General features: G+C 45.4%; 86 protein-coding genes and 1 pseudogene. 39 read left to right on the top strand and 48 right to left on the bottom strand.

What is annotated here, in order from left to right:
* The first annotated feature begins 93 nt into the window (after positions 1 to 93).
* On the top strand, positions 94 to 810 hold the full coding sequence (locus LU351_RS13145; protein WP_232594545.1) for a hypothetical protein: 717 nt from the start codon (positions 94 to 96) through the stop codon (positions 808 to 810).
* A gap of 204 nt (positions 811 to 1014) precedes the next feature.
* Here LU351_RS13145 and LU351_RS13150 read toward each other — a convergent pair whose 3' ends face one another.
* From LU351_RS13150 to LU351_RS13160, 3 genes are all read right to left on the bottom strand, one after another.
* Positions 1015 to 1371: a hypothetical protein gene (locus tag LU351_RS13150; RefSeq protein ID WP_232594546.1), complete on the bottom strand. Its 357-nt coding sequence runs from the start codon at positions 1369 to 1371 to the stop codon at positions 1015 to 1017.
* A 157-nt stretch (positions 1372 to 1528) separates the two neighbouring features.
* A complete protein-coding gene (locus LU351_RS13155) occupies positions 1529 to 2857 on the bottom strand; it encodes a dicarboxylate/amino acid:cation symporter (RefSeq protein ID WP_232594547.1) in 1329 nt (442 codons plus the stop codon).
* Positions 2858 to 3189: 332 nt separating this feature from the next.
* The gene (locus LU351_RS13160) at positions 3190 to 3465 is read right to left on the bottom strand and encodes an HU family DNA-binding protein (protein WP_232594548.1); all 276 of its coding nucleotides are present in this window, start codon (positions 3463 to 3465) and stop codon (positions 3190 to 3192) included.
* 389 nt (positions 3466 to 3854) lie between these two features.
* Between LU351_RS13160 and ubiA the strand changes: the two genes are divergently transcribed.
* The 5 genes from ubiA (at position 3855) to LU351_RS13185 (ending at position 10531) form a co-directional block, all read left to right on the top strand.
* Positions 3855 to 4742, top strand: a complete 888-nt coding sequence (gene ubiA / locus LU351_RS13165; protein WP_232594549.1) for a 4-hydroxybenzoate octaprenyltransferase — start codon at positions 3855 to 3857, stop codon at positions 4740 to 4742.
* Positions 4743 to 5128: 386 nt separating this feature from the next.
* The gene (phoB, locus tag LU351_RS13170) at positions 5129 to 5833 is read left to right on the top strand and encodes a phosphate regulon transcriptional regulator PhoB (protein ID WP_232594550.1); all 705 of its coding nucleotides are present in this window, start codon (positions 5129 to 5131) and stop codon (positions 5831 to 5833) included.
* A 123-nt stretch (positions 5834 to 5956) separates the two neighbouring features.
* On the top strand, positions 5957 to 7378 hold the full coding sequence (phoR, locus tag LU351_RS13175; RefSeq protein WP_232594551.1) for a phosphate regulon sensor histidine kinase PhoR: 1422 nt from the start codon (positions 5957 to 5959) through the stop codon (positions 7376 to 7378).
* Between the two features lie 32 nt (positions 7379 to 7410).
* Entirely contained in the window at positions 7411 to 8607 is a 1197-nt protein-coding gene (locus tag LU351_RS13180) for a GNAT family N-acetyltransferase (protein ID WP_232594552.1), read from the top strand.
* Between the two features lie 268 nt (positions 8608 to 8875).
* Positions 8876 to 10531 carry a tetratricopeptide repeat protein gene (locus tag LU351_RS13185; protein ID WP_232594553.1) on the top strand — a complete coding sequence of 552 codons (1656 nt, stop codon included), beginning with the start codon at positions 8876 to 8878 and terminating at the stop codon, positions 10529 to 10531.
* A gap of 29 nt (positions 10532 to 10560) precedes the next feature.
* Here LU351_RS13185 and LU351_RS13190 read toward each other — a convergent pair whose 3' ends face one another.
* From LU351_RS13190 to LU351_RS13205, 4 genes are all read right to left on the bottom strand, one after another.
* Entirely contained in the window at positions 10561 to 11232 is a 672-nt protein-coding gene (locus tag LU351_RS13190) for a DUF938 domain-containing protein (protein ID WP_232594554.1), read from the bottom strand.
* Positions 11233 to 11305: 73 nt separating this feature from the next.
* A complete protein-coding gene (locus LU351_RS13195) occupies positions 11306 to 12229 on the bottom strand; it encodes a response regulator (RefSeq protein ID WP_232594555.1) in 924 nt (307 codons plus the stop codon).
* 156 nt (positions 12230 to 12385) lie between these two features.
* The gene (yaaA, locus tag LU351_RS13200; RefSeq protein WP_232594556.1) at positions 12386 to 13165 is read right to left on the bottom strand and encodes a peroxide stress protein YaaA; all 780 of its coding nucleotides are present in this window, start codon (positions 13163 to 13165) and stop codon (positions 12386 to 12388) included.
* A 92-nt stretch (positions 13166 to 13257) separates the two neighbouring features.
* Positions 13258 to 13740 (bottom strand): DUF4265 domain-containing protein, encoded by a 483-nt coding sequence (locus LU351_RS13205; protein WP_232594557.1) that lies wholly within the window; start codon positions 13738 to 13740, stop codon positions 13258 to 13260.
* Between the two features lie 147 nt (positions 13741 to 13887).
* On the opposite strand from LU351_RS13205, the gene LU351_RS13210 reads away from it, so the two are divergent.
* Entirely contained in the window at positions 13888 to 15183 is a 1296-nt protein-coding gene (locus LU351_RS13210) for a M48 family metalloprotease (RefSeq protein ID WP_232594558.1), read from the top strand.
* 146 nt (positions 15184 to 15329) lie between these two features.
* Here the strand turns inward: LU351_RS13210 and pepQ are convergent, their stop codons facing one another.
* Positions 15330 to 16664: a Xaa-Pro dipeptidase gene (gene pepQ / locus LU351_RS13215; RefSeq protein ID WP_232594559.1), complete on the bottom strand. Its 1335-nt coding sequence runs from the start codon at positions 16662 to 16664 to the stop codon at positions 15330 to 15332.
* A gap of 173 nt (positions 16665 to 16837) precedes the next feature.
* Here pepQ and LU351_RS13220 point away from each other — a divergent pair, with 173 nt between their 5' ends.
* The 8 genes from LU351_RS13220 to LU351_RS13255 all read left to right on the top strand — a co-directional run bounded on the left by LU351_RS13220 (position 16838) and on the right by LU351_RS13255 (position 26695).
* Positions 16838 to 18970: an alkaline phosphatase D family protein gene (locus LU351_RS13220; protein ID WP_232594560.1), complete on the top strand. Its 2133-nt coding sequence runs from the start codon at positions 16838 to 16840 to the stop codon at positions 18968 to 18970.
* Positions 18971 to 19136: 166 nt separating this feature from the next.
* Positions 19137 to 20705: a Vps62-related protein gene (locus LU351_RS13225; protein WP_232594561.1), complete on the top strand. Its 1569-nt coding sequence runs from the start codon at positions 19137 to 19139 to the stop codon at positions 20703 to 20705.
* A 352-nt stretch (positions 20706 to 21057) separates the two neighbouring features.
* Complete coding sequence (locus LU351_RS13230) at positions 21058 to 21495, top strand: excinuclease ABC subunit A (RefSeq protein WP_232594562.1); 438 nt, start codon at positions 21058 to 21060, stop codon at positions 21493 to 21495.
* A gap of 87 nt (positions 21496 to 21582) precedes the next feature.
* A complete protein-coding gene (locus LU351_RS13235; protein ID WP_232594563.1) occupies positions 21583 to 21906 on the top strand; it encodes a heavy metal-binding domain-containing protein in 324 nt (107 codons plus the stop codon).
* Between the two features lie 284 nt (positions 21907 to 22190).
* Positions 22191 to 23069 carry a hypothetical protein gene (locus tag LU351_RS13240; protein WP_232594564.1) on the top strand — a complete coding sequence of 293 codons (879 nt, stop codon included), beginning with the start codon at positions 22191 to 22193 and terminating at the stop codon, positions 23067 to 23069.
* Between the two features lie 356 nt (positions 23070 to 23425).
* The gene (locus LU351_RS13245; RefSeq protein ID WP_232594565.1) at positions 23426 to 24373 is read left to right on the top strand and encodes a sulfite exporter TauE/SafE family protein; all 948 of its coding nucleotides are present in this window, start codon (positions 23426 to 23428) and stop codon (positions 24371 to 24373) included.
* A gap of 406 nt (positions 24374 to 24779) precedes the next feature.
* Complete coding sequence (locus LU351_RS13250; protein ID WP_232594566.1) at positions 24780 to 25958, top strand: Na/Pi symporter; 1179 nt, start codon at positions 24780 to 24782, stop codon at positions 25956 to 25958.
* Positions 25959 to 26512: 554 nt separating this feature from the next.
* A complete protein-coding gene (locus tag LU351_RS13255; RefSeq protein ID WP_232594567.1) occupies positions 26513 to 26695 on the top strand; it encodes a hypothetical protein in 183 nt (60 codons plus the stop codon).
* Between the two features lie 61 nt (positions 26696 to 26756).
* Here LU351_RS13255 and phoU read toward each other — a convergent pair whose 3' ends face one another.
* From phoU to LU351_RS13280, 5 genes are all read right to left on the bottom strand, one after another.
* A complete protein-coding gene (gene phoU, locus LU351_RS13260) occupies positions 26757 to 27476 on the bottom strand; it encodes a phosphate signaling complex protein PhoU (protein ID WP_232594568.1) in 720 nt (239 codons plus the stop codon).
* Positions 27477 to 27608: 132 nt separating this feature from the next.
* Positions 27609 to 28598 (bottom strand): phosphate ABC transporter ATP-binding protein PstB, encoded by a 990-nt coding sequence (pstB, locus tag LU351_RS13265; protein WP_332840160.1) that lies wholly within the window; start codon positions 28596 to 28598, stop codon positions 27609 to 27611.
* 9 nt (positions 28599 to 28607) lie between these two features.
* The gene (gene pstA, locus LU351_RS13270) at positions 28608 to 29894 is read right to left on the bottom strand and encodes a phosphate ABC transporter permease PstA (protein WP_232594626.1); all 1287 of its coding nucleotides are present in this window, start codon (positions 29892 to 29894) and stop codon (positions 28608 to 28610) included.
* A 67-nt stretch (positions 29895 to 29961) separates the two neighbouring features.
* Complete coding sequence (gene pstC, locus LU351_RS13275; RefSeq protein WP_232594569.1) at positions 29962 to 31353, bottom strand: phosphate ABC transporter permease subunit PstC; 1392 nt, start codon at positions 31351 to 31353, stop codon at positions 29962 to 29964.
* A complete protein-coding gene (locus LU351_RS13280; protein WP_269783454.1) occupies positions 31350 to 32441 on the bottom strand; it encodes a PstS family phosphate ABC transporter substrate-binding protein in 1092 nt (363 codons plus the stop codon). The genes pstC and LU351_RS13280 overlap by 4 nt, the downstream gene beginning before the upstream one ends.
* 220 nt (positions 32442 to 32661) lie before the next feature.
* Here LU351_RS13280 and LU351_RS13285 point away from each other — a divergent pair, with 220 nt between their 5' ends.
* From LU351_RS13285 to LU351_RS13300, 4 genes are all read left to right on the top strand, one after another.
* A complete protein-coding gene (locus tag LU351_RS13285; RefSeq protein WP_232594571.1) occupies positions 32662 to 33225 on the top strand; it encodes a TRAP transporter small permease subunit in 564 nt (187 codons plus the stop codon).
* A 100-nt stretch (positions 33226 to 33325) separates the two neighbouring features.
* Positions 33326 to 34702: a TRAP transporter large permease gene (locus LU351_RS13290; protein WP_232594572.1), complete on the top strand. Its 1377-nt coding sequence runs from the start codon at positions 33326 to 33328 to the stop codon at positions 34700 to 34702.
* Between the two features lie 186 nt (positions 34703 to 34888).
* Positions 34889 to 35296: an acyl-CoA thioesterase gene (locus LU351_RS13295; protein ID WP_232594573.1), complete on the top strand. Its 408-nt coding sequence runs from the start codon at positions 34889 to 34891 to the stop codon at positions 35294 to 35296.
* A 51-nt stretch (positions 35297 to 35347) separates the two neighbouring features.
* Positions 35348 to 35797, top strand: coding sequence for a DUF2721 domain-containing protein (locus tag LU351_RS13300; RefSeq protein WP_232594574.1), 450 nt, complete (start codon positions 35348 to 35350; stop codon positions 35795 to 35797).
* 19 nt (positions 35798 to 35816) lie between these two features.
* On the opposite strand, the gene ybaK is transcribed toward LU351_RS13300, so the two are convergent.
* From ybaK to LU351_RS13315, 3 genes are all read right to left on the bottom strand, one after another.
* Positions 35817 to 36290, bottom strand: coding sequence for a Cys-tRNA(Pro) deacylase (gene ybaK, locus LU351_RS13305; protein WP_232594575.1), 474 nt, complete (start codon positions 36288 to 36290; stop codon positions 35817 to 35819).
* Between the two features lie 85 nt (positions 36291 to 36375).
* Positions 36376 to 36684, bottom strand: coding sequence for an acylphosphatase (locus LU351_RS13310; protein ID WP_232594576.1), 309 nt, complete (start codon positions 36682 to 36684; stop codon positions 36376 to 36378).
* A gap of 12 nt (positions 36685 to 36696) precedes the next feature.
* Positions 36697 to 37875: a TRAP transporter substrate-binding protein gene (locus LU351_RS13315; RefSeq protein ID WP_232594577.1), complete on the bottom strand. Its 1179-nt coding sequence runs from the start codon at positions 37873 to 37875 to the stop codon at positions 36697 to 36699.
* A gap of 321 nt (positions 37876 to 38196) precedes the next feature.
* Between LU351_RS13315 and LU351_RS13320 the strand changes: the two genes are divergently transcribed.
* The 3 genes from LU351_RS13320 to LU351_RS13330 are packed head-to-tail and all read left to right on the top strand — an operon-like array spanning position 38197 to position 40403.
* Positions 38197 to 38799, top strand: a complete 603-nt coding sequence (locus LU351_RS13320) for an RNA polymerase sigma factor (protein ID WP_232594578.1) — start codon at positions 38197 to 38199, stop codon at positions 38797 to 38799.
* Positions 38789 to 39406, top strand: a complete 618-nt coding sequence (locus LU351_RS13325; protein ID WP_232594579.1) for a hypothetical protein — start codon at positions 38789 to 38791, stop codon at positions 39404 to 39406. The genes LU351_RS13320 and LU351_RS13325 overlap by 11 nt, the downstream gene beginning before the upstream one ends.
* Before the next feature lie 31 nt (positions 39407 to 39437).
* Positions 39438 to 40403, top strand: a complete 966-nt coding sequence (locus LU351_RS13330) for a DUF4097 family beta strand repeat-containing protein (protein ID WP_232594580.1) — start codon at positions 39438 to 39440, stop codon at positions 40401 to 40403.
* Between the two features lie 126 nt (positions 40404 to 40529).
* Here the strand turns inward: LU351_RS13330 and LU351_RS13335 are convergent, their stop codons facing one another.
* The 3 genes from LU351_RS13335 to uvrD form a co-directional block, all read right to left on the bottom strand.
* Positions 40530 to 41459 (bottom strand): type VI immunity family protein, encoded by a 930-nt coding sequence (locus LU351_RS13335; protein ID WP_232594581.1) that lies wholly within the window; start codon positions 41457 to 41459, stop codon positions 40530 to 40532.
* A gap of 22 nt (positions 41460 to 41481) precedes the next feature.
* Positions 41482 to 42282 carry a hypothetical protein gene (locus LU351_RS13340; protein ID WP_232594582.1) on the bottom strand — a complete coding sequence of 267 codons (801 nt, stop codon included), beginning with the start codon at positions 42280 to 42282 and terminating at the stop codon, positions 41482 to 41484.
* Between the two features lie 544 nt (positions 42283 to 42826).
* Positions 42827 to 45043 (bottom strand): DNA helicase II, encoded by a 2217-nt coding sequence (gene uvrD / locus LU351_RS13345; RefSeq protein ID WP_232594583.1) that lies wholly within the window; start codon positions 45041 to 45043, stop codon positions 42827 to 42829.
* A 796-nt stretch (positions 45044 to 45839) separates the two neighbouring features.
* On the opposite strand from uvrD, the gene LU351_RS13350 reads away from it, so the two are divergent.
* Complete coding sequence (locus LU351_RS13350; RefSeq protein ID WP_232594584.1) at positions 45840 to 46541, top strand: response regulator transcription factor; 702 nt, start codon at positions 45840 to 45842, stop codon at positions 46539 to 46541.
* Between the two features lie 320 nt (positions 46542 to 46861).
* Positions 46862 to 47713, top strand: a complete 852-nt coding sequence (locus tag LU351_RS13355; RefSeq protein ID WP_232594585.1) for an SIS domain-containing protein — start codon at positions 46862 to 46864, stop codon at positions 47711 to 47713.
* Between the two features lie 19 nt (positions 47714 to 47732).
* On the opposite strand, the gene LU351_RS13360 is transcribed toward LU351_RS13355, so the two are convergent.
* A complete protein-coding gene (locus LU351_RS13360; protein WP_232594586.1) occupies positions 47733 to 48509 on the bottom strand; it encodes a TlyA family RNA methyltransferase in 777 nt (258 codons plus the stop codon).
* Positions 48510 to 48746: 237 nt separating this feature from the next.
* Here LU351_RS13360 and LU351_RS13365 point away from each other — a divergent pair, with 237 nt between their 5' ends.
* Complete coding sequence (locus tag LU351_RS13365) at positions 48747 to 49706, top strand: nucleoside hydrolase (RefSeq protein WP_232594587.1); 960 nt, start codon at positions 48747 to 48749, stop codon at positions 49704 to 49706.
* A gap of 121 nt (positions 49707 to 49827) precedes the next feature.
* Positions 49828 to 50853: a hypothetical protein gene (locus tag LU351_RS13370; protein ID WP_232594588.1), complete on the top strand. Its 1026-nt coding sequence runs from the start codon at positions 49828 to 49830 to the stop codon at positions 50851 to 50853.
* 66 nt (positions 50854 to 50919) lie between these two features.
* On the opposite strand, the gene glmS is transcribed toward LU351_RS13370, so the two are convergent.
* The 20 genes from glmS to rpmH all read right to left on the bottom strand — a co-directional run bounded on the left by glmS (position 50920) and on the right by rpmH (position 71457).
* Positions 50920 to 52767, bottom strand: coding sequence for a glutamine--fructose-6-phosphate transaminase (isomerizing) (gene glmS / locus LU351_RS13375; protein WP_232594589.1), 1848 nt, complete (start codon positions 52765 to 52767; stop codon positions 50920 to 50922).
* A gap of 58 nt (positions 52768 to 52825) precedes the next feature.
* The gene (gene glmU, locus LU351_RS13380) at positions 52826 to 54214 is read right to left on the bottom strand and encodes a bifunctional UDP-N-acetylglucosamine diphosphorylase/glucosamine-1-phosphate N-acetyltransferase GlmU (protein ID WP_232594590.1); all 1389 of its coding nucleotides are present in this window, start codon (positions 54212 to 54214) and stop codon (positions 52826 to 52828) included.
* 110 nt (positions 54215 to 54324) lie between these two features.
* Positions 54325 to 54750 (bottom strand): F0F1 ATP synthase subunit epsilon, encoded by a 426-nt coding sequence (locus LU351_RS13385; protein ID WP_232594591.1) that lies wholly within the window; start codon positions 54748 to 54750, stop codon positions 54325 to 54327.
* A 109-nt stretch (positions 54751 to 54859) separates the two neighbouring features.
* The gene (gene atpD, locus LU351_RS13390; RefSeq protein WP_232594592.1) at positions 54860 to 56239 is read right to left on the bottom strand and encodes a F0F1 ATP synthase subunit beta; all 1380 of its coding nucleotides are present in this window, start codon (positions 56237 to 56239) and stop codon (positions 54860 to 54862) included.
* A 79-nt stretch (positions 56240 to 56318) separates the two neighbouring features.
* Complete coding sequence (gene atpG, locus LU351_RS13395; RefSeq protein WP_232594593.1) at positions 56319 to 57179, bottom strand: F0F1 ATP synthase subunit gamma; 861 nt, start codon at positions 57177 to 57179, stop codon at positions 56319 to 56321.
* A gap of 85 nt (positions 57180 to 57264) precedes the next feature.
* Positions 57265 to 58809, bottom strand: coding sequence for a F0F1 ATP synthase subunit alpha (gene atpA, locus LU351_RS13400; RefSeq protein WP_232594594.1), 1545 nt, complete (start codon positions 58807 to 58809; stop codon positions 57265 to 57267).
* Positions 58810 to 58830: 21 nt separating this feature from the next.
* Positions 58831 to 59367, bottom strand: a complete 537-nt coding sequence (locus LU351_RS13405; RefSeq protein WP_232594595.1) for a F0F1 ATP synthase subunit delta — start codon at positions 59365 to 59367, stop codon at positions 58831 to 58833.
* Positions 59368 to 59378: 11 nt separating this feature from the next.
* Positions 59379 to 59849, bottom strand: a complete 471-nt coding sequence (locus LU351_RS13410) for a F0F1 ATP synthase subunit B (protein ID WP_232594596.1) — start codon at positions 59847 to 59849, stop codon at positions 59379 to 59381.
* Between the two features lie 53 nt (positions 59850 to 59902).
* Entirely contained in the window at positions 59903 to 60151 is a 249-nt protein-coding gene (gene atpE, locus LU351_RS13415) for a F0F1 ATP synthase subunit C (protein WP_232594597.1), read from the bottom strand.
* 57 nt (positions 60152 to 60208) lie between these two features.
* Entirely contained in the window at positions 60209 to 61135 is a 927-nt protein-coding gene (gene atpB / locus LU351_RS13420) for a F0F1 ATP synthase subunit A (protein WP_232594598.1), read from the bottom strand.
* A gap of 182 nt (positions 61136 to 61317) precedes the next feature.
* The gene (locus tag LU351_RS13425; RefSeq protein WP_232594599.1) at positions 61318 to 61698 is read right to left on the bottom strand and encodes an ATP synthase subunit I; all 381 of its coding nucleotides are present in this window, start codon (positions 61696 to 61698) and stop codon (positions 61318 to 61320) included.
* Positions 61699 to 62086: 388 nt separating this feature from the next.
* Positions 62087 to 63001, bottom strand: coding sequence for a ParB/RepB/Spo0J family partition protein (locus LU351_RS13430; RefSeq protein WP_232594600.1), 915 nt, complete (start codon positions 62999 to 63001; stop codon positions 62087 to 62089).
* A gap of 83 nt (positions 63002 to 63084) precedes the next feature.
* A complete protein-coding gene (locus LU351_RS13435; RefSeq protein WP_232594601.1) occupies positions 63085 to 63873 on the bottom strand; it encodes a ParA family protein in 789 nt (262 codons plus the stop codon).
* Between the two features lie 184 nt (positions 63874 to 64057).
* Positions 64058 to 64702 carry a 16S rRNA (guanine(527)-N(7))-methyltransferase RsmG gene (rsmG, locus tag LU351_RS13440; protein ID WP_232594602.1) on the bottom strand — a complete coding sequence of 215 codons (645 nt, stop codon included), beginning with the start codon at positions 64700 to 64702 and terminating at the stop codon, positions 64058 to 64060.
* A 15-nt stretch (positions 64703 to 64717) separates the two neighbouring features.
* Complete coding sequence (mnmG, locus tag LU351_RS13445) at positions 64718 to 66646, bottom strand: tRNA uridine-5-carboxymethylaminomethyl(34) synthesis enzyme MnmG (RefSeq protein WP_232594603.1); 1929 nt, start codon at positions 66644 to 66646, stop codon at positions 64718 to 64720.
* Between the two features lie 656 nt (positions 66647 to 67302).
* Positions 67303 to 68670: a tRNA uridine-5-carboxymethylaminomethyl(34) synthesis GTPase MnmE gene (gene mnmE, locus LU351_RS13450; RefSeq protein WP_232594604.1), complete on the bottom strand. Its 1368-nt coding sequence runs from the start codon at positions 68668 to 68670 to the stop codon at positions 67303 to 67305.
* A gap of 138 nt (positions 68671 to 68808) precedes the next feature.
* A complete protein-coding gene (gene yidC / locus LU351_RS13455; protein ID WP_232594605.1) occupies positions 68809 to 70533 on the bottom strand; it encodes a membrane protein insertase YidC in 1725 nt (574 codons plus the stop codon).
* Positions 70534 to 70611: 78 nt separating this feature from the next.
* Complete coding sequence (gene yidD, locus LU351_RS13460; RefSeq protein ID WP_232594606.1) at positions 70612 to 70875, bottom strand: membrane protein insertion efficiency factor YidD; 264 nt, start codon at positions 70873 to 70875, stop codon at positions 70612 to 70614.
* Between the two features lie 32 nt (positions 70876 to 70907).
* The gene (gene rnpA / locus LU351_RS13465) at positions 70908 to 71282 is read right to left on the bottom strand and encodes a ribonuclease P protein component (protein WP_269783452.1); all 375 of its coding nucleotides are present in this window, start codon (positions 71280 to 71282) and stop codon (positions 70908 to 70910) included.
* 40 nt (positions 71283 to 71322) lie between these two features.
* Positions 71323 to 71457 (bottom strand): 50S ribosomal protein L34, encoded by a 135-nt coding sequence (gene rpmH, locus LU351_RS13470; RefSeq protein ID WP_232594607.1) that lies wholly within the window; start codon positions 71455 to 71457, stop codon positions 71323 to 71325.
* A gap of 743 nt (positions 71458 to 72200) precedes the next feature.
* Between rpmH and dnaA the strand changes: the two genes are divergently transcribed.
* From dnaA to LU351_RS13525, 10 genes are all read left to right on the top strand, one after another.
* Entirely contained in the window at positions 72201 to 74198 is a 1998-nt protein-coding gene (gene dnaA / locus LU351_RS20945; RefSeq protein ID WP_332840161.1) for a chromosomal replication initiator protein DnaA, read from the top strand.
* Between the two features lie 123 nt (positions 74199 to 74321).
* Positions 74322 to 75428: a DNA polymerase III subunit beta gene (dnaN, locus tag LU351_RS13485; protein ID WP_232594608.1), complete on the top strand. Its 1107-nt coding sequence runs from the start codon at positions 74322 to 74324 to the stop codon at positions 75426 to 75428.
* A 57-nt stretch (positions 75429 to 75485) separates the two neighbouring features.
* Positions 75486 to 76595, top strand: coding sequence for a DNA replication/repair protein RecF (recF, locus tag LU351_RS13490; RefSeq protein ID WP_232594609.1), 1110 nt, complete (start codon positions 75486 to 75488; stop codon positions 76593 to 76595).
* Between the two features lie 36 nt (positions 76596 to 76631).
* A complete protein-coding gene (gene gyrB, locus LU351_RS13495; protein WP_232594610.1) occupies positions 76632 to 79049 on the top strand; it encodes a DNA topoisomerase (ATP-hydrolyzing) subunit B in 2418 nt (805 codons plus the stop codon).
* 176 nt (positions 79050 to 79225) lie between these two features.
* Positions 79226 to 80323: a DUF262 domain-containing protein gene (locus LU351_RS13500; protein WP_232594611.1), complete on the top strand. Its 1098-nt coding sequence runs from the start codon at positions 79226 to 79228 to the stop codon at positions 80321 to 80323.
* A complete protein-coding gene (locus tag LU351_RS13505; RefSeq protein ID WP_232594612.1) occupies positions 80320 to 81033 on the top strand; it encodes an MAE_28990/MAE_18760 family HEPN-like nuclease in 714 nt (237 codons plus the stop codon). The genes LU351_RS13500 and LU351_RS13505 overlap by 4 nt, the downstream gene beginning before the upstream one ends.
* On the top strand, positions 81033 to 82079 hold the full coding sequence (locus LU351_RS13510; RefSeq protein WP_232594629.1) for a DNA cytosine methyltransferase: 1047 nt from the start codon (positions 81033 to 81035) through the stop codon (positions 82077 to 82079). The genes LU351_RS13505 and LU351_RS13510 overlap by 1 nt, the downstream gene beginning before the upstream one ends.
* 268 nt (positions 82080 to 82347) lie before the next feature.
* Positions 82348 to 82656 carry a type II toxin-antitoxin system Phd/YefM family antitoxin gene (locus LU351_RS13515; RefSeq protein ID WP_232594613.1) on the top strand — a complete coding sequence of 103 codons (309 nt, stop codon included), beginning with the start codon at positions 82348 to 82350 and terminating at the stop codon, positions 82654 to 82656.
* A complete protein-coding gene (locus LU351_RS13520) occupies positions 82650 to 82829 on the top strand; it encodes a hypothetical protein (protein ID WP_232594614.1) in 180 nt (59 codons plus the stop codon). Before LU351_RS13515 ends, LU351_RS13520 begins: the two co-directional genes overlap by 7 nt.
* 9 nt (positions 82830 to 82838) lie before the next feature.
* Entirely contained in the window at positions 82839 to 83255 is a 417-nt protein-coding gene (locus tag LU351_RS13525; protein WP_232594615.1) for a type II toxin-antitoxin system YafO family toxin, read from the top strand.
* Positions 83256 to 83433: 178 nt separating this feature from the next.
* Here LU351_RS13525 and LU351_RS13530 read toward each other — a convergent pair whose 3' ends face one another.
* From LU351_RS13530 to glyQ, 6 genes are all read right to left on the bottom strand, one after another.
* Positions 83434 to 84405 carry an endonuclease/exonuclease/phosphatase family protein gene (locus LU351_RS13530; RefSeq protein WP_232594616.1) on the bottom strand — a complete coding sequence of 324 codons (972 nt, stop codon included), beginning with the start codon at positions 84403 to 84405 and terminating at the stop codon, positions 83434 to 83436.
* Between the two features lie 287 nt (positions 84406 to 84692).
* Positions 84693 to 85742 carry an extracellular catalytic domain type 1 short-chain-length polyhydroxyalkanoate depolymerase gene (locus LU351_RS13535; RefSeq protein WP_232594617.1) on the bottom strand — a complete coding sequence of 350 codons (1050 nt, stop codon included), beginning with the start codon at positions 85740 to 85742 and terminating at the stop codon, positions 84693 to 84695.
* Positions 85743 to 86245: 503 nt separating this feature from the next.
* On the bottom strand, positions 86246 to 86953 hold the full coding sequence (locus LU351_RS13540; RefSeq protein ID WP_232594618.1) for a lysophospholipid acyltransferase family protein: 708 nt from the start codon (positions 86951 to 86953) through the stop codon (positions 86246 to 86248).
* Positions 86954 to 87124: 171 nt separating this feature from the next.
* On the bottom strand, positions 87125 to 87697 hold the full coding sequence (locus LU351_RS13545; RefSeq protein WP_232594619.1) for a D-glycero-alpha-D-manno-heptose-1,7-bisphosphate 7-phosphatase: 573 nt from the start codon (positions 87695 to 87697) through the stop codon (positions 87125 to 87127).
* Positions 87698 to 87718: 21 nt separating this feature from the next.
* On the bottom strand, positions 87719 to 89797 hold the full coding sequence (gene glyS / locus LU351_RS13550) for a glycine--tRNA ligase subunit beta (RefSeq protein ID WP_232594620.1): 2079 nt from the start codon (positions 89795 to 89797) through the stop codon (positions 87719 to 87721).
* A gap of 3 nt (positions 89798 to 89800) precedes the next feature.
* Positions 89801 to 90841, bottom strand: a complete 1041-nt coding sequence (glyQ, locus tag LU351_RS13555; RefSeq protein WP_232594630.1) for a glycine--tRNA ligase subunit alpha — start codon at positions 90839 to 90841, stop codon at positions 89801 to 89803.
* A 295-nt stretch (positions 90842 to 91136) separates the two neighbouring features.
* Between glyQ and LU351_RS13560 the strand changes: the two genes are divergently transcribed.
* Positions 91137 to 92078 carry a lysophospholipid acyltransferase family protein gene (locus LU351_RS13560; protein WP_232594621.1) on the top strand — a complete coding sequence of 314 codons (942 nt, stop codon included), beginning with the start codon at positions 91137 to 91139 and terminating at the stop codon, positions 92076 to 92078.
* A gap of 121 nt (positions 92079 to 92199) precedes the next feature.
* Here the strand turns inward: LU351_RS13560 and LU351_RS13565 are convergent, their stop codons facing one another.
* Entirely contained in the window at positions 92200 to 93249 is a 1050-nt protein-coding gene (locus tag LU351_RS13565) for a TIGR03032 family protein (RefSeq protein ID WP_232594622.1), read from the bottom strand.
* 46 nt (positions 93250 to 93295) lie between these two features.
* Positions 93296 to 94684 (bottom strand): S8 family serine peptidase, encoded by a 1389-nt coding sequence (locus tag LU351_RS13570; protein ID WP_232594623.1) that lies wholly within the window; start codon positions 94682 to 94684, stop codon positions 93296 to 93298.
* A gap of 332 nt (positions 94685 to 95016) precedes the next feature.
* On the opposite strand from LU351_RS13570, the gene LU351_RS13575 reads away from it, so the two are divergent.
* Complete coding sequence (locus LU351_RS13575) at positions 95017 to 102411, top strand: choice-of-anchor D domain-containing protein (protein WP_232594624.1); 7395 nt, start codon at positions 95017 to 95019, stop codon at positions 102409 to 102411.
* A gap of 90 nt (positions 102412 to 102501) precedes the next feature.
* Positions 102502 to 102661, top strand: a pseudogene (locus LU351_RS13580) (IS256 family transposase); the annotation flags it as partial.
* Positions 102662 to 102960: the final 299 nt, after the last annotated feature.

Consider the following 102960-nt stretch of genomic DNA (forward strand, 5'->3'; position numbering starts at 1 on the left):
AATGGATCTTTTTCATCTAACTTGCGATACCTGTCATCTAAATCAAAAAAGCCGGGCTGAGACATAGAAGGAAACTCTTGAAATTTTTGAACAGTGAGATTATATCAAAGTTGGGCTATTTTTAGAGGTGCCCTATTTTTAGACTCACACTTAGAAAACACCCCTGCCTCCAGATCTAAACTCTCTCTATTTCAGGCTTATAACCCATTAAAAATTAAGCACACTAAAGAGTCTGCTTTATTATTAGCAAAAATAATGTTCGATGCGAGAAAATTCATTTGTACTGAATGGATAACAGAAGGTTCAGGCTCTGTAATTTTAACCCAAGCTCTCAAAGCACTAGCTGACTCTGAAGAAGAACTCCCAGACCATTATTTTTTTATGGTTAACCCGCAAAGTAATCCCGACGCCATGCTAAAGCAAGCTTTTAGAGTTAACATTACGGTTGATCGAGAATATAAAAGCGCTCGCATCTTCAGCTATCGTGGGTATATGAACGAAATAGTTTCGATTCTTCGTCGTTTACGAGAAAAGAAAACGAGACAGAATGAATACGGTAAAACAAGAGCAATTTTAGATTTGATTTCATCAGGCAGAAGTTTCTTCGGGTTGATATTCTATTCCGTGTTAGGAAGCTATATTTTCACGAAAATGAATACCGCAGGTTTATCTTTTGTTTATATTTATTTGACCTTGGGGTGTTTAACACTCTTTGCGCTTAATGGAGCCAATATTATAAAAGGTCTTCTTTATATGATTATCGATATAAATGAAGACTTTTATTTCAAGTATATCTCCCACCGATTATAGGACCATGAAAAATCAATAAATTTTTACCTTTCTATTTTTCTCATCAAAACACTATTACAACTGGCTGAAGAGAAAGAAGAATTTTTTATGTTCGAATTTAACCCCAAATTCCACATTATTTAGCCATCCAGTAGCCCCCGAATACCTCAACACTATTCGGGTTTTTTTATCTACACCTAAACATTAATTGTCGTTGCTTACGGTTTATTTATGGCTCTCATGAATATGGCCACCATGTTGATGGTGCCAGTGACCGTCGTGTTGGTATTCGGTAATGCCCATGGTCACTCGCGTTTTGTGCCCACAATTTAAACCGTGGGCGTGCTCATGTTTCTCATGCAACGCAATTTGCTCATGGTGAACATGCCCACCATGCATGTGATGATCATGGCCATTATGTTCGTAATCGAAGTGATCTTGATGCCACTCTGCCGCATGACCACAATCTTCACCATGTGAATGTTGGTGCTTGTCTTCAATTTCATGATGCGTACCAGCATAAGCCCAACTATTCAGCCCCATTACACAGGCTGTAATAGCGATCTTTTTTGTCAATGACATAACCATTACCTTCTATTTGATCAACCTCATTATCTAAAATGAGTGTAGGTGCTTAGGCGTTGGCACTTAGATTATCTCTTTATAAAAGAGGGTCAGTATTAATGGACATAAAAAAACCGGCCTATAATGCCGGTTTTTAAACTGATTTTACTGAATACTAAGGTTTTGCGGTTTGTAATGCCGCTTCACTTTCTTCTTCGTTTTCCAGCTCAGCTAAGCCAGCATTGGGGTCGTTAAAGATGGCTTCATCCAACGCGCCTTCTTTTTTCGCCACAATGGTCGATACCACGGAATCCCCGGTGATGTTAACCGCAGTGCGAATCATATCCAGTAAACGGTCAACGCCAATAATCAGGGCCACCCCTTCTACCGGCAGGTTCACTTGCTGCAATACCATCGCTAAGGTAACCAAACCCACGCCCGGTACACCGGCGGTGCCCACGGAAGCCATGGTGGCGGTCAGTACTACCATTAAATAACCACTAAAACCAATGTCTACGCCGTAAGCTTGGGCAATAAACGCTGTGGCCACCCCCTGCATGATGGCGGTGCCGTCCATATTGATGGTGGCTCCCAAAGGAATGGTGAATGAAGCCACACGGTTATGCACGCCCAAACGATTTTCTACGGTGTTTAAGGTCACCGGGAGAGTGGCACTGGAAGAGGAGGTACTGAAGGCAAAGGCCAAGGTGGAGCGCATTTTTTGGATGAGCATTAGCGGGCTTAAGCCCGTGAAGAATTTAAACAAGGCCGTGTACACACCAAAGGCATGGAGCATCAGCACAACCACCACGGTGAGGAAGTATTTGATCAGCTTAGCAATGGCTTCTATGCCCAATTCGGCAAATAAACCCGCAAGTAAGCAGAACACACCGTACGGGGCAAGGTTCATGAGCATGGTGACCATTTTCATCACCAGTTCGTTCATGCTTTCAAACCAGTTTCTTAGAGTTTTTCCGCTTTCCCCTTGCATTTTCGACAACGCAAGGCCGGTTAAGACGGAAAAGACGATCACTTGCAGCATGTTGGCTTCTGCCATCGCCTGAATGGGGTTGCTCGGAAAAATATTGATCAATACCTCTTTGAAGGCCGGCGCCTCTTTCGGAGCGAAACTGCCCATTTCGGCCAGCCCAATACCGGCACCGGGCTGAACGAGTGTACCGGCCAGCAATGCCAACGAAATCGCGGCAGCGGTAGTGAACATGTACAGCAGAAGCGTTCTACCGGCGATAGGCCCCAAACGACTGTTGCCACCCAAAGAGGCGCAGCCACACACCAGTGAAATAAACACCAAAGGCACCACGAGCAATTTGAGTGATTTCACAAAAATTTGCCCTACCACATCAAAAGCACCATCAATGATGAAGGTATTCAATACTTGTTCAAAAGAAGCCGGTAACCATTGGTATTCCATTGCAGAGTTCAGCAACACTCCAAGCGATATACCTGTCGCCATGGCTATGAGTATTCGAGTCGTTAAAGACATAAAGCGTCCTTTTTGTTATCGCTATGAATGTAATGTCGATTTTTATTGAAATACGGTAGATATTAAAAATCGATCGATAGCAGTAGGATTGATATTAAAAATACAATTGACCGCATTTTGGCGGATTTAATGCGTTAGCACCACCAATGATCTGATGTTGATCAAAAATTGTCACATTTGTGACAGATAAAATGTAAAAAATGCCATTGAGAAAAGGTAAGAGAGGCCGAAATGACACAAAGGAACGGTCGTTAAGAAGGGGTTGAGAAAAGCAGAACCGAGACTGGCCAAGGGCCAGCTCGCGGGGCTTGCTTAGATTGGTATTGATCGGTTTAGGGGTTAACGCTGTCTTTGAGCGCTTTACCTGGCTTGAAGCCAACGGTCGTGCTGGCCGCAATTTGAATGGTTTCGCCGGTTTTCGGACTACGACCGGTACGCGCCGCGCGGTGACGCTGAGAAAAAGTGCCGAAGCCCACTAAACTCACGACTTCGTCACGACTGAGAGCATTGGTGATTTCATCCAAAATAGCCGAGACAACGGTACTGGCTTTCTCTTTAGGTAAGTCGGCGATATCAGCAACAGCAGCAACAAGTTCTGTTTTATGCATATTATTTTCCTAGTTATAGTGATTGTAAGAAATCGTTATAGTATCGAAGAGCATCTCGTAGATTGACACCTTATTCATCCTATTTTACTCCGTTGGCCAAGCTCGACAACTCTATAAACGCCTTAGCACGGATCAATGATAGCAAGCCTTCGTCCATGGAAGGCATGAGAAAGCATCGAATCAATGATTCTTAAGATAACCAAAGATTCCTTAAAGTGACCTTAATCGTTCGATTTTACCCTGTTTTATCTCAATATTGCCTTCCTATGGGCGTAAATATGCTGTTGAGAATGCTTGGAACCACAGCACTGGTGAACGCTCAATATCGTGTGTTCACGCTTTTAAATACCCTTAAAGTTAACTGACCCACTTTGGCACCCAAAACAACAATGAGAACAATGGCCCATTCCCCTCGCTCTATCCAACAACGTCTCTCTGGTTACATCTTGCTCATGCGGCTCGATAAACCCATCGGTAGCTTATTGTTACTTTGGCCAACCCTGGCCGCCCTGTGGTTAGCTGCCGACCAGCACCCCGACTGGGGAAATATTATTATCTTTACACTAGGGGTAGTGTTAATGCGCTCTGCTGGGTGTGTGATCAACGATTACGCCGACCGAAAGGTGGATGGCCAAGTAGAACGCACTCACCAACGACCACTGGTAACAGGCAAGGTTAGCAGCCGTGAGGCCATTGTGTTGTTTTTCAGCTTATGTTTGGCAGCCTTTGTACTGGTTTTATTCACCAACACGATTACGGTGTACTGGTCTTTTGGGGCAGTGGCGTTGGCTGCCATGTACCCATTCGCGAAACGCTACACCCACTTACCTCAAGTCGTACTGGGGGCCGCATTTAGCTGGGCCATTCCCATGGCGTTTGCCGCACAAACCGGCAGCGTTCCCTCGGGTGCTTGGTTATTCTTCGCCGCTCATCTCCTTTGGGTCGTGGCGTACGATACCTTTTATGCCATGGTTGATCGTAACGATGATGTCCACGCGGGTATTAAATCCACCGCCATCTTGTTTGGTGAACAAGATCGTGTGATCACCGCTGCTCTGCAAGGTTTGGTGTTAATTGGCATGGTAATGATTGGCCATCAGTTTGCACTCACCTGGCCTTACTTTTGCGCCATTGCCGGTATCAGTGGTCTATTTGCCTACCAGCAAATATTGATTCGTCATCGTGAAAGAGCGGCTTGCTTTAAGGCGTTTTTAAACAACAGCTGGGTAGGATTGATTTGGTTTTTAGGGGTCGTGGCGAGCAGACTGATTGGGTAATAGCCAACAGTGATCGTGAAAATCGTGCGCCATTACAGCGCACATTTTGACCTCCCGACCACCCATTCCCACAATTAGCGCACTCTGTGGCACAGTCGTCATCAAAACAGCACAAAGCGAGAGTACATTAGTATCGCGTGCCTCACTCTGACAACATCAACCACCGTGTTGGTACATGACTTGCGTTACAGCCATCCTAATTTATTGGGGGCTGCTCAGCTTTTTATGAACAAAGAATGACGTCATTGAAAAAGTCTGTAGTCACAATTCGAGGCAATAATTAAAAACAATTGTTCTTTTATCCCCGCATGTAATAAATCTGAAATAAAAGCTTTATTAAATGTGAACAAACCAATCCACAGCTCAACAACTCCTTAGTGCTGACTATGCCCGACAAAACAATCTTAATCGTAGATGACGAATCCTCCATTAGAGACATGCTACGAGTTGCTCTTGAAATGGCCGATTACCGATGCTTGGAAGCGGCCGATGCTCAAAAAGCTCATTCACTGGTTGTCGATGAAAAACCCGACCTTATTCTTCTCGACTGGATGCTGCCCGGCACCAGTGGCATCGAGTTAGCACGCCGGTTGAAGCGAGACGAAGTGACTTCGCAAACGCCGATTATCATGCTGACGGCGAAAGGCGATGAAGACAATAAAGTACAAGGGTTGGAGGTAGGCGCGGATGACTACATCACCAAGCCTTTCTCACCCCGTGAACTGGTTGCCCGCCTGAAAGCCGTTTTACGACGCACGGATACCGGTGCCGAAACCGGGCCAATTGAGGTAGAAAACCTGATTCTCGACCCCATCAGCCATCGCGTCACCATCAACGACCAACCCGTTCAGATGGGACCGACCGAATACCGCCTACTGGAGTTTTTCCTCACCCACCAAGAACGTGTTTACACCCGTGGACAACTTCTTGACCATGTGTGGGGTGGCAATGTGTACGTTGAAGAACGAACCGTCGATGTTCACATCCGCCGACTTCGTAAAGCGTTGACGGTGGATGATCATGACCGCTTTATTCAAACCGTACGGGGCACCGGGTATCGCTTTTCGACCAAGGTGGCCGAAAAAGTTTAGTCACCCACAGTCTAGCCACCCATTGCCCACCGCCGTTGTTTACGGTGCTCGTTTATGACGGTTATTGATAATTGTTGATAACAGTTGTACCTAACAGTTGTACCTGACTGCCGGCTTTACGGTATGTCTGTGGGTATTCATGAGTGTGTCGTTAATTTAACCCGCTCAACGCAGCTCATGATGAGCTGCGTTGAGCGGGCGTCTTCTTGGGGCCATCTTTTGCAACGCGGGTTTGCTTCCGAAATACGACGTATCGGTTTGCTGGTCGTCATCTCTACCGTACTGGGTTTAATGACCGGGTATCTGCTCTATACCCTGTTAGTGATGTGCGTGGGTTACATTGGCTGGGCATTGTTTCAAATGCGCAGGCTAGACCTATGGCTCAACAGCCGCCGCCATCTACCTCCGCCAGATGCCAATGGGGTATGGGGGGCCGTCTTTGATAAAATTTATCGTCTACGTCGCCGTCAACAAAGTGAAAAACGTCGACTGCAAGAACTGATTGTTCGCATTCAAGAAACCACCACCGCCTTAAAAGACGCCGTGATTCTGTTGGATAAGAACGCATCCATTGAGTGGTGGAACCAAAGCGCTCGCCGTTTGATTCGTTTACAACCGGGCGATCATGGGCAACCACTGTTCAACTACATCCGTTCACCAAAATTTATTCGTTACTTTGAAAAAGGCAATTTTAAAGAGCCGCTGACCATTCAATCGTCTCTGGACAGTGAAATTTTTCTGAATTTTCAAATCAGCCAGTTTGGGCAAGGGGAATACCTCATTGTGATTCGTGACATTTCACGCTTGCACAAACTGGAAATGATGCGTAAAGATTTTATCGGCAATGTCTCCCACGAACTGCGCACACCATTAACCGTGGTGCGGGGCTATTTGGAAACCATGTCGGATAACGCCGATCATTTGCCTGCCATTTGGTCTAAGGCCATTGGTCAAATGCAAGAACAAACCGAGCGCATGACTTTACTGATTGAAGACTTACTCATGCTCTCGAAACTGGAAACGGAGGCCAGCGACCAAAACCAGCACCCCGTTCACGTAGAAGCACTACTGAATAAAGTCCAAAAAGATGCATCTGAATTGAGCGGTGAACGATTGCACAGGATTGAAGTAGAACTACAAGACTCGTTCGATATACTGGGGGTAACCCAAGAGCTGCGCAGCTGTATTTCTAACCTGGCGTTTAACGCAGTGCGCTACTCACCCCCAGAGAGCCAAATCATTTTGCGCGCCCGGCGAGAAGAAGAGTATGTTTACATTGATGTGCAAGACCACGGTATTGGTATTGAAGCCAAACACCTGCCACGTATTACCGAGCGTTTTTATCGTGTAGACGCCAGCCGCTCATTAGACACCGGCGGCACCGGCCTAGGGCTCGCCATCGTGAAACACGTTCTGTCTCGACACAATGGGCAGTTAGTCATCAACAGTAAACTCAATAAAGGCAGTACCTTTTCCTGCCAGTTTCCCATAACACGCGCCATTGAGAAAAACGCAACAGAGAGTGAGACGGTCAATCATTCTTAAGTCTTATCTTTGCTTAAGGTCTATTTTTCACGATGAAATTCAGCTTTTGCACGTCTATCACCACTGTCAATGCCGAGCAATGGAATGCGCTCATTCCAGGCCGTTACCCCTTTCTGCGTCATGAGTTTATCGCCACATTAGAAACCAGTGGCAGTACCACCGCCGACACCGGCTGGGAACCCCACCATTTACTGGTACACGATGATGATGACAATCTCATAGCGCTCGCACCGCTGTACCTCAAAGATCACAGCTATGGTGAATACGTTTTCGATTGGGCATGGGCGGATGCCTATCATCGCAATAACCTGGAGTATTACCCCAAATTACTCAGTGCCATTCCTTTTACTCCGGCCACAGGCCCACGTTTTGTTATTCACCCCAATGTTACTCACTCCAATGTTGGTCACCCCAATGTTGTTCACCCCAAGATGAATGGCGCGATAGAGGACACCAACTTACCCATCGCTATGGCCAATGCCATTATTGATGAAGCCCGTCGCCTAGGAGTGTCGTCATGGCATTGCTTATTCGGCGATAAAGCCCTCACAAGTCAATTATCAGAAGACGGTTATCTCAAGCGCCTTGGGTGCCAATTTCACTGGTACAACCAAGGTTTTTCCCATTTTGATGACTTTCTTTCCACTTTCAGCAGCCGGAAGCGAAAAAACCTGCGCAAAGAGCGACAAAAAGTCATCGAGCAAGGGGTAACGTTGGTTCGAAAATGTGGCGATAGCATCAGCGAAGCAGAGTGGGAGCAGTTCTACACGTTTTACCACCTGACCTACTTCAAGCGCAGTGGCCACCAAGGCTACCTAGGCCCATCGTTTTTCCCAACACTGGGAAAACAAATGCCCGAGCAACTCATGATGGTGCAAGCTTATTACGAAGGCCGCATGGTGGCAGCGGCTCTCAACCTATTCAGTGATACCCATTTGTATGGCCGCTATTGGGGGTGCGATGAAGACTTTAACGCCCTGCATTTTGAAGCGTGTTATTACCAAGGTATTGAGTTTGCAATTGAGCGAGGGTTGCAGGTTTTTGACCCTGGCGCCCAAGGAGAGCATAAAATCCAACGTGGTTTTACCCCCACCATTACCTATTCCAACCACTGGTTAGCAGACCCACGTTTCCATCACGCCGTCGCCCATTTCCTAGAACAAGAAACACCGGGCATATTGGCCTATCGGGACGAAACGCAAACATTATTGCCCTTTCGTAAAGAGTGATCTCTCTTGAGCTGTCTGCACCATTGCCCATGCAGACGGTCTGCCACACAGACTAAAGACACAAATTGAAAGACACTTATTCAAAAATCTGCGTTTGCTCATTCTTGACTATAATTTACAGAACAGACGGGAATTTACAGAACAGACCGGGTTTTGTTGCTTGAAACAACGCGCAAACGAAAAGATGGGCAGTATGCCTGCAGATTTAAAACAAAACACGGTTACTGCGAGTTAGTACTCGCACCAAATCACAAGGCTGGTGGTTATTTTGGCAGATGTAAAACCTCTAAAAATAGACTTGGTAAAGCTCTACAATGGTCATAAATGTTTGATCATTGATGACCTGCCCGAGGTTCGTGGTTCTGTCAAACGGATGTTGTCGGGGTTTGGGTTTAAGCACGTGGACACCGCCGCCAATGCGGAAGACACCCTGAAAATGTGCTCCGCCAAAACCTACACACTGATTTTTTGTGATTACAACTTAGGCCGCAGCCAAGACGGCCAACACCTGCTGGAAAATTTACGCAAATCCGGTTTGCTACCTATCACCAGTATGTTTGTGATGATTACCGCCGAAACCTCCCGTGAAATGGTACTCGGCGCACTGGAAAGCCAGCCCGACGACTACATCACCAAGCCCTTCACGCCCAAATTATTGTCTCTACGGGTTGATCGCTTACTGATCAAAGACAGTATTTTGCACCCCATCAAAGCCTTGTGTGCCCAAAAACAGTTTTCGGAAGCCGTTGAGGCATGCAATAAAGTCATCGAAGAAGGCTCTAAAGTCGCCAATGATGCCCAGCGTTTAAAAGGACGTATTCTTATTCGGTTAGGGGAATTGCACGAAGCACGAGCCTATTATGAAGCCATTGTAGAGAAAACCCCCGTCCCTTGGGCCATGCTGGGCTTAGCTGAAACCTTAGTGGAACTTGGAGAACATGACCTTGCCGAAATCATCTTGAAAAAGGTCCTTGAAATCGACAACCGATACGTAGAAGCCCACGATTTATTAAGCCGAATTCACAAATCCCGCCGCAACCTCTCAGCAGCACAGGAAAGCACAGAAGAAGCCTGCCGCCTCTCACCCAAATCGGTGGTACGCCACCGACGTTTAGCGCAATTGGCCGAACTGAATGACGATGAAGAAACTGCGTTGAATGCCTACAAACAAGCCATTCAGTGGTCTCCAAATTCACCGGATGAAGATGCGCAGGATTATTTAAATTACGCCCGCAAAGCCACCGAAGTCATTCGCTTGAACCCCGACAGCAACCATAAAGAACATGCTTCACGCGCCCAACGTATGCTCTCAAAAGCGCAAGAGCTTAAGGATTTCAATGAGGAAATTGAACGACAAGTGGCCTTGATCTCTGCCAATATTCATCAAGTCACCGGCACAAAAGATTCGAAAGAGATGGCTCAAAACGTGATTGATGAATTTCGTGAGTCCCCCCCAAACGATTGCAATGCTCACCTGGATTACGTCCGCGTACTCAACGACAACGGGCAAACCAAAGAAGCAACCGAGCACTTGCAGGCCATGGCGGCAGAATACGGAGACGACATCGATATGATGTCACGTATTGAACGGCTCAGTTCAGAACCACTCACCCAACGCAGTAAAGAGAAGGTAGTACAGCTCACTCGTGAAGGTATCACCGCCTACGATAAAGGCGATCACCAAAATGCCCGAAAGGTCTTTCGTGAAGCGTTAGGCGTCTTTCCCAAACACGTCGGCTTAAACCTGAACCTGGTGCAAGTTCTGCTGGAGCACAACGCGCAACTGAGCGATGAGGATGCCCAAGAAGTTCAAAAATGTTTCAGTCGCATCAATACATTGGATACTGATCACCCTCAGCACAACCGTTTTGCCAGCCTGCAAGATAACTTCGCCAAAGCCAAGAGCCAACTCACCGATAATTAACTACACACCTTTATCCTTCACAACAGCGTTTAGCGCTGTGTATTTCCAAACACCAGCAATCGATTGTTGGCAGGCATTTCGTGATCGGCCAACAAATGCAGACGTGCTGTCTTCGCTAAGTCCGCAACCGCTTCAAAATCACGAATACCACTGTGGGGGTTTTGTGACTTTAACCATAGATCAAACTGAGCATTACTCTCGCTGGTGAATTGCCCGTTGTAGTTAAACGGTCCATAAATAAACACCCTGCAATTGGTATCCAGAATCTCTCGAATTCGAGAAAAAAATACTTCAACACTCTGCCAACTCATAATATGTAAGGTATTGGCTGTAAACAGCGCATTGAATTTTTGCTGTGGCCATACACTTTGGTTTACATCAAATGCGATAGGGCGCGTAATATTCTTAAAACCCTTCTCCGTATACTCATCTATCCATGCGTTAATCCCTTCATGGTGTACCGGTAAATCCGCACATTGCCATAATACTTCGGGTAAATGCTCACCAAAATACACGGCATGTTGACCTGTGCCTGAACCCATTTCAAAAACACGGACAGGCCTCGACAAACTCTCATGGACATAGTGGCTCTTCGTAGCCCCTTCTGTTAGGTAGCTCTGGACTGTTAGATAGCTCTGGAGAATTTCAAGAATAGGTTGACGATTATTTTGGCAAGCTTGGGAGAAAGGTTTTTCGATCATGGAGTTCCACTGTTTGATGCTTTAGAGATTACCGTTATCAAAGGGTTCATAAGGCCCTGACCGGTCAGAACCTCTAACGAAAATAACGGGCGATGTATTTGGATAACACTTCAAATTTATCCGGGTCATTATCCACAAAGCGTACGGTAAATTTAATAATACGGGTATTCACATTGTTTTCCCCCGCTTCCAACACCGAAAAATAGCCATTCACCCGCGCAAGACTGCCTTCTTCCATTTCAATATCGGCCACTGCTTGGTCGAATAACGCAGGGATCGCCTCTGTACGCTGCATAAACCCCGACATTGCCTGAAGGGATAATTCTCTAACGACACAGGGACTTTCACCGTTCGGGAAGCGCAAATTCGCACGCGCCTCGTGTTTTCCTTTTTGGGTCGCACTTTTTTTTGCAGGGCTTTTTTTAGATGCGCCCTGGCCAGAGCCGTTTTTGTTTGAGTTGCTGGGGGCTTTGGCAAGCAGAGGGTTGCTGGCGGCGATGGAAGCTTTTTGGGCTTTGGGCCGCGAGGAGGCTTTCCCCCCCGTAAGCGCTTCTACTGAACCAAAGGCCACACCACGGGATTTCTCAGCGGATTTCTGTTCGGCAGCAGACGGCATTTTCCCCGCCCGTTTGAGTTGTTTGTACACCTTAGCCATGAGTTCATCGGGTTTAAAGGGTTTACCCAAATAATCGTTCACCCCCGCTTCTACCGCTTTCACCACATGGGCTCGATCACCCCGGCTGGTAATCATCACAAAAGGGGTTTTGGCACACTGATCGTCGGATCGCATCCACCGGAGCAACTCTTCGCCGCTCATTTCCGGCATTTCCCAATCCGACAATACCAAATCAATGGGGCCTTTACGTAACACCGACATCGCCCGTCGACCATCAATGGCATCCAGTATTTCAGCCCCCGGTAAAGACTGTCTTAGCTGTTTTTTTACCATGTCGCGGATGAACGCCGCATCATCCACCACAAGAATTTTTAGTGGCATTCGCTAGTCCTTGTTTCTACTGCCTATGTTACAGACGGGCCGATGTCATACGCACCGATCAACATCTATTTCATTCTTCTTAGGCTGTAAAAAACGCTATCAATCAAGGTTGTGATTTAAGACTAGCGCAAAGCGCTCTATTCTGTGGAATTCGACTTATTGATCCGCTTCATCACGAGTAAACACCCAATCTTTCTCAGAAGAGAGCGACGAGTTGTAGCGATATCCCGCTACAGAAAACGTTTTAATGGCTGCCGGTTCTGTAATTTGGTGTTTTACTATCCAACTGGCCATTAAACCCCGCGCTTTTTTCGCGTAAAAACTGATGATTTTGTATTGTCCGTTTTTCTCGTCTTTAAAGACGGGGGTGATAATATTGGCTGACAAATGTTTTTTATTAATGGCTTTAAAATATTCATTCGATGCTAAATTCACCAAAACATCGCTTTTTACCTTTTTGAGTTGATCATTGATCACCTCAGTAATGTCGTCTCCCCAAAACGCGTATAAATCTTTTCCCCGCGAATTGGCAAATTTAGTGCCCATTTCCAAGCGATAAGGCTGTATTAAATCCAGCGGCCTAAGTAGGCCATATAACCCCGATAATATTCTCAAATGCTTCTGTGCGAAGGTAAAATCCTGCCGAGAAAACGACTCTGCTTCCAAGCCTGTGTACACATCCCCTTTAAAAGCCAACACGGCTTGCTTCGCATTGCCTAAGCTAAAGGGCAGACCCCAGTCCCGAAACCGGTCGTAATTGAGCACCCCTAATTTATCGCTGATGTTCATCAGGCTCGAAATATCATGGGGGGCCAGTGGCCGCAGTTCATCGATCAACGATTGGGAATGCTCTAAGAAATCCGGTTGTGTGTGTGTTTTTGTGACCGGCGCTGTGTCGAAATCCAGGGTTTTTGCAGGGGATATCACCATTAACATAAGCGAGTACCGCGTTGATGAGCGAAAAGAAAGGTCTTGAGCATACCGCAAAACCTTGCGGTATGAATATTAGTAACATAAAAGGGGAGGGCTTATTCCGGTTTCAGAAATTCATTCCACCAATTTAGAGGGGTAGTCCCATCATTGGGATCATATACATTGGCATACAACCATTGTGAATTCGGAAATTGCGACAAAGCATCATTAAAAATGGCTTCGATTTGTTGAAACCCGCAACTGACATGAATGCTATAAACCAAAAAGCGGGGGTTTTCATGATCGAGCTCACCGCCAAGTTTTTCAAGATGTGGGGTAATGGCTTCGCCCAACGCTTCGATATCATCGCGACTGAAAACTCGAATACACAAGTTGCCTGCACGCTTGACGACTTCGAATTCCTGGCTGTTAGGCACCAACTTCACTACATCACCACTGGCCACACCTTTGACAAACACTGGTGATTTCACTAAACGACAACTGTCATCGTCTAGCACTTGGACCTGCAAGCGCTCTACCACCGGCTGTCCGTCTGGCCGATGACCGGCAAATAACTCTATCACTTGCAATGCTTGCATACCCTAACCTCAACTTGCTTTGGCAACATGCTCATTTGGGAAGCATGTTAATACTGTAGGAACTTGTTAAAATTGTCCGCATTATACGCACAGTTTGCTCTGAAGCAGATTGAAAAATGGAATCTTCGCACGGTATCAGGAGGCGACATGAAACTCTTTTTTCGTCAGTTAGCTCTTAACCTTCAACTTCCCGCCATCCTGGCTTTAGCAGCGCTTACCGGGGGCTGCGCCACGAATCCAGTTACCGGCGAATCACAATTCAGTTTGATCAGTGCCAGCCAAGAAGTCGCGATAGGGCGAAAAAATTATCTTCCCTCACAACAAAGCCAAGGTGGCCGTTACGTGGTTGATCCTGACCTCAATACGTACATCAACAGCGTGGGGCAAAAGTTAGCCAAAGTGAGTGATCGCCCTAAACTGCCTTACGAATTTGTCGTCTTAAATAACGATGTGCCCAATGCCTGGGCGTTACCCGGTGGCAAAATTGCCATTAACCGAGGGTTGCTCATCCAGCTGCAAGACGAAGCGCAACTAGCCGCCGTGTTAGGCCATGAAATCGTTCACGCTGCCGCTCGCCACGGCGCCACTCAACAAACCCAATCGATTTTATTAGGTATAGGCACCACCGCCGCCAGCGCGATAGGCAGTGCTTATGGATACGGTGGCTTGGCTCAACAAGGCTCCGCCTTGGGAGCAGCGGCCATGCAGGCTCAATATGGGCAAGGGCAGGAGCTGGAATCAGACGAGTACGGCATGAGCTATATGGCACGAGCCGGTTATGAGCCCCAAGCAGCAGTGGAATTACAACAGCTATTCGTAAAACTGTCTGCAGGCAGGCAACAAGATAGGCTATCGACCTTTTTTGCCAGTCACCCACCGTCACAAAAACGAGTAGAAGAAAACCGAAAACACGCGGCTAAGCTGGCTAAAGGCGTTCGAAATAAAGCGCAATTTCAAAGAGCCATTGCCCGTATTAAAAAAGATCAACCCGCGTACAAAGCACATCAACAAGCATTGGAATACGCAAACAAAAAAAATTACGCTAAAGCCATCAGCTCAGTGAAATCCGCCATCAAAAAGCAACCGAATGAATCGTTATTTCACGAAACCCTAGGAAAATTGCAGCTGCAACAAAAAAACCAAAAAGCGGCACTGTCATCGTTTAATAAAGCGGTGAGTTTGAACCCAGAATACTTTAGCCCCAAGCTCTATCGCGGGTTGACCCAAGCTGAATTAAAAAACTACACCGCAGCCGAAAGAGATTTGCTGTCTTCCACCCAGTTGTTACCCACGCAAGTCGCGGTGTATTACTTGGGTGAAGTCACGTTGGCGCAAGGTAAAAAACAAGATGCTCAACAATATTTTCAGCAAGCTCAAGCCGCTGGTGGGGAGTTAGGCGCCGCCGCTGGAGATAAATTAAGAAGCTTGGGTGTACAGCAATGACGGCCTGAGAAATCTACAGAAACACAAAGGCCATACAACACAAAGGCCACATAATAGGACGTGGCCTTTGTTCCTAGCTTTCATCGTTTTTAACTTTCATTTCGAAGATCGTTTTTAAAAACGATCTTCTGACATTAATGCTTTAATTAGCCAACCGCAGCAGAAAACGCATTACGAGTGAGATTTTCAATACCTTTCTCGGTAATCACAATATCATCTTCAATCCGTACTCCACCGTAAGGCGCTAACGCCTCCACTAATGCCCAATTCACTCCAGAGTCGACTTTGGTACGCCAAGGGGCCAATAAACTCTCAATAATGTAAATACCCGGCTCAATGGTGAACGCCATGCCACTTTCTAACGTTCGTGTGCAGCGTAAGAAAGGATGCTCCGCCGGTGGCGCGCGTAGTTCACCATTTTCATTGGCCAAATGGCCTCCTTTATCGTGCACTTGTGTACCAATTAAATGGCCCAAGCCATGGGGGAAAAAGGCACGAGTAATACCCGAATTGACCGCTGACTCAACAGAGCCTGTTAACACGCCTATCTCAATCAACGCCCCAGCAATATACTCGTGAGTGCGACGATGCAATTGCACGTAATCCACCCCAATAGCCAAATCATCAAGCAATTGTAACTGCAACGTTTCCACGGCATTGATCAACGCTTTGTATTCCGCACTGGCATTGTCTGTTGCATTGTCTGTGGCATAGGTACGAGTAATATCAGATGCGTAACCCAGGTATTGAGCGCCCGCATCAATCAACATGGAGCGATGAACGGCGGGGCTGTGTTTCTGTAAATGATTGTGGTGCAATACCGCCGCGTTTTCATTCAAGCCAACAATATTGTGGTAGGGCAGCTCTTCATCTTTCGCACGGACGGCCTGCAAATACCGAAGGTGGATATCCAACTCAGATTCACCGGCCTCAAACCCGTTTTTGGCGGCTAAATGCCCTAAAACAGCAACACGATTGGCATTGCGCATGGCATCCACTTCGTATTCCGTTTTGTAAGCACGATGATAGTCTACATAGGCAATGGCGCCTTCATCGTTCAACGTTACATCGCCTAGAAAGCTTGGCTGATTTCCCAATGTTGGCCCTAAATACACCGTGTTTTTATCCATGACAAAATAGTCATGAAGGCTATCTACTTCAGCAAATTCCACTATCTGAAATACATTATGAATATCCTCAGGCAACGGTTCTGGGTCGCTGTGCCAGAAATCGTCTACCACTTTAAGAAATAAAATAGGCTGGTCTTTTTCAGGGGCGAGACCAATAAAACAATCCGGCCTCTGCAATAAAGGTAACCACTCCCGAAAATAAGCGTTAGTAGCAAAGGGATAGCTGATGTCATCACGAAATTGATAATGCAACGCCCCTGCACCAATCAACCAACGGGAGAAACCTGCTTTCAATAGGGCATTTTGATAAATTTTTTGCTTCTGTTTTACATGCTCAGCGTATTGGTACATAGCGTGTCCTCTGTTTTTAGCCGCAGGCTATCAAAAGCGAATGGGGATTGCATCCAACAAGCGAACGTGGGATACATGATATAACGATTTTTATGGCGTGTTTTTTGAAAGCCCGTTTTAAAAAAGCCGTTTTGAACATATCGCTTTGAAAAAGCCGTTTTGGAAAAGTAGTAATGACTGACATCGATACACCAACCAATACCGATACCTTCAATAAAAATACCGACACCCAGCCACACAATATCAGTGAATCCGTTCCACCGATGATCGTGGCGGGGCCTATATTACGGCGCTTATTACCCAACCAACTGGTTTTGTGGATCTTCACGACCGATTCTCGGTCTTGGAACTTGTCTTTATTTGAACCAGGAAGCGACACCGCTTTTTTGTCCCGTGACCTTATTGCCCATACTGAAACCAATAACAGTCATCCTGAACATACGCAAATCCAAGTGGGCACTCATGGGTTTATCCACTTTATTAATGTACATTTTGATCAACCGCTGCCTGAAGACACGGTAATTGAATACGATTTAAACTCTCGTTCTCTCAATAAAAAAAACAATAACGACAACAAAAACAACCATAATGAGCGTGAAGAAAAGACTGCTTACTCTATTTCACTGACCAAGGAATTGCCGCATCTAAGTTACTTGGAACAGAACAACTCCGTTAATAAAAGCACAACCGGCCGACCCAGCTTTATCATCAAAACAACCCTTAGTGATGTGGTACATGGCTCATGTCGAAAGCCACATTTTAAAGGCGACGATAATTTACTTCAGGCCGATTGCTTAATAGAACGCTCTTTCAAGAGTGACGACAACGCCTCATCACGCCCTGATCTCTTACTCATGACCGGTGACCAAATTTACGCCGATGATGTCGCCGGGCCTACCTTAGTGGCCATTCATCAAGTGATTCAACGGCTGGGTTTGTACAATGAGCAATGGGAAGGCGCGACCATTAACGATTCGACCTCTTTATTCAGCAGTCCAGAATGTTATTACCGGCGTGATACATTGTTACCCAAAACTCACGAAAATCGCGATTTATACGAGCGTTTTTACAAGGGTGCTCGAAAGCCGATTTTTACGTCTGTGTACGCTAAAAATCATTTAATTACCTTGTCTGAAGTATTGGCCATGTATTTGTTGGTGTGGTCTCCAGTTCCGTGGCAATGGGTAGACTTAGACAACACCGCCCTCACCGAGCCGAGCACTGAAGAAGAGATTCAACAGCTCTATGCCAAAGAAAAAGCGGTTATAGAACGCTTTGTAGAAGGCTTGCCCCAAGTACAACGGGCCATGGCCCACTTGCCGGTGTACATGATTTTTGACGATCATGACATTACCGACGATTGGAATTTACACCGCGCCTGGGAAGAGTCTGCGTACGGCAACCCGTTTTCCAAACGGATAATTGGTAACGCGCTCATTGGCTATTGGTTAATGCAAGGATGGGGAAATCACCCAGAAGCGTTCAGCCTAGAAACCACCGAATCGGTTCTGAATTTATTTCAACACCATCAAACACCACACTATAAAAATCACGATGATCTCATCGACCACCTTTTGGCCATACAAGAATGGGACTACACCGTACCGACCTTTCCTAAACTCGTGGTATTAGATACCCGAACCAATCGATGGCGCTCTGAATCCAATGCCGAAAAACCGTCTGGCCTGATGGATTGGGAAATGCTGTCTAAATTGCAACAAGAATTAATTCATGAAGAGTCGGTAATTATGGTGTCTGCCGCTCCTATTTTCGGGGTAAAATTCATCGAAACGATCCAAAAAATCTTTACCTTTTTAGGCCAAGCATTAGTGGTGGATGCCGAAAGCTGGATGGCGCACCCAGGCACTGCCAATGTAATTTTAAATATTTTTCGCCACCCGAAAACACCCCAACATTTTATTATTCTCTCTGGCGATGTGCACTATTCCTTTGCCTACAACGTGAAAATTCGGTTTAGTAAAAGCAGCCCCAGTATTTGGCAAATTACCTGTAGCGGTTTAAAAAATCGATTCCCTGATAAATTGTTAACTGTGTTTGATTATCTTGATCGTGTGCTCTATGCCAGCCAATCCCCATTAAATTGGTTTACCAAACGTCGTAGCATGAAAATTAAAGCGCGCAAACCTATAAGTCTTTCCCAACAAGAGCAAAAACCAACAGCAGGACACCTACTCAATACCGGTGGGCTGGGTCGTGTCCGCATTAATACCGAAGGAGAACATCGTGGACGCCCAGAGTCCATTACTGTTTTACACGGAGAAAATAAAGAAGAAATATTTCAGTAACTTTTATCATATAAAAATTTCATTTAAGCGTCACAAAAAATACCCCAAAACGTCTAAATTGCCTCTTAGGCTTTCTGCCCCTCATCTTAGCGTTCATTATCGCGCCAAGATGAGGTCATTGATTTTTACATCGCACCCACTTAAAAAATCAAAAAATGAGGCTCCTATGACGTTTCAGCAACGCATCAGTTCTTTGCTAACTAAAACTTTCACTCTTTCGTTAGTATCGTTTTCCACTTTTTCTCTACACAGCGTTGCGGCTACGCTCATCAGTGATGAAACCGTAAAAAAATATGCGCCTTTAATAAAACTGCATCGCAACGATTCAAGTATGCCCACCAGTGTTGAAAAAACATTGGCAAATGCCACCATTAAAGATGAAGGTGGAAATATTATTTTCTCTCAATTAGACAATATTACGGCCCATGACCTTCAACCCGGCGATTATATCGACATCAATGATGACTTTCGTAACGGTAACCCAGTGATTAACGGCGTTGTTAAGGCACCTGTGTATGTACGCTTAATGGAAGATGAAGGCAAACCCTACACCGACATTCAATATATGTTGTTTTACCCTTACAACGGCTGTGCTTATTTGCGTGTTAATTATTACGTTTATGCGCGCGTGTCTACTCACACTCGCAATGTGCCTGTGTGTAATTTTGGCCGGCACGAAGGCGATTGGGAACACGTTACCGTACGTGTCGATAATCAAACACAAAACGCAATGGGTGTATTTTTATCAGGCCACGGAAAAGGCAATTGGTACAGTTACGACAACGACCCCCATTTAATCAAATCGGATACTCACCCGGTGGTGTATTCTGCCTTAAACAGCCACGCGAATTACGCCTATGAAGGGACCTTTACCCAAGCAGACTTGGGCAGTGCAGCAACGGCAGCCGGCATTGCACTCGGCAGTTTAACCGGCAACCCGATTACTTGGGTAAAGCAGGTAGACACCACCGCCAACAGCGGCACACTGACGTTTGAGAATGATCCACAGCGCGACACTCAACCTCTCTGGGAAACCTGGAATCAGCTTGAGCCTATCACCGGTGAAGAACCATGGACACAACTGGACTTACGCTGGGGTGAGCAAATGGACAACAGTGGTAACGTTCGTGTACCCAATATGGAAGAAGCCGCAGAAAGCTCACTTCGAACACTGGCCAATGCCGCCATTCGCATCGGCTTGGTGGAGGATTACATTAACGGAATCGCGCCAAAAACCCCGACCTTTCAACCGTCATTTAATGACGACTTTGGCAACTTGTACTTAACCAGCCAACACTGGGGAAACAAAGAGGGAGGGTCAGAATTTGATGACCGAAACGAGCTGTGGAAAACCGGCACCGTAAAAGTCGAACAACTGGTTTTACGCGCCGGTAGACGTATTGATCAGATCGGCTTTGTCACACGCTCCAGTACAGACAACACCACAAAAACACTAGAGCACGGCGGCAATGGGGGTCGAGAAACAATCCTTACGCTAAGCGACAATGAATACATTACCTCCGCTGAAATTCACATAGGTAAAAAAGACGGTAAATTAAGGGTGTTTTACGCCCACTTCACTACCAGCAAAAACAATACGCTGTCTGGTGGCCGAACCACCGATCAACGCTATACCACAAACGCCCCAGCCGGCTACCAAATCGTAGGCACCTATGGGCGCGCAGGAGACGAACTGGACCAATTGGGCTTTGTGTTTGCTCCCATCGCTCAGTAGTCAATAATGTAATTGCTCAATCAATTAACGAACTCGGATAAACCTTAGCTACAATCTCAGCCACAACCTCAGCGACAACACTCTCGGTGCGCAATGCGCACCGTGTATTTATTGAACTACTTTACCACTATTTTTACCATCACTTTTATTACCACCACCGCCAATGTCGTTAAAATTAATTTTAATTAACAATTTGGCTATCTTGCACGACAGTTTTTCTCTGATTCGATAATATAAAGAAACTCGCCACCCCCATGCCGTGTTAGTATCAAATTAACAAATACCTGTTACAGCAAAGGTTTTTGTGACAGGACTCTTAAGTTGTACATTATTTTGGAATAGGAGTTAAATTGTGAGAGTAACACTCAGCATTATTTTTTGTGCCTTTTTTATTTCCAATCACGCCCTAGCACGGGACACCATTGGTAATTACTCTGTAGAAGAGGCCCTGTCGGTAGAAAAAATCAAAAATAAATTAGGGAACAACATTCAATTTTACTTCGGCTCAGAACCCCATGGAAAGGTTGTTAAAAACTTCGGTGAATACAGATCAAGAAAAAAAACCAACGCGTTTGGTAAAACCGATAAATCTGCTTGCCAATGGGTTTTCTTATCTACCCTACTTTCTCTAAAAAATAGAGCAATTCAAGAAGGCGGCAATGCTGTAATCAATATTAAATCCATCTACCGTGGTAATTTGGTGTCTAGCAATGAACACTTCCAATGTGGTGCTGGAGCAGTTATGGCAGGCGTTTCATTAATTGGTGATGTGGTTAAAATTGAAGATTGACAAATAAAATATAAAAACAATTTTCGAGTCATGCATTTCTTGATGACACCCTCATTACTCGTTAATTAATTAGAAAAGGAAGCAGTCATGCTAAAAACAACTACCTCTACCGTCGATGGAAAAGAAATACAAGATTACCTCGACGTTGTTGTTGGTGAAGCCATTTTAGGTGCCAACATTTTTAAAGATATCTTTGGTGCGGTTCGCGATATCGTCGGTGGCAGGGCAGGAGCGTATGAGAAAGAGATGGGCAAAGCTCGAAAAATCGCTTTTGAAGAAATGGAAAATCAAGCAAGAGATCTTGGCGCTGATGGTATTGTTGGTATTGATATTGACTATGAAGTCGTTGGCCAGCAAGGCGGAATGATGATGGTGAGCGTAAGTGGAACGGCGGTTAAGTTTAAAAAATAGTGAGAGCAAACTCGATGACAGGAAATTTGCTCACTGATGAAGCCAAATACCAAAAGAGCGGCGTTATTTGGAACGGCATTGCGACTGAAATTAAGACTAACTAGAAAAACCTCTCCATACAAACAAAAACAGTTCACACAAAAACCGTAAAAAAGTCTCATTATTTTTTAAATTTTTGTAAATTTTGAGAATGCAATTCACGCCATGATACTGATGAATTGTTACCCTCTCCTTTTTATTTTATCACCCATCTCGGCCAACCGCTCACAATGAGGCACACACTCATGGATAAGTCACTCGTTACTGTTATCGCTCTTTCGACTATTTTAGTGGGCTGTGGCGGGGATGATGACGATCACTCTTCTGACAATACCGACACTAACGCTATCCCTGCTAATGTTGTCTCCATTGCCAAAAGCGCTGTTGAAACCGTACGTATGGCCAGCGCCTTTCCGGCAACATCTGAGTTTTTTGTCCAACCGGAAACTCAATCTGCCAGTATGAACACGGTCAATAGCGCGATGTTTGGCGATACAAGCGAAGAAACTGCCACTCCCGACTCTGCCGCCAGTATTTCTGGTGAGTGTGGCGGCAACGCCGAAACAATGATGCACACCACAACAGGAGAAGAGGGGCCTTACCCCATTAATGTGGAGTGGTCGTTACAGCACAATAACTTCTGCCAATACAACCGTGAGGGTGCTCAATTTACAATTGAGGGCAATGTGAATGTTTTGGTGGATGTTATCAGCGAAACCCAAAACTCTGTTGAAGAGCGTTACCAATTCTCATTTACCCATAGCCGAATAGGTGCACCAGGACAAGGATCGCTTGATATGAAATCGTCTTGTGAATCCAGTATGAGTGATACTGAACAACTCGCTTGTGAATATTCCTTTTATGGCCAAAACCATACGGCTCATTTCAACCTATCGAAAGACGACTCCTTCTCCGAAACCCATTCGAAGGGTAACCTGCTATTAGACAATAACCAACTTGCCGGCTTAGATTTTGCTGAGCTAGCCCACTGCGAGAACGGTAACATCGCCAACGGAAGCGGCGTTATCACTTTGCCCGAGGGCGATACTATGGCCATTGATTTTGATGATTGTATGAGCTTCACTCTTAACTACAAAGGGAGTTCAGAGACACTCTTATTTTAGATTATTGCTCTCACGGGCTAACTTCTACATGCTCTGACAATTTGTTTCGATTTGGCTGACGGCGGTGCTTTCTGAAATGACGCACCACTTCAAACCTTTATTCGTAGAGATTTCATCATATAAACACGCCACTACATGCCTTTCCATCATCTGAATATTAAAAACTTCAATATTCATGGACTCATAATACTCTCCGAAGAAAAAGCAATTAATAAGAGATAGCTATTTGTTCAAACAGTTCTCTCAGCTTATGATTAAACTTGATTACTGCGACATATCGTATTGATAATGAGGCCATTTGGTGTCAATGAAACGTCGTTTTAATAAATCCGCCTCTTATGGAAAGTCTATATAAAATGGATGTAAAGAATTTACCTTCCCCTTCAAATGAGCCCGACGCGTTCGCGATATCGGCAACCCCTCTGTCCCAACGAATCAGCCTTCCTCTTATTGTGGTGTATGTTTTGGGGTTTTGTGCCTTTTATTCAGCCATTTTGACGTGGAACGATGGCACCGCACATTTGATACAAGAATATTGGTATTTCTTCTTTTTAGGTTTATGTGGCGCACTGGTGGCGAATTCCACCGGTGCCGGTGGTGGAATTATCTTTATTCCTTTTTTCGCTACGCATGGCTTTACCCCGTTGCAAGCTGTGGCGACCAGCATGGCGATTCAATGCTGCGGTATGACAGCAGGCTCGGTATCATGGCTGAACAAGCTTCAAAAAATGCATCATGACCATCCCGCATTTTTATCCACACTGAAAATGCTGTGCTGGTGGAGTGGCATTTCTACTATTGCAGGGGTATTGGTAGGCCAATATGCCTTTCAACTGCCTCCCTCTGATGTCTCTGGATTCTTCCGCTGGTTTTCAATCGTTTTCGGTATTGCCTTGTTTGCCTATACCTTAATCAATCGCACCCGCGAGTTACTGGAACACCCTCCATTGGAATGGTCTGGCACACTGTTGCTGATTGTTGCAGGTTTTTTCGGGGGGATGGTCACGGCATGGATATCCGTTGGTGTTGGGGAATGCATTGCGCTTCTTATGTTCTTTTTACGCTTTCATCCCTCTGTAGCGGTCGCCATGGGGGTTTTCACCTCCGCTATTGCCGTGCTCACCGGCATTATTCAACACACTTGGGTAGTACCATCGGTTTCCATTGAAGTGTTTTTGTTTGCTGGCCAAGCCGCTTTTGTGGGCGGTTATGTGGCACGACTGATTACACAGAAGCTCGGTGGGTTCAATTTGAAGTTGTTCTTTGCGTTGTGGATCTTGGTAACGGGCTTGTTTATGGAGTAAGCCGAAAGATTCAATGTATAAAAAATGTATATTCAATGTATAAAAAATGTATATTCAATGTATTGACATTTTCTCACCCCAATAATCAAGGGCTTTCATGTGAGGTAAAGGGCTGATTTTAGGCTCTTAAAAACCCCTTAATGTCAACGGTGACGTTTTGATTCACGCAATGATACTATGCCGCCGTTTTTAGAAAAGTAGACGACATTTTGGCTCTGTTTTTTGTCGCATAAACTCAGGGCTGTGCAATAATTTTGTAACAAATACGTCATATCCAAGCTTGATAATTACGTACTCGTCGACTACGCGAACCCTGACAGATCGGCCATAATTACGACAAGATAAAGGCAGATAAGCCAGGAATCTATCTCTACTTAGGTTGTAAAAAATTAGGTTGTAAAAATTTATGCCTTTTTCTCCAGCTCAGCAAACCAGCGCGGAAAAAGCCGCAGAGCAAACCACGCAACAGAACTGGCAAAATTGGGTGTTTGTGGCTCTGATGGTGTATTTACTGCTAGTCGCGGTTTCGCTGATTGGCAGTGGCTTCAAAATGTCAGCGGGGGATCAGGCCAAAGAGCTGTTTTCTTTCGCGAGCAACCCTATAACGGGTTTAGTCATCGGCACCGTTGCTACAGCACTGATCCAATCATCCAGTACCGTAACCTCCATTATTGTCGGGCTTGTCGCTGGTGGCTTACCAGTGGGCATTGCCATTCCAATGGTGATGGGAGCCAATATTGGTACTACCGTGACCAATACCATCGTGAGCTTAGGGCATATTAAAGATGGCGATGAGTTTAAACGGGCCTTCTCTGCAGCCACCATTCATGATTTTTTCAATTTGATCAGCGTCGTCATTTTCCTACCGCTGGAAATTATGTTCGGCCTGTTGGAAAAGCTAGGAGCCTTCTTTGCCACCTCATTGGTGGGGGCAGACTCCATGTCTATGAAGGGGTTGAATTTTATCAAGCCGTTGGTCAGCCCACCGGTCAAGCTGATTCAAGACACCGTACTAGCGCCGTTGCCTGATGTGGCCTCTGGGATGATCATGATCGGTTTAGGTGTGGTGCTTATTTTTACTGCCATCACCATTATTGGTCGTTTGTTGAAAGTATTGATGGTCGGTAAAGCCAAGCAAGTTCTGCACTCTGCGGTGGGTCGTGGGCCCATTTCCGGCATTTTTTCAGGTACGGTGATGACCGTTTTCGTTCAGTCATCGTCTACCACAACTAGCCTGGTAGTCCCTTTAGCCGGCTCTGGCGTGTTCACTTTAAGACAAGTTTACCCATTCACCTTGGGGGCTAATATCGGCACCTGCATTACCGGGCTACTGGCGGCAACCGCCATTACCGGGGCCAATGCGGTATTTGCGCTGGAGATCGCCTTGATTCACCTACTGTATAACTTCATCGCAGTAGTACTGATTTACAGCTTACCCTTTTTGAGAGATTTACCGATTAAGGCCGCCGAAGGTTTAGCCGCTGCCGCTGTCAAAAATAAGTTTTATGTACTGGCCTACATTGTCACGGTCTTTTTTGCCGTACCTGCCATCTTAATTATTGGCAGTCAGCTTCTCGGGCTGTAATACCGAGACTCTCAACAGCCATAAGACACCAACTTCGTGCTTTCCTAGTTCAACTTTATTGAGCTAGGAAATCCTGCCAAAACCTCTTTCCTTTTGTTTACCAATTTGCTCTTGTTAGCCACTCACATCACATCGAATACTGCGTTTCATCACTAAAAATCGTCTTTTTCATTCATTTTCACTTCAGATAACGCCATTCACTCTAAAAAATCTGCCAAATACCACTCATTTTTTCCGTTTAACATGGCAAAAAGAAGAAGTAAATGATACTTTATGTATATACAAAGTATTGACAATCGATATCTATCATTTACCTATGCTCTCATAGCGCGATTGATATCCCAACCTTTGGTTCACATTGAACGTTTTTTCGTTCGCACTGAAGGGTCTACTTGTATTTAAAGAAGGTCTAAATGGGGGGAAAACCCATCGCTGGTGACCATCTCCTAGGTCATATGATCACAGGAATAAAAGAGCGTGAGATAACAAGAGCATCTCTAAAAACGCCAAACAACGATGGAAAACAGCATTAGAAAAAACTGGAGGAACATCTGATGGAGATGAAAAAAACCTTAACGACGCGGAACGAAACACGGCAACACGATGCCATTGATCACCTTGAGGAATACATTGAGCAAGTGGATCACCGCTACCAAAACCTGCGAATGTTGTGGGATCTCACCGCCACAGAGCTACGCAAACTGTTTCACCCTGAGAACGAGTCCACCAAGCACTGAAAGTATTAAATACTTCAATGACGGTGGGGCCTCGCCCCTCATGGGGTGAAGTACACCCTTTTTAAGGCCGCTCACGCAACTGCTTTTCAATCTCTTTCATCGACGTGTGTCGAACATCCAATCCTTTCACCAGATAGATAATATGCTCAGCAATATTGCGAGCATGATCACCAATGCGTTCTAAAGAGCGTAATGCCCACATGACATTCATCACTCGGCTAATTGAGCGTGGGTCTTCCATCATGTACGTCATCAGTTCACGGGTGGCAGAGCGATATTCTCTATCGACTTGTTTATCTTCTTTGGCCACATTCATCGCCGTTTCCACATCGAAACGGGCGAAGGCATCCAACATTTGGTGCACCATGGTCTGGACGCTGTTGCCCAAATGGCGAAGCTCCACATACCCCTGAGAGCCCGAGCCATCTTCCACCAACGCGATGGCCATACGCGCTACTTTCTGAGCCTCATCTCCCATGCGCTCTAAGTCACGGGTAATTTTGGACACTGCCATGACCATGCGTAAATCGGATGCCGCAGGCTGACGACGAGCGAGAATTAATGTGCAATGTTCATCCAGGGCAATTTCTCGTTGATCTACTTCGTCTTCTACCACCAAAACGCGCTCAGCCAACTCACCGTCGGCATTACTAATGGCAGTGATGGCATCACGAACCTGTTCTTCCACCATGCCACCCATTTCCAACAACTCTGTTCGCAGATCTTCAAGATCAGCGTTGTATTGTTGCGAGATGTGTTGATCAAGATGCAGTTTGTCCATTATGTCCTCAAATAAACGTTAGACGAAAGTGGCCCTTCTACTTACCAATCAATAATGACCCATCAAAAATGACCAAGGAATAATGGCCGAAAAACCGCTCAGTGATTGGTAGGTAACAAAGCGCCGGGCATGTTATCCAATGCGACCCGTAATGTAAGCTTCTGTTAACTGATGATCGGGATTGGTAAACACTTTTTCAGTATCGTTGACTTCGATTAATTTACCCAAATGAAAATAAGCGGTTCTGTGCGACACTCGCGCCGCCTGTTGCATAGAGTGGGTAACGATGGCAATCGTAAAGTTCTGTGACAACTCCGCAATTAACTCTTCAATTCTCGCTGTCGCGATCGGGTCTAGGGCCGAACAGGGTTCGTCCATTAAAATCACTTCCGGGCTCACCGCAATGGTGCGAGCAATACACAACCTCTGTTGCTGTCCGCCCGATAAGCCAGTACCAGGGCCATCTAGCCGGTCTTTCACTTCATCCCACAGACCCGCTTTACGCAGGCTTAGTTCCACAATTTCATCCAGCTCGATGCGACGAGAAACCAAACCGTGAATACGTGGGCCATAGGCGACATTGTCGTAAATGGATTTCGGAAAAGGATTGGGTTTTTGAAATACCATGCCCACTCGGGCTCGCAACGGCACCACATCCATTTTGGGGTCATAAATGTCTTGTCCTTCCAGAAATAAGCCCCCTTCCACACGGCAGTGATCGATGGTGTCATTCATCCGGTTCAAACATCGAAGAATAGTGGATTTGCCGCAGCCGGATGGGCCAATCATGGCGATCACTTCATTTTTGCCGATATCCATGGTCACATCGACGATGGCTTGTTTTTCCCCATAAAACACGTCCACACCACGCATGGACATCTTTGCGGTATCCAACAAAGGCACACCAACCGTATCAATTTCACGAATGACTTCGGTTTCGCTGCGTTGATCACGCCCATAGTCGTTGATGCCCCCTTGTAATGCTTGAGATAAAACGTTTTTGTTCCGTAAGCCGTTATTACCGCGCGTGTTATTGCTGCGTAAGCTACTATCACGAGCATTATTACCACGTACATTGTTACCACGTACATTGTTACCACGCACATTGCTACTAAAGGCCATAGTGTCTCCTTACCAACGACGTTCCAGGCGCTTACGCAGCCATACCGCCAGGGTATTCATGATGATCAAAAACGCCAACAACACCATGATGGCGGCGGAGGTTCGCTCCGTGAAGGCGCGCTCAGGGCTGTCTGCCCATAAGAAAATTTGTACCGGCAAGACAGTAGCCGGGTCAGTGATGCCTGTGGGAATGTCCACAACAAACGCTACCATACCGATCATTAATAACGGTGCGGTTTCACCTAAGGCTTGAGCCATGCCAATAATGGCGCCGGTGAGCATTCCAGGCATGGCCAAAGGCAAGACGTGATGCAAAATCATCTGCATTTTGGAAGCCCCGATACCCAATGCCGCTTCACGAATGGAAGGAGGTACCGCTTTAATGGCTGCACGACTGGAAATAATAATCGTGGGTAAGGTCATCAGTGTGAGCACCAACCCTCCTACTAGAGGCAAAGAACGAGGCATAGAGAAAAAGTTGATAAAAATCGCCACCCCCAACAAACCAAAAATGATGGAAGGGACGGCCGCGAGATTATTGATATTCACTTCTATTAAATCCGTCCAACGATTTCTCGGCGCATACTCTTCAAGATACACCGCTGCGGCCACCCCCACCGGGAACGACAACGCCAAAGTCACCAGTAATGTCAGCAATGACCCGATAAATGCCCCTCGAATACCCGCCATTTCCGGCTCTCGTGAATCTCCTGAGGTAAAAAACCATCGATTAAACCTAGATTCAATCTCACCTTCCTTATACAGCGATTCTATCCATTCAATTTGTTCCGATTTAAGACGCCCAATGAAGGGGCCACTGCGATCCTCTCTGCTTTTTAAGTAGGTATCCACATCGTCGTCTAACAACACCCACAATGTGCGCGTTTGTCCGAGCAAACTCAGATCTTCTTGCACTAAATCTTGTAAATGGTAGGTAGCACCGTTACTGACCAAGCTGTACAGCCGTCGACGCTCGGGTCGGTGCGTAACAGTGGGAAATCGCTTTTTCAGTGCCTCACGCACAACACCCTGATAATCAGCCAATGCTAACTGCATGGCATCCGACGAATCGTTAATATCCAATACCGACTCATCAAAGGTCACTTCTAATTGTACGTAATGGATGGTAAAGGCGCCGATGCCCTTGCTGATGATGTCGGTAAACAACAGCAATAAGCAAAACAAACCAAAGGCGATGGATAAGATGCCATACACCTGAAAACGTTTTTCCGCCGCGTAACGTTTCGCTAAGTTCTTATTCACCAACTCGATAGTGCTATTGATAGTGCTATTAATGGAACTCGGCGAAGAAGGGGGCATCGACAAGTCGTCATCATAATGGTCATCGGTACGGTATTTAGGATCAATCATATTGCTCTCGATACTTCCGTACGATGGCCAATGCAATGAAATTTAACGTGAGAGTGACAATGAACAACATTAAGCCCAACGCAAACGCCGCTAAGGTTTTCGGGCTATCGAATTCTTGATCACCGACTAACAAAGTGACGATTTGCACCGTAACAGTGGTAACCGACTCCAGTGGATTAGCAGTTAAGTTCGCCGCAAGTCCGGCGGCCATTACCACAATCATGGTCTCCCCAATAGCACGGGAAACCGCCAACAATACACCGCCCACAATCCCAGGCAACGCTGCAGGAATCACCACTCGTTTGATGGTTTCTGATTGAGTGGCCCCCAAGCCCAACGAGCCATCTCGCAACGATTGCGGCACCGCATTAATGACATCGTCGGACAACGAAGACACAAACGGAATGATCATAATGCCCATGACGGCACCAGCGGCCAATGCACTCTCAGCAGAGACATCCACCCCGATTACACCAAACCCACTCCTTATGGCGGGCGCAACCGTGAGTGCTGCGAAAAAGCCATAAACAACGGTGGGGATGCCCGCAAGGACTTCCAACATAGGTTTAACCACATTACGCACGCCCTTTGTGGCGTATTCCGACAAATAAATGGCCGCCATTAAGCCTGTGGGCACCGCTACTACCATCGCTATAGCAGAAACCAACAGCGTACCGGCAAATAAGGGTAGGGAGCCAAATGCACCAGACGCCCCCACTTGCCCCTCACGTAACGCAATCTGAGGGCTCCAATGGGTGCCGAAGATAAATTCGGTCAGGGGTACAGATTGAAAAAATCGAATACTTTCAAAAACAACCGATAAGATGATGCCAATGGTGGTGACCACCGCGAACGTAGAGGCCAATAACAGTGCCACACGGAAAACCCGCTCCACATGGTTGCGCGCCCGTACCTCTGGTGAGATACGCCACCAAATGATAACCGCAACCACCACCGCCATTGCCACCGCAACCACCGTTAACGCCTTGCGGCTTAACCCTCGCAATTCATTAAGTCGCTCCGCCGCCGCCGCAATCACAGAGGCACGTTCACCACTGAGGTTGGTCACGCCTTCTGCGTAATTCTCAACCGAATTCACGAGCAACCCTAACTCAGCTTCGGGCAAGTTTTGATCTGCCAGAGGTAAGGATTGCACCACCAAGTGTTGTATGACCATATCGTCCATTGCCAACCACAAGCCGATAAGCAACACACTGGGTATCGCGCACCACAAAGACGTCAACAATCCATAATAAAGGGGTAAGGAATGTAAGTGCCTTTGCCCTCCCACCAAGGTGGCACGAGAAATAGAGCGCTGATACCCGCAGGCGTAGGCAGCAAACATCAATACAGCAATGACCGCAAACAAAGAAGAAATCGTCATAGGGCCATTGGCTCCAGACTTCTCACGGACGTCCCAACCCAGGTTCGTCGTTGGGGTGGCAATGGAATCATGCCTTTGTCTGTAAGATAACCTTCATCACCCCAGGCTTTATTACTGGTGAACTCCATTAAATACTCTTTAATACCGGGTATAACACCCACATGGGCTTTTTTGACGTAAAAATACAAGGGTCGAGAAATGGGATAGTCGCCATTGGCAATAGTGTCAAAACTGGGGATATGACCTTCTACCATCGCCCCTTTAATCAAATCACTGTTTTGATCCAGAAAACTGAACCCGAAAATGCCCAATGCCTTCGGATTCGCATTCAGTTTTTGCACGATTAAATTGTCGTTTTCACCGGCTTCCACAAAATGACCATCTTCACGTACCGCATGGCACAGGGCTTTGTGCTGGTCTTCATCCACTGATTTCATCGCCGCAATCCAAGGTACTTGGTCACATCCCGCTTCGAGCACCAATTCCACAAACGCATCTCGCGTACCCGAGGTGGGCGGGGGCCCCAACACTTCGATAGGTTGATCAGGAAGAGCAGGGTTGACCTCCGCCCAGGTGCGATAGGGGTTATCCACAAAACTGTGATTCCCATTGGGGTTGGGCACTCGCTTGGCTAATGCTCGATACACATCCAACTGAGTGAGAGAAATGGGATCAGCGTCCACCGCTTGGCCGATAATAATACCATCGTATCCAATTAAGACTTCAACGATGTCACTCACTCCATTTCGGCGGCAATCTTCCCACTCTCGCGCTTTGATTCGCCGCGAAGAATTGGCAATATCAGGGTGGCCAACCCCCACACCTTGGCAAAACAGCTTAATGCCGCCGCCAGAACCGGTGGCTTCCACTTTGGGGGTTTTAAACGGTGTCGCTCGTCCAAATCGCTCCGCCACAACCGTCGCAAAAGGATACACTGTGGAAGACCCTACAATTTCAATGTAATCACGGGCAGCCCAGACACTGACAGAGGTAGACGTACCAACGAACAATACGACGGCGATACACAACGCTTTGAGCACGTTTCCTCCTAAGTATTGATGTGTAATAGTGTTGATGTGCAATGGCATGATTACTGGGTTAAACCAAACGAGTGAAAGATTCACTCTCGATACTCAATGTTGTGAGTAATGAGAACCATCGTGAGGTAGGTATAGAGTGCAGGGTAATTAACCAATATTGTATTTTATGACGAAAATATGACATAAAAATGACAGCGCCCTGTACGTTCGCCAAAGGCTTTTACGATATACTCAACCAATAATAACGATCCTAATACTGGGAAATGACATGCAGGTTTCATCCGCAAAATGTCGGTTTTTGGTGACAACATGTGTAAACACGCTCGATGCCTTTGCTGATGCATCTGGCCGGTTTTTAGCGTGGTGTATCCCTCTGATGATGCTTATCACCGCCATCGTCGTTGTGCTTCGATATGGCTTTGATTTGGGTTCCATTGCGCTGCAAGAATCCGTTACCTACCTACACGCCAGTGTCTTTTTATTGGGTATGGCCTATACCCTGAAACACAACGAACACGTTCGTGTGGATATTTTTTACCAACACTTTTCACAACAGCAACGCGCTTGGATAGATGCAACCGGCACATTGGTCTTGTTGCTGCCATTATGTGCGTTAATTTTCTTCTTGAGCTTTCCTTTTGCAGCCCGCAGTTGGGCTATTGGTGAAATCTCTTCAGAACCTGGCGGTATTCCAGCTATTTTTCTACTAAAAAGCCTATTGCCTGTCAGTGCAGCACTCTTGGCATTACAAGCCATAAGTGAAACGTTGCGTCAGGCACTTACACTGACGCTGCCTAGTGATTCATCACTGTCTGGCAAGTCGTCTCACTGATACCGGCCCAAACGTTTATACCGGGCCCCTGTTATAACGTTCACCTTTTTATCACCCTATTCAATCACCCTTTACGGTATCAATAATAAAAGGACCTAACGTGTTCGTTGAGCTCATTCCTATTTTGCTGTTTGTCTGCGCTTGCGGTGTGCTTCTATTGGGATACCCAGTGGCATTCAGCCTTGCTGGCACAGCACTTATCTTCGCTTGCTTTGGGATTATCACTGGCGTATTTGATCCCAATTTGCTGAAAGCGTTGCCTGATCGGCTCTATGGCACCATGACCAACGGCACCATGATTGCCGTTCCGCTCTTTATTTTTATGGGCGTGGTATTGGAGAAATCACGCATTGCAGAAGATCTTCTGCAAAACATGGCCAGACTCTGCGGACCATTGCCAGGTGGGCTCGGGGTGTCAGTAATTTTAGTGGGCATGTTACTGGCCGCCAGCACCGGCATCGTGGGCGCAACCGTCGTCACCATGGGGCTAATGTCTCTGCCCACCATGCTCAAACAAGGCTATCACCCCTCTATTGCCACCGGCACCATCTGTGCCACAGGCACGTTAGGGCAAATTATTCCTCCGTCCATAGCGCTGGTGTTATTGGGGGATATTTTGTCTTCGGCTAACCAACAAGCGCAAATAAGCCTCGGGATTTTTAATCCAACCCCAGTCTCTGTAGGGGATATGTTTATCGGCGCCATTGTACCTGGCTTGTTATTAGTGGCGATGTACTTGGTCTACATGATGGGCATTGCGATCATCCGCCCCAAATGGGTTCCACCGGCCAATAATCTGGCCCCCATCGATTGGCCCACACTCGTTAAAAGTCTGGTGCCACCAGTATTATTGATTGCATTGGTATTAGGCTCGATCATTCGAGGGGCCGCCACACCCACCGAAGCTGCCGGTGTTGGTGCTCTAGGAGCGTGTTTGCTGGCCCTCAGCCGAGGCCAATTAAACCTAAAGCGCTTAAGCGAGATTTCACAATCCAGTATGAAAATCACCGTTATGGTGTTCACCATTTTAGTGGGAGCATCTCTTTTTTCATTGGTCTTTCGAGGTTTCGGCGGGGAAGAACTGATTCATCATTTCTTTGATCAGCTGCCAGGCGGTGTGTTGATGGCAACACTGCTGGTCATGGTCGTTATTTTTCTGCTGGGATTTATATTGGACTTTATCGAAATCACCTTTGTGGTAGTACCACTGGTGGCGCCGGTTCTGTTAATGATGGGGGTCGACCCCATTTGGCTTGGCATAATGATCGCCTTAAATTTACAAACCTCATTTTTAACGCCACCCTTTGGCTTTGCTCTTTTTTATTTGAGAGGTGTCGCGCCAAATGAGATCAAAACCCAAGAGATTTATCGTGGCGTTGCCCCTTTTATTGTGCTCCAATTGCTGCTTATTGGAGCTTTGGCACTCTGGCCTTCTCTGGCGACATGGTTGCCAAGCCAACTGAATCCTGTGCCCTGAACGTCACAATCACAGACTAGGATAATAACGACATATAGATAACAATCTATGCCATCGTTTATCCAACAACATAGCAACTAGATAACAACAACTACGTAACAAACACTACGTAACAAAAACTGTATAACAACAAATGTCGCTACACCGTTGACGACAACGTCGTAAGACAAACAACTTAGGAAGACTATGAGCCCCTCTTATAATGATATGGACGATGATCCTCAGCCAACCGGAACCTTGGCTCTGCAAACCCTTTCCATGCCGGTTGACACCAACCCCAATGGGGATATTTTTGCCGGTTGGTTACTTTCCCAGATGGACATTGCTGGCGCCATCATCGCTCAAGAAGTGGCCAAGGGCCGTGTCACCACAGTGGCCGTTGGCAGCATGGCATTTCTAAGACCTGTGCCTGTTGGAGCGCAGGTAAGCTGTTACGTGGAAACCTTGGAAACCGGGCGTTCATCCATCACCACCCTTGTGGAAGTATGGCAAAAAGAGATTGCCACTGGTGCCATGGCAAAAATAACCGAAGGTGAATTTGTTTACGTTGCTATCGACAGTAATGGACGTACCCGCCCAATCAACTGTGGATAACGTAGTTTGTCGTTAAATTTATCGCTTATTTTGTTGTTACTGCTTTGAATTATGGAGTTAACGCTAACCACACCCGCAATGTTGTTCCCAGCGGTCTCTTTATTACTGCTGGCTTACACGAATCGTTTTTTGGCACTCTCTAGTGTCATCCGCAATCTCGACCCCAGTAAAAAAGAAGACGGTGTACTCAAACAAATCGACAACCTTCAACACCGAGTAAGGCTGATCCGTTACATGCAAGAAGCGGGTGGGGCAAGCTTTCTCTTTTGCGTGCTGTCGATGATTGCCCTGTACCAAGACTCTTTGCAATTGGGCAGCGGGCTCTTCTTTGTCAGCCTGCTTCTACTGTGCTTATCTCTTTGGCTATCCATTCGGGAAGTTCATATCTCTCTGCAAGCGTTAAATGTGCATTTAGAACAATTCGGCATTAAGCATCATAAACGCGGGAAAAAACGGCAAAAAATCAAACCTTCTGACTCAGACAATTCCACTTCAGATTAACCATCACTTTAATCGCAAACTAATCGACAATTGGCGCGAAAATCCCCTGTGTTATTTGCTGCAAGTCACTTGGGGATAACTCTATCTCTAGACCTCGCCGCCCCGCACTCACGTACATCGTTGTGTACTGTTGGGCTGACTTATCCACCACCGTCGGTAATCGCTTTTTCTGCCCTAAAGGGCTGACACCTCCGAGAACATACCCAGTAGCACGCTCAACCTCCCTAGGGTCTGCCATGGTGGTTTTTTTCGCCCCACAAGCTTTGGCCATAAGCTTTAAATTTAAGTGAGCACTCACAGGCACAACAGCCACCGCTAATTTTGATGACGCTCCAGACAACGAAACCACCAATGTTTTAAACACCTGATCAGAGGAAACTCCCAATTTTTCCACAGCTTCCTCGCCATAGGATTGCGCGTTGGTATCATGTTCGTAGTCGTGTATAACATGGTGAATCTTTTTCCGCTTTGCCTCATTAATGGCAGGTGTCATCACATTTTCCTAACAGGTTGTCATGAGTTTGTAAGCACTTGATAAAAACGGGAATAGCTCGGGGATAAGGTCTGGATAGACGGCGCTAGCCCTTGGTAAATCCATCGTAAGATTTAAACGGCAAAAGGGTTTGAGCCAGAGAATCCACAGAGGCAAGCGGCGGCCCAACACGAAGTTTTTCCACCACTTGTTCAATCGCAATCAGTTCTCCACACAAGACGATATCCACCCGCCCATCCGGCAAATTATGTGCATAACCTGTCAGCCCGGCATGATGTGCACATTCCTGTGTAAAAGCCCGAAACCACACCCCTTGCACACGTCCACTGACCACGACATTCACACAACATAACTCACCTGTTGGGTTTATTGATGACGCCGATTTATTATCCATAGCAGAGCAACCTCATTGAGTTTTTTCAGGCGATGCCTTAGGAAGCGTTTTAAAACGTGACTCGTAGTACGCTTGTTCTGAAATACGGTGATATTGACTGGACTGATTCAAAAAAGCAGCAAAGGAACGGTATACCCGCTCAAATACTGGGTCGTTAGCGGCCATTTCTTCGTAGACTTGGTTACTGATCTCTCGTAGCGTCACAATCACATCTTCTGGAAAGGGTCGTAAATCCACACCGTGTACCTGAACAAATTCTTCCAACGCCGCATTATTACGTGCTGTGTATTCGTCTAACATATCTTGATTGGCCGCCCGAGCCGCCACTTCCACAATGGCCTGCAAATCAGTGGGCAAAGAGGCAAACGCCGCTTTATTCACGATTAATTCCAACGTCGCACCAGGTTCGTGCCAGCCGGGATAATAGTAATACTTTGCTACTTGATGAAAACCAATAGCCAAATCATTGTAGGGGCCGACCCATTCGGTAGCATCGATCACCCCGGTTTGTAGGGCGGTATACAACTCACCACCAGGGATCGTGACCGCCGTACCACCGGCACGGTTAAGCACCTCACCGCCAAGGCCCGGTATCCGCATTTTTAACCCGCGTAAGTCCTCGACCGAATTAATTTCACGGTTAAACCACCCCCCCATTTGCACTCCCGTATTCCCCGCCGGAAAAGGAATTAAATTAAACGGCTCATACACTTCTCGCCACAAAGCTAAGCCTTCACCATGATGTAGCCAGCCATTAATTTCCTGCACATTCATTCCAAAGGGCACCGCCGTAAAAAACGGGGCAGCAGGAATTTTTCCTTTCCAATAATAAGCAGCCCCGTGGCCAAGTTCGACACTGCCGGAAGACACAGCATCAAACACCCCCAACGCCGGTACAATTTCTCCTGCACCATGGACTTTAATTTTCAGGCGTCCATTACTCATTTCACGGACATTTTTAGCGAAAGTTTCCGGAGCCGTACCCAGTCCGGGAAAGTTTTTCGGCCAAGTAGTGACCATGGTCCATTCATACAGAGGTTGAGAAAGTAATTCACTGGAAGAAGGTTCCGCAATAGCAAGTGCCGAACTGCTTTTTTGAGCTACTTCAAATACATAAAGGCCAAAAACCAATACCAAAGCAGCAATCAACACTAAAATAATGGCGGGTAAAGTACGCTGAGAATCTGTCATAGAGGAGTCTGTCTCTTTCCTGTTTTTATTATAGAAGAACAGTTATTGTGCAACCCTCCGTAAGAGGGCACAACCACAACAACGAATCAAAGTGATTCAAAAAATAATGAAAAATTTTCCAACGTGTAAACCTTTCGCCAATTCCCATCGACTAACTCATCACGAACACAGAGCAAGCACTCAATAGCCACTGACATTGCCTTTATGATTTGCCTTTATGGCATTGTCTTTATGACATTGCTTGTATGACACGCGGCTTTTAGCGACAACGACGTTTTCACAATGATAACCATGACCAATGTATGCACTGGGAGCAAAAGTTTGGAACACTCTAATATGGATTTAAAGACCACTGTGGATTCAAACGTCGTGCAACCAATCAAAACACCACGCCCAACTCGAGACGATGATTTACACCGTGTACGTCAAATACAGCTGGGCAGCATCAGTGCTTATGAAAGTCTTTATCGAGATTATGTAGGGCAGGTGTACCGATTGTGCCTACGGCTGACCGGGGAAAAATCCCTTGCCGAAGATGCCACTCAAGAAGTCTTTATTCAATTGTGGCAAAAAATCGGCAATTTCGAAGGTCAAAGCCAATTCTCAACGTGGCTTCACCGGGTTACCTCTAACATTGCGATTTCGTATTTGAGAAAACAAAAAGGGTGGCTAAAACGCATCTTTAATATCGACGATACAGACGTTCACAAACAGCACGCCCCCCGCAGTGTGGAAGAAATACCGTTAGAGAAATACATACAAAAATTACCGGAGCGCGCTCGACTCGTTTTTGTCTTGCATGCACTAGAAGGGTACCGACACGAAGAAGTGGCCGATTTACTCAACATTGCTATCGGCACCAGTAAAGCACAATTTCACCGAGCAAAAAAAATGCTTGAGGAGTGGATGAGCCATGAAGGATAACACACAACATACAAGCCAGACTTTGGAACAACAAATCCAAGCATTAAATCAAAAAGACCAAGAGGGAATTCAACCTGAACGAGATTTATGGCCCGGCATTGCCTTTGCCTTGACGGAAGAAAAAAGGAATCATCATGCCCTTTCTGCTTTAAAGCCTTGGTTAGCCGGCAGTATCGCCGCCTCATGCTTTGCGGTAATGATGGCAGGGTGGGTATTTATCCAAAGTCCAACCACTGACAAGGCTACCGATAAAAAATTGGTAGAAAACACGGTTTTGGAAAATGATATACAGAATAAAACCGATAACAAATCCCTTCATACACCACGCCAGCAAGGCTTTATGACAGCGGCTGATGTGGCTGCCACGCTACGCCAACAGCATACGGAATATAAGCGACAGCTACTCTCCTATGTTCAATCTCAAACGGCATTAACAACCGATTGGCAAACACAATTAAAAGATCTTGAAGAAGCGGCTACGGCCATCGAAAAAGCCCTACAAGATCAACCGAATAACGTCACGTTATTAAACATGTTGCAACAAGTGCACCATCAGCAACTGGAGTTGATTGAGCGTGTACATCAGCCTACATGGACGTCTACTTAAGCGAACACCTTTTAAAAACGGAGATAATAGAATGAAAACCTTAATTCTTAGTACTGCATTATCCGCCAGCACGATGATTTTTAGTATTCTTGCCTTTGCCGGTGAAAAAATCGATAAAACCCTAGAGGCGAAAACCGATGGCCGTGTCCACATTGAACATGATTTTGGGTTCGCGGATATTAAAGGCTGGGATAAAGACAAAGTGAAAGTCACCGGTGAGCTCAGTGATTTAACCGAAGAATTTATTTTTGAGCGTCGCGGTGGAAAAATTGTATTAGACATCGATAGCCGTAAACAAGGAAAGTGGCAAAATGCCCCTAAAGAAGACGGCGATCGTTTAGAAATTTTTGTTCCCAAAAACAGCGAAATTTTATATGAATCAACTTATGCAGATGTAACGGTAAAAAATATTCATGGTGGCGCCAAACTGGAAATTACCAATGGCTCTATTGACGCACAAGACCTGTCTAAATCTATTCAACTGAATACCGTGAATGGTAATGTGCAACTGCAAAAATCTGAGGGTGATATCGCAATGGCTGCGGTTAACGGTAATCTTGAATTATCAAAATCCAAAGCCTCTGAGTTATCGTTAAGTACCGTGAATGGCAATGTCGAAGTGAGTATCGATACACCAAAAGTACAACTGGATACGGTTAACGGATATGTGGAAATCACCACTCTCAAAACCATTGATGAATTACGGCTCAATGCGGTAAATGGCGATATCATTGTGAATACGGATTTATCCAAAAAAGCCGACGTCTCTATGAATACCGTGAGCGGCAATATTGATTTAAACCTCGCCAAGCCCGTATCCGCCGAAATTCATGTGGAAGGATTTGCCGGTGGGAGAATTCGCAATAATCTAACGGATGACCAACCCGAAAAAGCCAAGTATGGCCCCAGCCGTTGGTTAGACCTCACCATGGGTGAGGGCAGTGCATCAGTAGATATTGGTACGGTCAGTGGTACCATTGAATTGGGGTATCAATAACTATTTGTAAAAAAGAATTTGAAAAACAACCCTATTACCAAAACATGCCCGCATAAGCGGGCCAACAAACTTGTAAGTGTTCCTTACTCTGCCTGCATTGCCCAGATTCGATAAAATAAAGCTCTCTTAACCCTCACCATCAAATCGACTTAACCACCTCCGGCTGAACGTTTTATGGTCTTTGCCTTCTGGATCGTAAAACATGGTTTTATTGAAGTCTGCACGAACACCTTTTAATGCTTTTCCCAATGCAACATAAGCAGCGGGAGGGTGATTCAATGAGCCAAGCTCAGGTTTCTCACCGGCTTGAAAGATAATGCCGTTACTGTAGTCGCAGTGCCAAACACTAGGATCAAGATCCTGTAAAATCGCTTGAGCACCGCCTGTTTTTTCGAGTAATCGATGGGATACAGCCGTTAGGAAGTTTATGGATTTAATGCCATCTTCAAAGCCTAATGCTGTGGTGTTGAGATTGTATGCTTCTAAACCAGGAAAGCTTGTTAGCATGTTCCCTGAAATACGTCTCGCCGCTTTCATGCTTCCCACATCAAAAGGGTAAATTGCACTGAGCCCGGCATAGGCATGTTCAACCTCTAAATCATTGCTAAGTGCTGAAAACTGACGAATAAATCCCTCATGGCCCATTTGATCCAATATTGACAATGGGTAGGTCAATAATAAATAGCCTAGATAATTGGGTCGCATTACTCTTTCTGCCAAAGCAGATACAGACCAAGCTGATGCAATACCTTGTGGGGCACTACCAGCATCAAATTGAAAATCTGGCATTTCATCTACTGTCGGGGTTAGCAGTGACAAATCTGGTTGTTGATCTGCTGTTAGCTTACGATATTGCTTATCCCCATCTACTGCGTATTGGATAAGGTAACTTTTTGATTGCTGGCAGTATTGTCGAATTGCTTCTATTAGCGTCAAACGCCGCTCTCTTTTACCTGGCGAACCAAAATAGAATGCCATGGAAAGCCCTAGCACGGCAGCGGGGTCGCCATCATTAAAATTTATCAGAGGCTGTCGACTTAAATCATAAGGTGTCATAGTCATTTTTCCTATTCGGTCATTACACAGGCAACATAAGGTGTTTACAGTTGCACTGGAATTCATCTTTATCCTGTGGTTTGCCGCCTAGCCGGTAGACTTGATAGTTATCTTCATCTTCTGCAATTTGAACATAGGCTTTGTCTTGCATCTTGTCTCTCAAATCATTTCCGAACTTCATTTCAATCACTTTATCAATGTTCCCTTCCCCTGGCGGCAGGTTAGAATCCGAAACCATGACAATATCTGTGCGACGTAAATGCCCTTGCCCAGGTGTAAAATTCTCTATTTCCTTTATCCGCCCCACTGGAAAGTGAGATGGCTCAGTGGTATCCAAGCCGTTACAATCTCGATGCATGAACGGTGTGGGTATACCAGTGGTATCTTTGTTCATATTCCACCAGATTTCAGACTTATAGCGGCTTTTGTAGCTCATTGCTTTGTCCGCTTCTTTCAAAACACCATCGACACATTGCTGTTTTAGGTTTTGATCTCCAACTCCCTTAGCTGGGTTATGGTTACAACAGCAACTTACCGCGCACATTACACCATTGTCGATAATCTCAGCACGTTCTTCTGAACTGGCGGTGTCTAATTTTTCCTCAAGCTGCCTCTCTTTTTGTGCATCATTTGGGGAAGCCTGCGTACCGTCGTTCTGTTTTCGAGCCACCTCTTCCTTGGCTACTTTTTGTGCTTTTTCAATAGCTTTTGGTAAGGCCTGTTGTATTGTTTTTTGATCTTCAACATTACTCGGCATACCATTTAACGTAATCGTGGCGGCAATAATCTGACCGACACACTTATCCTGACAAGTTTTACTCATAGTACTCTTACCCTTTATGACACTGAAATCCTAGCCTACACAATGTTTTATCAATTAAGGCAACTAAACAAAACAAGAACGAAATTGTACTGAGTTTGAAGAAAGCAAAAGTTAGACTATGCGCAGCTTTATGTTTTATTTAACGTCAATTTTTCTTTAAAACCTAGGACATATGGGTAAAGAAAAATTCAAGTCTGATGTTGCTCAGTCCAGTCCATCAACAAAGAGGCTACTTGCAGAGTTTGATAAAGACGACAATAAAAGTGGGGAGGTGAGGCTAACAAGCGTCGGCCAAGCAATCGCTATTGCAAATCTTTCGAAGAGCTTAGGTCGTCTAGATTACTCATTCTGGATTAGATAAATGTATAACCTGTATCACTGATAGTTTTAAAAGAATAATAAGGCATAATACCATTTACCAAAAAAGCTCTGACAAATCTACTAAATACATATTTATATTAAAATTTCCTCTTGATTGAATAGAGCGTAATCAAGAGGAAATTTATGAAAAAAGATCAATAAATATAGAACCCTGCTTTAATGTTCATTCATTGATAATTTCCAATTTCGCAAAGTTCAACTTTAATATTTTTTCACCCTTTTCTTCAAAATTGATGTGCACACTGGGGTTGCTGCCACTGCCCTCAATATGAGTAACAATCCCTTCACCAAAAATGGGATGTAAAACCCGCTGCCCTAAACCAATATTTTGCCCACTCTGACTACTGGTTTGTTTTTGACCGAATCGAGCACGTACTTGGTCTGGGGTATTCACCGTATTGGCAAATCGATTTTTATTAAAGCTTGTGGGACGTGTAATAGAGGATTTAATCCGTACTTCTTGCAAACATTCATCAGGGATTTCTTTTACAAACCGAGACACTTGATTATAAGTTTCTTTGCCGTGCATACGTCGAGTTTCAGCATAGGTCAAAAACAGTTTTTCCATGGCTCGTGTAATTCCCACGTAAGCAAGACGACGCTCTTCTTCAATACCGGAAGGGTCTTCTAGAGACATTCGATGAGGAAATAAATTTTCCTCCATGCCCGCTAAAAATACCAGGGGAAATTCTAACCCTTTTGCTGAATGCAATGTCATTAATTGCACTGCGTCTTCAAATTCATCCGCTTGCTCTTCACCCGCATCCAAAGCAGCGGATGCTAAAAACTCGGCTAGGCCATTGCCATTATCGTCTTCCGGTGTAAATGCGCGACAAGCCGAGATTAATTCATGTAAGTTTTCGACACGAGTTTGGCCTTTTTCGCCTTTCTCATTTTGGTGGTAATCCAATAGCCCAGAGTTTTTCACCACTTTATCGACAAAATCATGTAAAGGTGTCTCAGCAACTTCCGTATCTAGGTGGTTAATGATCTCTAAAAATCCTTTTAATGCCGTACTCGCTCGGGGAGACGATAATTTATGTTCAATAACGTATTGGCTCGCCTGCCATAATGAAAAACCATGTTCACGGGCAATCTGGCGAACATTGTCTACCGACTTTGCCCCAATACCCCGAGTGGGCACATTGACTACTCGCTCAAACGCGGTGTCATCGTTGCGATTAAGCACCAAACGTAAATAGGCCAGCGCATTTTTAATTTCCAGTCGATCATAGAAGCGTTGACCACCGTAAATGCGATAGGGAATGGATTCTCGTAATAATGCTTCTTCCAGTACTCGGGATTGTGCGTTGGAGCGATATAAAATGGCGACGGAATCTTTGCGCCTGCCTTGTTTTACCCACCGCTCAATGTGATCGACGATAAAACGCGCTTCGTCTTGATCGTTAAATCCGGCATAGAGTGAAATAGGCTCGCCATCTTCTCCATCAGTACGAAGCGTTTTTCCTAACCGCCCATCGTTGTTTTCGATAACCCCATTGGCCGCATTCAATATGGTTCTTGTGGAACGATAATTTTGTTCCAAACGAATGGTTTCAGCATTGGGGAAATCGTTACAAAACTGTTGAATATTCTCAATTTTCGCGCCACGCCAACCATAGATGGACTGATCATCATCGCCCACTGCCGTCACCGCAGAGTCATTACCGGCCAATACCCGTAACCAAGCGTATTGAATGGTATTGGTATCTTGGAATTCATCCACCAAGATAAACGGAAACCGTTGCCGATAATGCTGCAAAAGCGGTTCGTTGTTGAGCCACAGTTCATGAGAGCGCAACAATAACTCACCAAAGTCGACAACACCGGCTCGTTCACAGGCTGCTTCATATTCCTTATAAATCGCCACCATGGTGGTTTGATAAGGGTCATGGGTCGGGGGGATGTACTGTGCCCGTAAGCCTTCGTCTTTCTGAGCATTGATAAACCAAGCCGCTTGTCTTGGTGGCCAGCGTTTATCGTCGATTCCTAACGTCTGATACACCCGCTTGATCATTCTCAGTTGATCATCAGAGTCCAGAATTTGAAAATTCTGCGGTAAATTGGCTTCTTGCCAATGGGTTTTTAACAGGCGATGCGCCAAGCCATGAAAGGTTCCTACCCACATTCCCATGGGGTTAACGCCCAGAAGCTGATCAATTCTGTGACGCATTTCACGTGCTGCCTTATTGGTAAAAGTCACCGCCATAATAGAGTAGGGGGATACCTGTTCTGCCCGAATCAACCAAGCGATACGGTGTACCAGCACCCGTGTCTTTCCCGATCCGGCTCCTGCAAGAATAAGTTGATGACCCGCTTCGCCACTCACGGCTTGGCATTGAGCCTCGTTCAGTTGATCTAACAATACAGAGACATCCATAAAGACGATTCGCTACCTGTGTATAAAGTGAATGGACGTCCTGTCGTATGGCTTTCTCCTCCTTAATTACTGAACAAATGTACATAGAATAGCCTCTGGAAACAACCAATTCTCCGTAAAACACAAATTGACATATTGGTTGTTTTTTACTCACCCAAAGAGGTAAAACAAGATGATTTTCCAATATTTGCCCAATACATAAAATGACCGGCTATTCTTTATGATATCAAATAAAGACAATACTTGAGTGCCCACTCTTTTTTGATGATCTTTTTCCTTTTCTGGTCTCTTATTTTCTAGCCTGTTTTTGTACTTTAAAAAGGATACTTTTTATTAATTTTTCTCTTTTTTTCAGAAAGTACAAATTTTAAGAAAGTACAAATCGCCCAGATTGCTAATCATCGGTAGCCATCATTAAGAAAACTTTTCTGTTTCAAACACGACTCATAGTGATTCTTTAAATAATGATTGACGCACCAACGTCGTGCCTTGATCACAATAAAAATGCGAACCACAAATAAGACTGAGTTAGCAGTTAATTTTTTACACTCTCGATAAAATAGTGAGTGCTATTACCCATTTAATAAAAATGTAAAAAGAAATTTAAACTCTATTGTATTTATGAATAGAACATGAATGCTTTCTTAAGTTTTCTTTTTTATTTTATGGTTTTGGTTGGCACTGAGAATGAATTTGTCATTCATAAAAACGGGATTATTATCGCTATACCCATTTTTTTGGCATTTCATTTTAATAAGAACCACTTGATGATAGGTAGAATAGTAAGGTGAAAATCATGGAATTTCATTCGCATCGCATTTTATTGATCGATGACGACGTCACGCTGTGTGATGGATTATCACAACTGCTCAATAACGAAGGCTATTTCGTAGAATCTTTTCACTATGCAAAGCCCGCCTTAGAGGTATGCAAAATCAAGCCTTACCATTTGATTATTATTGACCTTATGATTTCAGACATGGATGGCTATTCTTTTTTGCAGGAACTTCGTCGTACTGATCAAACACCTGTTATTGTGTTAACTGCAAAAGGAGAGGAAAGCGATCGGATACACGGGCTGGAATACGGGGCCGACGACTATATAGCAAAGCCTTTTAATTCAAGAGAGTTGCTGCTTCGTATTAAAGCCATATTAAAGCGTACTGCACCCGATATTCTCATCAACCAAAATTCTGCTTTTGGGAAATTTTCTCTTGATGCTCATCACCACAGTATTACCTATCGTAATACGCTGTTAGAGCTGACCGGTGCGGAATACACTATTCTGAAATCGCTTATTCTCGCGCAAGGTAACGTTATTAGCCGTGAATTGCTGACCGAACAAGCTTTGGGGAGAAAACTCACCCCCTTTGATCGAGCTTTAGATACCCACATTAGTAACCTTCGCGCTAAGCTGGCGCATGATGCTTGCGATAAACCTGTCATTCGAAGCAAACGAGGTAGCGGTTATTACTTGGTTGAAGCCGCTGCTAATTAATCTATTGAAAAGTGAATGATGATTAGGAACAAAATAGTTTAAAAAATTCATTTATTTATAACGTTAATTTTCTTCACAACGTAAAAGATTCATTAGAAAGGATGACGACCTTATTACTTCAAACAATGTCCCATTCATCACAGTGTTGATTAGAAACAAGCCAAGAGGGTTCAATTAACCCTGAGTGGCGGCATTAAAAATAACTACAATACACCATCAAAAACAATGGGTTAGGTTGTTTACCTTTCATCAGTTCTAGTCGCTAGAAGCTATCTGTTATACTTGTCACTTTCCCGCACCATGGCCATACGGAATACAACGTGAAACAGGCAGCTGTCACTCAAGTAATTATCCATGCTCAGGATCGATTACGTAAATCTGAACGAAAAGTCGCCGATTTTGTGCTTAATGAACCCAATGCCGTTGTACAAATGCGGATTGTTGATTTGGCCAATGCCGCCGACGTGAGTGAACCCACCGTAGTGCGTTTTTGTCGAGCGGTAGGGTACAACGGGTTTCAGGATTTCAAATTGAATCTAGTTCAGCAGCTCGCGTCAGCACCGAGTTTTGGGCAGGTGCCTGTTACCAATGAAGACACGGTGTCTGATTACATTGTAAAAATGTTCGACTCCACCGTAGACGCACTGGTGAACGTTCGTGACATGTTGAATTCAACCGCTTTAGAACGTGCCATCAACGCCATCAGCGCAGCTGAACGCGTTGAGTTTTTTGGGTTTGGCGCCTCTGGTATTGTCGCCGCCGATGCCCATCATAAGTTTTTTCGCTTACAAATATTAAGTGCTGCCTACAGCGATCACCACATTCAACATATGTCAGCCCGAAGTATGAAATCTGGGGATGTGGTTGTCGCCATTTCACAAAGCGGTCGCAGTACAGCTTTGCTGGAGTCAGTAGAAGTAGCCAAAAAGAGTGGGGCAACGGTGATTAGCATTTCCCCTTCATCATCACCGTTATCGCAAAGCGCCACCATTAGTGTGGATGTGGATGTAGAAGAAGACATCGAAGTGTACACCCCATTAGTCTCGCGAATTACCCATCTTATGGTCATTGATGTATTGGCCGTTGGTGTCGCTCAACGACGAGGGGATGCGCTAAATGACCACCTGTTTAACATCAAACAAAGCCTGCAGCCCCTGCGTTCCTCCGATTAAAATCAGCCGATATACTCAATCAGTCGGTAAAACGTGCAATCAATAAAAATTCACGGTTACCGTCTCCCCCTTGGATGGGGCTTTCGAAATACATTTGTACTTTTAACCCTGCGCTTAAACACGCCTGCTCGATTTTTTCTTTCACCATTGGGTAGAGTTCGGGGGAGCGTACAATTCCTCCTTTGCCAATACCGTCTTTACCGACTTCAAACTGAGGCTTTACCAAACTGATCAAATACGCACCGGGCTTCATCACTTCTGGTAATTCTGGAACGATCAATGTTTGTGAAATAAAAGACACATCCATTACCACAGCATCAAAGCCCTGTTCCTGCGGAGTGTATTGTTCTAATTTTTCATCGGACAATCGTCGTGCATTGACACCTTCAAAACACAATACACGCTCGTCATTTTTCAGTGATGGCGCTAATTGGTCTTTTCCTACATCCACACCCACCACGCTTTTGGCACCAGCCTGCAAAGCACAATCGGTAAATCCGCCTGTGGACTGCCCCACGTCTAACACCGTTTTATCTTGTAAACTGAACTGATATTGATCACTTAAATGCTGCAACGCCAACGCTAGTTTCACCCCCCCACGAGAAACGTATTGATCTTCTTCTAACGATTGCACCCGTATTGAAACGGTATCATCCACTTTTAAGGAAGGTTTTTTGATTCTCTGCCAAGTGCCATCAAGATAAACTTCCACACAACCACGGGTAATCAATTTTTGAGCATGAACACGGGAATTGGCTTCTCCTTTTTCCGTCAGTACTACGTCAATTCGCTTCATCTTTAAATACCTTGTTCACTTTCTGTGGTTATCGGTTATTCGTTATTGAATACTGGTCATAGGTATCCAACCGGTATGGCTTATTTTTTCGTATTTCGCAGAGGGTATTCGGATTTTTTTTAGAGTCCAGCATTACTCGTATGATATTCGATGATTTACCGCACATCGGTTGCGCTATAATCTGCATGAAACTCAATGACGAAAAAATACGATGATGCGTTAATAGGTGGTTACGCAATGACAAAAAAGATCATTTTTGATACAGACCCCGGTGTTGATGATGCAATGGCACTGCTGTTCGCTGAGGCCAGTACAGACCTTGAGGTGGTGGGCATCACCACAGTACACGGGAACGCTTCCATTGAAACAACAACGCGCAATGCCCTGTATCTCAAACACGCTTTTCAATTACCCGCAACCGTTGCGAAAGGTGCAGATAAACCGCTTTCGATTCCACCAGGCGAACCCATTACGTTTGTACACGGAGAAAATGGCCTTGGCGACGTAGACATTCCCGATACTTTCCCACAAGACGTGGATGCCCGTCCCGCCTATCAATACATCATCGATACCATTAAAGCACAGCCGAATGAAATCACGCTGGTGGCGATTGGCCCCTTAACCAATCTGGCCCTCGCGTTACAAGCAGACCCTAGCATTGCCTCTCTGACAAAAGAAGTGGTGATCATGGGCGGGGCATTTGGATACAACGGCCATAGAGGTAATATCACCCCCGTTGCGGAAGCCAATATGATTGGTGACCCTCATGCGGCAGACATCGTTCTCACTGCGCCTTGGCCAATCACCATGGTGGGCCTTGATGTCACTCAAGAAACCATTATGAGTAATGCGTATCTAGCTGAGCTAAAAGACACCTCGCCTCGTTATGGGGACTTTATTCATTCGGTGTCTCGCTTTTACGCCGACTTCCATCAAACCTCGGCAGGGTTAGACGGCATTTACGTTCACGACTCTTCCGCCATCGCCTATCTCATTGACCCCAGTTTATTTACGGTCGCAAAAGGCAAACTTCGCGTCTCCTGCGATGGAATCACCATAGGCCAAACGGTGCTTAAGCAAGATGAGAGACGTTATCCACAAGATGACTGGTACGATCAGCCGACACAACAAGTCTGCACCACGGTGAATAGCCAAGCGTTGCGCGAGCTTTATCAAGCAACCTTAAACAAAGCCTAACCGTTTTCTTTTCTACCTCTACCCCAGTATTCATCTGGGGTTAATTCGGAATTCATGTGGTGTAAATAACGATTTTTGCACAATGCTCCCAAGATAAAAAACACCGTTCAGGGAGCAATACATGAAACCAACACTGATCCCCTTAATCGTTTTCAGCACAGCATTAATTGGTTGTGGCAGTTCTTCCGATCATCATCATGATGACGACGGTGTGGTTGTCGTACCTACCTTAAGTAACCGTTTAATTGATACCGCTGTTGCGGGTATCGATACCGTAAAAATGGCCATTGCTTTTCAAGAGTTACAACCACTTCTCGACAGCACCGCCTACGATGACCCAGATTTATTCACCACTTCTGTATTAAAAAATACCACGCCATTATTAACTTCTACTTCAACAACACAAAAAACACCATTAAAGACATCGAGCGATTTGTCTCGAGCACAAAAACAGCTGCTCAATAGAAACAAGAAAAACAATAACAACGAAAAGAATAACAACGAGAAAACGGCTGAAAAGTCCGTTACAGATTTCATTACCACCGAACATTTCGGCGCGTGTGGCGGAGATGCCATTGTGGATGAGTTGTACACCAGCGACGATGTTAATCAATACCCTGTTGCGATTGATATCGATGCCGATTTTGACGACTTTTGCCAATACCTCGACAGCAATCAAGTGGTGATGGATGGTCAATACGATATTAAATTGGATGCCTTTGAACCCAATACAGAATTCGTCGAAACAGAGTTGGCGCTTCATTATGAAATGGAACCCTTCTTTGCCCCCGCCTTTGGTTTTATCGATCAAGTGAGCGATTGTACCTATGGCTATGGCATCGATAGTTACACCTCTTGTGTGGATACGTATTTCACTTCGGTAAGAAGCCGTAACTTCGATTTCGAAGTGGTAAGAACCGAACTCACCCCTGCTACAGCACGTTCAACCATCGGGTTGCTGACCAGTCCTCGTGGCGAAATATTGGATGTTAATTTTCGAAATTTAGAATTCTGCACCAACGGTAATATCGGGCATGGGAATGGGGACATCACCTACGAAGACGGCACCACCATTTTTATTGATTTCGAAGGCTGCAGCCGCTTTTTTGTCACTTACGATGGTATTACGGAAGAGTTGCTTTTCTAGCACCAATTGAATCTCTTTCTTTAATAAATAAAAGGCTTCTTTTGAAGCCTTTTATTTATTACCTAGCTATTCAACTGTCACAGATTTCGCTAAATTTCGAGGCTGATCCACATCCGTTCCTTTATTCACCGCCACATGATAGGACAATAATTGTAAGGGCAGGGTATAAATAATAGGCGAGATCGACTCTTCACAATGAGGAATATTCAGCACGGTCGTTTGGCCATCGTCTTTAAAACCGGCGTCTTTATCGGCAAAGACAAACAGTTTCCCCCCACGTGCCTGTACTTCTTCTAAATTCGATTTTAATTTCTCTAACAACTCGTTATTTGGCGCTACTGCAACAACCGGCATATCGCTATCAATTAACGCAAGTGGCCCATGTTTTAATTCGCCAGCAGGATACGCTTCTGCATGAATATACGAAATTTCTTTCAGCTTTAACGCCCCTTCTAAAGCAATAGGGTAGTGAACCCCACGGCCTAAAAATAACGTATGGTGTTTTTCCGTAAACGCGTGGCTCATCTCTAAAATATCGTTATTGAGCGCTAACAGTTGTTCGCATAGCCTAGGTAAGCTGTGTAATTGCTTCACAAGCTTGGCTTCACGTTCTTCCGTAATTTCATAACGTCGACCAATGGCAATCACCAATAACTGAAGTGCCACCAGCTGTGTAGTAAAGGCTTTGGTAGAGGCGACACCGATTTCGGTGCCAGCATGGGTCATAAAGGCAATATCAGACTCACGCACCAATGAGCTATTTGGTACATTACACACTGCTAACGATGCCAGATAATTTAACTTTTTTGCCTTGCTTAAGGCCGCAAGCGTATCCGCCGTTTCACCCGATTGGGAAATAGTAACAAACAGCGTGTTTGGCGCAGTGGTCACTTTTCGATATCGGTATTCACTGGCAATTTCTACGGTACACGTGATTCCGGCCCACTCTTCGAACCAATATTTCGCTACTGTGGCAGCATGAAAACTGGTTCCACAGGCAATAATTTTAATTTGCTCAACTTTATCAAAAATATCCCGTGCCTCAGCCCCAAAGGATTCTTCTAAAATACGATCTTCGCTGATGCGACCATGCAAAGTATTTTGAATCACACTGGGTTGTTCAAAGATTTCTTTGATCATGTAATGGCGATGTTCGCCTTTATCGAGATTTTCTTGCACTTCGGTTAATTGCACTACGTCCCGTTGTATCTCTTCACCATTGGAATCGTAGATGTGGTAACTCGTGGGAGTAATTTCCACCAATTCATTTTCTTGAAGGTAAATAAAACGATCCGTTACTTGTCGCAAAGCAAGTGGATCTGAGGCAATGTAATTTTCATCAATACCAATACCCATTACCAAAGGACTGCCTTGACGAGCACCAATCACACGATGGGGTTCATTTTCGGAAACAACACCGATGGCATACGCGCCTTTAAACGTCGCTAATGCTTCTTGAACCGCTGACTTTAAGTCATGCCCTTGTGAGCAAAAATCTGCAATGGTATGGACCATTACTTCGGAATCGGTTTCACTGAGAAACTCATAGCCTTTCTTTTTTAAAGCATCTCGAAGCGCACTGTGGTTTTCAATAATTCCATTATGGACTAGCGCAATGGGGCCAGAGCGATGAGGGTGTGCATTCAGTTCGGTAGGTTTACCGTGTGTGGCCCAGCGGGTGTGTGAAATGCCGGTCAATCCAGAAATGGGGTTTTCAATGGTTTTATCCACCAAGCCAACCACTTTGCCCACCGCTTTTTGAATCGCGAGTTTTGTGGGCTCATTTCCGTTGTCGATATTTTGAAGTAATGCCACGCCTGCGGAATCGTAACCACGGTACTCCAACCGCTTTAGACCTTCGATCAAAATAGGCAAAATATTTCTTTGCGCTGCTACACCCACAATTCCACACATAATCAGTCCTGTAATTCGATCTAATGATTCTTTTTTCTCATTTACTTAAGATGAGGTATTACGATTTTTTCGTAGGGCGTACCCAGTCTTTGAAATCTCGTTGCTTTGCCCGTGTTACCGAAAGCTGTTGTTCAGGCACATCACGAGTAATCGTTGAGCCAGCACCGACGGTCGCCTCTTTCCCAATAGTGACTGGCGCCACTAAGGCCGAATTTGAACCAATAAAGGCGCCGTCTTCGATGATGGTTTTAAATTTATTCGCCCCATCGTAATTACAGGTAATGGTGCCCGCTCCAATATTAACGCCGCTACCCACTTCGCTGTCACCGATATAGCTCAAGTGATTCACCTTTGAGCCTTCACCAATTTTGGATTTCTTGGTTTCAACAAAGTTTCCGATCTTCGCGCCTGATTCCAATTCTGTTCCGGGCCGAATTCGCGCAAAGGGGCCAATTTCATTCTCGCCATGAATAATGGCATCCTCAATATGGGAATTTGCTTTGATGGTAACGTTATCCCCAATTTTTGTATTTATCACCACACAGTTAGGCTCAATACAGACGTTTTTCCCCAACTCGACATTGCCAATAAAAACCGCATTGATATCAATAAACACATCTTGTCCACAATGGACTTCACCGCGAATATCCACTCGTGTCGGATCAGCGATACACACTCCTTGCTCCATCAAGTTTTGTGTTCTTTGCTGCTGAACAAAACGTTCCAACTGAGCTTGTTGAGCACGGTTATTCACACCCATAACTTCCATTTCAGTTTCCGGCTGTTCTGTGGCGATCACACGCCCGGCACCGACGGCGATTTCAATAATATCGGTTAAATACAACTCACCTTGTGCATTGTCATTGGATAAGGTGGGTAACCATGCCAGTAAATCGTCCGTGTTGGCCGCAATAATGCCGGTATTCACTTCTTTAACTTTTAATTGCTTTTCGTTGGCATCTTTTTGTTCGACAATTCGAGCCACCGCGCCATGCTCATCACGAATAATTCGTCCATACCCTGTCGGGTCGTTTAATTCGACTGTGAGTAAACCAAGGCTGTTGTTATCCACAAGGTTAACCAATCGCTGAAGTAGGGCTGCGCTGGTAAGCGGCACATCGCCGTACAAAATTAAGGTTTTTCCACCACTCTCCAAAAACGGCAACGATTGCTGAACCGCATGACCGGTGCCCAACTGCTCTTGTTGATAAATGCATTGAATCTTTGGGGTCGAGCTTCCAGACTCTAAAGAATAAGCTTCACAGTAAGATTGAACCGACTCTCCACCATGCCCAACGATGACGTGTATCCGTGCATTGGCCAGTCCGACTGCCTGATCCAACACATGGCCCAGCATAGGTTTGCCCGCAAGAGATTGCAGAACTTTAGGAAGGTTCGAGCGCATTCGAGTGCCTTTACCGGCTGCTAAGATCACTATATCAATCATCGCTAACTGTTTTCCTTGAGTTATAAAGAGCTAGAAATAAAAAAGGCGGCCATCAATGAGCCGCCTTTTTTAACATTCGTTAAATCGAAATGTATCAACCGATGGGTTATTTATCGGCCTGCCTTACGCTTAATCGCTTGCAAGGTACGTAACTGTGCAGCCGCTTCCGCTAATTGAGAAGCCGCTACAGAGTAGTCCAATTCACCGGACTGATTCGCCAATTGAGATTCCGCCGCTTTTTGTGCTTCAAGCACTTTGGCTTCATCTAAGTCATCGGCACGCAATGCGGTGTCTGCCAAGACAATTACGACAGAAGGCTGTACTTCAAGGTAGCCACCTGAAAGATAGAAAATCTCTTCTTCGCCGCCTTGCTTAATCACACGAACGGGGCCTGGCTTCAATGCAGTTAATAGGGGTGCATGACCGTAAGCAATACCTACGTCTCCCTCAGAACCTGCAGCAACTACCATTTCCACTAAGCCGGAAAAAATTTCTTCTTCTGCGCTAACGATGTCACAGTGGACAGTCATAGCCATTCTTGTTCGCCTCTTGTTTTGTGTCAGACTCAATCACAACATCATTAAATTAGATGTGATTTAAGCAGACGAAAGAGTGACAACAAATGGGGAATTCACCCCATTTGAATTACTTCATGTTGTTGGCTTTTTCGACAGCTTCATCGATAGTACCGACCATGTAGAACGCTTGTTCTGGTAGGTCGTCGTACTCGCCAGCCAAGATACCTTGGAAGCCACGGATGGTTTCTTTCAAGGAAACGTATTTACCAGGCGCACCAGTAAAGACCTCGGCAACATGGAAAGGCTGAGACAAGAAGCGTTCGATTTTACGTGCGCGAACAACGATCTGCTTATCTTCTTCAGAAAGCTCGTCCATTCCCAAGATGGCAATGATGTCTTTCAGTTCTTTATAGCGCTGAAGAACAGACTGAACACCACGAGCGATATCATAGTGCTCATTACCAATGATCAATGGATCAAGCTGACGAGAAGTCGAGTCCAAAGGATCCACCGCAGGGTAGATACCTTTCGCCGCAATATCACGACTCAATACAACGGTAGAATCCAAGTGAGCGAAGGTCGTTGCAGGGCTTGGATCCGTTAAGTCATCCGCAGGAACGTATACCGCTTGTACAGAGGTAATCGAACCGGTTTTGGTAGAAGTAATACGCTCTTGAAGCACACCCATTTCTTCCGCCAAGGTTGGCTGATAACCTACCGCTGAAGGCATACGACCCAACAATGCAGATACCTCTGTACCCGCAAGGGTGTAACGGTAAATGTTGTCAACGAACAACAGTACGTCTTTACCTTCGTCACGGAATTTTTCCGCCATGGTCAAACCGGTTAACGCCACGCGTAAACGGTTACCGGGGGGCTCATTCATCTGACCGTAAACCATGGCCACTTTATCGAGAACGTTAGACTCCTTCATTTCGTAGTAGAAGTCGTTACCTTCACGAGTACGCTCACCCACACCCGCAAACACAGACAAACCACTGTGCTCTTTCGCGATGTTGTTGATCAGCTCCATCATGTTTACGGTTTTACCTACACCAGCACCACCGAACAGTCCGACTTTACCACCCTTAGCGAATGGGCAAACCAAGTCGATTACTTTAATACCGGTTTCCAGCAATTCTGCTGAAGACGATAGCTCATCGTAAGCAGGGGCTTTACGGTGAATTGGCATTCTGGCTTGCTCACCAATTTCACCCGCCTCATCGATGGGGTTACCCAATACGTCCATAATACGACCAAGGGTTTCAGTACCAACCGGTACAGAAACTGGGTTACCCGTATTCTCGACCGCCAAGCCACGACTCACGCCTTCGGAAGATCCCATAGCGATCGCACGTACCACACCGTCGCCCAACTGTTGTTGCACTTCCAAAGTCAACCCTTTTTCGGCAACAGTCAATGCGTCGTAGACTTTAGGTACGGAATCACGGGGAAACTCCACGTCGATAACGGCACCAATAATTTGCACAATGCGTCCGCTACTCATTTCCGGATCCTCTTAAATATAAAATTCAAAATCTAAATTCGGTTTAACTCGATGTTTGTTTTGCAATACAACGGTATGGTTAGACCGCTGCCGCACCACTCACAATTTCTGACAATTCTTGCGTAATTGCCGCTTGGCGCGCTTTGTTGTACACCAGTTGCAAGTCATTGATCAGATCACCAGCGTTATCGGTTGCATTCTTCATTGCAATCATACGCGCAGCTTGTTCACATGCTGCGTTTTCTACAACCGCTTGGTAAACCTGTGACTCAACGTAACGGGTCAACAAACCTTCGAGTAACTCTTCAGCATCAGGCTCGTATAAATAGTCCCAATGATGTTTTAAGTCTTCGTTTTCTTCAGCTTCCAGTGGAAGTAATTGTTGTACGTAAGGCTTTTGAGTCATGGTATTCACAAACTCATTGCCCACTAAATACAACTTGTCGATTTTTCCTTCCGAGTAAGCGTTTAACATGGCTTTCACACTGCCAATTAAATCAGCAACGGCGGGGGATTCCCCTAAATCACGAACAGAAGCCACAACGTTACCGCCGACAGAATTAAAAAACGCCGCCGCCTTTGCACCAATTAATGCAAAGTCTGCTTCGATGTTTTGATCTGCCCACTCTTTACTGGATGACAACGCAGCTTTAAATAGGTTGATGTTTAATCCACCACACAAACCACGGTCACTGGAGACGATAATGTAGCCAACGCGTTTTACTTCACGTTGCTGCATATATAAGTGCTGGTACTCAGGGTTCGCATTAGCAATATGACCTACCACGGCGCGAATGCGCTGCGCATAGGGCTTGCCGGTTTCCATGCGGTCTTGAGCTTTACGCATTTTACTCGCCGCTACCATTTCCATAGCGCTGGTAATTTTCTGCGTACCTTTAATGCTCGAGATCTGAGTACGAATTTCTTTTCCGACTGCCATAAGAGGCCCTCGAATCTTCGTCTGTTAATAACACGAAAGTGCTCTACCCAGGTTATCGATTAGGCGATAGCCCGGGTAAAAACGCTTACCAAGTTTGCGTGGCCTTAAACTTCTCGATTGCCGCTTTAAAGCTGGATTCAATCTCGTCGTTGTAGCTACCGCTCTCATTAATTTTGCCCATCAATTCAGCATGCTCTGAATTCATGTAAGAGAGTAGGGCAGCTTCAAAGGAGCCAATTTTCGCGACTTCAACGTCTTTTAAATGACCTTCGTTCGCCGCATAAAGCACCACACCCATTTCTGCGATAGAAAGAGGCTGGAATTGCTTCTGCTTCATTAACTCAGTAACACGCTCACCATGATCAAGCTGTGCTTTCGTGGCTTCGTCTAAGTCAGAAGCGAATTGCGAGAATGCCGCCAATTCACGGTACTGAGCCAATGCGGTACGAATACCACCAGAAAGCTTCTTAACAATCTTAGTCTGGGCTGCACCACCAACACGAGAAACCGAAATACCGGCGTTCATCGCTGGACGAATACCCGAGTTAAACAAATCCGTTTCAAGGAAGATCTGGCCATCGGTAATCGAGATTACGTTGGTCGGTACGAATGCGGAAACGTCACCTGCCTGGGTTTCAATGATCGGTAATGCCGTCAAAGAACCGGTTTGGCCTTTTACTTCACCATTGGTGAATTTCTCAACGTAGTCAGCGTTAACGCGAGAAGCGCGCTCCAACAAACGAGAGTGCAAGTAGAACACGTCACCAGGATAAGCTTCACGACCTGGAGGACGACGCAATAGCAAAGAAATTTGACGATAAGCCCAAGCTTGCTTGGTTAAATCATCATAAATAATCAATGCGTCTTCACCGCGATCACGGAAGTATTCACCCATGGTACAACCGGCAAACGGAGCCAAGAATTGCATGGATGCAGGATCAGAAGCGGTTGCCGCAACCACAATAGTGTGATCCATGGCGCCATGCTCTTCCAATTTACGAACCACAGCCGCAACAGAAGCCGCTTTCTGGCCAACCGCAACGTAAACACACTTAATGCCAGAACCTTTCTGGTTAATGATGGCGTCTACAGCAATAGCGGTTTTACCTGTTTGGCGGTCGCCAATAATCAACTCACGCTGACCACGACCAACAGGAACCATTGAGTCAACAGCTTTTAAACCTAATTGTACAGGCTGATCAACACCTTGACGGGCAATTACACCCGGTGCGATTTTTTCGATCGCGTCAGTTTGAGACGTACCTAATGGGCCTTTACCGTCAATTGGGTTACCCAGCGCATCAACCACGCGGCCCAATAATTCATTACCCACAGGGACTTCAAGAATACGGCCAGTACATTTACATTTTTGACCTTCGGCAACGGTTTGGTAGTCACCCAAAATAACCGCACCAACGGAGTCTTGTTCTAAGTTCAAAGCCAAGCCATAGACATTGCCTTCGAATTCGATCATTTCCCCGTACATCGCATCGGCCAGACCGTGAATACGGATAATACCGTCGGTCACCGAAACGACGACGCCCTCGTTTTGGGCTTCGCTTTTTACATCAAGAGAATCGATACGACTCTTGATGATTTCACTAATTTCAGAAGGATTCAGTTGCTGCATGCTCGTTCCTACCCTAATAGATTAGGAGTTCATTGCTTCGGCGAGTTTAGCCAAGCGGCCGCGCACCGAATCATCGATAACGGTATCTCCGGCGCGAATGAGCGCACCGCCAATCAGTGATGGGTCAACATCACCTTGAACGGAGACTTCGCGATTGAGCTTGGTACTTAATGCTTTCGCCAATTTGTCGAGTACCTCACCGGGCAATTGGTATGCACTGATGACATCGACATCAATGGATTTTTCTAATTGCGCCTTGAACACATCAAAGAGTTCATGGATTGCCGGAAGTAACTCGAGGCGTTTATTCGCTGCCAGGTTACGGATAAAGTTTTGACCTTTCTCGTTCGCTGCGTCGCCGCAAAGCTCGACAAAGGTTTCACCTTTCTGCGCTGCTGTTTGAGTCGGCGATGCCATGACTTTTTTCACGGCATCCGCTTGGGAAACAGCGGCCATAACCGACAACATTTCCGACCACCCCTGCAGGTCGCTTGCCTCACGGGCATACTCGAACGCTGCTCTAGCATAGGGACGGGCGAGTGTTGTTAGTTCAGCCATATCGTCCTCACTTACAGCTCAGCGGCGAGCTTATTGACCAATTCAGCGTTTGCCGCTTCATCGATATTTGCTTGAAGAACTTGAGATGCACCTGCCAAAGCCAATGCAGCGACCTTACCGCGCAACTCTTCTTTCGCACGATTGGTCATTTGTTCTACTTCTGCTTCCGCCGCCGCTTTTACACGATCAGCTTCGGCAACCGCTTGCTCTTTCGCTTCGTCGATAAGTTGAGTAGCACGCTTGTTTGCCTGCTCCACAATTGCAGCGGCTTGTTCTTTAGCCTCACGCAATTGTTCAGTGGCTTTTTTCTGAGCCAACTCAAGATCTTTGTCAGCACGCTCTGCTGCTTCCAAACCAGCAGCAATTTTTTGTTCGCGCTCTTCCATTACGGAAATCAACGCAGGCCAAACGTACTTCCAACAAAACGCAACGAAGACGAAGAAAGTGATGGACTGTCCAATTAAAGTCAGGTTGATATTCACACCAACACCTCTTGCTCAATAAATGAAATGGGGTTAAGCAAAGGGACGATAACTTAAGACGTCAAGCCAGGTGCTACAACGAAGATCAAGTACATGCCAATACCAACACCGATCATTGGAACCGCATCCAAAAGACCCGCCATAAGGAACATTTTGCCTTGCAAAGCAGGGCCTTGCTCTGGTTGACGCGCAGAACCTTCAAGCAACTTACCACCCAAAGAACCGAAACCGATTGCCGTGCCTAATGCACCCAAACCGATCAAAAGCGCTGCTGCTACGTAAACCAAACCTAATGCTTCCATTGTTATCTCCTAGTTTTTAGAACTGAAATAAAAAGAATTGTGGAAAAATAATTGTTATTAATGCTCATCGCCGTGGTCATGTGCCATGGCCATGTAAACGGTCGTCAGTACCATGAAAACAAACGCTTGCAAGGTAATAACTAGAATATGGAATACTGCCCAACCCCATTGTAAAACGCCGCCAAAGATACCTAAGAAGAGGCCTGCACTGAACATCAAGGCAATCAAAATAAAGATCATCTCACCAGCGTACAAGTTACCAAATAGTCGCAAACCGAGAGAGATAGGCTTAGCGATCAAGGAAACGGTTTCAAGAATAAAGTTGATGGGGATTAAGAAAATATCCACAAACCACTTACCGGAGTGGAATGGATGGAGGGTAAGTTCTTTAATAAAACCAACCAGGCCTTTTTGTTTGATACTGAAGAAAACCATCAATACAAAAACACTGATTGCCATACCCAGAGTGGCATTGGGGTCGGTGGTGGGGACTACTTTAAAGAACAAATGATCATCACCTGAGATCTTTGCGGCGGCCAATGGCAACCAATCGATAGGTACTAGGTCCATTAAATTCATCAAGAAAACCCAGCAAAAGATGGTTAATCCCATCGGGGCAATCATGCGATTTTTATGATGAAAAATATCTTTAACGGTGTTGTCAACAAAGCTCACTACCAACTCAACAAAGCTTTGAACTCCGGTGGGCTTTCCAACAGTGGCTTTTTTAGCGACACGAGCAAAGAAGAAACAAAAGAGAGCTCCCAGAAATATCGACCAACCCAACGTATCAAGGTGAAGCGCCATAAAACCCATATCGGCGGCTTCTTGAGAAGAATGGGCTAGAGTCCATGTATCGTGCTCTAGAACATGTATTTTACCTTCAGCATCCACACGCTCATAACCAGCCGGTAATTTACCATAGGTCATGTTTTGGAGATGATGCTGAATATAGCTTGTCGAGGTTTGCGCTTCGCTGGCCATATTTTTATTGCACCTAAAACAAAAAGAAACGGGTCGTCTATTCTCTTTCGGTTACTGAATCACTCTCAATTTGGACTCAAATTTGCTTATTCATTACTACTTTCAATAAGCAATAACGATTGCGCTATTCCTAAGCGGTGAGTCCTAAAATGGGCAAAAGAGAACAGAAGTAAACTGTGTTATTACCTATGACGCTCACTGATTACATGCTGTGCAAACCAAGCATGCAATACCAAACAAGAGGCATAGGCACCGAATAAAGCACCATAATGTAGCTTTTTCACGGTTACGAAGATGATCGCAAAGCCCATGATAGTCAGGCTAAATTTGCCGATTTCCCCTCGGTATATCATGCGCAAAGCATTTTCAGACTGCTTCGCACCCATTATTCGAAACGCATAGTAAGCAAAGTAGGCATTGGGGATGATGTTGAGTAAGCCCCCCAATACAATCGAGTAGGACACAACCAGGTCGAGCCAATATGTACAGACTCCAACACTCAGCAAAATCAGAAGCTGTGATTGATAGATGCGGTATACCGGCGGCTTTTTGATACTAACCATAGCAGAACCTTGGCTGCTGGAAACTGGTCAGGCCGCTCTTCCTATCTTTATGCCTAAGCTCTTTCTTTTTTTCTTTTACTGTTAAAACGCTCAATACAACTGCTCTGAAATGGTTCGGTAACATCTAAATTTGCAATAGCGTAGATTCAGATAAATGTCTTATTAACCACTATTATTGTCATGTAACCCCACTCTAATTATGAGTACGGTAATGTTCACGACCATTGAGTTATCTTACTGAATCTCAATTGACGCCTTTTCAGAGCGTGCGGAATTATAGGGGTTATTATCAAGCGGTTCAACAAAGGCGTTTTACTGACATTTTGTACGTACAATTCCGACAGATGAGAGTAAATTGTTTAATTTTATGCCTAAATTGGGCAATAAGTTAGTCGTTCATGTCAGTGTAGCGAAGGTGAGCCAAGATGCCATCCAGCTCATCCAAATTATTATATTTTAAAATTAACCTACCTTTGCCACTCGCAGAGTGTTGCACAGAGACAGGAACGCCCACTTTCGCAGACAAGCCTTCTTCCAAATGATGGATATCTGGATTGGTGTTTTTTTCTTCTTTGGGTTTACTCTCTTCCTGTTGAATCCGTCGAACTAATGCTTCGGTTTGCCTCACCGATAAACCTTTACTGGTAATTTGCGAAGCAATCTCTCTTTGTGCCAAAGCACCTAAAGTCAGTAAACATCGTGCATGCCCCATTTCGATATCGCCATGCTCCAAAAGCTTTCGAACATCGTCGGTGAGACTTAACAAACGTAATAAGTTAGTGACAGTAGTGCGAGATTTTCCAACGGCTTCAGCCACTTCCTGATGGGTAAGCTCAAATTCATCCTGTAACCGTTTTAAAGCGATGGCCTCTTCAACCGGGTTTAAATCTTCCCGTTGAATATTCTCAATCAACGCCATTGCAATGGCCGCTTCATCCGGCACATCCCGAATAATAGCGGGGATTTTATCCAACTCGGCCAGCTGTGTAGCACGCCAGCGCCTTTCGCCCGCAATAATTTCGTAACGCGACTCGGCAATAGGGCGAACAACAATAGGCTGCATCACACCCTGTACACGAATGGATTCTGCCAATTCTTCCAATGCTTCTGGGTTCATATCCCGACGAGGCTGATATTTGCCGCGCTCAATAAACTCTACGGGTAACTCTACCAATTTACCGTTGTTGTCAGGGGTTGGGGAGGTTACCGCAGCAATGGCTTCATTGGTGGATTCTGCCTTATCTGATATTCCACCTAGCAAAGCATCCAACCCTCGTCCTAACCCTTTTCGTCTTGCTGCCATAACTGTCTCAAATGATTAATCAATAATAAAAAAGTTAAATCTAACCCTGCAACGAGAGGCATATCGAAAGATTTACGGATAATTTACGCCTCGATGGTTTGCTTTTCTTCCAACGCATGACGTTTGAGCACTTCTTTAGCAAGCGCAAGATAAGCAATCGCACCTTTGGATTGTTTGTCGTAAGACAACACAGGTAAACCATAGCTCGGGGCTTCGGCTAGGCGAACATTTCGAGGGATACAAGTTCGATATAAACGCTCACCAAAATAATCTGAAAGTTGAGCAGACACATCATTGGTAAGGCTATTTCGAGGGTCGTACATCGTTCGAAGAATACCTTCAATTTGAAGGGCAGGGTTCAGTAATTTCTGAATTTGATTCACCGTATTCACTAACGCCGATAACCCTTCTAGGGCATAGTACTCACACTGCATGGGAATAATGACCCCATCGCAGGCCGTCAACGCATTTACCGTGAGCATATTCAATGAGGGCGGGCAGTCAATCAGGATAAAGTCATACTGATCTCGAATTTTTGACAAGCTTTTACGCAAGCGCTGTTCTTTATTGGCAATGTCTAAGAGCTCAACTTCTGCCGCCGTTAAATCGCCATTCGCAGGCAAAAGATCAAAACCTGCGCTAGAGGGAGATAACGCTTGCTCTGCGTTGCAATTACCCACTAAGACATCATAAATGGTGTGTTCGACATCATTTTTATCCACCCCAGCTCCCATAGTGGCATTGCCCTGAGGGTCGAGGTCAATCATGAGAACTTTTTTCTTAGTGGCAACCAGTGATGCTGACAAGTTCACGCAGGTGGTGGTTTTACCAACGCCGCCTTTTTGATTTGTGATTGCAAACACTTTTCTCAATGTCTTCACCCTAATGATCAAACCTAAACGCTATATCAGTGTGTTTATAATTACCGGACTAGCCACTTAGTTTTGTATTCTACTCTGATAGTCGGCGAATATTGTAAATTGTGTGGCACGGTAGACAGGATGTAAACCGTGAATAAAGGTGAGAACCCAAGCAATTAACACCACTTAGGCAGTGTTAGGCTGATTGTTTCGACAACTTCAACAGATGTCGCTGTCCATCACATCGAGCCACCTGAATTTCATAGGATTGCTCTAACTGAAAACGCTCAGGCAATTCCTCTATCTCAGACTGTGGATAAACCCCTTTCATGGCCCAGAAAAAACCTTCACAATGAAGTAAGTGTTCACAACCTGAAACCATGTCCCATAAGCTGGCAAAAGCTCGGCTGATCACCCCATCAAACAACATATCTGGCTGATAGCGTTCTACACGCTCATTCACAACCGCTGCGTTTTTCAACCCTAACTCTAGCAATACTTGAAACAAAAACCGGGTTTTCTTACCGTTGCTATCCAGCATGGTAACTTGCATATCCGGCCGTACAATCGCTAGCGGGATTCCGGGGAGGCCACCACCAGTACCCACATCGATAAATCGTTGAGCTCCTTGGGGTAAATAAGCGAACACGGAAAGGCTATCGAGAATATGCCGATCGACCACCTCTTCAATATTTCGAATGGCACTGAGATTATAGGTTTTGTTCCATTTGTGAAAAAGCGTTACGTATTGAATCAGTAAATCAACTTGGGCTGTGCTTAACTCTATTTGCATTTGCAACGCCCCCTGTTCGAGGCGCTTTTTTAAATCGTGTTGTGTCACAAACTACCCTACTGTTTACCCAGCTGTTGATACCGTTGTTGATGTTTTGGTCGCGCGCAATAAACCGCGCTTTTTTAGATAGACCATCAGCAATGATACCGCAGCAGGAGTGATACCGGGAATGCGGGATGCACGCGCTAAGGTTTCGGGCCTGGCGTCCATCAACTTTTGTTTCACTTCGTTGGACAAACCTTCTACCGTTTCATAATCGAAGTTCTTTGGTATAGCGGTATTCTCATGGGCTCGCAAACGCTCAATATCTTCCAATTGCCGCGCAATATAACCAGCATATTTTGCGGAGATTTCCACTTGCTCGGCCACCTCTTCCATAACTGGATTAGGCTCAATATTCATAGCACAATTATGAGCACTGACTATATCTTTGTAGTTCAGTTCAGGGCGCTTGAGCAAATCCATCAAGCTGTACTCTCGTGTTAAAGGCGACTTTAACTTCGGTGCCAAATTTCGCGCAGCCTCACTGGTTGGCTGTACCCATGTGCTTTTTAAACGCTGCTCTTCATGTGCAACAGCATCCCGCTTTTCACAAAAACGCTGCCAGCGATCATCGTCCACCAGCCCTAACTCACGACCTTTCGGTGTTAAACGAGTATCAGCATTATCTTCTCGCAGGAGCAATCGATATTCAGCCCGACTGGTAAACATGCGATAAGGTTCGCTGGTGCCAAGGGTTATCAGGTCATCCACTAACACACCTATGTAGGCTTCATCACGGCGTGGGCACCAAGGCTCTTTACCTTGCACTTGCAATGCGGCATTCAAACCGGCCAAAAGCCCCTGAGCACCCGCTTCTTCATAGCCGGTGGTGCCGTTGATTTGTCCAGCAAAAAACAACCCATCGATAAACTTGTTCTCCAAAGAATATTTCAGCTCTTGTGGATTAAAGTAATCGTATTCAATGGCATAACCTGGACGTAGAATATGCGCATTTTCAAACCCTTTAATAGTGCGAACAGCCGCAAGCTGCACATCAAAAGGGAGGCTTGTGGATATTCCATTTGGGTAAAGTTCATTCGTCGTCAAACCTTCTGGTTCGATGAAGATTTGATGGGAGTTTTTATCTGCGAAGCGATTGATTTTATCTTCAATAGAAGGGCAGTATCGAGGTCCAACGCCTTCTATGACTCCGGTAAACATTGGGGATCGATCAAAACCACTGCGAATGACGTCATGAGTATGTTTGTTGGTATGCGTAATCCAACAGCAGGTTTGCTGTGGATGATCTTCGATAGAGCCCAAATAAGACATGACAGGTAGTGGGGTGTCACCCCATTGTTCTTCTAAGCCATCAAAATTCACCGTGCGCGCATCAATACGCGGAGGTGTACCCGTTTTTAAGCGGTCTACAGTAATCGGTAATTCACGTAAACGTTCAGCTAGCGCCTGAGCTGGTGGGTCACCGGCTCGACCACCCTGATAATTGTCCATGCCGATGTGAATACGTCCACCCAAAAAAGTACCAGTGGTCAGCACGACTGTTTTCGCGAAGAATGTAAGACCCATTTGAGTCATCACCCCAACTACTCGGCCACCTTCAACGACTAAGTCATCCGCTGCTTGCTGGAATATATGAAGATTGGGCTGATTTTCTAAGATTTCGCGAATAGCTGCTTTGTAGAGAGTTCGATCTGCTTGTGCCCGTGTGGCACGTACTGCTGGGCCTTTACGTGCGTTCAATACTCTAAATTGAATACCAGCTTTATCCGTTGCTACTGCCATAGCGCCACCAAGCGCATCAATCTCTTTAACCAAGTGGCTTTTACCAATACCGCCGATGGCTGGATTACACGACATTTGTCCAAGTGTATCGATGTTGTGTGTTAATAAAAGGGTCTGGCATCCCATGCGAGCAGAAGCTAAACACGCTTCTGTACCAGCATGACCACCGCCAATCACAATGACATCAAATTCAGCCGGGTAATCCATGAGTTAATACCACACAGTTGTTGATCAAAGAGGACAGAAATTCAGGGGGTGCGCATTATACGAGCTAATAGTCGTCAATCAAAATGTTTAAGTCAAAAGTAGAAAAGAATTGTTATTGAATAAAAGAATAGAACTTAGATTAAGTATATAGGTGCGTGTTGAAAGATAAATGTAATGTTTATTTAGGAAGTCAAAATCATAGGATAATTAAAAAAAAATCAATAAAATCAAAAGCTTATATAAATGATAACTCTACTAATATCACACGTAAAAAGCAGCTTAAAATGTGTGAAAGAGATGTGTGCAATATTGAGCGCACTCATCGTGCAACATTTTCTTTTTAATATTTAACATCTAATACCAAGTTCATACACATATTACGGACAATTTTATATGCCTTTATAAAATATTGAGATAATGATCGATTAAGCTTGGGATAACCTCGTTATAAATTGCTTATAAGGTGTGATGTAAGAAGGATAAATTGATAGTTGTATACAGGCTGTGGGGAAATTGGTGGTAAATACCGTACAACGTCTGGAAGCTTCTTAGATTGAGGAGATTCAAGAATGGAAGAAAGGGGTGTGAATACTTAAGGAAGAAATCAATAGCACGGTTATTTATCAACACATGCCATTGAATAAAATAGCGATTGGTTACTTACCAATACAGAAGCTGGAGAAGATACGACCTAATAGGTCATCGGAGGTAAATTCTCCGGTGATTTCCGATAACGCATTCTGGGCAGCCCGAAGGTCTTCGGCGAGTAACTCCCCGGCAGCGTGATCAAATAACTGTGTTAAGCCGGTATCCAATGCATTTTTGGCGATTTGGAGTGCTTCTAGGTGACGTCGACGAGCCGTGAATGTGCCTTCTGTCGTGCCTTGAAATCCCATGGTGTTCTTCAGGTGCTCCTTTAAAGACACTAGGCCTTCCCCCTGTTTTGCCGAGATAAAAAAACAGGGGACACCGTCCAGTTCTCCGTGGTCATTGGATAAATTGGACAAGTCAATTTTGTTATAGACCAAGCTAAGGTGATCGGTCCTTTCCAGTTTGTCGAAGAATTCAGGCCATGCATCCCTTGGATGTTCTGGGTGTTCGGCTTGGCTGTCGACAACCATTAGAATACGATCGGCCTTATGTATTTCTTCCCAAGCCCTTTCGATACCAATTCTTTCAACTTCGTCTGGCGAGTCTCTTAAGCCTGCTGTATCGATGATATGTAGAGGCATTCCGTCAATATGAATATGTTCTCGTAGCACATCGCGGGTGGTGCCAGCGATGTTGGTCACGATAGCACTGTCTTTTCCGGCCAGTGCATTAAGCAAACTGGATTTTCCTGCATTGGGGCGTCCAGCGATGACGACGTTCATACCTTCGCGAATAATGGTTCCTTGACGAGCTTGATGTTGAACGCCTTCTAGATTACTTAATATATTTCTAAGGTCGTTTTCGACTTTTCCATCCGTTAAAAAATCGATTTCTTCCTCTGGAAAATCAATGGCCGCTTCAACATAGATACGTAAAGCAATGAGGGATTCAACTAGGCCGTGCACCTTCTGTGAAAAGACCCCTTGCAGCGAGTTCATCGCGGCGGCGGCGGCGGCGTGGCTATTGGCATCAATGAGATCTGCAATGGCTTCTGCTTGCGCTAAATCCAACTTGTCGTTGAGGAAAGCGCGTTCTGAAAATTCACCGGGTCGAGCCATTCTAGCACCATGATCAAGTACCTCTTTGAGTAAGTGATCGAGAATCACGGGGCCGCCATGGCCTTGCAGTTCAACCACATCTTCCCCGGTAAAGGAATGTGGACCTGGAAAACTCAACACAATGCCTTCGTCGAGAGTGGAGCCATCGGAGGATTTGAACGTGGCAAAATGCGCATGGCGGGGAGTAGGGGAGAGTTTGGCAATAGATTCAGATATTTCTAATGCTTTCGGCCCAGAGATTCTGACAATACCTACACCGCCACGTCCTGGTGCGGTAGCAATGGCAGCAATGGTGTCTTTTGTGTAAATCGACATGAGATGACCTAATTCATTCTTTAATCTGATGGGCAAAGAGTTCACTGGAAGAGTAATGGCAGAAAGACTCGATTGAGATTCAATGCAAAAAAGGAGGCTTATTGCCTCCTTTAATGGTTTCTTTCTATGTAAGAAAGATTATTTTGTGCTGCCTGCCACCAATCGGTTTACCCACCACATTTGGATAATGGATAAAGTATTGTTGACCACCCAATACAGTACAAGACCGGCTGGGAAGAAGATAAACATTACAGTGAAGAGGACAGGCATAAATTGCATGACCTTTGCTTGAGTTGGGTCTGCTGGGGTGGGTTGCAGACGCTGCTGAATCCACATGGTCGCCCCCATGATGAGGGGAAGGATAAAGTAGGGGTCCATGACGGAAAGGTCATTGATCCAACCAACAAAGGGTGCATGACGTAACTCAACACTTTCAAACAACATCCAATATAAAGCTAAAAACACCGGCATTTGCATCAAAATCGGTAGACAACTGCTCATGGGGTTCACCCCACTGTCTCGATACAACTTCATTAGTTCAGAGCCCATACGTTGACGGTCATCGCCGTAGCGCTCTTTAAGCTCTGCCATTTTGGGTTGTAATTTACGCATTCCCGCCATGGAGCGATAGCTGATGTTACTGGGGTAATAGAACAGTGCTTTAATACCAATAGTTAAAATGATAATGGCCCAACCCCAGTTGCCGATCACACTGTGGATTGCATCCAAAGCGTGGAAGAGTGGTTTTGCAATCCACCATAACCACCCGTAATCAATGGTTAGGTCTAGGTAGGGTGAAATTTCTTCCAATCGATCAATGTCTTTAGGGCCGACGTAGAAACCGGAAGTTACCGAACGTTTCTCGCCAGGAGGAATCACAAAGCGGCTGGTATTGAAGCCTAGTAGGAAGTGATCCCCAGACTTCAATAAACGAAAATGATTTTTACTTTGCTGCGGTGGAATCCAGCTACTAATGAAATAGTGTTGTACCATCGCGACCCATCCGCCGGTTTGGCTTAGGGTAAAACTGGACTTGGCTAAGTCTTCAAAATCCAGTTTTTTGTAATGCTCATCTGGGGTTGTAACGGCTGCCCCTAGGTACGGTTGCATACCCAGAGATGAAGCTGAAGGTTCAATAGGAGCGAAATCGTTGCGTTTTATTTGACCATACAAAGCACCGGACCATTCGCTCTCCGTGTTGTTCTCGATGATGTATTCCAGTTGAATTAGATTGTCATTACGATTGAAGGTGTATCGCTTGGTAATCTCAATGTTGTCTTTCGAGAAGGTCAGGTCAACATTCAGGCTGTCTTTACCTTCCTCCAGTGTGAAGGTTTGTTTCGACGCTGAAAACACCGGGCGGTTACCATTGCTATCGGTACCGTTTTCCCCAATTAAACCACTTTGTGCAATATATTGGTTAAATTGATCCCGCTGTAACATCACATACGGCTCGCGGGATTCCAAGTCACTGTAGTGTTTTACCAAAGCCACGTTGACTAAATCACCACCTAACGTATCAATGGTGGCTTGGAAAGTGTCTGTTTTTACCGTAATGAGAGATTCTTGATTGGCAGCAGGTTGAGCTATAGTGGCCCCTCCTGCTTTTGGTAGAGTAGGCACGTCACCTGCGCTATCAGTGGTGCTAGTGTCTGGTAATGCTAACGTTGGTGTATCGCTATCAGTGCCATCTGGGATGAGCGCTGTAGTATTGGCTACTGAAGCTAGTTGTTGTGTGCGTTCAGCTTCGTAAACTTTATCAAAAGCAACCCACTCTCGAATCAATAATACAGAGATACATAAGATCCCAACGATCAACAATGATCTCTGCCAGTCAAAATTCTTTACTGCAGTATTTGTCATAACTTTCCCATGCTGGTTAATGGCAGCGCCTTATGTTGTATTCCCGTTGGAGAGATTAGATTTGGTGATGCGTACACATCATTCATTTGTGTTGTGTTCGCAATGCGGTTTGGTGTCTTCATCATCAATACTGCCAGGCACATAATCTAATCCACCTTTACTCCAGGGGTTACAACGTAAAATCCGGAGGATCGATAAATAGCAACCCTTGGCAGGGCCGTGAATTTTAATGGCATCTTCTGCATACATGGAACACGTGGGATAGAACCGGCATTGGTTGCCTACCCAAGGGCTGGCAAGATAGCGATAAACTTTAATCAGTGCCAATAGAATTTGAGTCATTGATTAACTACCAGCGATGCCTAGTGGTTTAATTAAGACTTCCCAGTGTTCGGTGTAGCTTTACTCTTATTGGATAAACGTTGCCATTGTTTTTTTAAGATTTTAGATATGGTGGCGTTGTTCAATGTATCCAAGTCACGACGGGCGAGAACTATAACATCTAAATGAGGCAATTGGTGTTGCCTTAGGCGGAAGCTCTCTCTAATAAGTCGTTTAATGCGGTTACGTTCAGTGGCTTTTCGTGCGTTTCTTTTTGCGACGACAATGCCAAGACGTGGATAGCCTGTAGTATTAGCTCGAGCAAGGAAAAGAAGATTGGGATGAGATACCCGGAAATCAGCCTGGTCAAACACAGGCTTGTAGTCGCTGGCATTTAGGAGTCGAAGATGTTTACCGAAGGTTAACAAAAATAAATACCAGCAGACTAAAGAAAGGCGATAACAATAATTAGGCCGCTAAACGCTTACGACCTTTAGCACGACGGCGAGCCAATACTTTTTGACCGTTCTTGGTTGCCATACGAGCGCGAAAACCGTGGTTACGCTTACGTTTTAAAACACTGGGTTGAAAAGTTCTTTTCATCGAAATTACCTGCGGAGTTTAATGTTTCATCAATATTCCCGGCAGCCAACGTTTCGTATCACGCTTAGGTGATCAGTGTTCGCAAAAACGGCAGCCATACGACCAGGGCCTGAAAAGTCGCGGGATTTTAAAGAATGATGAAGCGAATCGCAACTGATTTATGGCGAAAACCTGTACAGAAGTATGATTGATGACTTATCAATATATTACGTACTTTTTATAAACAGTTTATCCACAGATATAGTTTTTTTATATGAGAAATTAATTTTTGATTGTTAATTTTTTTAAAATGTAAGTTATTATAAGTGTTTGAAAAATATATATATTTTTTAATTTGACGAAAATGACAAAAAAAAATCGTGTGGATAAGTGCTAATCTAGCCAGTAGAATACGTTATCAACGAGTACACACCTAAAATATCTAGTGGTTGTGTATGGCATAACACATACCCTCTTCAATCATTACGTTTGTAAAATTTAGAACACTCCTTAATCGGTATCGATAATATTGGCTTGTATTCATATTTTGTCATCGGCACTGGACGATGGCGCTGTTCATTTTGAATTAGCCAGAAAAGGTGTGTCTTGGGTAACTTCTATAGGTTTCTTCGCCGAAAAATACGGCTCTAAAGCCAGCCAATAAGAAACGCTTACAAAATTCATTAACGCTCTTTGACGTGTATGTTATTCATGTTGTGTGTAAAGGAGCGAAAGACTGTGGTAAACGCCGGGGGAGTTAATCAGTGGCAATATGGGACAAATGTGTCAGTAACTTGCGAGAAGAGTTGCCTTCACAACAGTTCAATACATGGATCCGGCCACTTGAAGTCGAGGCGGACACCGCTTCTCAGTTGCGTCTGCTTGCGCCTAATCGTTTTGTATTGGATTGGGTTAACGCTAAGTTTATGGCGAGAATCAAACAATTAGCGTCATTTCATGCCAGTGGCAATGATGTCTCTATTGATATTGTGGTCAGTGCCAGCTCCAGTGGACGTTTTGCGGGCCGTCGTCCGCCACCCATTCGTAGACGAAGAGCTGTTTCAGGAGGTCTTCGAGGCTCCTCTAACTCTTCTATCGCCAATTCTTCTATGGGGTATGCGGATAATGAGGTTGTTGAGAAGCCTTCGTTCTCCTCTCCACCAGAAGCCGTTACAGATCATACAGTCACTCGTGAACCACAATGTTATGACTCTGAGTCTGAGTATGAACAAGAGTTTATTCACAGGCGGTCTATAGGGGCGTCTACTGGCACGGCTGAACCTCAACAAAATGCTTTTGTGTCAGCTCAAGATGATGTCACGTCTTTTGGTGAGTCCTCCTCTCTATCCCTTGAAAGGTCCGTGAATAATCAAACTTCCCGTTGGACGGAAAGTCGGCGTAAAGCGCCTACCACTTCAGCAGCGGAAGTCCTATCCAGTCGTATGACTCATGTTCAGGAATCTCCCTCTGATATCAATGGGGCCAATACAGTGGCACTAGAGAATAATGGAGATTTGTTTTCACAGGGTGAACCTGCTGTAACCACTACTGCCGCCGTTGTGCGAGAGACGCCTTCTTTAGAGAACTCGAGAGTACAGCTTGCCCCTTCTGTTAGTGCTAATTCTGTTCGTTCTAAAACAGGAGAATTGCACGAAGCGTTAAGTCAATCTGTGCAACCCAAGAAAGCGACAGCGGACACTGGATTAACTGGCACTACACAAGTGGAAGGTGCGATTCGCCATGGTGGAAATTTAAACACCAATTTTACTTTTAAGAGCTTTGTTGAGGGTAAATCCAACCAACTTGGCCTTGCTGCAGCACAGCAAGTATCATTGAATCCAGGCGGTGCGTATAACCCACTATTTATTTATGGTGGAGTAGGGTTAGGTAAAACCCATTTAATGCATGCGGTGGGTAATGCCATGCGCGAGAAAAACCCCAGTGCAAAGGTGGTGTATTTGCACTCTGAGCGTTTCGTTGCAGATATGGTAAAAGCATTACAGTTGAACGCGATTAATGACTTTAAACGCTATTATCGTTCCGTCGATGCATTGTTAATTGATGATATTCAATTTTTTGCTGGGAAAGAACGTTCTCAAGAAGAGTTCTTTCACACATTTAATGCTTTATTAGAAGGTGGGCAACAGATCATTTTAACCTGTGATCGCTATCCAAAAGAGATCACAGGAGTTGAGGAGCGATTAAAAAGCCGTTTTGGTTGGGGCTTAACGGTGGCTGTAGAACCGCCTGAGTTGGAAACGCGAGTGGCCATCCTCAAAAAGAAAGCGCTGCAAGTCAACATGGATTTACCGAATGATTCAGCGTTTTTTATTGCTCAGCGTATACGTTCAAACGTTCGTGAATTAGAAGGGGCACTTAAGCGAGTCATTGCGAACTCCCACTTTACAGGCCGTCCTATCGATGTGCCTTTGGTGCGTGAAGCCCTAAAAGATTTATTAGCGTTGCAAGATAAACAAGTGAGTATTGATAATATTCAGCGCGTGGTTGCCGAATATTACAAAATTAAAGTCAGTGATTTACACTCAAAACGAAGAAGCCGATCTGTCGCACGACCACGTCAAGTTGCGATGTCTTTGGCAAAAGAGTTAACAAATCACAGTTTACCCGAGATCGGTGATGCCTTTGGGGGCCGAGATCATACGACCGTGTTACATGCGTGCCGTAAGATTAAAGAGCTAAAAGAGCAGGATGGCGATATCAGAGAAGATGTAAAAAACCTTCTCCGAATTTTAACGACCTAATCTACCTTCTTCATCGATCAAAATTTTAACCATTGGATTGTCACTACGCTAAGTCGGAGTGCATTTAGTCTTGGGGCTCTGAGGTGGAAGCATTGGGGCCGAGTGTGTAAAGAGTAAAACTACATGAAATTTACGGTTACCCGAGAAGCGTTGTTAAGGCCACTTCAGTTGGTGGCGGGTGTTGTGGAAAGACGACAAACCATGGCGGTCTTGTCGAATATATTAGTGGTCTTGGATGGCAATCGTCTTTCTCTCACCGGCACGGATACCGAAGTTGAAATCGTCGGACGAATAGAGCTCGATCAAGATTATGGTCAAGCTGAAATTACGGTTCCCGCTAAGAAGTTGGTTGATATTTGTCGTTCTTTGCCCGATGGCGCAGTCATCGATTTTAGTGAAGAAAACCAACGGGTGTTGGTGAAAAGTGGCCGCAGTCGCTTTCAGCTTTCTACACTTCCTGCTTCAGATTTTCCTGCCACAGAAGAAAGTGAAGAGGATATTCGGTTTTCTGTCTCTCAAGGTTCGATTAAGCGCATTATTGATCGAACCAGTTTTGCTATGGCGCAACAAGATGTTCGTTATTACCTCAATGGCATGTTGTGGGAATTAACCTCTGGGAAATTGCGTGTTGTTGCCACAGATGGACATCGTCTTGCACTGTGTGATTTGGATGACCTTCCTGTTCAAGTCTCTGAAAAGTCTCAATCAATTTTGCCTCGCAAAGGTGTTATTGAATTAGCTCGCCTGTTGGAAGATTCGGATGAAGTGATTGAAGTGGCGCTCGGTAAAAGTCAGATACGCGCGAATACGGAAGCGTTTACGTTTACCTCAAAGCTTGTTGACGGTAAGTTTCCGGATTATGAACGTGTTTTGCCAAAAGGCGGCGATAAAACCGTGATTGGTTCTCGCAATGAACTGAAACAGGCATTCTCAAGAACTGCGATTTTGTCTAATGAGAAGTATCGTGGTGTCAGAATGTTGTTTGAAGAAAGTTGGGTCACTTTACTTGCGAATAACCCGGAACAAGAAGAGGCAGAAGAGCAAGTTGCTGTTGATTATGCTGGTGAGACTTTAGAAATTGGTTTTAATGTCAGTTATCTTCAAGATGTGGCAAATGTATTAAGCAGTGAACAGATTAAGTTTACCCTTTCGGATTCAAACAGTAGCGCGTTGTTAGAAGAAGCCGAAGGCGGTGATTCTCTATATGTTGTTATGCCTATGAGGCTGTAACTGTTTTGTACGGTTCTATTCTTTTTTCTTTCTTTCAAAAAGGTTAATGGCCAGTGTATGGTCATTAACCGACTTTCTATTCGAGATATCCGCAACTTACATGCTGTTGATATCAATCCTTGCAAGACGATTAACTTTTTTTCAGGTGTTAATGGCAGCGGCAAAACCTCTGTTTTAGAGGGGATTTCATTAATTGCTCATGGACGATCATTTCGTTCTCACCTTACTTCTCCCATCATTCGTTTTGACTGCGATCAAGGTGTGGTTTACTCAGAAGTTATCCAATGTGACGGTACTATTGTTTCCATTGGTGTTCAGAAAGAGCGAAAAGGCTTAACGTCAGTTAAGGTGAATAAACAAAGTGCTCGGCAAAGCTCTGAGTTGGCAAGATATTTACCCATTCAAGTCATTGATGCAGACAGTTTTTCTCTGATCAGTGGGGCGCCCTCTATTCGAAGAAAGTTTTTTGACTGGCTTGTGTTCCACGTGGAACATCCTTTTTTGGCATTGTGGCAACGATATACCGCTGCATTGAAACAGAGAAATAGTTTGCTCCGACGTGGTAAAATAACCTATTCAGACCTAGAGCCGTGGGATGCGGAAATGGTATCTCAGGGCGAACAACTACATGAGGTTAGAGCACGTACCTATTCGTATTTTAAAGAAGCCTATGAGCAACTGTCTTCTTTAAAGGTATGGGATAATGAAACACAAAACATTGACCTTGTGTACAAACGAGGTTGGTCGGAAGAAGAGACTCTTTCTGAAGCATTAAAAAGTTCTTTTGAGAGAGACCTTAAGTCGGGCACAACCCACATTGGTCCACATCGAGCTGATCTTTGGGTTAGGAGTAAAGGGCGAAAAGTCAGTGATTGGTTGTCTCGAGGTCAGCAAAAGACTTTGGTGGTAAAGCTCTTTTTATCTATCGCTGAAGCGTATTCGAAAGTGAAGGGTACGTTCCCGGTATTCTTATTGGATGATTTACCTGCTGAGTTAGATAAGTACCATCGAGAGGAGCTATTAAGACACCTTGTCAACACTGGTGGTCAAGTTTTTATTACAGGTATTGAAGTTGATGATTTGACACAGTATCTAGATAAAGAGCCAAGCACTTTATATAAAATGTTCCACGTGGAACATGGAACCGTGACAGAACGAAAATCTTAAAATAAAAGTAATTTGAGTAAACTGGAGCAGACATAAATGACAGAAGAAACGTCATACGACTCGTCGAGTATTAAGGTATTAAAGGGCTTAGATGCAGTCCGTAAGCGACCAGGTATGTACATCGGCGATACAGATGATGGCACTGGTTTACATCATATGGTTTTTGAAATTGTCGATAACTCTATCGATGAAGCGCTAGCCGGATTCTGTTCTGAAATTAAAGTGGTAATTCACCCGGATGAGTCCGTTTCGGTGTCGGATAATGGCCGTGGTATTCCGACAGAAATGCACGATGAAGGTGTATCGGCAGCAGAGGTCATCATGACGGTACTTCATGCGGGCGGTAAGTTTGATGACAACACCTATAAAGTTTCTGGTGGTCTTCATGGGGTAGGGGTTTCGGTGGTGAATGCGTTGTCATCCGAGCTGAAATTGACCATTCGCCGTGCTGGTAATGTGTACTCCCAAACCTATCATCACGGTGTTCCACAGTCGCCACTCAATGTAATTGGTGAAACAGAAATAACCGGAACGGAAATCCACTTCAAACCGTCAGCGGACACCTTCACCAATATCGAATTCCATTTTGACTACCTCGCAAAGCGCTTACGTGAACTGTCATTTTTGAACTCCGGTGTCAGAATTGTTCTGATCGATGAGCGTTCCGCTAAAGAAGAAGTGTTTGAATACGAAGGTGGATTAAGAGCTTTCGTGGAACACTTGAATCAAAATAAAAACCCAATCAACCAAGTATTGCACTTCTCAAATCAACGTGAAGATGGCATTGGTGTCGAAGTGGCGTTGCAATGGAATGATAGCTTCCAAGAGAATATTTTCCTCTACACCAACAACATTCCCCAGCGTGATGGTGGCACCCACTTGGCGGGCTTTAGAGCCGCGTTAACTCGTGGGTTAAACAACTACATCGAGAAAGAAGGCATTGGTAAAAAAGCCAAAGTCTCCACCACTGGTGATGATGCTCGTGAAGGGATTACCGCGATTATTTCGGTGAAAGTGCCGGACCCTAAATTCTCTTCGCAAACTAAAGACAAGCTGGTGTCTTCTGAAGTGAAACCAGCGGTTGAGCAAGAAATGGGATCGTCCTTCGGCGACTACCTGATGGAAAATCCTGCCGATGCTAAAGCTATTGTGGGCAAAATGATTGACGCCGCTCGTGCTCGAGAAGCTGCCCGTAAAGCTCGAGAAATGACTCGTCGTAAAGGGGCGTTAGACATTGCGGGCTTACCTGGAAAATTAGCCGATTGCCAAGAAAAAGATCCATCGCTCTCCGAACTTTACTTGGTGGAGGGTGACTCAGCAGGGGGGTCGGCAAAGCAAGGGCGTGACAGACGCACACAAGCGATTTTGCCACTGAAAGGTAAAATCCTGAATGTTGAGAAAGCACGTTTCGACAAGATGCTTTCCAGTGCTGAGGTGGGCACCTTAATTACGGCATTGGGTTGTGGTATTGGTGCGTCTGAATTCAACATCGAAAAACTGCGTTACCACAGCATTATTATCATGACCGATGCAGACGTAGACGGATCGCATATTCGAACCTTGTTATTAACTTTCTTCTTTCGCCATATGCGTGAGTTGATTGAGCAGGGGTATATCTACATTGCTCAACCACCACTCTATAAAATTGCGAAAGGCAAGCAAGAGCAATATCTGAAAGACGACGAAGCATTGAGTGGTTTCTTGATGCAAACGGCGATGGAAGGTGCTCAATTGCATGCGACAGAAGGCGCACCAGCCATGATGGGAGAGCCACTACAGAAGTTGATTGATGAATATCAATCTGTGATGAAAGGGATCGAACGTCTTTCCAAGCTGTACCCATCTGAAGTGTTAGAAGCTTTGATCTACACCAAAAGATTGCCATCTGAACAGCTTTCTGACGAGACGTCTGTTAGCCAATGGGTAGAGTCCCTTCAAGGTAAGTTGGCCAGTGAAGGAAAATCAGGTGCAACCCTCTATCGAGTTTCTGTGAAGCAAGATCGTGAGCGCAGTATCTTTGTGCCGGCAGTAACAGTTACCGCGCATGGCGTGGATCACGATTACACCTTCCAACAAGACTTCTTCGACAGCAACGACTACCGTGCTATTTATGAGCTAGGAGAGCAACTAGAAGGGCTGTTAGAAGCGGATGCTTATATTGCGCGGGGAGAGCGTAAAAAAGAGATTCAGAACTTTGATGAAGCATTGGCGTGGTTGCTGGCGGAAGCCAAAAAAGGTTACTACATCCAGCGTTACAAAGGTTTGGGTGAGATGAATCCAGAGCAACTTTGGGAAACCACCATGGACCCAGAAACACGCCGTATGCTCAAAGTGACAATTGAAGATGCAATTGGGGCCGACCAAATGTTCTCTACTTTAATGGGGGATAATGTTGAGCCGCGTCGTGACTTCATTGAAACCAATGCATTAGCGGTGGCTAATTTGGATGTGTAATTAAAATTTAAACATTTTTGTGGGATCTCATAGTTCGTGGACTGGTGTTTCAATTTTTTGGTCTGCCTTAAAATTAAGTTTTACTGCTATTTGTAAGCTAACTAACTGAAAAATTTCTTAACTTTTGACTTATTGGTGTTTTTGACAATACGTCTTAACTAGAAAATGGATGGAAAATGGTAAAAAAGAAGTCCGTTGAGATTGATGAGGAGCGTATACGCGAAGCCGAATCAGCTATAAGTACAGTAGCTAGGCAAGTTAAATTTAATGTGGCTGAATATCCTGTCTCTATGTATGTGAGCAGGTTTAGTAATGACGTTGGTGATAGGTATTTTGTCCCGGAATACCAACGTAATGCCAGGTGGAGTGATGAACAAAAGTCTCAATTTATCGAGTCTCTTATTGTTGGGCTTCCAATCCCCTTTATGTTTTTTTACCAAACTCATAAAGGGACGATGGAAATTGTTGATGGCTCTCAAAGAATGAGAGCAATGAGATCATTTCTTAAAGAAAATTTGATACTAAGTAATCTGGTTTTAGTCCCAGAATTAAATGGATTTACATTTGATGACCTCCCAGGCGATAGAAAAAATAAGCTTGAAGACGTTACTATAAGAACGATTATTCTTGATACAGATACTGATCCCTCAACTCGTGCAGAGATGTTTGCGAGAATTAACCGAATGGGAACATCTGCTGAGCCTGTTGAAATTCGCAGAGGATCTTTACCTGGGCCTGTTACCACTCTAATTGATGAGCTTGCAAAAAGTGAACAGTTTGCTGTTATGACCCCGCTATCAACCAAGTTGATAAATAAACGGGAGAGAGAGGAACTTATTACCCGATTTTTTGCATATATAAATACTTATGACACTGACGATGGGCGTTTTCCAGGATATCGGGATCGACCTAGCAAATTTCTTTTTGACTACCTAAAGAATTCGAACAAAGGCGCCGAAGATAATCCCGAAATTATCCAAAGAATGCGTGAAGAGTTTCTTCAAGTACTAGAGTTTGTTCAGAAAACGTTTCCTCTTGGTTTTAGAAAATCATCCAATGCGAAAACGATACCACGTGTACGGTTTGAAGCCATAGCTGTTGGGTCTGGCTTGGCTTTAAGAGAAAATCCCGACTTAAAAGCGGCACCTGATGCGGTTATTGAAAAGATGAATAAGCAAAATTTTGACCGAATAGTGGTTTCTGACGGAGCAAATGTCCGTTCAAAGCTTGAGGGTAGAGTTGATTTTATTAAAAATATTCTGCTCCAAAAATGACTACTTTAATTTCAACATTAGATGAAAAAAAAGATGATTTTAATTCTCATCTGACATTGGCTAGTGCGTTGGAAATTCATCTCGTTGAGGGTGACGTTATACCCGTTGGAGAAACTGTTCTGACAGTACGCCACTTATTGACTATAAAATCTGGTCTTGTAATTCATCTTTACAATATTGTCGAAGCAATTATGACTTTGACAATAGAGCAAATAGGGAATCAAGTTAAGTCATCTTCTCCAAACGATTGGACTGAAAATACTTTAAAGGAATGGCTCCGAACATATGCGTCTATCGGGATTGAAGGGAATGAAGATAGTAGACTAGAAATTGTTCATAAGGCGGCCCTCAAACTTTTAAACAAAGAAAGCATTCAAAACCTTAAATTTAAAAAGCCAAGTGGTACTTGGTCTGACAAAGTTATATATCAGTTTTCACAGAGGCTAAATGTGAATTTTCGTTTAGATCCTGAAATGCATCGCAAAATAGCTCCGGCAGCAAAGTATGGTGACCAAACACCTTTAGAGTTTTTGGCTGATCGTAGAAATGCTATTGCTCATGGTCGCAGAAATTTCGAAGATGGGGCTCGCGACTTATCAATACAACAAATTAGTGAATTGGCAGATGTAACGATAGAATACATGACCGCTGCAGTTGAATCTTTTCAACAATTCATAGATGAAAAGAAATACATGGTATCAGCATTTTGATGAAACAAAAAAATAAGAAGATATTTGCAGTAGATTTATTTTGTGGCGCAGGAGGTCTTACTTATGGTTTGGAGCGATCTGGCATCTCAGTAAAACTGGGCGTGGATATCGATCCTGCCTGCCATTATCCGATTGAGGCCAACACAAAATCTAAATTTGTTTGTGAAGATATAGCGTGCATAGATACGTCTATAATCGAGCGGGCATTTGAAGGTGGTGCATATTCAGTTATTGCTGGGTGTGCACCGTGCCAACCATTCTCGACCTATTCTCGATCCGCGAAGAAAAAACTTAATGGAACTGAAGACTGGAAATTGGTGGGGCACTTTGGTGAGATTATTAACGATATTAAGCCCGATGTTATTACAATGGAAAATGTTCCACCTTTAGTTTCTCAACCTATTTTTAAACAGTTTGTAAAAAGCTTGAGGGGGTATAGTGTTGATTGGAAAATCGTTGAATGTGAGTCGATAGGATTACCCCAAACAAGAAAACGTTTGGTACTTGTAGCTTCCAAATTGGGAGATATACAGATCCCGGATTTTAACTATCGAAAAAAAACGGTAAGAGCCGTTCTAAAAAATCTATCTAAGCTCAACGCTGGCGAACAGGATCCGAAGGACAACTTACATAAAGCATGCCGCCTTAGTAAAATTAACTTGGAACGAATTAGAAGTTCTAAACCTGGCGGTACATGGAGGGATTGGCCAAAGCACCTTAGGGCGAAATGCCACCAGAAAGAGTCGGGTGCTACTTACCCTTCCGTCTATGGAAGAATGGAATGGGATTCTCCCTCACCAACAATCACAACTCAGTGTTTTGGTTATGGGAATGGCCGTTTTGGGCATCCGGAAGAAGATAGGGCTATTACACTTAGAGAAGCGGCTATGCTTCAAGGGTTTCCAAAGACCTATTCATTCTTATCAAAAGAAGAGTCTGTCTCTTTTTCAAAAATTGGTAGATTGATCGGAAATGCTGTTCCTGTAACATTAGGAAAAGTGATAGGCAAATTGATATGTGATCACATTAGTGAGCAAACCGCATAGAATAAATAGACGAAGCTGTTCAAAATTCTGTGTCAAGCTTGCACAAAATATCGCAGGGACGTTTTAGCATTACAGATCTAAAAATCCTTGTAAACGGTCTTCAAAGTGAATGGCCATTTGCGATAATGTGACGTTCCACTTTTGCGCCGGGTATGCCCATTTCTCAGAGTCAATGAGTTTACTCAGCCTCTTCCTGACAGATTTCCATAGATCTTAATATAGGTCTAAAATTAGGTCTAAATTTAGATCTAAACAATCGGAGGTAACGATGTTGCAAAAAATCTTATGTGGGTACACAACATCGATCAGCAAGTTCAAAGCTAACCCAAGCGCGGCGCTTGCTGAAGCGAATGGCGATGCAGTAGCAGTGTCTTCTCACAACGAAATCCAGTTTTACGCAGTTCCAGCCAACATCTACGAAGATATGGTGAACTTTCTTGAATATGCACAGCGCGGGACAACTGAGATAAAGGATATTCCTGCGGAATTTACATTGACAGATGAAAAATTTGAAAAAATGTCTAAAGGCTTGAAAGAGAGAGCCAAAAAAGATTTAGGAGGATTTGAAGAATGTTAAAAAAAACACACATTCAAAATAAAAACGCTAAGAGTGGTGTCGATGTGATTTATGAAGACGACCAAAACATAAATGACCCGTCAGCACCAGAAGTGCCTGTTAGCTCCTCTAGAATTGATGCTGCGGCACAGAAAACAACTAAATCAAAGCTCAAGCAAAAATATCTTAAATAAAGGGAGTTTATGGTGGGGGTACGTATTTTCATGCATCAACTGATCAAGGATGACCTAACTGAAATGGAATGTCAGCAGCTAATCCGAGACTTTCGCAAGTATAAAGAAGGGAAAGGCTTACCAGCGACATTTGGCCGAGATGTACCATACGACCATACCTTCAACCGGCAATACGTTCAGCTTCAGCACATACATATCAAGAGAAATGGGCAAAGATTTCCAGTCAGAGTTGTTCAGTTCAACCGGACATCTGGATCTGTTCTCGTGTATTGCCCAGGCTATTTTGATAAAAATGCTTATCTCCTCATTGCCATCGCCAAGCACTTTAATCCACGAAAGCCCAACGAAATCAACGATACGGACAGGGATACTGAGCTTATGGCTATTTTCGAACAAATTGCAGAAGGATTTAGAGAGCGGTTCTAACTAAGGTCATTTAGAAGTATTGATTCGGTCTAGTCGAATGCCTAATATTTGATTACGAATGGGTATGAGTTTCCTCCGTTGCTAAACAGTAAAGAAATCCGCGAAGCGCTTAAAGTGGGCAGTGATAAGATCAAATAGCTTTATTGTTGAGGAGACCTGCCTAAAGAGGGCTCAACCTTTATTTAAACGTTGATTTAATAATACCGTGATCGCTTGAATAAGGGTTTTGATCTCCCACATGGTCGTTCCATATGCGTGTTTCTTCATGTGCCCAAATAGCATCCGTTGAGTGTTCAAAGAATTCTTCCGAGACCAATATATGATCCAAAACCCCAAGATGATTCTTATGCTCATGGGTATAAAACACATCTCGAAAGGATTGCAGTTGTTGTAGAAAAAGAGTGCTATAAAGCGCTTTGTCACCGCCTCGAGCGTTTTTAGTCATTTTAGGTTGATTGGTAATGATATTGAGTGTGTTGCTTAGAGGGCCATCATTGAGGTCACCTATCACAACGGTGGGCGTGTTTGCTCCTTTCATGTGATCAATAAGCATCATTCTTAATGCTGTGGCTTCAGCTGTTCTACGTATAGTAGAGATGGCACTGCCTACGGCGTTCTGATAGGGCTTATCGACATTTTCAGCACTGGATGCCAGCTTGGATTTTAGGTGGCACCCAAATAGAGTAATCGGTGGGGTATTAGCGTCTTGGTGTTTAATGCAGGCTTTAATCACGCTGCGCGAGAACCGACGGATTTTAACAACCAGTTCGTCGTCTTCCCCATCTTTGGCATCGACTTTGACGAGTTGCTGGAATGGAAAATCTTTGATAACACTCACTGGTCCATCCACTTCCCAAGGGCGTCGAACAATCAGTGCTACTGCGATCTGATACCACCCATCATCATTAATATAATGAGCTTCATAATCTTTGAATTCTTCTAATTGAAGTATTTCGTCAAGGCACTCTTTACTCCAGAGTTCTTGGAAGACAACCACATCAGAATCAATTTCACGTAATTTTTCTTGAATCCAATGTCGCTGCTGGCAATAGTCGTGTTCGGTAATGACTGGTTTTCTGGGATAGGTTTTTTTTCCTTTATATTGAAAATTATAAAGGTTAAAGGAGGCGAAGCTGATTTTGGTAGACATGTGAAAATTCCCTTTTATTTTTGCCATTGTTTTATGGCTTCTTTTTCACGTTATATCCCTATATTTCCGTTATAACCTTATAAATTTTTCGTGTCTGAATATTTATTGACGATTTTCTGTGTATCAATGATTCCTAGAGTACCCAGCTTATTGGTTTCAAGTGGGTAATGCTAAGACAACGTTATATTGTTTTGAATTTTTGGTGTGGTTTTATAATGCCATTTTGTATTTCAGCGTAACCAAAATATTTTGTTTAAATCTATTTGAGAGCAGCCTGAGAATAATGCTCACCGCTTAAATAAGCGTAAAGGCGCGCTGATTTTATCTCTTAATCGTGTGTTGGTGGTTAATGGGTTTTCTTGGAAAAACTCCCAAATATGCTCAGAGATATTGGGGCCTTCTGGGTAGCTGAAGCGACCGGGCAGCCCGCCATACCAACCGTGGTCTGGTCCATGCAAAAAGAGTGTTTGAATCATATTACGCTGGTGATGGCTGGAATGGGCGGTGAGTTCCCACTGGGTATCGCCGGTTTCCCCATTTTCTGTTCGGCTTTTGCGATAAACAGGAACGTCAAAGCATTCTGCCCAACTATCACGCAGATTAATGGCAGCTTGTATGTCCACGGTCGTATCGTTGTGTGAGTGGGCAATAAAGAGAGGAACGGCGCGTTTTCTTTCGCCCATTTCGTTATCCATCGACTCCACAATGTTATCTACGGGTTTGAAGCTGGGAGACAAATGGCGCATCAAATTCACAGCATGGGCTGATTCACTGTAAGGGACACCCGCGACGGCTGCGCCTGAGGCAATATGTTGTGCTTGAGTGACCATTAACGCCACAGCCATTCCGGCACCAGAAGATAGCCCAGCCACATGGATACGACGCTCATCAACGGAGTATTCCTGTTGTACTTCTTGGAGTATTTGCCAAATATCCTCAACCTCTCCCGCGCCAGAATGAATATGATTGGGTAACCACCAAGCCCAGCAATTTCGCCCACGCATGCCGTTGTAGCTGGTGACAAACGGATAGACCACAATAAATTCATCACGGTCGGCAATGTTGTCCATATTTGTGATGGCTTGGATGTCTTCATGGGTTTGGCCACACCCATGAAGCACCGCGACTAAAGGGTAGGTTTTATTTGAAGAATAATTTGAAGGCAGGTGAACGCGATATTGTCGTTGACGAGAGCTTTTATAGTCTTTTTTGTTAAAACAATGGTCGATGTTTTTTCCTGGTACCAATTGACGAGGTTGAGACGCCGATGCTTTCTTCTTTGAAGAAAAAGGAAAGTGTATAAGTTGATGTTGAGGGCTGTGAGAATGAGAGCCCACAAAACGACCCCTAATGAGATGTTTTATAGCGTGAAAAAGCGATTTAAAAGACATCTCTGCCATTGTTGGGGTGCTCGTAAGCTGTTTGACTATTGATGGTTTGACTACTGATGGCTTGAGTATTGGTGAATAGCGATTACGCGAACGAAAAAAAAATGATGATACGTTGATCAGTCCATTATTGACCAAGCGATTGACAATAGTATGAGCCAATCGAGTACGGGTGGTTTTTAAAAATGGGTAAAACACGATAGTCCCTACAATATCCTTTGATGAAAAAAACAACACTTCCGTATTGTAGGTAGGTTTATTACAACAAAAGGCGATTGGCCTCACAGATGACTAGCAGTTCACGATGTGGCGCTAAAATTTGCTTACGATTCCCCATAATTGGAGTTACGTACTCCAACATTTTTACAGTGAAAAATAGATTGGAGTACGAATGAAAATGCAGGGAGCCATTTCTTCAAGCAAAAGAAGGGAGTTTGGGAAAAGTTTTTGATTTAGGCTTTTGTGGCAATACGAGATTCTATCCACTCTTGTACTATCGCCATGACTTCTTTAGATGACTTACCGTCTACCTGCAGAGGTTCTCCTATATGAACGGTAATGGTGCCAGGGCGTTTTATAAACGACTTATTCACCCAGCAGCTCCCAGCATTATGGGCAATCGGGATGATGGGGGCATTAGCACCAATGGCAATATCGGCACCGCTGCGTGCGTAGGTGCCGGTCTCTCCCGGTGAAACACGCGTACCTTGTGGGAAAACAAGTAAACTACGACCTTGGTTAATGGTTGCCATACCTTCTCGTTTCACCTGTTTTAAGGCTTTCATTGGGTTCGAGCGATCGATGGCAATGGGTTTAAGCTGGGCCAGTCCCCAACCAAAAAACGGTATTTTCAACAATTCCTGTTTTAAGATGGTACTCATCGGGAAGAACAGGCTCTGTAGGTAAAATGTCTCCCAGCTGCTTTGATGATTGGCCAAAATCACATAGGGTTGATCGAGCGTGGGTAATTGACCAACCACTTTAAGGCGTACACCACAAACCCAGCGAAAGCATAAGACGATAAAACGGTTCCAGACAATAATCCCTCGCTCTCCCCAGCTTTGGGGTAAAAAAGGGCAGATCACTAATCCATACAATCCAAATAAACAAGTCGACAAACTGTATAACGTATTAAAAATTAAGGAACGAAAAAAAGTCATGGAGTTTTTGTGTGAGAGGTTAGTGGTCGGTGAAATGGGTTCGGTATAAATTTAGTTTTAAATAAAATTAATTGCGGACAATAACCCATCTTTTGGGTATCTGATGACGTCCGCCCAATGATACCCATAGAATCAATGAATAGAGAAGTTAAAAAAATAAGAAATTAAGGATTAAAAGAATCGAATAACGTAATCAGCGGCGTCACTGAGAGAGTTAAATATTTCTGGTGGGGTGTTGGTATTTGTAGAGTTGGTATTTGTAGAGCCAGTATTCGTATAGTGTTGAGCGGTGTGTACACCTTGCCCAGTTCTGACCAACAAGGGTGTAGCACCCGTGGCTAGAGCCAGCTCGACATCACTTTGGCGATGGCCAATCAAAGGCACTTCATGAATAGGCGCTTGCAACTCTAGTTCAATCGCATCGATAAGCCCTGTATTGGGCTTACGACAATGGCATTGTTCGTCAGCACGGTGAGGGCAATAAAAAATACCAGCAATATTGCCCCCCCGAGTTTCGACTCTATCGCGAAGGGTATTGTGAATGGCTTCCAGTTGATCCAGCTCTAAAGAGCCTTCTCCTAAACCAGGTTGGTTTGTGGCAATCACCACTGTGAAGCCAAACTTCGATAATTTAGCGATGGCATCGATGCTGCCTTCTATGGGCACCCATTGGGCGAGGCTTTTCACGCCACCGGGTACTTCTTCATTGATCACACCATCGCGACCGATCACCACCAAGCTCATACCCAGCTTACCTTTGCAGACCTAGCCTTTTGCAGGCACTAACAGTGAAATATCGGCGACTTCTAAGAACAACGCTCTTAGCTGAGCCAACAATGATAAACGGTTAGTTTGCAGGGCAGGGTCATCCGCCATCACCATCACATTGTCGAAAAACGCATCCACCGGCTCTCTCAATTCGGCCATCATGGCTAGGGCGTCGGTATAGTCTGCTTTAGCAAGCAGTGGTGCAACTTTTTCATCCATGGCAACCAGAGCGTCGGCCAATTTTACTTCCGCATCTTCTTGTAAAAGCACTTCATTGACGGGTTCTAAGTAAGTGGCTTCTGCTTTTGTGAGGATATTCGATACTCGTTTATTGGCCGCAGCCAATGCTTGGCTGGCGTCCAATTTACTAAATTCCGCGACAGCGTAAATGCGATTATGAATATCCGTTGGGGTCGACAAGGATTTAGCGTGTACGGCCAAATAGACTTCAGCGCTGATACCGGCATCTTCGTACCAAGCTCGCAAACGATCCAACATGTACGTTAGCACAGAGTCTTTAACGTTCTCGGCTTTGGGTAAGTCGTTGTACTGAGACTTTGCCAAATCAATTAACTCTGCCAAGTCCAAATCTAAACGTTTTTCAATAATCAGCCTGAGTACACCGAGACTGGCGCGACGCAAAGCAAATGGATCTTTTGAGCCAGAGGGTATTTGTCCAATACCGAAGATACCTACGATGGTGTCTAAGCGATCCGCTAAGGCGAGAACGGTACCGGTATCGGTGGAGGGAAGCTCGTCACCGGCGAAACGGGGTAAATATTGTTCTGCCAGGGCTTGGGCGACTTCTTCAGGTTCACCGTCATTCATGGCGTAATAGAGACCGGCAATGCCTTGCATATTGTCGAATTCCAGTACCATTTCGGTCACAAGATCAGACTTACACAGTTCACCTGCACGTTCAGCAAATAAGCCTTTTTGGCCTAATTTGGCGCTGATGGCTTTCGCCAGTGCGGCAACACGCTCGGTTTTTTGATAAACCGACCCAAGTTGTGCCTGGAAGACGATATTTTTGAGCTTGTCTCGTTGCTGACCGAGAGTGGTTTTCTTATCCGTTTCAAAGAAGAACGCGGCATCTGCTAAGCGAGGGCGAATAACGCGTTCATTACCGCTGATCACTTGCTGTGGATCGGTACTGATGATGTTGGCAACGGTAATAAAATTGGGCATTAAATGGCCGGTATCATCGACTACATGGAAATACTTCTGATGCTCTTTCATGGACGAAATCAATGCTTCAGCAGGCACCGATAAGAATCGCTCATCGAAGCGACCTGTGAGCGCCTGTGGCCATTCGACTAATGCGGTGACTTCATCTAAAAGATCAGACTCAATCACGGCTTGGGCACCAATACTGGTGGCTTGAGCTTGTACTTGCTCGACAATAATGTCTCGGCGTTTTTCGAAGCTGGCAATCACATGGCCTTTGGTTTCTAGTAACGATTCATATTCGTTGGGGTGATTAATCACTAATTCTTCAGCACAGTGGAATCGGTGTCCTTGGCTCACATTTCCAGATTGACAACCTAAAATAGTGGTATCAATGACTTGATCACCAAAGAGCATCACCAGCCAATGAACTGGGCGAACGAACTCATCACGACGGGCGCCCCAACGCATCCGTTTAGGAATGGGTAAGCCATTCAATGATTGCTCGACGATGACGGGTAGTAGAGACGTGGTTGCTTCACCACCAGCCACTTTGCGATGCACAAGTTTATCGGCCTTACCGTCGTTCTCGGTTTTTAATTCGCTTACCTCAATGCCGTTTTTGCTGGCGAACGCCTGGGCGGCTTTCGTCGGCGAGCCACTGTCATCAAAGGCGATTTTTGCCGGAGGCCCCCACACCACCACTTCTTTTTTCGGGGTAGCATCGTCGAGGCCTTTAATAAATACCGCTAAGCGTCTTGGAGAGGCAAAAGTCGAAACACTCTCATACCCTAATTGCTGATCGGATAAGCCCCGAATAATACCGTCGGCAAAGCTGTCTGAAAGGGATTTTAACGCCTTTGGTGGGAGCTCTTCGGTTCCAAGTTCCACTAAAAATTCGTTACTCATGTTTCATTCTTCCTCAGCGTCTTTGGCGGCATTGGGGTTGTCTTGTTTCTTCTTCTTTTGCTTTTGGGCTTCTTGTTGCTGGGCCTCTTGCTTAAGTGCTTCTTGCTTTAAGGCTTCATCGCGCAATGCTTCCGGTGCTAATGGGAAGCCCAATGCCAAGCGTGCATCGTAGTAGGCTTGTGCCACACTCCGTGCAAGGGCACGAACCCGCAAAATAAAGCGTTGGCGTTCCGTCACTGAAATGGCATGGCGGGCGTCCAGCAGGTTGAAAGCATGAGAGGCTTTCATCACCATTTCATAAGCGGGTAAAGGTAAGCCCTTTTCCACTAAACGTTGGCTTTCTCGTTCACATACATCGAAGGTTTGAAACAGAAAATCCACGTCAGCTTCTTCGAAGTTGTAGGTGGACATTTCCACTTCGTTTTGGTGGAACACATCCCCATAGGTGACCGGTTTTCCGTCAGCGGAGTAAGTCCATACTAAGTCGTAAATGGAATCCACACCTTGCAGGTACATGGCGATACGCTCTAGGCCGTAGGTAATTTCGCCAGTGACGGGGTAGCACTCTAAACCGCCCACTTGTTGGAAGTAGGTAAACTGAGTGACTTCCATACCGTTAAGCCAGACTTCCCAACCTAAGCCCCAGGCACCCAGAGTGGGGGATTCCCAGTTGTCTTCCACGAAGCGAATGTCGTGAACGTTGGTATCGATACCCAATTCACGAAGAGAGTTCAAATACAAATCTTGGATATTCGGCGGTGACGGTTTCATCACTACCTGAAATTGATAATACGCTTGCAGGCGATTGGGGTTTTCCCCATAGCGGCCATCGGTAGGGCGACGACATGGTTGCACATAGGCTGAGTTCCAAGTCTCAGGGCCCACAGCACGCAAAAAGGTGGCAGGGTGGAAGGTGCCTGCGCCCACTTCCAAATCCAATGGTTGAAGTACAACGCAACCCTGGTTTACCCAGTATTGTTGCAGAGCAAGAATTAACCCCTGAAAGGTATCGACCTTTGGTTTGCTGCTTTCATTATTTTGCATGGTGGGTTCCGGCATAATGGTCTCGGTAATCTCTAATTCGTTTGTTACGCACGTTAAGTTGCCGATCATACGAGGTTTCGGCGTGGTGTGTGCAAAACTAAGCGCAGAATTATAGACACCTTAATCCAATTTCTCACCACAGTTTTGAGACACACCGAGTGTGATGGCTCAAATTGAGTCTCAAGTTGAATCTGTTAAGCTCGCACACCGCACACTTCATCGTCATAGTGGACGATGAACAACACAATAACGACAACAAACAACGGCCGAGTGCCTGTTCTTAGTGAATAACGCAATGAAAGAAAAAAACAAACCCCAAGAGACGTTGGACGACACAAACGCTCAAAAAAGTTGGAAAGGCAGAATCGGACGCCTTTTCTTTTATGGGTTTGCGGGCTTACCGTTTCGGCTCAATCGTTGGGTGGGGCGATGGATTGGGCTGTGCTTGTGGATAACGCGCAGTGGCGTGGCCAAAGTAACCGAAGAAAACATCGGTTATGCCTTTCCTGAAAAAAGTAAAAAAGAGCGTAAACAACTGGCCAAGCTCAGCGTGATTCATACAGCACAAACGTTTACGGAAATGGGGCCAGTGTGGTTGCGTTCACCCAAGTGGGTACAGTCGCGCATTCTTAGTGTGACCAACGAATCGCTGTTAAAAGAAAAACTCGCCACAGGAAAGGGCGTCATTATTCTCGCGCCCCACATGGGCAATTGGGAAGTGCTTGGTCATTATTTATCCAGCTTGTCCAAAGACATTACCTGTTTATACCAACCTGCACCGCTACCCGAAATCGATCGGTTAATTAAAAAAGCGCGCCTTCGTGTTAACAAGTTGGCCCCCACCAATCGTAAAGGGGTATCCATATTATTAAAGGTACTGCGCAACGGCGAAATGGTGGGCATATTGCCAGACCAATTGCCCATTGATGGCAACGGTGAATACGCAAAATTTTTTAACAAACGTGCCTTAACCATGACGTTGGTTCGTCAGCTCCAAGCCAAAACTCAATCTCAAGTGGTGGCGGCGTTTGCGAAGCGCGTGCCGGGAGGCTTTCATGTCGTGATTGCCGATGTGGACTCTAAACTCTATTCTGATGATAAAGCCGAAGCCATCGAAGGGTTAAATTACACCGTTGAGCAATGCGCCCGTGCCGTGCCGGAACAATACCAGTGGGAATACAAACGCTATCGTCGTCCACCGGAAGGTGAGCCTAAGCCGTATCAATACAAAACCTAGTGAATGCAGAGGTTTATTAACGTAGAGGCAAGTAATGTGGTTTGTGCAAAATTAAAATTTACCTCTCCCCCTAATATTAAAAAGGGGGATAAAAAAGATTAAAGAAAAATTAAGAGAGGTTTTACAACGGAGGAAAGTCAAAAATATTGGCCACTTCAGGTTCATCGATTTGAAGAAGGTCAGTAAAGGATAAATCGGCGACGGCAACATCATAAATTTGGCTTACATCACCGGTAAATTTCAGTAATCCTAAAATCGATAAATCATTTAAATCAATAATAAAAATACCGCAGAGAGTCTCATCACTGTTTAAGGCTAAGGAGGGTCGAGATTCAGACTCACGATACAAACTTGAACCAATAAAGGCGAGGTGTTGATAAAAATCCATTCCTCGTAAAAATCCCGGTAACGTTACTAATACCTTCGACTCGCCAGTCTCAGGATTGTATTGGCAAAACTCACCTTTTCCCGAATTACAAAAATACAGTTTTTCTGTTTCAGAGTGATATCGAGGGCTGTGGGGCAAAAGAAGGCCATCCACAAGAATAGCGTTTGTTTTCACATCCATAATAATGCCGCTGTTATCACGAACCTCACGCCATTTTTGTGCCTCGTTCTGGGTATTAAAGCAAGTCACATAACGTGGCTTTCCATCGCGTATGGCCATGCCATTTAGGTGGCAACGATCTTCAGGGGCTAGGTCGCTGATAAAAGGCGGTTTCCACTTAGGAGTAAAGCTGTCGTTGCCTTGTATTTGTGACAGACAAGAAAAATTAGAATTAACTATCCATAGCCCTTCATCACCCCAAGCAATGTCATGAATATTAATCATTCCGGTAACGTGAGTCCTTCTTGGTACAAAACAGCTGGTAACCAACCCCTTTGGTTCAAGATCAGTAGTAACATGATCAAATCGGCGAAAATCAATAATTTGAGATGAGATACCGAGGACAATTTGTTGCTGGTTAACGGCAAGTCCCATTGGTCGTGGAAACGCCTTCACGCTTAAATGCAGTGTGTCACCATTCGAACGAATTACAAAAACACGATTTGATTGATATGACGTGGCAATAATGGAAAGGCCGAGTGTAGAGAGTATTTTGCAAAAACTACTGCTGGCTTCACATTGAAAATCGGGTTCTTTATCGAGGAGTTCGTCAGTTTTAGTCATATTTTATTAATTAATTTTTATTAACTGATTGAGGTTTTAAAACAGTCTATTGTTTCATACAAAAATGAAGATTCTCATAGAATTTTCTATCAGAGAAAACACCTACTCCTAAGTATTGCTGTTTCTCTTTAGGGGCTAAGCGAATGGATGTTAACAAGTATGAAAAAGCGGCGTCTCTCGTCAAATGAGGGCATGCTGATAGCAATAGGGTAGCAAAGCCGGAAATGACAGCAGTGGCACCGGATGAGCCGGCAACTCGGTTACTTGCAAAGTGCCCGTGGTTTGAAACTTCAAAGGTGTTAAAAAAGGAAGGGGCGGAAATATCAATATAATCACCTTGGGTTTTATTGATGATCTTCCCATCCACAGTAACGGCATTCACAGCCAATACTTTCGGTTGTGATGCCAATCGATATAAACCTGGCACTTCATTTATTGTATTTCCTGCTGCGGCGACAATAATGGTGCCTTTACCGTTTCTTCCATTTGAGGCGATATCGTCAATGGCTTTTCTTACTGGGTAAGAGGTAAAGAGCAGCTCCCAACTTAAGTTAATCACATCACTTTTTTTTTGTTTGGCGATATTTAAGGTTTTTAAAATATCCGATATAGATGAGCCTGTTAGCTCAATGGCAAGTAGATGGGTTTTAGGTGCAAGCCCATGAAATTCGGCATTATTGTGTTGAGTGCCAATGACGGTTGCCATATGGGTTCCGTGGGGGCGAATGTTACTCGAATTTGACTCATTCCCATTTTTTAGGGGGGAAAAAAGCGTCCTATTCAGCCCATCAAAATAAGGGTGTTGAAAATCAAACCCCCTGTCGATAATGGCTAAAGTGGTGTTCTCCCCTAATGTTTTCTCCCAAATTTTCGTCAGTGAAGAAAAGCCAGTTTGTGCGTGTGTGGGAGAGGAAAAATATTGTTGCATCATTTTCCGGTGAAAAATAAGGTTCGGGTGCACACTGAAAATATCTTCAGAGGCTTGAAGTAAATCCTTCAATGGTACGAGTAGTGACTCGGCTATTGTGTTCGAGAGAAAAGAGAGTGACCAAAAAGTCGAACTATGACCTTGGTAGAGTTTCTCTGTTTTTACAATCGTTCTCCATGGAGTTTTGGGTAGCTCTTGCTTTAGTAAATTATCCAGTAATCTGGTTAGTTTTGAGGAAGAGGACGTTTCTACAATGAGGGAGGGAAGTAGGCAGATTGGAAAGCGATAGTCTTTTTTTACTTTCTTTTTAGACTCTAAGGTCACTAGCGCGTAAAGCTGATTTTTATTTTTTTCTAATATAACCGGTACCACACCATCATTAAAATGCGTTAGCCCCCAAGTATTGGGGCAGCGTTGAATGGTTTTCGAATAACAATCTACCGTTATCAGCCATAGCGTTATGAAAAAAAACAAATGATTTTTTTTAAAATATCGCTTTTTATGCATTCTTTTTCTTCACTTTTCCAAGTACGTTCAGCGACACATAAGGTTTTCATTAGTAGTAACAATCCAGTGATCGCTTTCAGTAGTGGTCTTAAACCCGGCCATCATTACCATTATTGAATTTATATCTCCGAAAACAACTTATTCATCCCCCTCATAAAATCGCGATTACCATAAAGTCTAAAAGCACCTTTTGCTATTTATACTATAATTATGGTTTTAAGATTATGCGAGCTATATTCCATTGATTTATAGAATAACTGTTAAGCCTCAATGGGTATTTCTATGGTCATAAAAAAGTAATAATGTCTTTCACCGAAGTGAGAAATACGGTTATGAGTAAAAGCCGCCCCCCTTCAGAGGGTACCCCCTCAAAAAATGCGTTATTTCCAGGTCGCCAAGCGGCAGTTAAAGTCAGTGCCATGGTTGCCCCTCTATTGATGGCAACTGGGTCAGTGGCTGTGTCCAGCGTCACTCGATTTTCACAGAGTAAAAAAAATGAAACCTCTGTATACAGTGTGCAACGAAATGACTCGGTGACAATCGATGAGGGCTCAACTTCGCTTCATTCTCCCTTTGATTCAATTTCAAAAGCAGCTTTAGAGACAAATAAAAGTCGTTCCGAGCAAGATAATGCTTTTGTACAAGAGCCAGAAATATCGAAATCAGAAAAGAGAACAGCGGCCAAACAAAGTTTGGAGGAGTTGTTAGCGGACGTAAAACGTAGCCAAACGCAGTTTGAAACCACTATACAAGCGAGCGTAAAAGGACAGACCTCAGGTGAGTACATCTCATCTCCTTCTTTGTTGGGGCATATGAAGGTTTTGGGCGTAGAGGGTGTCGACTTTGTGATGTCTTCGTGCGTGTTTGATTCTATTTTTGGCGTCTCTGTATGTAATGGTGGTCCATTTCATGGCGAGGTCTGTAATGCGGATGAGCATTGTCAGGCGACCCCAGAAATCAACCTTCAAGGCAATGGCCAGACCATTATTGATGGTGATACTACGCCGTCAACGGCAGACGATACTGATTTTGGTTCCCACCTTGTGGGTGGGGCTAACCTAGCGCGAACCTTCACCATCGAAAATACGGGTAACGCGGCATTAGATTTAACCGGCACACCCAATGTGGTCATTTCTGGCTCATCGGATTTCACTATTACGACGCAACCTGCCACAGATCCAATCGCTGCCGGTGCTTCGACTACTTTCGTCGTGACTTTTGACCCGACCACATCGGGTACACAGACGGCGGATATCTCAATCGACAATGCCGATGCCGATGAAAACCCTTATAACTTCCGTGTTCAAGGGGTTGCGTTCGCTCAACCTATTATCACCTCCGCCACTTACAATGCCGGTACCAATAGCCTTGTTGTGACCGGCTCCAACTTTGTAGCGAACGCCGGGGCGGCAAATGATATTGATGTGAGTGCGTTAACGCTGACCGGTGAGGGAGGCGGAAGCCGCGCTTTAACAACGTCTACGGATGTGGAAATTGACAGTGCCACTCAATTTACGGTGACGTTGACCGGCGCCGATATTGCGGCTGTTGAGGCGTTAATGGATTTTAATGGCACCTCATCATCCGGTGGCACCACTTACAACCTTGCCGCAGCGGACGATTTTGTCAGTGCCGTCACGGTAGGAAATATCGCTGATTCAACGAATGGTATTACCGTAAGTGGTACTGAGCCGACGGTCACCAGTGTGGGTGTACCCAGTAATGGCACTTACAGTGCGACTCAAAACCTCGACTTTACGGTGAATTTTTCAGAAAACGTTACCGTAAATACCACCGGTGGTTCGCCCACGGTGGCCATTACAATTGGCTCCACCACACGTCAGGCGACTTATCAAAGTGGCTCAGGCACCAGTGCCTTGGTGTTCCGCTACACAGTACAAACCGGAGACCAAGATACCGATGGTATTGCGGTTGGGGCTCTTGCGCTTAATGGTGGCACGTTACGAGATGCCCCAGGTAATGATGCGGTGCTCACGCTCAACAGTGTTGGAACGACGACAAACGTGTTGGTGGATACCGTTGGACCAACATTGGATGCAGCCAATTCTGTGCCGACCGACAATGCTATCCATATTGCACTTAACGATGTTATCCGCGTGTCGTTTAATGAAAATGTGCAGTTAGTGAGCGGGCAAACTCTCACTTTATTTGATGTCAGCAATAACGCCATACGCGAGACGTTTACTGCATCGAGTGCGACGGCAGCCACTGGCAGTGCGTCGGGTAGCGTGGCGGTTAATACCAGTAACATCATTATTACTCCTGGCGCGGACTTTTTAGCGGGTACTCAATACGCCGTGCGAATTGGGGCATCCACTGTCACCGATACCTCGGGTAATGGATTTGGGGGCATTTCCGATAGTACGACGCTCAACTTCACGACCATGCCTGAGCTGGCCTTCACGGCAAGCCCAACCTCCATTAATGAAAATGGCGGAACTGCCACTTACACGTTGAACCTGCAAGACGGTAGCGGTAATGCGGTGAATGCCGATGGAAATGTGTCGGTGAGTGTGGCGACGAGTGGCACCGCAACGGGCGGGGGCACAGACTACTCGTTGAGTGGTTTGAGTGGCTCAACCATGACGATTGCGAATGGTACCAGCAGCACCAATTTCACCCTGACGGCGGTGGACGATGCCGTCAGCGATGATGGTGAAACAGCGATATTTACCGTAAGTATTCTATCCGGCAATGCACTGGTGAGTGCGACGAATGCAGCAACGGTCTCGATCGCCGAAGACGCCACACCACCGACGGTTGCCGAAGTCACCGCCGTAACCACACCAACGGCCGACAACACGCCGAATGTGACTTTCTCCACCGATGAAGCCGGTACGCTGGCTGTGGGGGGCAGCTGTGGCAGCGCGAGTGAAGGTGCCATCAGCAGTGGTAATAACACCATCACGCTAACCCAACCAGACAATACGACGGCCTTGGCCGATGGCACTTACAGCGACTGTACCATCACCGTCACCGATGCCACAGGCAACGCCAGTACGGCATTAACGCTCACTAGCTTCCGGGTGGATACCATCAACAGTGGTTCTAATGCGCCGGTGATTACGGCTGGGCAAACCTTTACGGTGGCAGAAAATGCTGCCAATGCCGCTTCACTGGGCACGTTGGCCGCAACCGATGCCGATGGAGCGACGACCTTTAGTAACTGGGCCATTACGGCGGGCAATACAGCGGGCGTTTTTGCCTTGGATGCCAGCAGTGGCGAATTGACCATTGCCAGCAATACCAACCTTGATGCGGAAACCAGTGCTTCTTACAGCTTAACCATCACCGTCAGCGATGGCGTCAATACCAGCGCCGCTCAAACCATCACGGTGGACGTCACCGATATAAACGAATTTGCGCCCACGATGCCGACCGATTCTGATGCCGTTGACAATGTGGTTGCAGAAACCGCCGCCTTAGGCACCTACGTTGGGTTGACCGTGAACAGCACCGACGCTGATATCACCTCGAACCTGACGTACTCCTTAACCAATGATGCGGACGGGTTGTTTGCCATCGACCCCAGCTCGGGCGAAGTGACCGTTGCGGGTGCCTTTGCAATCGATCAAACGGGTAACTACAGAGTTGAGGGGGAAGTGACAGACGGCTCGAATACCGAAACATTTAACTTCGTTGTGACCGTCAATGCCACCAACGATGCCCCGGTGGCCATCATGCCAGACAGCACCGACCTTTCCGTTACGGAAGGCATGGACTATCGCTTGGTATTCGATGGTTTTGACATCAACGACGATAGTGTTTCTTGGAGTTTGATTAGTGGCCCATCGTGGTTGAACTTCAGTGGGGCACAAGTTGACACCGTTGCCGGAGATGGCACGTCGGCAACTGTGGATGGTAATGGCGTCTCAGCCAGATTTGCTATTCCTTTCAGTATTACCCTAAACGACGAGGGTGTGGTGTATGTGGGAGAGAGTACCGGCAGAGTGATCCGCGCCATTTCACCTAGCGGTGATGTCACCACCTTTGCGGGCAGCGGTAACTTGGGAGCACTGGATGGTACGGGGACGGACGCTGAATTTGGAAGCCTAAGGGGGTTGGAGGTAGACGCCTCAGGTAACCTCTGGGTGGCCGATGGCAATAACAATGCGATTCGTCGCATTACCCCCGACGGCGTGGTCACCACTGTGGCCGGGGGTACCGCCGGTTACTTCGATGGCACAGGCACGGATGCCCGGTTCGATGGACCGTCAGACATTGCCATTGATACCAACGGCTTATTGTACGTGACCGATAACGCCAATGAACGTATTCGTACTCTCACCGAAGCGGGTGTGGTGGGTACGTTAGCCGGTGGCGGCTCAGCCAATAACTTGGCTGATGGCTCTGCCGATGGCACCGGTGCAGCGGCTACCTTTTTTGGTCCGTATCGAATGTCTTTAAGGGGTGACCAGCTCTTAGTGACGCAAACCTCCCAGCCTGCCCTACGCTCGGTATCGACGACCAGTGGTGAGACCTCCACCGTTTTACGTCAACAAACCATCAGTGCCACAGGCACCGAGTTCTTCCTGCCAGAGCCAATCATACCTTTTGCGGTTGATACCAGCGTAAATGGGGTGTCCTATATATTGGATATACAAACCCATGAGCTGAAACGGTTGAGTGCAGAGGGTTATGTCACCACCATTGCAGGCTCTGGTGTAAGCGGGTTCCAAGATGGTTCGGCACTGATGGCCAGCTTTGATACCCCTTACGATCTGGTGGTGGCCGACAATGGCGACATTTATATCGCCGATACGTTTAACCACCGTATCCGTCGCTACACTCCACCGCAAATTACCGGTAACCCCAGCGCCGCCGATGCTGGTGACCACGAAGTGTGTGTGCGTATTACCGATGGCACCCTCAACGATGACATGTGCTTTACCGTCAGCGTTGTGCCTCTGAACACCGCCCCGGTGATTTCCGGTACGGCAGACACCGCCGCTTCGGTTGCCAATACTTACCGCTTTACCCCTACCGCCAGTGATGCCGATACGGGCGATACTCTCACCTTTACGGCTACCGGGATTCCCGCTTGGGCCAGCTTTGATGCCGCCACCGGTGCGGTAAGCGGGGCGCCAGCCATCAGTGATGTGGGCTCAACGGCCACCATCGAAATCAGCGTCAGCGACGGAACCGAAACCGTCGTGCTGCCGGCGTTCTCCATTACCGTGGAACTAGGGCCAGATGCCGATGGCGATACCATTCCCGATGCCCAAGAAATTGTGGATAACACCAACCCCAATGATCCGCTGGATTACGTGGATACAACACCTCCAGAGGTGACCGCACCGGCACCACTGGTGTTGGATGCCACCGGCTTATTTACACCGGTCTCGTTAGCCACACTGGCGGGCTTGGCGGAAGACGCTACCGAGGCTGCCATTAACAGTGCTTTGGCACCATTAGTGACCGACAATGTGGAAGGGCAGGGGTGTTGCACACCGATCGCCTCTTCACTCACCGATGACAACGTGGTTTACCTTCCACCGGGCCGTAACCAAGTCTTATGGCAAGCCACCGACCGTCGCGGCAACGTAGGGCAAGTTCAACAAACCGTGGATGTACGTCCACTCGTCTCGCTCAGCAAAAACCAGCAAGCCATTGAAGGCAGCACGCTCAATGTTCGCTTTATCTTGAACGGCGAGTCGTTCTATTACCCCTTCACCGTACCCTATCGCATTAGCGATACCAGCACGTTGAATGGAGCCAATCATACCCTCGCTGCGGGCTCGGTGACCTTCGAGCAAGGCATGACGGAAGTGCCGCTGGCCGTGTCGATTCTTGGTGGCAGCAGCGGTGACACCTTAACCATCGAATTGGATGACCAAACCACAGACGAACAAGACTTGGCCGCAGGTTTTGATGCCGCTAACCCCAATGTCTTCGACATCAACAGTGGGGCCAAGGTGGATCACACCATTACCGTGCAAGAAGGCAACGTTGCGCCAGAAGGGACGATCGTTATCACCCAAGGTGGCAGCGCCGTCTTACTTGTGGCGCGCACCAATGGTGAAATCACCCTCACGGCCAACGTCTCAGACCTGAACACAATGGATGAGCACACGTTCAGTTGGTCGGGCAACGCCGAAGAGTTTGTGTCCTCCATTGCCTCTGGCAGTACCGAGAGCCAAACCCTCACCCTCGACCCGATCTCGCTGGCCCTTGGGCGCCAAAGCATTAACCTCACCGTTACCGACAGTGCCGGTGCCACCGATACCGTCAACACCTACATCGTCGTGGTGGAGGAGCCGGTGGTGCTGTCAGGAACTGAAGACTCCGACGGCGATGGCATTTCGGATTTGGATGAAGGCATCGGCGACAGCGACAATGACGGCATCCCCAACTACCAAGACAACACCGTGGCTCTTAATGTGGTGCCCGAAGTACTGTCCGAGTCCAACCGCTTTATTGTGGAATGTGATGCGGGTGTGCGTTGTCGCTTAGGCCAATACGCCTTAACCAGCATCGGGGGTGGCGTGCGCTTAAGTGAAGAAGATATCGCCAATAACGCCGACATCAGCACCGACGCTATGTTTACCCCAGTGGGTGGCGTGTTCGACTTCGAAGTGCAAGACCTACCGAACATCGGACAAAACGTCAGCATTGTACTGCCGCTGACCGAAGCCATACCCGCCAATGCCCGCTACCGTAAATTCCAGAGCGGTGGTTGGGTCGACTTTGTCGAAGACGCCAATAACACCCTGCACTCAAGCGAGGGCGAGCTGGGCTTCTGTCCACCGCCGGGAGATGCGCAATGGCAAACTGGGCTAACTGAAGGTCACTTCTGTCTTCAGTTAACACTCGAAGACGGCGGCCCGAACGATGCCGATGGCATTGCCAACGGGGCGGTGATTGACCCAGGTGCGGTGTCTCGAGCGAATCCACCTGTGGGTAACACCACCAGCACCCGAGGCGGTGGTGGTGCCACCGGGCCGGTATTGTGGTTATTGTTGCTGGGCTTAGGCGCGTATCGTTTGCGTCGCCGCCCGGCACCTCAACAAGCGGCTGCCGCCATGATCTTGGGGGCAAGTGCGTTGTTATTCACCGCGTCTGAGCAAGCTTATGCACAAAGCGGCGGGAATCTACAGGGGAACAACGATAATAACGGAAGCTTTCTTGAGCGCAGTGAATTGTCTGTCGGTTTATTTACGGTGGACGACGGTTCCAGTCGTCGTGGTTATCAAACCGACCTCGCCGCTGAATTGGGTCTTGCTTCTGAGGCTGTTTCCATCAATGCGTTCGACAACGATCGCTACGCGTGGTGGCTGCAGTGGCGCTTTGAGGCGCTCACCTTGAATGACACCAACAAAGGTGTCATCAGCCTCGGTTATTTAGACTTAGGCGATGTGGATACGCGTTTTACGGTAAACGAAGACATCGCCGAAAACACCCTTTCCACGGCACTGGAAAATACTCATCCCATCACCGCCGAAGGGATTACCCTCACTTACGACCACGCCTTTGCCCTCAGCGACACCATTACGCTCGGCCCGCAAGTTGGGGTTTATTTGTGGGAAGACGATATTGATGCGGGGAATTCCATTAGCGCGAGTCGTGATGGCACAGATTTATTAGCGGGCGTTTTTCTGGAAGTAAAATTAACGGAAACCATGAGTCTGAGCGGTCGGTTTACCCGTTTGTATTTAGATCAGGACGATGTGGACTTAATGGGTATGACGGCCCAGTGGCGGTTTTAATTTAGGGAAATCGATATTTTTATAGCTCATTACATAATGAAGGTTAGCGCTGCCCAGAGCCGCATGGCGGCGGAGTGGCGCTTACTTATAAACACTAATGCTGTTGAGGCAGTGCATAGGCAATTTCGAAAATTAACCAAGACGAAAGGTGGCTTTGCTAATGAAAATAGTTTATTGAAGCTACTGTATGCTGGAATTTTAAATGCCCATTCACTTTGAAGACCGTTTACAGGGATTTTTAGATCTGTAATGCTAAAATGTCGCTGCGATATTTTGTGCGAGCTTGACTCGCATAAAATATGTAGCAATCAAGCGAAGCCAATCCGCTTCGCATGACACAGAATTTTGAACAGCCTCCTGCATTGCGGCGGAGTGGAGGTATATCAGCTCGTTTAGTACTTCATAAAGATTGAGTTTTAATATACTAAAGGGTGCATAACTTAGACAACACTGTATAATACAGTCATGAAAAATGATGGCAGAAAATTAAGTCACGATACGCTCGAAGAAATTCGCATTCGTGCAGTACAACAAGTGGAAGCTGGCGAA

This window comes from Marinibactrum halimedae, assembly GCF_021234875.1.
Lineage (GTDB): Bacteria > Pseudomonadota > Gammaproteobacteria > Pseudomonadales > Cellvibrionaceae > Marinibactrum > Marinibactrum halimedae.

Bases quoted from the DNA above. Each gene is read 5' to 3' on its own strand.
- LU351_RS13150 (WP_232594546.1), bottom strand. From the start codon at position 1,371: ATGTCATTGACAAAAAAGATCGCTATTACAGCCTGTGTAATGGGGCTG.
- LU351_RS13155 (WP_232594547.1), bottom strand. From the start codon at position 2,857: ATGTCTTTAACGACTCGAATACTCATAGCCATGGCGACAGGTATATCG.
- LU351_RS13160 (WP_232594548.1), bottom strand. From the start codon at position 3,465: ATGCATAAAACAGAACTTGTTGCTGCTGTTGCTGATATCGCCGACTTA.
- ubiA (WP_232594549.1), top strand. From the start codon at position 3,855: ATGAGAACAATGGCCCATTCCCCTCGCTCTATCCAACAACGTCTCTCT.
- phoB (WP_232594550.1), top strand. From the start codon at position 5,129: ATGCCCGACAAAACAATCTTAATCGTAGATGACGAATCCTCCATTAGA.
- phoR (WP_232594551.1), top strand. From the start codon at position 5,957: ATGTCTGTGGGTATTCATGAGTGTGTCGTTAATTTAACCCGCTCAACG.
- LU351_RS13180 (WP_232594552.1), top strand. From the start codon at position 7,411: ATGAAATTCAGCTTTTGCACGTCTATCACCACTGTCAATGCCGAGCAA.
- LU351_RS13190 (WP_232594554.1), bottom strand. From the start codon at position 11,232: ATGATCGAAAAACCTTTCTCCCAAGCTTGCCAAAATAATCGTCAACCT.
- LU351_RS13195 (WP_232594555.1), bottom strand. From the start codon at position 12,229: ATGCCACTAAAAATTCTTGTGGTGGATGATGCGGCGTTCATCCGCGAC.
- yaaA (WP_232594556.1), bottom strand. From the start codon at position 13,165: ATGTTAATGGTGATATCCCCTGCAAAAACCCTGGATTTCGACACAGCG.
- LU351_RS13205 (WP_232594557.1), bottom strand. From the start codon at position 13,740: ATGCAAGCATTGCAAGTGATAGAGTTATTTGCCGGTCATCGGCCAGAC.
- LU351_RS13210 (WP_232594558.1), top strand. From the start codon at position 13,888: ATGAAACTCTTTTTTCGTCAGTTAGCTCTTAACCTTCAACTTCCCGCC.
- pepQ (WP_232594559.1), bottom strand. From the start codon at position 16,664: ATGTACCAATACGCTGAGCATGTAAAACAGAAGCAAAAAATTTATCAA.
- LU351_RS13220 (WP_232594560.1), top strand. From the start codon at position 16,838: ATGACTGACATCGATACACCAACCAATACCGATACCTTCAATAAAAAT.
- LU351_RS13225 (WP_232594561.1), top strand. From the start codon at position 19,137: ATGACGTTTCAGCAACGCATCAGTTCTTTGCTAACTAAAACTTTCACT.
- LU351_RS13235 (WP_232594563.1), top strand. From the start codon at position 21,583: ATGCTAAAAACAACTACCTCTACCGTCGATGGAAAAGAAATACAAGAT.
- LU351_RS13240 (WP_232594564.1), top strand. From the start codon at position 22,191: ATGGATAAGTCACTCGTTACTGTTATCGCTCTTTCGACTATTTTAGTG.
- LU351_RS13245 (WP_232594565.1), top strand. From the start codon at position 23,426: ATGGATGTAAAGAATTTACCTTCCCCTTCAAATGAGCCCGACGCGTTC.
- LU351_RS13250 (WP_232594566.1), top strand. From the start codon at position 24,780: ATGCCTTTTTCTCCAGCTCAGCAAACCAGCGCGGAAAAAGCCGCAGAG.
- LU351_RS13255 (WP_232594567.1), top strand. From the start codon at position 26,513: ATGGAGATGAAAAAAACCTTAACGACGCGGAACGAAACACGGCAACAC.
- phoU (WP_232594568.1), bottom strand. From the start codon at position 27,476: ATGGACAAACTGCATCTTGATCAACACATCTCGCAACAATACAACGCT.
- pstB (WP_332840160.1), bottom strand. From the start codon at position 28,598: ATGGCCTTTAGTAGCAATGTGCGTGGTAACAATGTACGTGGTAACAAT.
- pstC (WP_232594569.1), bottom strand. From the start codon at position 31,353: ATGACGATTTCTTCTTTGTTTGCGGTCATTGCTGTATTGATGTTTGCT.
- LU351_RS13280 (WP_269783454.1), bottom strand. From the start codon at position 32,441: ATGCCATTGCACATCAACACTATTACACATCAATACTTAGGAGGAAAC.
- LU351_RS13285 (WP_232594571.1), top strand. From the start codon at position 32,662: ATGCAGGTTTCATCCGCAAAATGTCGGTTTTTGGTGACAACATGTGTA.
- LU351_RS13295 (WP_232594573.1), top strand. From the start codon at position 34,889: ATGAGCCCCTCTTATAATGATATGGACGATGATCCTCAGCCAACCGGA.
- LU351_RS13300 (WP_232594574.1), top strand. From the start codon at position 35,348: ATGGAGTTAACGCTAACCACACCCGCAATGTTGTTCCCAGCGGTCTCT.
- ybaK (WP_232594575.1), bottom strand. From the start codon at position 36,290: ATGACACCTGCCATTAATGAGGCAAAGCGGAAAAAGATTCACCATGTT.
- LU351_RS13310 (WP_232594576.1), bottom strand. From the start codon at position 36,684: ATGGATAATAAATCGGCGTCATCAATAAACCCAACAGGTGAGTTATGT.
- LU351_RS13315 (WP_232594577.1), bottom strand. From the start codon at position 37,875: ATGACAGATTCTCAGCGTACTTTACCCGCCATTATTTTAGTGTTGATT.
- LU351_RS13325 (WP_232594579.1), top strand. From the start codon at position 38,789: ATGAAGGATAACACACAACATACAAGCCAGACTTTGGAACAACAAATC.
- LU351_RS13330 (WP_232594580.1), top strand. From the start codon at position 39,438: ATGAAAACCTTAATTCTTAGTACTGCATTATCCGCCAGCACGATGATT.
- LU351_RS13335 (WP_232594581.1), bottom strand. From the start codon at position 41,459: ATGACACCTTATGATTTAAGTCGACAGCCTCTGATAAATTTTAATGAT.
- LU351_RS13340 (WP_232594582.1), bottom strand. From the start codon at position 42,282: ATGAGTAAAACTTGTCAGGATAAGTGTGTCGGTCAGATTATTGCCGCC.
- uvrD (WP_232594583.1), bottom strand. From the start codon at position 45,043: ATGGATGTCTCTGTATTGTTAGATCAACTGAACGAGGCTCAATGCCAA.
- LU351_RS13350 (WP_232594584.1), top strand. From the start codon at position 45,840: ATGGAATTTCATTCGCATCGCATTTTATTGATCGATGACGACGTCACG.
- LU351_RS13360 (WP_232594586.1), bottom strand. From the start codon at position 48,509: ATGAAGCGAATTGACGTAGTACTGACGGAAAAAGGAGAAGCCAATTCC.
- LU351_RS13365 (WP_232594587.1), top strand. From the start codon at position 48,747: ATGACAAAAAAGATCATTTTTGATACAGACCCCGGTGTTGATGATGCA.
- LU351_RS13370 (WP_232594588.1), top strand. From the start codon at position 49,828: ATGAAACCAACACTGATCCCCTTAATCGTTTTCAGCACAGCATTAATT.
- glmS (WP_232594589.1), bottom strand. From the start codon at position 52,767: ATGTGTGGAATTGTGGGTGTAGCAGCGCAAAGAAATATTTTGCCTATT.
- glmU (WP_232594590.1), bottom strand. From the start codon at position 54,214: ATGATTGATATAGTGATCTTAGCAGCCGGTAAAGGCACTCGAATGCGC.
- LU351_RS13385 (WP_232594591.1), bottom strand. From the start codon at position 54,750: ATGGCTATGACTGTCCACTGTGACATCGTTAGCGCAGAAGAAGAAATT.
- atpD (WP_232594592.1), bottom strand. From the start codon at position 56,239: ATGAGTAGCGGACGCATTGTGCAAATTATTGGTGCCGTTATCGACGTG.
- atpG (WP_232594593.1), bottom strand. From the start codon at position 57,179: ATGGCAGTCGGAAAAGAAATTCGTACTCAGATCTCGAGCATTAAAGGT.
- atpA (WP_232594594.1), bottom strand. From the start codon at position 58,809: ATGCAGCAACTGAATCCTTCTGAAATTAGTGAAATCATCAAGAGTCGT.
- LU351_RS13405 (WP_232594595.1), bottom strand. From the start codon at position 59,367: ATGGCTGAACTAACAACACTCGCCCGTCCCTATGCTAGAGCAGCGTTC.
- atpE (WP_232594597.1), bottom strand. From the start codon at position 60,151: ATGGAAGCATTAGGTTTGGTTTACGTAGCAGCAGCGCTTTTGATCGGT.
- atpB (WP_232594598.1), bottom strand. From the start codon at position 61,135: ATGGCCAGCGAAGCGCAAACCTCGACAAGCTATATTCAGCATCATCTC.
- LU351_RS13425 (WP_232594599.1), bottom strand. From the start codon at position 61,698: ATGGTTAGTATCAAAAAGCCGCCGGTATACCGCATCTATCAATCACAG.
- LU351_RS13430 (WP_232594600.1), bottom strand. From the start codon at position 63,001: ATGGCAGCAAGACGAAAAGGGTTAGGACGAGGGTTGGATGCTTTGCTA.
- mnmG (WP_232594603.1), bottom strand. From the start codon at position 66,646: ATGGATTACCCGGCTGAATTTGATGTCATTGTGATTGGCGGTGGTCAT.
- mnmE (WP_232594604.1), bottom strand. From the start codon at position 68,670: ATGTCGATTTACACAAAAGACACCATTGCTGCCATTGCTACCGCACCA.
- yidC (WP_232594605.1), bottom strand. From the start codon at position 70,533: ATGACAAATACTGCAGTAAAGAATTTTGACTGGCAGAGATCATTGTTG.
- yidD (WP_232594606.1), bottom strand. From the start codon at position 70,875: ATGACTCAAATTCTATTGGCACTGATTAAAGTTTATCGCTATCTTGCC.
- rpmH (WP_232594607.1), bottom strand. From the start codon at position 71,457: ATGAAAAGAACTTTTCAACCCAGTGTTTTAAAACGTAAGCGTAACCAC.
- dnaN (WP_232594608.1), top strand. From the start codon at position 74,322: ATGAAATTTACGGTTACCCGAGAAGCGTTGTTAAGGCCACTTCAGTTG.
- recF (WP_232594609.1), top strand. From the start codon at position 75,486: ATGGTCATTAACCGACTTTCTATTCGAGATATCCGCAACTTACATGCT.
- gyrB (WP_232594610.1), top strand. From the start codon at position 76,632: ATGACAGAAGAAACGTCATACGACTCGTCGAGTATTAAGGTATTAAAG.
- LU351_RS13500 (WP_232594611.1), top strand. From the start codon at position 79,226: ATGGTAAAAAAGAAGTCCGTTGAGATTGATGAGGAGCGTATACGCGAA.
- LU351_RS13505 (WP_232594612.1), top strand. From the start codon at position 80,320: ATGACTACTTTAATTTCAACATTAGATGAAAAAAAAGATGATTTTAAT.
- LU351_RS13510 (WP_232594629.1), top strand. From the start codon at position 81,033: ATGAAACAAAAAAATAAGAAGATATTTGCAGTAGATTTATTTTGTGGC.
- LU351_RS13515 (WP_232594613.1), top strand. From the start codon at position 82,348: ATGTTGCAAAAAATCTTATGTGGGTACACAACATCGATCAGCAAGTTC.
- LU351_RS13520 (WP_232594614.1), top strand. From the start codon at position 82,650: ATGTTAAAAAAAACACACATTCAAAATAAAAACGCTAAGAGTGGTGTC.
- LU351_RS13525 (WP_232594615.1), top strand. From the start codon at position 82,839: ATGGTGGGGGTACGTATTTTCATGCATCAACTGATCAAGGATGACCTA.
- LU351_RS13530 (WP_232594616.1), bottom strand. From the start codon at position 84,405: ATGTCTACCAAAATCAGCTTCGCCTCCTTTAACCTTTATAATTTTCAA.
- LU351_RS13540 (WP_232594618.1), bottom strand. From the start codon at position 86,953: ATGACTTTTTTTCGTTCCTTAATTTTTAATACGTTATACAGTTTGTCG.
- LU351_RS13545 (WP_232594619.1), bottom strand. From the start codon at position 87,697: ATGAGCTTGGTGGTGATCGGTCGCGATGGTGTGATCAATGAAGAAGTA.
- glyS (WP_232594620.1), bottom strand. From the start codon at position 89,797: ATGAGTAACGAATTTTTAGTGGAACTTGGAACCGAAGAGCTCCCACCA.
- glyQ (WP_232594630.1), bottom strand. From the start codon at position 90,841: ATGCAAAATAATGAAAGCAGCAAACCAAAGGTCGATACCTTTCAGGGG.
- LU351_RS13560 (WP_232594621.1), top strand. From the start codon at position 91,137: ATGAAAGAAAAAAACAAACCCCAAGAGACGTTGGACGACACAAACGCT.
- LU351_RS13565 (WP_232594622.1), bottom strand. From the start codon at position 93,249: ATGACTAAAACTGACGAACTCCTCGATAAAGAACCCGATTTTCAATGT.
- LU351_RS13570 (WP_232594623.1), bottom strand. From the start codon at position 94,684: ATGCATAAAAAGCGATATTTTAAAAAAAATCATTTGTTTTTTTTCATA.
- LU351_RS13575 (WP_232594624.1), top strand. From the start codon at position 95,017: ATGAGTAAAAGCCGCCCCCCTTCAGAGGGTACCCCCTCAAAAAATGCG.